Annotated in this window: 117 protein-coding genes and 1 tRNA gene (2 of these 118 running past the window's edge); 52 read left to right on the top strand and 66 right to left on the bottom strand. The window is 59.8% G+C overall.

The features are described from left to right. On the bottom strand, window positions 1–9 hold the 5' portion of the coding sequence (locus tag GS612_RS05950; RefSeq protein ID WP_152458176.1) for a twin-arginine translocase TatA/TatE family subunit. Its footprint begins 207 nt before the window's first position; the window shows 9 of its 216 coding nt (coding positions 1–9); it begins with the start codon at window positions 7–9; the stop codon falls past the left edge of the window. Window positions 10–231: 222 nt separating this feature from the next. On the opposite strand from GS612_RS05950, the gene GS612_RS05945 reads away from it, so the two are divergent. Beyond that, a complete protein-coding gene (locus GS612_RS05945) occupies window positions 232–537 on the top strand; it encodes a hypothetical protein (RefSeq protein WP_171231525.1) in 306 nt (101 codons plus the stop codon). 21 nt (window positions 538–558) lie between these two features. Next, on the top strand, window positions 559–1,230 hold the full coding sequence (locus tag GS612_RS05940) for a YafY family protein (protein WP_171639380.1): 672 nt from the start codon (window positions 559–561) through the stop codon (window positions 1,228–1,230). A 62-nt stretch (window positions 1,231–1,292) separates the two neighbouring features. On the opposite strand, the gene GS612_RS05935 is transcribed toward GS612_RS05940, so the two are convergent. From GS612_RS05935 to GS612_RS05900, 8 genes are all read right to left on the bottom strand, one after another. After that, window positions 1,293–2,459, bottom strand: a complete 1,167-nt coding sequence (locus GS612_RS05935) for a peptidoglycan DD-metalloendopeptidase family protein (protein ID WP_171639379.1) — start codon at window positions 2,457–2,459, stop codon at window positions 1,293–1,295. Between the two features lie 62 nt (window positions 2,460–2,521). After that, entirely contained in the window at window positions 2,522–3,172 is a 651-nt protein-coding gene (locus GS612_RS05930; protein ID WP_171639378.1) for a protein-L-isoaspartate(D-aspartate) O-methyltransferase, read from the bottom strand. After that, window positions 3,169–3,951 carry a 5'/3'-nucleotidase SurE gene (gene surE, locus GS612_RS05925; protein ID WP_171228192.1) on the bottom strand — a complete coding sequence of 261 codons (783 nt, stop codon included), beginning with the start codon at window positions 3,949–3,951 and terminating at the stop codon, window positions 3,169–3,171. The genes GS612_RS05930 and surE overlap by 4 nt, the downstream gene beginning before the upstream one ends. Window positions 3,952–4,065: 114 nt before the next feature. After that, window positions 4,066–5,160 (bottom strand): ABC transporter ATP-binding protein, encoded by a 1,095-nt coding sequence (locus GS612_RS05920; RefSeq protein WP_171115602.1) that lies wholly within the window; start codon window positions 5,158–5,160, stop codon window positions 4,066–4,068. An 80-nt stretch (window positions 5,161–5,240) separates the two neighbouring features. Beyond that, a complete protein-coding gene (locus GS612_RS05915) occupies window positions 5,241–6,290 on the bottom strand; it encodes a methyltransferase domain-containing protein (RefSeq protein WP_171639377.1) in 1,050 nt (349 codons plus the stop codon). A 106-nt stretch (window positions 6,291–6,396) separates the two neighbouring features. Further along, entirely contained in the window at window positions 6,397–7,509 is a 1,113-nt protein-coding gene (locus tag GS612_RS05910) for a hypothetical protein (RefSeq protein ID WP_171639376.1), read from the bottom strand. 2 nt (window positions 7,510–7,511) lie between these two features. Next, window positions 7,512–8,291: an SDR family oxidoreductase gene (locus GS612_RS05905; protein WP_171639979.1), complete on the bottom strand. Its 780-nt coding sequence runs from the start codon at window positions 8,289–8,291 to the stop codon at window positions 7,512–7,514. Between the two features lie 73 nt (window positions 8,292–8,364). After that, window positions 8,365–8,727, bottom strand: coding sequence for a nuclear transport factor 2 family protein (locus GS612_RS05900; RefSeq protein ID WP_171639375.1), 363 nt, complete (start codon window positions 8,725–8,727; stop codon window positions 8,365–8,367). Between the two features lie 109 nt (window positions 8,728–8,836). Here GS612_RS05900 and GS612_RS05895 point away from each other — a divergent pair, with 109 nt between their 5' ends. The 4 genes from GS612_RS05895 (at window position 8,837) to GS612_RS05880 (ending at window position 13,692) form a co-directional block, all read left to right on the top strand. After that, a complete protein-coding gene (locus GS612_RS05895) occupies window positions 8,837–10,441 on the top strand; it encodes a peptide chain release factor 3 (RefSeq protein ID WP_171167837.1) in 1,605 nt (534 codons plus the stop codon). 49 nt (window positions 10,442–10,490) lie between these two features. After that, a complete protein-coding gene (locus GS612_RS05890) occupies window positions 10,491–11,234 on the top strand; it encodes a hypothetical protein (RefSeq protein ID WP_171639374.1) in 744 nt (247 codons plus the stop codon). Further along, window positions 11,231–12,160: a glycosyltransferase family 2 protein gene (locus GS612_RS05885; protein ID WP_253286102.1), complete on the top strand. Its 930-nt coding sequence runs from the start codon at window positions 11,231–11,233 to the stop codon at window positions 12,158–12,160. Before GS612_RS05890 ends, GS612_RS05885 begins: the two co-directional genes overlap by 4 nt. 185 nt (window positions 12,161–12,345) lie before the next feature. Beyond that, window positions 12,346–13,692 carry a DEAD/DEAH box helicase gene (locus GS612_RS05880; protein WP_152458188.1) on the top strand — a complete coding sequence of 449 codons (1,347 nt, stop codon included), beginning with the start codon at window positions 12,346–12,348 and terminating at the stop codon, window positions 13,690–13,692. On the opposite strand, the gene GS612_RS05875 is transcribed toward GS612_RS05880, so the two are convergent. Genes GS612_RS05875 through GS612_RS05865 form a run of 3 tightly spaced genes read right to left on the bottom strand, consistent with a single transcriptional unit; the run spans window position 13,689 to window position 15,711 of the window. Next, window positions 13,689–14,591: an EamA family transporter gene (locus GS612_RS05875; RefSeq protein ID WP_171639373.1), complete on the bottom strand. Its 903-nt coding sequence runs from the start codon at window positions 14,589–14,591 to the stop codon at window positions 13,689–13,691. The two genes, GS612_RS05880 and GS612_RS05875, sit on opposite strands and share 4 nt — an antisense overlap. Before the next feature lie 21 nt (window positions 14,592–14,612). Then, a complete protein-coding gene (locus tag GS612_RS05870; protein ID WP_171639372.1) occupies window positions 14,613–15,515 on the bottom strand; it encodes a fatty acid desaturase in 903 nt (300 codons plus the stop codon). Continuing rightward, entirely contained in the window at window positions 15,508–15,711 is a 204-nt protein-coding gene (locus tag GS612_RS05865; protein ID WP_170344057.1) for a DUF2061 domain-containing protein, read from the bottom strand. Before GS612_RS05865 ends, GS612_RS05870 begins: the two co-directional genes overlap by 8 nt. A 108-nt stretch (window positions 15,712–15,819) precedes the next feature. Here GS612_RS05865 and GS612_RS05860 point away from each other — a divergent pair, with 108 nt between their 5' ends. Together GS612_RS05860 and GS612_RS05855 are read left to right on the top strand one after the other, a co-directional pair. Beyond that, window positions 15,820–16,689, top strand: a complete 870-nt coding sequence (locus tag GS612_RS05860; protein ID WP_171639371.1) for a helix-turn-helix domain-containing protein — start codon at window positions 15,820–15,822, stop codon at window positions 16,687–16,689. A 79-nt stretch (window positions 16,690–16,768) separates the two neighbouring features. Next, complete coding sequence (locus tag GS612_RS05855; protein WP_117868740.1) at window positions 16,769–16,951, top strand: hypothetical protein; 183 nt, start codon at window positions 16,769–16,771, stop codon at window positions 16,949–16,951. Between the two features lies 1 nt (window position 16,952). On the opposite strand, the gene GS612_RS05850 is transcribed toward GS612_RS05855, so the two are convergent. From GS612_RS05850 to GS612_RS05835, 4 genes are all read right to left on the bottom strand, one after another. Beyond that, a complete protein-coding gene (locus GS612_RS05850; protein WP_171639370.1) occupies window positions 16,953–17,711 on the bottom strand; it encodes an SDR family oxidoreductase in 759 nt (252 codons plus the stop codon). Then, complete coding sequence (locus GS612_RS05845; RefSeq protein WP_171639369.1) at window positions 17,708–19,174, bottom strand: carnitine 3-dehydrogenase; 1,467 nt, start codon at window positions 19,172–19,174, stop codon at window positions 17,708–17,710. Before GS612_RS05845 ends, GS612_RS05850 begins: the two co-directional genes overlap by 4 nt. An 8-nt stretch (window positions 19,175–19,182) precedes the next feature. Then, window positions 19,183–19,500, bottom strand: a complete 318-nt coding sequence (locus tag GS612_RS05840) for a hypothetical protein (RefSeq protein ID WP_171639368.1) — start codon at window positions 19,498–19,500, stop codon at window positions 19,183–19,185. A gap of 61 nt (window positions 19,501–19,561) precedes the next feature. Then, complete coding sequence (locus tag GS612_RS05835) at window positions 19,562–20,476, bottom strand: 3-keto-5-aminohexanoate cleavage protein (RefSeq protein ID WP_152458196.1); 915 nt, start codon at window positions 20,474–20,476, stop codon at window positions 19,562–19,564. Between the two features lie 133 nt (window positions 20,477–20,609). On the opposite strand from GS612_RS05835, the gene GS612_RS05830 reads away from it, so the two are divergent. Next, window positions 20,610–21,596, top strand: a complete 987-nt coding sequence (locus GS612_RS05830) for a GlxA family transcriptional regulator (protein WP_171639367.1) — start codon at window positions 20,610–20,612, stop codon at window positions 21,594–21,596. Between the two features lie 77 nt (window positions 21,597–21,673). Here the strand turns inward: GS612_RS05830 and GS612_RS05825 are convergent, their stop codons facing one another. The 3 genes from GS612_RS05825 to GS612_RS05815 are packed head-to-tail and all read right to left on the bottom strand — an operon-like array spanning window position 21,674 to window position 24,681. Further along, the gene (locus GS612_RS05825; protein ID WP_171639366.1) at window positions 21,674–22,720 is read right to left on the bottom strand and encodes an aldo/keto reductase; all 1,047 of its coding nucleotides are present in this window, start codon (window positions 22,718–22,720) and stop codon (window positions 21,674–21,676) included. A gap of 31 nt (window positions 22,721–22,751) precedes the next feature. Then, window positions 22,752–23,210: a DNA polymerase III subunit chi gene (locus tag GS612_RS05820; protein WP_171639365.1), complete on the bottom strand. Its 459-nt coding sequence runs from the start codon at window positions 23,208–23,210 to the stop codon at window positions 22,752–22,754. A 4-nt stretch (window positions 23,211–23,214) separates the two neighbouring features. Then, on the bottom strand, window positions 23,215–24,681 hold the full coding sequence (locus GS612_RS05815; protein WP_171639364.1) for a leucyl aminopeptidase: 1,467 nt from the start codon (window positions 24,679–24,681) through the stop codon (window positions 23,215–23,217). A gap of 229 nt (window positions 24,682–24,910) precedes the next feature. Between GS612_RS05815 and lptG the strand changes: the two genes are divergently transcribed. From lptG to rsmA, 5 genes are all read left to right on the top strand, one after another. After that, on the top strand, window positions 24,911–26,011 hold the full coding sequence (gene lptG, locus GS612_RS05810; RefSeq protein ID WP_171639974.1) for an LPS export ABC transporter permease LptG: 1,101 nt from the start codon (window positions 24,911–24,913) through the stop codon (window positions 26,009–26,011). After that, a complete protein-coding gene (locus GS612_RS05805) occupies window positions 26,011–28,173 on the top strand; it encodes an LPS-assembly protein LptD (protein WP_171639363.1) in 2,163 nt (720 codons plus the stop codon). Before lptG ends, GS612_RS05805 begins: the two co-directional genes overlap by 1 nt. Further along, a complete protein-coding gene (locus tag GS612_RS05800) occupies window positions 28,164–29,417 on the top strand; it encodes a peptidylprolyl isomerase (protein ID WP_171639362.1) in 1,254 nt (417 codons plus the stop codon). The genes GS612_RS05805 and GS612_RS05800 overlap by 10 nt, the downstream gene beginning before the upstream one ends. Beyond that, window positions 29,414–30,379 (top strand): 4-hydroxythreonine-4-phosphate dehydrogenase PdxA, encoded by a 966-nt coding sequence (gene pdxA, locus GS612_RS05795; RefSeq protein ID WP_171639361.1) that lies wholly within the window; start codon window positions 29,414–29,416, stop codon window positions 30,377–30,379. The genes GS612_RS05800 and pdxA overlap by 4 nt, the downstream gene beginning before the upstream one ends. A gap of 84 nt (window positions 30,380–30,463) precedes the next feature. Next, window positions 30,464–31,306, top strand: coding sequence for a 16S rRNA (adenine(1518)-N(6)/adenine(1519)-N(6))-dimethyltransferase RsmA (gene rsmA, locus GS612_RS05790; protein ID WP_152458204.1), 843 nt, complete (start codon window positions 30,464–30,466; stop codon window positions 31,304–31,306). 54 nt (window positions 31,307–31,360) lie between these two features. Here rsmA and GS612_RS05785 read toward each other — a convergent pair whose 3' ends face one another. The 3 genes from GS612_RS05785 to prfA all read right to left on the bottom strand — a co-directional run bounded on the left by GS612_RS05785 (window position 31,361) and on the right by prfA (window position 34,078). Beyond that, on the bottom strand, window positions 31,361–31,939 hold the full coding sequence (locus GS612_RS05785) for a DUF4167 domain-containing protein (RefSeq protein WP_171639360.1): 579 nt from the start codon (window positions 31,937–31,939) through the stop codon (window positions 31,361–31,363). A gap of 241 nt (window positions 31,940–32,180) precedes the next feature. Continuing rightward, on the bottom strand, window positions 32,181–33,026 hold the full coding sequence (prmC, locus tag GS612_RS05780; RefSeq protein ID WP_171231505.1) for a peptide chain release factor N(5)-glutamine methyltransferase: 846 nt from the start codon (window positions 33,024–33,026) through the stop codon (window positions 32,181–32,183). After that, on the bottom strand, window positions 33,023–34,078 hold the full coding sequence (prfA, locus tag GS612_RS05775) for a peptide chain release factor 1 (protein WP_171232029.1): 1,056 nt from the start codon (window positions 34,076–34,078) through the stop codon (window positions 33,023–33,025). The genes prmC and prfA overlap by 4 nt, the downstream gene beginning before the upstream one ends. A gap of 62 nt (window positions 34,079–34,140) precedes the next feature. On the opposite strand from prfA, the gene GS612_RS05770 reads away from it, so the two are divergent. Next, complete coding sequence (locus tag GS612_RS05770; RefSeq protein WP_171639359.1) at window positions 34,141–34,422, top strand: hypothetical protein; 282 nt, start codon at window positions 34,141–34,143, stop codon at window positions 34,420–34,422. A gap of 15 nt (window positions 34,423–34,437) precedes the next feature. Here GS612_RS05770 and GS612_RS05765 read toward each other — a convergent pair whose 3' ends face one another. From GS612_RS05765 to GS612_RS05750, 4 genes are all read right to left on the bottom strand, one after another. Further along, complete coding sequence (locus GS612_RS05765; RefSeq protein WP_152458208.1) at window positions 34,438–34,839, bottom strand: DUF1499 domain-containing protein; 402 nt, start codon at window positions 34,837–34,839, stop codon at window positions 34,438–34,440. 66 nt (window positions 34,840–34,905) lie between these two features. Continuing rightward, complete coding sequence (gene speB, locus GS612_RS05760; RefSeq protein WP_171639358.1) at window positions 34,906–35,853, bottom strand: agmatinase; 948 nt, start codon at window positions 35,851–35,853, stop codon at window positions 34,906–34,908. Between the two features lie 87 nt (window positions 35,854–35,940). Continuing rightward, the gene (gene speB, locus GS612_RS05755; RefSeq protein WP_171639357.1) at window positions 35,941–36,909 is read right to left on the bottom strand and encodes an agmatinase; all 969 of its coding nucleotides are present in this window, start codon (window positions 36,907–36,909) and stop codon (window positions 35,941–35,943) included. A 12-nt stretch (window positions 36,910–36,921) separates the two neighbouring features. Continuing rightward, complete coding sequence (locus GS612_RS05750; RefSeq protein WP_171639356.1) at window positions 36,922–38,085, bottom strand: M20 aminoacylase family protein; 1,164 nt, start codon at window positions 38,083–38,085, stop codon at window positions 36,922–36,924. Between the two features lie 66 nt (window positions 38,086–38,151). Between GS612_RS05750 and mazG the strand changes: the two genes are divergently transcribed. From mazG to GS612_RS05735, 3 genes are read left to right on the top strand one after another with little or no spacing between them, the layout of a single operon-like run. Continuing rightward, complete coding sequence (gene mazG / locus GS612_RS05745; protein ID WP_171639972.1) at window positions 38,152–39,018, top strand: nucleoside triphosphate pyrophosphohydrolase; 867 nt, start codon at window positions 38,152–38,154, stop codon at window positions 39,016–39,018. A 54-nt stretch (window positions 39,019–39,072) separates the two neighbouring features. Beyond that, window positions 39,073–40,014, top strand: a complete 942-nt coding sequence (locus GS612_RS05740; RefSeq protein WP_171639355.1) for a nucleoside hydrolase — start codon at window positions 39,073–39,075, stop codon at window positions 40,012–40,014. After that, entirely contained in the window at window positions 40,011–40,460 is a 450-nt protein-coding gene (locus GS612_RS05735) for an N-acetyltransferase (RefSeq protein WP_152458213.1), read from the top strand. The genes GS612_RS05740 and GS612_RS05735 overlap by 4 nt, the downstream gene beginning before the upstream one ends. Here GS612_RS05735 and GS612_RS05730 read toward each other — a convergent pair. The 5 genes from GS612_RS05730 to GS612_RS05710 form a co-directional block, all read right to left on the bottom strand. Further along, complete coding sequence (locus GS612_RS05730; protein ID WP_171115544.1) at window positions 40,457–40,621, bottom strand: hypothetical protein; 165 nt, start codon at window positions 40,619–40,621, stop codon at window positions 40,457–40,459. The two genes, GS612_RS05735 and GS612_RS05730, sit on opposite strands and share 4 nt — an antisense overlap. A 501-nt stretch (window positions 40,622–41,122) precedes the next feature. Next, a complete protein-coding gene (eno, locus tag GS612_RS05725; RefSeq protein WP_171639354.1) occupies window positions 41,123–42,397 on the bottom strand; it encodes a phosphopyruvate hydratase in 1,275 nt (424 codons plus the stop codon). 136 nt (window positions 42,398–42,533) lie between these two features. Further along, a complete protein-coding gene (locus tag GS612_RS05720) occupies window positions 42,534–43,412 on the bottom strand; it encodes a DMT family transporter (RefSeq protein ID WP_171639353.1) in 879 nt (292 codons plus the stop codon). A gap of 133 nt (window positions 43,413–43,545) precedes the next feature. Then, window positions 43,546–43,959 (bottom strand): Fur family transcriptional regulator, encoded by a 414-nt coding sequence (locus GS612_RS05715; RefSeq protein ID WP_152458216.1) that lies wholly within the window; start codon window positions 43,957–43,959, stop codon window positions 43,546–43,548. 65 nt (window positions 43,960–44,024) lie between these two features. Next, window positions 44,025–44,747, bottom strand: coding sequence for an endonuclease/exonuclease/phosphatase family protein (locus GS612_RS05710; RefSeq protein WP_152458217.1), 723 nt, complete (start codon window positions 44,745–44,747; stop codon window positions 44,025–44,027). Between the two features lie 238 nt (window positions 44,748–44,985). Here GS612_RS05710 and GS612_RS05705 point away from each other — a divergent pair, with 238 nt between their 5' ends. Further along, complete coding sequence (locus GS612_RS05705; RefSeq protein ID WP_216603507.1) at window positions 44,986–45,873, top strand: DMT family transporter; 888 nt, start codon at window positions 44,986–44,988, stop codon at window positions 45,871–45,873. Window positions 45,874–45,887: 14 nt separating this feature from the next. Here GS612_RS05705 and GS612_RS05700 read toward each other — a convergent pair whose 3' ends face one another. Next, window positions 45,888–47,306 carry a YdiU family protein gene (locus GS612_RS05700; RefSeq protein WP_171639970.1) on the bottom strand — a complete coding sequence of 473 codons (1,419 nt, stop codon included), beginning with the start codon at window positions 47,304–47,306 and terminating at the stop codon, window positions 45,888–45,890. A gap of 85 nt (window positions 47,307–47,391) precedes the next feature. Here GS612_RS05700 and GS612_RS05695 point away from each other — a divergent pair, with 85 nt between their 5' ends. Further along, window positions 47,392–47,811 (top strand): cupin domain-containing protein, encoded by a 420-nt coding sequence (locus GS612_RS05695; protein WP_171639351.1) that lies wholly within the window; start codon window positions 47,392–47,394, stop codon window positions 47,809–47,811. 97 nt (window positions 47,812–47,908) lie between these two features. Next, entirely contained in the window at window positions 47,909–48,676 is a 768-nt protein-coding gene (locus GS612_RS05690; RefSeq protein ID WP_171639350.1) for an extensin family protein, read from the top strand. 17 nt (window positions 48,677–48,693) lie between these two features. Here GS612_RS05690 and GS612_RS05685 read toward each other — a convergent pair whose 3' ends face one another. From GS612_RS05685 to GS612_RS05675, 3 genes are all read right to left on the bottom strand, one after another. After that, window positions 48,694–49,155, bottom strand: a complete 462-nt coding sequence (locus GS612_RS05685) for a phage holin family protein (protein ID WP_171639349.1) — start codon at window positions 49,153–49,155, stop codon at window positions 48,694–48,696. A gap of 10 nt (window positions 49,156–49,165) precedes the next feature. Continuing rightward, a complete protein-coding gene (locus GS612_RS05680) occupies window positions 49,166–49,456 on the bottom strand; it encodes a hypothetical protein (protein WP_171639348.1) in 291 nt (96 codons plus the stop codon). A 78-nt stretch (window positions 49,457–49,534) separates the two neighbouring features. After that, window positions 49,535–50,608 (bottom strand): anhydro-N-acetylmuramic acid kinase, encoded by a 1,074-nt coding sequence (locus GS612_RS05675; protein WP_371809328.1) that lies wholly within the window; start codon window positions 50,606–50,608, stop codon window positions 49,535–49,537. 305 nt (window positions 50,609–50,913) lie between these two features. Between GS612_RS05675 and tyrS the strand changes: the two genes are divergently transcribed. Beyond that, entirely contained in the window at window positions 50,914–52,167 is a 1,254-nt protein-coding gene (gene tyrS, locus GS612_RS05670; protein ID WP_171639346.1) for a tyrosine--tRNA ligase, read from the top strand. On the opposite strand, the gene GS612_RS05665 is transcribed toward tyrS, so the two are convergent. Further along, window positions 52,155–52,697 (bottom strand): hypothetical protein, encoded by a 543-nt coding sequence (locus tag GS612_RS05665; protein WP_171639345.1) that lies wholly within the window; start codon window positions 52,695–52,697, stop codon window positions 52,155–52,157. The two genes, tyrS and GS612_RS05665, sit on opposite strands and share 13 nt — an antisense overlap. 574 nt (window positions 52,698–53,271) lie before the next feature. Here GS612_RS05665 and GS612_RS05660 point away from each other — a divergent pair. Next, window positions 53,272–54,027: a 3-hydroxyacyl-CoA dehydrogenase gene (locus tag GS612_RS05660; RefSeq protein ID WP_171639344.1), complete on the top strand. Its 756-nt coding sequence runs from the start codon at window positions 53,272–53,274 to the stop codon at window positions 54,025–54,027. 10 nt (window positions 54,028–54,037) lie between these two features. After that, window positions 54,038–54,592, top strand: coding sequence for a sugar O-acetyltransferase (locus GS612_RS05655; protein WP_171639343.1), 555 nt, complete (start codon window positions 54,038–54,040; stop codon window positions 54,590–54,592). Window positions 54,593–55,027: 435 nt separating this feature from the next. Here GS612_RS05655 and GS612_RS05650 read toward each other — a convergent pair whose 3' ends face one another. The 3 genes from GS612_RS05650 to GS612_RS05640 all read right to left on the bottom strand — a co-directional run bounded on the left by GS612_RS05650 (window position 55,028) and on the right by GS612_RS05640 (window position 58,218). Continuing rightward, on the bottom strand, window positions 55,028–56,836 hold the full coding sequence (locus GS612_RS05650) for an ABC-F family ATP-binding cassette domain-containing protein (protein ID WP_253286101.1): 1,809 nt from the start codon (window positions 56,834–56,836) through the stop codon (window positions 55,028–55,030). A 68-nt stretch (window positions 56,837–56,904) separates the two neighbouring features. Further along, entirely contained in the window at window positions 56,905–57,660 is a 756-nt protein-coding gene (locus GS612_RS05645; RefSeq protein ID WP_171639342.1) for a GNAT family N-acetyltransferase, read from the bottom strand. Window positions 57,661–57,744: 84 nt separating this feature from the next. Next, a complete protein-coding gene (locus GS612_RS05640) occupies window positions 57,745–58,218 on the bottom strand; it encodes an outer membrane protein assembly factor BamE (RefSeq protein WP_171167760.1) in 474 nt (157 codons plus the stop codon). Between the two features lie 85 nt (window positions 58,219–58,303). Here GS612_RS05640 and GS612_RS05635 point away from each other — a divergent pair, with 85 nt between their 5' ends. The 8 genes from GS612_RS05635 (at window position 58,304) to GS612_RS05600 (ending at window position 63,660) form a co-directional block, all read left to right on the top strand. Next, a complete protein-coding gene (locus GS612_RS05635) occupies window positions 58,304–58,840 on the top strand; it encodes a DUF177 domain-containing protein (RefSeq protein WP_171639341.1) in 537 nt (178 codons plus the stop codon). 205 nt (window positions 58,841–59,045) lie between these two features. Continuing rightward, on the top strand, window positions 59,046–59,252 hold the full coding sequence (gene rpmF, locus GS612_RS05630) for a 50S ribosomal protein L32 (RefSeq protein WP_008756996.1): 207 nt from the start codon (window positions 59,046–59,048) through the stop codon (window positions 59,250–59,252). Between the two features lie 24 nt (window positions 59,253–59,276). After that, window positions 59,277–60,365: a phosphate acyltransferase PlsX gene (gene plsX, locus GS612_RS05625; RefSeq protein WP_152458232.1), complete on the top strand. Its 1,089-nt coding sequence runs from the start codon at window positions 59,277–59,279 to the stop codon at window positions 60,363–60,365. Between the two features lie 21 nt (window positions 60,366–60,386). Next, complete coding sequence (locus GS612_RS05620; protein WP_171639340.1) at window positions 60,387–61,358, top strand: beta-ketoacyl-ACP synthase III; 972 nt, start codon at window positions 60,387–60,389, stop codon at window positions 61,356–61,358. Between the two features lie 96 nt (window positions 61,359–61,454). Continuing rightward, window positions 61,455–61,757 carry an integration host factor subunit alpha gene (gene ihfA, locus GS612_RS05615; RefSeq protein ID WP_152458234.1) on the top strand — a complete coding sequence of 101 codons (303 nt, stop codon included), beginning with the start codon at window positions 61,455–61,457 and terminating at the stop codon, window positions 61,755–61,757. Window positions 61,758–61,775: 18 nt separating this feature from the next. Further along, window positions 61,776–62,381, top strand: coding sequence for a MerR family transcriptional regulator (locus tag GS612_RS05610; protein ID WP_171639339.1), 606 nt, complete (start codon window positions 61,776–61,778; stop codon window positions 62,379–62,381). A gap of 61 nt (window positions 62,382–62,442) precedes the next feature. Further along, a tRNA-Pro gene (locus tag GS612_RS05605) sits at window positions 62,443–62,519 on the top strand. 61 nt (window positions 62,520–62,580) lie between these two features. Beyond that, window positions 62,581–63,660 carry a 2'-deoxycytidine 5'-triphosphate deaminase gene (locus tag GS612_RS05600; protein ID WP_171639338.1) on the top strand — a complete coding sequence of 360 codons (1,080 nt, stop codon included), beginning with the start codon at window positions 62,581–62,583 and terminating at the stop codon, window positions 63,658–63,660. A 3-nt stretch (window positions 63,661–63,663) separates the two neighbouring features. On the opposite strand, the gene GS612_RS05595 is transcribed toward GS612_RS05600, so the two are convergent. The 6 genes from GS612_RS05595 to argS all read right to left on the bottom strand — a co-directional run bounded on the left by GS612_RS05595 (window position 63,664) and on the right by argS (window position 69,274). Next, window positions 63,664–63,879, bottom strand: a complete 216-nt coding sequence (locus tag GS612_RS05595; protein ID WP_171639337.1) for a hypothetical protein — start codon at window positions 63,877–63,879, stop codon at window positions 63,664–63,666. 65 nt (window positions 63,880–63,944) lie between these two features. Beyond that, window positions 63,945–64,595: an SMC-Scp complex subunit ScpB gene (gene scpB, locus GS612_RS05590; protein ID WP_171639336.1), complete on the bottom strand. Its 651-nt coding sequence runs from the start codon at window positions 64,593–64,595 to the stop codon at window positions 63,945–63,947. Beyond that, window positions 64,588–65,382: a ScpA family protein gene (locus GS612_RS05585; RefSeq protein WP_152458239.1), complete on the bottom strand. Its 795-nt coding sequence runs from the start codon at window positions 65,380–65,382 to the stop codon at window positions 64,588–64,590. The genes scpB and GS612_RS05585 overlap by 8 nt, the downstream gene beginning before the upstream one ends. After that, window positions 65,372–66,379, bottom strand: coding sequence for a beta-N-acetylhexosaminidase (gene nagZ, locus GS612_RS05580; protein WP_171639335.1), 1,008 nt, complete (start codon window positions 66,377–66,379; stop codon window positions 65,372–65,374). Before nagZ ends, GS612_RS05585 begins: the two co-directional genes overlap by 11 nt. Further along, complete coding sequence (locus tag GS612_RS05575) at window positions 66,376–67,440, bottom strand: SPOR domain-containing protein (protein ID WP_171639334.1); 1,065 nt, start codon at window positions 67,438–67,440, stop codon at window positions 66,376–66,378. Before GS612_RS05575 ends, nagZ begins: the two co-directional genes overlap by 4 nt. A gap of 88 nt (window positions 67,441–67,528) precedes the next feature. After that, complete coding sequence (gene argS, locus GS612_RS05570) at window positions 67,529–69,274, bottom strand: arginine--tRNA ligase (protein WP_171639333.1); 1,746 nt, start codon at window positions 69,272–69,274, stop codon at window positions 67,529–67,531. A gap of 133 nt (window positions 69,275–69,407) precedes the next feature. Here argS and GS612_RS05565 point away from each other — a divergent pair, with 133 nt between their 5' ends. After that, a complete protein-coding gene (locus GS612_RS05565; RefSeq protein WP_171639332.1) occupies window positions 69,408–69,959 on the top strand; it encodes a hypothetical protein in 552 nt (183 codons plus the stop codon). On the opposite strand, the gene GS612_RS05560 is transcribed toward GS612_RS05565, so the two are convergent. Then, window positions 69,960–71,099: a deoxyguanosinetriphosphate triphosphohydrolase gene (locus GS612_RS05560; RefSeq protein WP_171639331.1), complete on the bottom strand. Its 1,140-nt coding sequence runs from the start codon at window positions 71,097–71,099 to the stop codon at window positions 69,960–69,962. 76 nt (window positions 71,100–71,175) lie between these two features. Between GS612_RS05560 and GS612_RS05555 the strand changes: the two genes are divergently transcribed. Then, entirely contained in the window at window positions 71,176–71,499 is a 324-nt protein-coding gene (locus GS612_RS05555; RefSeq protein WP_171639330.1) for an iron-sulfur cluster assembly accessory protein, read from the top strand. A 278-nt stretch (window positions 71,500–71,777) separates the two neighbouring features. Next, entirely contained in the window at window positions 71,778–72,557 is a 780-nt protein-coding gene (gene xth / locus GS612_RS05550; RefSeq protein WP_171614269.1) for an exodeoxyribonuclease III, read from the top strand. Between the two features lie 4 nt (window positions 72,558–72,561). Here xth and GS612_RS05545 read toward each other — a convergent pair whose 3' ends face one another. Continuing rightward, window positions 72,562–73,707, bottom strand: a complete 1,146-nt coding sequence (locus tag GS612_RS05545; protein ID WP_171639329.1) for an FAD-dependent monooxygenase — start codon at window positions 73,705–73,707, stop codon at window positions 72,562–72,564. Window positions 73,708–73,779: 72 nt separating this feature from the next. Continuing rightward, a complete protein-coding gene (gene dksA, locus GS612_RS05540) occupies window positions 73,780–74,202 on the bottom strand; it encodes an RNA polymerase-binding protein DksA (RefSeq protein ID WP_171167736.1) in 423 nt (140 codons plus the stop codon). 382 nt (window positions 74,203–74,584) lie between these two features. On the opposite strand from dksA, the gene GS612_RS05535 reads away from it, so the two are divergent. The 5 genes from GS612_RS05535 (at window position 74,585) to GS612_RS05515 (ending at window position 78,721) form a co-directional block, all read left to right on the top strand. Further along, on the top strand, window positions 74,585–75,430 hold the full coding sequence (locus tag GS612_RS05535; protein ID WP_152458249.1) for a MoxR family ATPase: 846 nt from the start codon (window positions 74,585–74,587) through the stop codon (window positions 75,428–75,430). A 170-nt stretch (window positions 75,431–75,600) separates the two neighbouring features. Beyond that, window positions 75,601–75,990 (top strand): N-acetyltransferase family protein, encoded by a 390-nt coding sequence (locus tag GS612_RS05530; protein WP_371809327.1) that lies wholly within the window; start codon window positions 75,601–75,603, stop codon window positions 75,988–75,990. After that, window positions 75,987–77,354 carry a DUF2927 domain-containing protein gene (locus GS612_RS05525; RefSeq protein WP_171639327.1) on the top strand — a complete coding sequence of 456 codons (1,368 nt, stop codon included), beginning with the start codon at window positions 75,987–75,989 and terminating at the stop codon, window positions 77,352–77,354. Before GS612_RS05530 ends, GS612_RS05525 begins: the two co-directional genes overlap by 4 nt. Beyond that, complete coding sequence (locus tag GS612_RS05520) at window positions 77,335–77,532, top strand: hypothetical protein (protein WP_171638649.1); 198 nt, start codon at window positions 77,335–77,337, stop codon at window positions 77,530–77,532. Before GS612_RS05525 ends, GS612_RS05520 begins: the two co-directional genes overlap by 20 nt. A gap of 4 nt (window positions 77,533–77,536) precedes the next feature. Next, on the top strand, window positions 77,537–78,721 hold the full coding sequence (locus GS612_RS05515; protein ID WP_171639326.1) for a VWA domain-containing protein: 1,185 nt from the start codon (window positions 77,537–77,539) through the stop codon (window positions 78,719–78,721). Window positions 78,722–78,736: 15 nt separating this feature from the next. On the opposite strand, the gene GS612_RS05510 is transcribed toward GS612_RS05515, so the two are convergent. Next, the gene (locus GS612_RS05510; RefSeq protein WP_170343996.1) at window positions 78,737–80,221 is read right to left on the bottom strand and encodes an inorganic phosphate transporter; all 1,485 of its coding nucleotides are present in this window, start codon (window positions 80,219–80,221) and stop codon (window positions 78,737–78,739) included. 181 nt (window positions 80,222–80,402) lie between these two features. Here GS612_RS05510 and GS612_RS05505 point away from each other — a divergent pair, with 181 nt between their 5' ends. Further along, entirely contained in the window at window positions 80,403–81,089 is a 687-nt protein-coding gene (locus GS612_RS05505) for a M48 family metallopeptidase (RefSeq protein WP_152458255.1), read from the top strand. Window positions 81,090–81,159: 70 nt separating this feature from the next. Here GS612_RS05505 and GS612_RS05500 read toward each other — a convergent pair whose 3' ends face one another. Genes GS612_RS05500 through GS612_RS05480 form a run of 5 tightly spaced genes read right to left on the bottom strand, consistent with a single transcriptional unit; the run spans window position 81,160 to window position 86,424 of the window. Then, complete coding sequence (locus GS612_RS05500; RefSeq protein ID WP_171639325.1) at window positions 81,160–81,702, bottom strand: RSP_2648 family PIN domain-containing protein; 543 nt, start codon at window positions 81,700–81,702, stop codon at window positions 81,160–81,162. Next, a complete protein-coding gene (locus GS612_RS05495; RefSeq protein WP_171639324.1) occupies window positions 81,699–82,901 on the bottom strand; it encodes an RSP_2647 family RNA methyltransferase in 1,203 nt (400 codons plus the stop codon). Before GS612_RS05495 ends, GS612_RS05500 begins: the two co-directional genes overlap by 4 nt. A 38-nt stretch (window positions 82,902–82,939) precedes the next feature. Next, entirely contained in the window at window positions 82,940–83,212 is a 273-nt protein-coding gene (locus tag GS612_RS05490) for a hypothetical protein (protein WP_152458258.1), read from the bottom strand. Next, window positions 83,196–85,991: a glutamine-synthetase adenylyltransferase gene (locus tag GS612_RS05485; RefSeq protein ID WP_171639323.1), complete on the bottom strand. Its 2,796-nt coding sequence runs from the start codon at window positions 85,989–85,991 to the stop codon at window positions 83,196–83,198. Before GS612_RS05485 ends, GS612_RS05490 begins: the two co-directional genes overlap by 17 nt. A gap of 49 nt (window positions 85,992–86,040) precedes the next feature. Then, entirely contained in the window at window positions 86,041–86,424 is a 384-nt protein-coding gene (locus GS612_RS05480) for a nuclear transport factor 2 family protein (RefSeq protein ID WP_216603505.1), read from the bottom strand. A gap of 148 nt (window positions 86,425–86,572) precedes the next feature. Between GS612_RS05480 and GS612_RS05475 the strand changes: the two genes are divergently transcribed. The 4 genes from GS612_RS05475 to GS612_RS05460 all read left to right on the top strand — a co-directional run bounded on the left by GS612_RS05475 (window position 86,573) and on the right by GS612_RS05460 (window position 88,790). Further along, window positions 86,573–86,995, top strand: coding sequence for a DUF2852 domain-containing protein (locus GS612_RS05475; protein ID WP_171639321.1), 423 nt, complete (start codon window positions 86,573–86,575; stop codon window positions 86,993–86,995). Window positions 86,996–87,061: 66 nt separating this feature from the next. Continuing rightward, the gene (locus tag GS612_RS05470; protein WP_171115477.1) at window positions 87,062–87,493 is read left to right on the top strand and encodes an RDD family protein; all 432 of its coding nucleotides are present in this window, start codon (window positions 87,062–87,064) and stop codon (window positions 87,491–87,493) included. 75 nt (window positions 87,494–87,568) lie between these two features. Beyond that, a complete protein-coding gene (locus GS612_RS05465; protein WP_171639320.1) occupies window positions 87,569–88,393 on the top strand; it encodes an arginyltransferase in 825 nt (274 codons plus the stop codon). 7 nt (window positions 88,394–88,400) lie between these two features. Continuing rightward, window positions 88,401–88,790, top strand: a complete 390-nt coding sequence (locus GS612_RS05460; protein ID WP_171115473.1) for a VOC family protein — start codon at window positions 88,401–88,403, stop codon at window positions 88,788–88,790. 132 nt (window positions 88,791–88,922) lie between these two features. Here GS612_RS05460 and GS612_RS05455 read toward each other — a convergent pair whose 3' ends face one another. From GS612_RS05455 to GS612_RS05445, 3 genes are all read right to left on the bottom strand, one after another. Beyond that, window positions 88,923–91,277 (bottom strand): TRAP transporter large permease subunit, encoded by a 2,355-nt coding sequence (locus GS612_RS05455; protein WP_171639319.1) that lies wholly within the window; start codon window positions 91,275–91,277, stop codon window positions 88,923–88,925. A gap of 17 nt (window positions 91,278–91,294) precedes the next feature. Continuing rightward, on the bottom strand, window positions 91,295–92,221 hold the full coding sequence (locus GS612_RS05450; protein ID WP_171639318.1) for a TRAP transporter small permease subunit: 927 nt from the start codon (window positions 92,219–92,221) through the stop codon (window positions 91,295–91,297). A gap of 120 nt (window positions 92,222–92,341) precedes the next feature. Next, on the bottom strand, window positions 92,342–93,424 hold the full coding sequence (locus tag GS612_RS05445) for a TRAP transporter substrate-binding protein (RefSeq protein ID WP_171639317.1): 1,083 nt from the start codon (window positions 93,422–93,424) through the stop codon (window positions 92,342–92,344). Between the two features lie 245 nt (window positions 93,425–93,669). Here GS612_RS05445 and GS612_RS05440 point away from each other — a divergent pair, with 245 nt between their 5' ends. Next, window positions 93,670–95,103, top strand: a complete 1,434-nt coding sequence (locus GS612_RS05440; RefSeq protein WP_171639316.1) for a cache domain-containing protein — start codon at window positions 93,670–93,672, stop codon at window positions 95,101–95,103. Continuing rightward, the gene (locus tag GS612_RS05435) at window positions 95,100–95,747 is read left to right on the top strand and encodes a response regulator transcription factor (protein WP_171631808.1); all 648 of its coding nucleotides are present in this window, start codon (window positions 95,100–95,102) and stop codon (window positions 95,745–95,747) included. The genes GS612_RS05440 and GS612_RS05435 overlap by 4 nt, the downstream gene beginning before the upstream one ends. Before the next feature lie 95 nt (window positions 95,748–95,842). On the opposite strand, the gene GS612_RS05430 is transcribed toward GS612_RS05435, so the two are convergent. Next, window positions 95,843–96,214, bottom strand: coding sequence for a VOC family protein (locus tag GS612_RS05430; protein WP_171639315.1), 372 nt, complete (start codon window positions 96,212–96,214; stop codon window positions 95,843–95,845). Window positions 96,215–96,261: 47 nt separating this feature from the next. Further along, a complete protein-coding gene (locus GS612_RS05425; RefSeq protein WP_171639314.1) occupies window positions 96,262–97,107 on the bottom strand; it encodes a hypothetical protein in 846 nt (281 codons plus the stop codon). A 422-nt stretch (window positions 97,108–97,529) separates the two neighbouring features. Between GS612_RS05425 and GS612_RS05415 the strand changes: the two genes are divergently transcribed. From GS612_RS05415 to GS612_RS05405, 3 genes are all read left to right on the top strand, one after another. Then, on the top strand, window positions 97,530–99,281 hold the full coding sequence (locus tag GS612_RS05415) for an acetolactate synthase 3 large subunit (RefSeq protein WP_171639312.1): 1,752 nt from the start codon (window positions 97,530–97,532) through the stop codon (window positions 99,279–99,281). 69 nt (window positions 99,282–99,350) lie between these two features. Next, window positions 99,351–99,911, top strand: a complete 561-nt coding sequence (ilvN, locus tag GS612_RS05410; RefSeq protein ID WP_117868667.1) for an acetolactate synthase small subunit — start codon at window positions 99,351–99,353, stop codon at window positions 99,909–99,911. Between the two features lie 313 nt (window positions 99,912–100,224). Beyond that, a complete protein-coding gene (locus tag GS612_RS05405) occupies window positions 100,225–100,944 on the top strand; it encodes a helix-turn-helix domain-containing protein (RefSeq protein WP_152458272.1) in 720 nt (239 codons plus the stop codon). Between the two features lie 9 nt (window positions 100,945–100,953). Here the strand turns inward: GS612_RS05405 and GS612_RS05400 are convergent, their stop codons facing one another. The 4 genes from GS612_RS05400 to prfB all read right to left on the bottom strand — a co-directional run bounded on the left by GS612_RS05400 (window position 100,954) and on the right by prfB (window position 105,103). Next, window positions 100,954–101,739, bottom strand: a complete 786-nt coding sequence (locus tag GS612_RS05400) for a DUF2189 domain-containing protein (RefSeq protein WP_171639311.1) — start codon at window positions 101,737–101,739, stop codon at window positions 100,954–100,956. Between the two features lie 26 nt (window positions 101,740–101,765). Continuing rightward, entirely contained in the window at window positions 101,766–103,166 is a 1,401-nt protein-coding gene (locus GS612_RS05395; protein WP_171639966.1) for an amidase, read from the bottom strand. A 103-nt stretch (window positions 103,167–103,269) separates the two neighbouring features. Next, window positions 103,270–103,974 (bottom strand): M50 family metallopeptidase, encoded by a 705-nt coding sequence (locus tag GS612_RS05390; RefSeq protein WP_371809299.1) that lies wholly within the window; start codon window positions 103,972–103,974, stop codon window positions 103,270–103,272. Window position 103,975: 1 nt separating this feature from the next. Beyond that, a complete protein-coding gene (gene prfB / locus GS612_RS05385) occupies window positions 103,976–105,103 on the bottom strand; it encodes a peptide chain release factor 2 (protein ID WP_171362695.1) in 1,128 nt (375 codons plus the stop codon). Window positions 105,104–105,180: 77 nt separating this feature from the next. On the opposite strand from prfB, the gene GS612_RS05380 reads away from it, so the two are divergent. Beyond that, window positions 105,181–106,011 carry an aminoglycoside phosphotransferase family protein gene (locus tag GS612_RS05380; RefSeq protein WP_171639310.1) on the top strand — a complete coding sequence of 277 codons (831 nt, stop codon included), beginning with the start codon at window positions 105,181–105,183 and terminating at the stop codon, window positions 106,009–106,011. On the opposite strand, the gene GS612_RS05375 is transcribed toward GS612_RS05380, so the two are convergent. The 3 genes from GS612_RS05375 to GS612_RS05365 form a co-directional block, all read right to left on the bottom strand. Beyond that, window positions 106,005–108,494 (bottom strand): penicillin-binding protein 1A, encoded by a 2,490-nt coding sequence (locus GS612_RS05375; protein WP_152458276.1) that lies wholly within the window; start codon window positions 108,492–108,494, stop codon window positions 106,005–106,007. The genes GS612_RS05380 and GS612_RS05375 overlap by 7 nt on opposite strands. Window positions 108,495–108,588: 94 nt before the next feature. Continuing rightward, window positions 108,589–109,809 carry an N-acetylmuramoyl-L-alanine amidase gene (locus GS612_RS05370; protein WP_171639309.1) on the bottom strand — a complete coding sequence of 407 codons (1,221 nt, stop codon included), beginning with the start codon at window positions 109,807–109,809 and terminating at the stop codon, window positions 108,589–108,591. A gap of 66 nt (window positions 109,810–109,875) precedes the next feature. Continuing rightward, complete coding sequence (locus GS612_RS05365; protein WP_171639308.1) at window positions 109,876–111,039, bottom strand: pyridoxal phosphate-dependent aminotransferase; 1,164 nt, start codon at window positions 111,037–111,039, stop codon at window positions 109,876–109,878. On the opposite strand from GS612_RS05365, the gene GS612_RS05360 reads away from it, so the two are divergent. Then, window positions 111,038–111,520 carry the start of a M48 family metalloprotease gene (locus GS612_RS05360; protein WP_171639307.1) on the top strand. 900 nt of this gene lie beyond the right edge of the window, so only the first 483 of its 1,383 coding nucleotides appear in the window; it begins with the start codon at window positions 111,038–111,040; its stop codon lies off the right edge, out of view. The genes GS612_RS05365 and GS612_RS05360 overlap by 2 nt on opposite strands.

The raw sequence follows: 111,520 nt of genomic DNA, 5'->3' as shown, positions 1-111,520 counted from the left end.
GTTCAGCATCTCATTTCTCCTTTTTCATCGGCGCCCTTGTGCGCCGGGAATATGAACTGGGTCCGTGTTTACGCCCCCAGGCCCTGTCCCAAAAGGGATCCGGCACAGATTGAGGGCGAAAATTGACCTCATCTGCAAAAAACTATGGGCTCGCATTTTCCAACTGACAGGTTTATGTCAGTTGGAAGTGGCTAGAACGATGGCATCGAAACCTGGTCAACGGAGACTCACATGACCCATGTTGCTGAAATCGTCACCTTCACTCTTGCCAACGGCACCACACCTGAAGAGTTCGTAAAGCTCAGCAAGGCATCCGAAGCCTTTGTTCGCAGCGCGCCCGGCTTTGCCCATCGACAGCTCAGCCAGGGCGCAGACGGCCGCTGGACCGACTATGTTGTCTGGACGGACATGAAGGCCGCGCAGGACGCTGCGGCGCAGTTCCCGCAACAGGAATGTGCAGCAGGCATGATGGCGGCCATCAACCCTGAAAGCGTTCAGATGCGCCATGAGGCCGTATTGTGGAACATGACTGCCTAGGCGCGGTCCGGACGGCGTGTCATGCGCCGAACTGACCGCCTGTTCGATATCATCCAGATCCTGCGCGACGGCAAACTGCACCGCGCGCAGGACATCGCGGACCAGATGGAAGTGTCGGTCCGTACCATCTATCGCGACATGGACACACTGGTCGCCTCGGGTGTTCCGGTCGAAGGAGAGCGCGGCGTGGGTTACATGGTGCGCGAGCAGATCACCCTGCCGCCGCTGAATCTGACCCCAGCCGAGCTTGAGGCCCTGAACCTCGGCATGGCGATCGTGGCCGAGGCCGCAGATCCAGACCTGAAAGCCGCCGCGAACTCTCTGGCAGACAAGATCGATGCCGTTCTGCCCACACAGGTTGTGGCCGAAGCCGATAGCTGGAAATTCGCGGTCTACCCTTTTGCAGATGCAGCCCGCGGGCTTGCACATATGGCTCCGATCCGCGCGGCTATCAAATCACGCCAAAAGCTTCGGCTGTCCTACCGTCGCATTGACGGCGTGCTGACTGAACGCACAATCCGTCCGCTTCACATGGAGTACTGGGGCCGCGTCTGGACGCTCACAGCATGGTGCGAACTGCGCAACGGCTTCCGCGTCTTCCGCATCGACCTGATCGAGTCCGTCTCGCCGCTGCCAGAGATCTTCGCAGACGAGCCCGGCAAACGCCTGAGCGACTACGACCCAAACGCCTGACACACTTCATCTTTTCAAAAATACTCCCGCCGGAGGCATGGCCCGAAACGGGCCATACACCCTCACTTCAAGTATGGATCCGGATCCACTGATTCAAAACCTTTGCGCACCTCGAAATGCACATAGGCATCGTCTCCGCCCCTCAATTGCGCCAGCTTTTGTCCACGGCGCACACGATCCCCTTTCTTGACGGCGATGTCATCAACATTGGCATAGACCGTCAGCAGATCGTTTTTGTGTTTGACCACGATGATCGGAACCTGATCCGCGTCCGCGGTAATCGCCGCTACGGTTCCCGCCTCAGCCGCGGTGACGGCTGTGCCGGGGGCCGCAGCGATGTCGATTCCTTCGTTCTTGCCCTTTTTATAGCCGCGGATGATGGTGCCGCTGACCGGCAGGGACAGGGCCGTAGATCGCGTGTTTGTCGGGGCTTCGGCCGTCACATCAGGGGCTTCAGCGCGCGGCGCGACCTTTTCGTCGGGCAAGGGCTGCGTGGCACTTGGAGGCGTCGGCGTCGGCGACCCCTGCCCCGGCTCCGTTACCTCGGTGGCCGCAACCGGTGCCGCTGCAGCAGCGCTTTGACGTGGCGCGGACTGGTTCTTAACCGGGATCAACAGAAACTGACCTTCACGCACGGCGAAGTCGGACCCCAGACCGTTCCATTCCGCCAGCGATTCCACCGGCACCTGATAGAGGCGCGAAATTGTGTAAGCCGTTTCGCCGCGCTTGACCTTGTGGCGGACAGGTTCCGGCCCGCTTGCGACGGGCGCCGGGGCTGGCTTGGCAGGCTCCAGCGTCGTTGTCCGGACGCCCCCCGTTTCAGGGGCCTGATCAATGGCGGCTCCGGCAACTGATGCGATATCTACGCCACTGCCTGCACCTACCGAACGCGGCAAGGCGAGAACTTCGCCCTCTCGCAGGGTGTCGGTTGTCTGAAGGCCGTTGAACCGAGACAGCTCACCCTCGGGCAGGCCGACACGCGCGGCCACATCGCGCACCGTGTCGCCGCGTCGGGCCACGACAACTTGGTAGTTCGGATAGGTTATCACCCCCCGGCTGTCGGGCGACGGGCGCGACGTCGTTGCCGACTGCACTGCATCAGTGGTCGAAAATCCGCCGACCTGACCGCGCAGGTCATAATCCAGTGGCCCTTCACACCCGGCCAGAATGGCCAGAGCGGCCACTCCGGTCGCGCAGCGACGCATAGCTGATTTGGATACTGCACTCATAATTCTGTCCTCAACGCCTGCCCCTGTTGTCCGGGGTTTCGACGACCAATTTATCAAGCCTGTTACGCCTCGTCCTTGCCAAGCCCCTCAAGCAGAGGCACGAAACGGACCGACGTCAATTCTTCATAGTCCAGACCGGCCTCGGTGCGCGTTACTTTGATCAACTGCTGCACCGCGTCCGACTGACCCACGGGTAAAACCATAATACCCCCGATTTTCAGCTGCGCCAAGAGCGGTCCCGGAGGGTCTTCGGCCGCGGCCGTTACGATGATCCGATCAAACGGAGCCTGTTCCGGCAAGCCAAAGGATCCATCCGACAACATGGCCGTGATATTCGTAAGCCCCAGATCGGCAAAAAGCTTCCCTGTCTCGCTGACCAGCCGCCGATGGCGTTCGACCGTATAGACCCTGCGCGCCAGTTTCGACAGGATTGCGGCCTGGTAACCTGACCCGGTTCCGATCTCGAGCACGGTATCGCGCGGCCGAACGTCCAGCGCCTGCGTCATGAGACCAACGACCGACGGCTGACTGATCGTCTGACCGCAGGAGATCGGCAATGGCATGTCCTCGTAAGCGCGATCTGCGAACAGGCCGGTGACAAAGCGGCCCCGATCAACCTGTTCCATTGCCTCCAGAACGCGCGCATCCGTGACCCCCCGTTTGCGCAGGGCAAACAGGAACTGCATCACGGTTTCCGGGTCCAGTCCGCTCATTCGACCGCCTTCAATGCCTCCAGCATGTCATATGCGGTCAAGTCGGCACGCATCGGCGTAACCGAGATATAGCCTTCCAGATTGACCGCAGCATCCGTTCCCGGCGCAGTCGGGTTATGCTGATAGCCACCCTTGATCCACAGGAACCGCCGCCCCGAGGGCGAGCTGTGCGGCTCGACCGAAAAATGCGTGTCGCGCCGGAAACCCTGCGCGGCAACGCGCGTACCGCGCACTTCATCTGCCGGGACAGGTGGGAAGTTCACGTTGTAAAACAAGCGGTAATCGCCCTGCTCGACCGGGGTTGCATCCAAAATACGCCGGACCAGATCGGCCCCGAACCGCGCGGCAGCTTCGAACGGGTCGTCCAGCCCCAGATTTCGCGGGCCGAAATACTGTGACAGAGCAATCGCAGGTACCCCCTGCAGCGCCGCTTCCATCGCTCCGCCGATAGTGCCCGAATAAAGCGTGTTCTCGGCCGAGTTGTTGCCCCGGTTCACGCCGGACAGGACCAGATCTGGCGGGCAGTCTGACATCACGTCATGCAGCCCCGCCAACACACAATCCGCAGGCGACCCTTCCGCCGCATAACGCCGTTCGCCCAACTTCGCGATCATCGTGGGATGGGTATAGCTGATGCAATGCCCGACACCCGATTGTTCAAAGGCGGGCGCGACCACCCAGACCTCACCATCCGGACCTGCCAGTTCGGCAGCGATCGCCTCCAGCGTGATCAAGCCCGGAGCGTTGATCCCGTCATCATTGGTCAGAAGAATACGCATGTGCCCGATTTACCCCCGCGTTTGGCCCTTGATAGACCCAGCCCCGCGATGCGGCAAGCGACGCGACCCTGCAATCTGAGGCTTTCGCGCACCACTTGCACGGAAATCGCGAGGTTAACTCTGCGCCTCGGGGAAAACGAAACATTTGTCACGGCGAATGGTCAGCCACATGACACGGCCCGGATTGGGCACAAAGACATTCGGGACCGTCGCCCTGAGGATCGAGCCGTCGTAGTCCATGCGAAACTCGACCAGGCTTTCGTTTCCCAGAAAACGCGCACGCTCGACCACGCCCCGCGCGGCAACGCCATCGGTCGCGGTCGGCAGCGGGCCCTTGCCGTTGCGGTCGAAATCCAGTTTGACATGCTGGGGGCGAAATACGATCTCGACATCCGTTCCATCCGGAATACCCGGCGCCAGAAACTGGCCGAACGGCGTGTCTGCCAGCGCTCCGTTCACCTGCGCCCGCAACACGTTGACATCACTGAAAAAGGCCACGGCCGCCTTGTCCGCCGGCCGGGTATAGACATTGTATGGCGCGCCCTGCTGGACGATCTTGCCGCGCCGCATCAGCGCGATCTCATCCGCCATCCGCATCGCCTCTTCCGGTTCGTGCGTGACCAGCAGAACGGCCGCATCCTCTTCCTTGAGAATGGACAGCGTCTCATCCCGAATACCGTCGCGCAGACGGTTGTCGAGGCCCGAAAAGGGCTCGTCCATCAGCATGATCCGGGGCCGTGGCGCCAAAGCGCGGGCCAGGGCCACACGTTGTTGCTCGCCGCCCGACAACTGATGTGGGAACCCGTCGATGAACCGCATCAGGTCCACTTTGCGCAAAAGCTCTTCGACCCGGGCTCGTTTTTCGTCCTTGCTGCCTTTCAGGCCAAAGGCCACGTTGTTGGCCACGCTCAGATGAGGAAACAGCGCAAAGTCCTGAAACATCAACCCGATCTCGCGCCGCTCCGGGGGCACCCGAAACACGGTGTCGCAGATCAGTTTGCCATCGACGTAGATCTCGCCCGAGTCTTGCATCTCGACCCCGGCGATCATGCGCAGGGTGGTGGATTTCCCGCAGCCAGACGGCCCCAGCAAACAGGTCACCTTGCCGGCCTGCACGGTCAATGAAACGTCATCCACAACAACCCGCCCCTCGAACCGGCGAACAATGTTGCGAATTTCCAGACGCGGAGGAGTTGCGTTACCTGTCACCGATGGACCCCATTGCCTTTCCCGATCAAATCCATCGGGCTTGGGCGGGGATAGCAACCCCGCCCTTCAGGTGCAAGAGATCAGCAGCAACCGCCAGATGATGCGTTTTCACCTGTTGCCTCGAACGGGCTTTCGCCGCCGCAGCCTTCAAAAATGCCGAAATGGGTGGAAAAATCACCGATAAAGTCGAAGTGGCGGGCAAACCGCGTGTCCCGCAGCATCATCCAGGTATTGCCGCAGACTGGAAAGACCTTGCCGGTTTCGATGACATGGTGATCGTCCAGTACAAACGCATGCAGCGCGTTGGGAACAGTGCCTTTGTAGATCACCGCCTGGCCGTAATCCTCGCAGGCCGGTTCCAGCGCCGGCAGCTTGAACAGACGGTAGGTCGCCGACAGGAACCTGAGCGGGGCAACACGTTCTTCCAGCGCAGGATTCTCGATGGTCAGCGGGCGGTGCGTCACCCGGCGCGGATCACCGAAACCTGCCTTGCGCGCCATTGACAGGAAATCATTCCAGTACAATGCACCCGACAGACACTCGCCATAAAGAACCTCATCCTCGGCCATCGCCTGCGGGACACGGCGGTCGGCATAGACGTCCGAGAAATACATCTCGCCGCCTTCCTTAAGCAACCGGTGCGCGCCGCGCAGCACGGCATCCTTGTCGGTCGCCAGGTTGATGACGCAGTTCGAGACGATGATGTCGAACGATCCGGGTTCCAGATCCAGTTCGTCCAGCTTCTCGATATAGCCGTGATGGAATTCCACATTGCTTTTGGCGTATCCAAACGCCTTGGCGTGATATTCCTGATGCGCGCGGGCAACGTCCAGTTGTTCGGGCGTCATGTCCACACCGACGACCCGGCCCTTTTCGCCAACCATGGCAGACAGCGCATAGACGTCGCGCCCCGCCCCACAGCCAAGATCCAGAATCGACATGCCCTCGAGATCCAGAGGCGCGATCAGACCGCACCCGTAATAACGGGTCAGCACATCGTCATGAATCCTGGACAAAATCCGCTTGAGATGATCCGGCATGTCGTCCGGCGTGCAACAGGCGTTGGTCTGCAAGTCCGCACTGCTTTGCAGGACTTCACCATAATAATTCCGTACCGAATCGTGCTTCATCGCTGCTTCCCCGTCATGCGTGTCCGTACGCAGCTAGTGCAGCGGCCTTGCATTCGCAATCCGGCCACGGTCGTTCTGACGAAAGCGTGAGTGTTCCTGCGCCCAACTACCCCAACAACTCAAAGTCCACGCCAGCACGGACAACGCCGTTCACCTGAACCTCAAGCCGATGCGCGCCGGGGATCAGCCTGAAGGTAGAGGCATCACCCTTCAGCCCGTGACGCTTGGCCAACGTGAGCCTGCCGTTGTTCAAAGCCGCCTGTTTCAGCTTATACACCTTGGTTGATGTTTTTCCGGCAGGACGCTGAAAATAAATAATATAATCCACCAGAACCGGTTGTTTCCGTACCCCGGTCAGATCAACGGAAAACTCCAGCGCTTCGCCGATACGGGCCTCGGAACCCAGATCAATTGTCACGGCGATATCCGCATCAGGGTCATATCCCAGCATCTTCATCGCCTCTGGGTGCCCGGCCTTGACCAATCCGCGCAGCGTATGAGAGGTCATCCACTCCAGCTCTGCCGCGGTCTGTCGCGCCTCGGTGCGCCACTTGTCCAGACGCGCCAGCACCAGGCCCGGGTCTTTCTTGGTGATATCATTCAAATGGTTGGCCACCGACCGCGTCACATACCGGGTCGGATCGCCGTGCAACCGGTCCAACAGCGGCAACGGGTCCGTCAGACCCAGACCGATGCCCTGCCCCCATGGCAGACGGGGCCGCGTTCCCTCGCTGACCAATCGGCGCACGTGATAGCTGCCGTGGGTGCACCAGTCCTGCATCCGGCCAAGCACCTTGTCCGGGGCATGGTTCAGGAAAGGCCGAATGGCCCATTCCATCGAAAACCGCTGCGTCAGCTCCTCCAACACATCCAAAGACAGATCTACGTGATCCAGCCCGATGGCCGCGACCCATTCACCCAACGGCGCGAAAATGAAATCGCCGAAATCATCATCCGATCTGGCAGGGTCCAGCGGAGGCGGCAAAGACCGTAAAATCACCGGGGCGACTGTCGGCAAGTCGCCCGGCACGGCCTGTTGCAGGCATGTCGCGATCCAGCTCATACGCTGCTTCAGTTCCAGTTCAGGCAGACGTGACATGACCTGCGCCTGAAACGCAGAGGCGTCGAAACCCGGTTCAGCACCCAAGAACAAGTCGCTGAGAAAACTGACCTTCTCAGCGTTGAACAACTGATCTTTCAACGAAAACCCCTGCGCCATGATCACATCGTCAGGTTGGTCGCACCGCCGTCCAGCAGGATATTCTGGCCAACGATGAAGCCCGCATGTTGCGAACACAGAAACGCGCAGGTCGAACCAAACTCCTGCCGTGAACCATAGCGCCTGACCGGGATCGTCGCCGCACGGTTGGCACGCGCTTCGTCAATCGAAATACCCTGTTGCGCCGCCACACCGCTGTCCAGAGAATCCGCCCGATCCGTGGCGTGGATGCCCGGAAGCAGGTTGTTGATGGTCACCCCGTGTGGCGCCACCTGACGCGAGGTTCCGGCCACATAGCCCGTCAGACCTGTACGCGCCGCGTTTGACAGGCCCAGAACCGCAATCGGCGCTCGCACGGATTGCGAGGTGATATTCACCACCCGGCCCCAACCCTTTTCCATCATTCCGGGAAGCAGGGCCTTCATGAATGCAATCGGCGTCAACATGTTGGCATCCAGCGCCTTGATGAAATCATCACGCTCCCAGTCCGACCACGATCCGGGCGGCGGTCCACCGGCATTTGTCACAAGAATATCAACGCCCTGCGCGGCCTCGATCACCTGCGCCTGACCGTCGGGCGTGGTCACGTCGCAGGCCACGGTCTGCACCTCGACGCCGTGTTCTGACCGAAGGCGTGCGGCTTCAGCCTCCAACACCTCGGTGCCGCGTGCGTTCATCACCAGATTCACGCCAGCCGCAGCAAGCGCCTCGGCGCAGCCAAGACCCAATCCCTTGCTGCTGGCACAGACCAGCGCGCGTTTTCCTTGAATTCCCAGATCCATCGGATCCTCCCTGTCAGTCATCGCCGCTTGTCTAGCACCGGCCAGACAGGGAAGACCAGAAACGGATCGTCGATCAATAGAAGAACTCTTCCCGAATGATCTTGCCGTCGGCGACGTGATAGACACCCACTTCGCGCATATCGAACGCTTCGCCGGTTTCCTTCGCGGTGCCCTGCACTTCGAAAATCACGGCAAAACGGTCGTCGCCATGAGGAAGCGGGTCGCTGACAGACGCACCAGACACTTCATGAGCGCTTTCCCACCACTCATGCTTGCCACGGATGGCGTCGATCCCTTTGGTTTCCCGACCCATTCCCTGAAAATCCTGCCCTTCGACCGACACCGCATCCGGCGCATACAGCCTGGACAGGTTTTCCTTGGCCCGGTCTTCCCGACAACCAGCCACGAGTTCATCGGCAATCTCTTTCAAATTCATTGATCCACTCCATCATTTGTTCACTATATGTTCTTTTTGCCACAGACCCATGATTCGTACCAGACCCTTTGTCTTGCTTCGGCAGGATTCCCCGCATATACGCGCGCTCATGCTTGATACCTCGAACCAACCCACCCTGCCGCCCGAGATCGCCCGACGCCGGACGTTCGCCATCATCTCGCACCCGGATGCGGGCAAGACCACGCTGACGGAAAAGTTCCTGCTGTACGGGGGCGCGATCCAGATGGCCGGTCAGGTGCGCGCCAAAGGCGAGGCGCGGCGGACCCGGTCGGACTTCATGCAGATGGAAAAGGATCGCGGCATCTCGGTCTCGGCTTCGGCGATGTCGTTCGACTATGGGAACTTCCGGTTCAACCTGGTGGATACACCCGGCCACAGCGATTTCTCGGAAGACACCTATCGCACGTTGACAGCCGTGGACGCGGCCGTCATGGTGATCGACGGCGCGAAAGGTGTGGAAAGCCAGACGCAGAAACTGTTCGAGGTCTGCCGCTTGCGCGATCTGCCGATCCTGACCTTCTGCAACAAGATGGACCGCGAAAGCCGCGACACGTTCGAGATCATCGACGAAATTCAGGAAATGCTGGCAATCGACGTCACGCCCGCCGCCTGGCCCATCGGCGTGGGTCGCGATTTCATCGGCTGCTATGACATGCTGCGCGACCGGCTGGAACTGATGGACCGCGCCGACCGCAACAAGGTGGCCGAAAGCATCGAGATCAACGGGCTGGACGATCCCAAACTGGCCGAGCATGTGCCTGCCGAATTGCTGGACAAACTGCTGGAAGAGGTCGAGATGGCGCGCGAACTGCTGCCCGCGCTTGACCCGCAGGCGGTACTGGAAGGCCACATGACCCCGATCTGGTTCGGTTCGGCCATCAACTCGTTCGGCGTCAAGGAACTGATGGAAGGCATCGGCGCCTATGGCCCGCAGCCACAGGTTCAATCCGCAGAACCCCGCCAGATTTCCCCCGACGAAAAGAAAGTTTCAGGCTTTGTTTTCAAGGTTCAGGCCAACATGGATCCCAAACACCGCGACCGGGTGGCCTTTGTCCGTATGGCCAGCGGTCACTTCAAGCGCGGCATGAAGCTGACCCATGTGCGGTCGAAAAAGCCGATGGCGATCTCGAACCCGGTGTTGTTCCTGGCCTCTGACCGCGAGTTGGCGGAAGAGGCCTGGGCCGGTGACATCATTGGCATTCCCAACCACGGGCAGCTGCGCATCGGTGACACCCTGACCGAAGGCGAAGCGCTGCGGGTGACCGGCATCCCATCGTTCGCGCCGGAGCTTCTGCAAGGCGTCCGCGCGGGCGACCCGATGAAAGCCAAGCATCTGGAAAAAGCCCTGATGCAATTCGCCGAAGAAGGTGCGGCCAAGGTGTTCAAGCCTTCGATCGGCTCGGGCTTTATCGTGGGGGTCGTGGGTGCATTGCAGTTCGAAGTGCTCGCCAGCCGGATCGAGATGGAATACGGCCTGCCGGTACGGTTCGAGGCATCGCAGTTCACCTCGGCCCGCTGGGTCAGCGGTGACAAGGCCGAAGTCGAGAAATTCGTAGGCGCCAACAAGCAGCACATCGCGCATGATCATGACGGCGACATCGTCTATCTGACCCGCCTGCAATGGGATATCGATCGGGTGGTCCGTGACTATCCCGCGCTGAACCTGACCGCGACAAAAGAGATGATGACCTGAGGCAACTGTCTGATTGCACAGGCAGGTTTGGCTGTGCAATCCTGCGCGCATGAGTGACGACGAACTGACCTATCCCGGTGGCCTGCCCGACATGCTGGACAGCTTTGAGAACCGGCGCAGCCCGTTTCAGTTCGGCACCCTGACCCTGCCCGAGCTTGACGTCGATCTGGAAGATCTGGCCAAACGCATCGTACCCGACACCGCCACCGAATTGCCGCCCGGGCGCAGCACCACCTGGGATCGCAAACGCGTTCAGATCGCGCGGGAATTCGTCGGAAAGTCAGAGCTTGCCTTCCTGAACGCCCAACTGATCTCGAACCTCAGAAAACGCTCGTTTCCGCGTCAAGCCCCTGCGCTGTTCTGCCGGTTGTGGGACGAACAATCCGACCATCTTCTTTCCGCCCTCGACCTGCGTTGGCTGGTGTCGTCTGTTCAGACCTTTGCGGATCACGGTCAGACGCCGACACAGCGCGAGGTCGGACATGCCTTGCGCGTGTTCTTCAGCATGATGAAGCTGTATGAGTTCGAGCGGCTCTTCTCGGGGCTGGCCCCGGAAACGCCGTTTCATTTCAAGGACAGGAACCACGTCCCGCTGCCCTATCAGATGAAAGGCTTTTCCTTTGAAAAAGGCGGGCTTGACGTCAATCTCATTGCTCCGATCTGGACCAGGGCGATGAATGATCCCACGATTGCGCCGCTGGTGGATCACCTGATGATCCAATTGAACAAGGACCCAGGTGGAGTTTTTCGACGCCTGAAACGCATGCGCGACGCCCGCGCACCGCGCAAATGACCACCTGGGGCATTGTTTCCATGGTCCGGGGGCCAACCGAAGACGTCCTTCGGTTCGTGGCCCATCACCTCGAACTGGGGGCGGATTTCATGTATATCTACATGGACAAACCCAACCGCCGCACGTTCAGGGCACTGAGAATGCATCCCAAGGTCCGGGTCCGTAACTGTGATGACGCCTTTTGGGAGAAACGCGGACGCGCACGACCGGAAAAGCATCAGGTGCGCCAGTCGGTTCACGCCACTTTTGCCTATCGAAACACTCGGCTGGATTGGTTGACACATATCGATGTGGATGAGTTTCTTTGGCCGGCAGCCCCCATTTCCGATGTTCTGCGCGATGTTCCAGACACGGTTCCCGCGGTGCGTGTCCGCCCGTTGGAGGCCTTGGCCGGGGGCGATGATCTGTACAAAGCTCATATCCCGCATGGCCCGAACCGCGAAGCGCTGGTCGAGACCATTTACCCGAATTACGGCGCCTTCGTCATGGGTGGCTTCCTGAGTCACGTGCAGGGAAAGCTGTTCGTGCGCACCGGGTTGAAAAACCTGAGCATCCGCATCCACAACCTGTTTCAGAACAAGGTGCTGCTGCCCTGCAAATACGAACTTCCGCAGATCGATCTGTGCCATCGTCATGCCCCGGACTGGGACCACTGGATAGCACATTACCAGTTCCGCATGGATCGTGGCTCGTACCAGGCCGGCATGGCTCCGAATGTTCCGCGCGAACAGGGCGGGCTGAGCAAGAACGAACTGCTCAACTGGATCGAGGCCGAGCAGGGCATGGACGGGCTGCGTGCGTTCTACAATGAAATGAGCGGCGCGGACGCAGAGGTGCGCGCCAACCTGGAACGCCACGGCCTGCTGCGCCACCGCCCTTTGAACCTGGACGAAAAACTACAGAAACACTTCCCCGGAAGTTGCTGAATTGTTGCTGAAATTCACCGCAGACAACAGGCAGGGTCAGGTGAAATTCTCTTCATTTGACCCCGATCAACGTTTTTGTTATGTCCGCGTACAAGCCGAAATGTCGCATAACGCGCATGGCCATCCGGGCCCGGCACATCTTTGACGCGCGGGCCAGGTCAAGTGTCCGCAAAAACCGGACATACATGACAAAATTCAACGAACTGAACCTGAACCCGAAGGTCCTCAAAGCCATTGAAGAGGCCGGATACGAATCCCCCACCCCGATCCAGGAAGGCGCGATTCCGCCCGCTCTGGAAGGCCGTGATGTCTTGGGGATTGCCCAGACCGGCACTGGCAAGACCGCCAGCTTCACACTGCCGATGATCACCCTGCTGGCCCGTGGCCGCGCCCGCGCGCGCATGCCGCGCTCGCTGGTGCTGTGTCCGACGCGGGAACTGGCCGCCCAGGTGGCCGAGAATTTCGACACCTATACCAAACACCTGAAACTGACCAAGGCGCTGTTGATCGGCGGTGTCAGCTTCAAAGAGCAAGAGGCGCTGATCGATCGCGGCGTCGACGTTCTGATCGCCACTCCGGGCCGCCTGCTGGACCATTTCGAACGTGGCAAGCTTCTGCTGACCGGTGTTCAGATCATGGTGGTGGACGAAGCCGACCGGATGCTGGATATGGGCTTTATTCCTGATATCGAACGCATCTTCTCGCTGACGCCGTTCACGCGGCAGACATTGTTCTTCTCGGCGACCATGGCTTCCGAGATCGAGCGCATCACGGATACTTTCCTGTCCGCCCCTGCCCGGGTTGAAGTCGCCCGGCAAGCGACCGCATCCGAGACGATCGAACAGGGCGTTGTCATGTTCAAAGGCGGCCGTCGGGACCGTGAAGCAAGCCAGAAACGCAACGTGCTGCGCGCCTTGATCGACGCAGAGGGCGAAAAGTGCACCAACGCAATCATCTTCTGCAACCGCAAGACCGATGTCGATATCTGCGCGAAATCGCTGAAGAAATACGGCTATGACGCTGCCGCGATCCATGGCGATCTGGACCAATCGCAACGGATGAAGACGCTGGACGGGTTCCGCGACGGATCATTGCGTCTGCTGGTTGCATCCGACGTCGCTGCGCGCGGTCTGGATGTTCCAGCCGTCAGCCACGTGTTCAATTTCGACGTCCCTGGCCACCCCGAGGATTACGTGCACCGTATCGGCCGCACCGGTCGCGCCGGGCGCGAAGGCAAGGCCATCACGATCTGCTCGGTCCGCGATGAAAAAGCCCTGGCTGCGATCGAAAAGCTGATCCAGAAGGACATCCCGCGCATCGACAATCCGGTCAAGGAAGAGCCCAAGCCAGAAAAGCCGAAGCCCGAGAAAAAAGCCCGGGACTCCGAAGCCAAGAAAGACACCCGGAAAGAGCGAGAGCCCAAAGGGCGTGGCCGCGGGCGCAAGGAAGACAATGGCCGGGCCGTGGTGGGTATGGGCGATCACCTGCCCAGCTTCATTGCCCTGAGCTTTGACGAGCGTCGTGCCGGCTAAATCGCCAGCACCAAGGCCAGTATCGAGACACCCAACAGCAACATCCCGGCGATTTCTCGCCGGGTGATCGTCTCGCGGAAAAACAGGATCGAGGCCATCAGGCTGAAGATCAGCTCTACCTGCCCCAACGCTTTGACATAGGCTGCGTTTTGCAGGGTGAAGGCCCAGAACCAACAAAACGAACCGCCCAGACTGGTCAGTCCGACAAACACACCGGTGGATCGGGTCTGCCACACCGCGCGCAGTTCGGCCCGGTCGCGCCACAACAGCCACAGGCCCATGCTGACAAACTGAAACGTCACGACGGCGGCCAGGGTGATCAGTGCGCGGAACCAGGCGTCGGCATCACCCAATTGCAACGAGGCCCCGCGATAGCTGACGGCGGAGAACGCAAACAAAACCCCTGATCCAAGCCCCAATTGGGACGCGCGGTTGGTCAGATGCCGCCACCAGGCGCCGCCTCCTCCGGGGGTTTTCGACAGCAAAAGCACCGCCATCAACCCCAACAGGATCGCAACCAGCGCGCCGCTGGAAACACTGTCGCCCAAAACCAGAAATCCGACGATCGCGGTCTGAATGACTTCGGTTTTCTTGAAGGTGATCCCGACCGCAAAGTTTCGTTGTTTGAACAACGCCACAACACAGATCGTCGCCAGGATTTGCGACGTGCCTCCGATGACAGCGTACAGCCAGAACACTCCGCCAATCGGAGGCAAGCTGGCGCCCGTTGTCAGCATCGCCACAAACAGCCCGGCAACGGCCAGCGGCATGGAATACGCAAATCGCGCAAAGGTCGCGCCGGCGGCGGACAGTTTCACGCTGCTCAAGGATTTTTGCAGCATGAACCGCACAGTCTGAAAACTGGCGGCGGCGATGGTGACAGGAATCCAGAGACTCATGTCCCCAGTTGTGTCGTCAAATCAAGACTTTGGCCAGAGCGGATGCGGCACCGGGTCCTTGGCGCGTAGCAGATACTGCCGGAAAATCTGTGCATAGGAGCGGTAAACATACGCCTCGTTGCAGGCCAGATACCGGTCTTTGCCATCCCGATACAAAGACGGCAGCCGATACCATGGTGCGGCGGGATTCATGTGATGAACAACATGCAGGTTGTTGTTCAGAAACAGAAACGCCAACGGCCCACTGTCTTCGATAATCACGGTCCGCGCGCGGGACTTCTCATGCGCGCGGTGTTCCAGAAACGTGCGGATTTTCAGCAACGCCAGCCCGATATAGGCCGAAATCAGATAGGTCCAGATCGGCATGGCCGATTGTGCAACGATCCACAGCACCGCAACCGCGCCGGGGATATGCAATGCCCAGGCCAGCAGGATCGCCCTGTCGCCGCGCCGCAGCCCTCGCCATTCGTCGCGCAGAAACAGCACCTGCCCAATGGCCGGACCCAGAACCATCCGCCCCAGAAGCGTGTTGTTCAGGGCCAGCAAAGCCCGTACGCCACCCGGCAGGTCCGCCCAGACGGTGGGATCCAGATAGTTGGACTCGGGGTCGTCATACGGGTCGGTCAAAGTGGCATCCTGATGATGCGCCAAATGCAGATCGCGAAAACGGTTATACGGAATGGCCAAGGTCAGCGGCAGCGCCATCAGCGCCTCATTCAGCCATTTGGCTCGGAACGGGTGCCCGTGCAGGGCTTCGTGTGTCAAAGACGAATGCAGGGCTGCAACAAAGCCCAAAACCAGCACCGTCAACCACAGCGAAACATCCGCCAACCAGAACAGCCCGACCAGCCATGCGGCATAGCAGCCGACGATCAGGGCAAATGTACCCCATTCGGGCGACTTGGGTGTTGAGGGCTCAGCCATTGCGCCCCCACGAAATTCCGGCCCAAATTCTTTCATAGACAATGTAAAGCGTCAGGCCGATGGCGGTATTCACCAGCGCCAATGCCCCGCCGACGGCGGCCGAGCCTGTGGCGATTAGGCCCACCAGCGTCATGGTCGCCAGCCCCATGGCATTCCACACGATTGCTTTCACGACAGATCTTCGCCGCGTTTCCATTCCGAACCCCATTCTTATTGCTTTTACAAAGGGGTTACCGTTCAGTGCGCGTGCTGAAAATTCTGAATATGATTAACAAAACTCATCAGTTATGATATTTTTCATCTTATGCAGGAAAATATCGACAAACGCGACCGCGCCGCTCAATTCCGCCTACGCCTTGCCCGCGCGATTGAGGACCGTCACGTCAGCCAAAGCGCGCTTGCGCGCCATATCGGCGTGGACCGTTCAACCGTATCTCAGTTGTTGACCGATCATGGCGCGCGTCTTCCCAATGCGCATGTTGTGGGTGGCTGCGCCGCGGCACTGGGCGTTTCGGCTGACTGGTTGCTGGGCCTGTCCGACAGGCCGGAAAGCGCGGCAGAGATTCTGGCCAGTTCCCTGTCCTTTACGGAAGCACCCCGCGCCCTGGTCGATGAGCGGATTTTCGACTGGCACAAGGAAGCCGCCGGGTACAAGATCCGCTATGTTCCGGCCACCCTGCCCGACATGCTCAAGACGCGCGCGGTGCTGGAGTGGGAATATGCCCCCCATCTGGGGCGCACGGCGGATCAGGCCATCGGTGCGTCCGAAGACAGGTTGACCTGGATGCGCAGTGCGCAGTCTGATTACGAAATTGCAATGCCATTGTTCGAGATCGAAAGCTTTGCAAGCGGCACGGGGTATTACCAAGGCCTTTGCCCGGCGATTCGTCAGGAGCAGATCGATCATCTGCTGGAGCTGTGTGAACAGCTTTATCCCCGAATGCGTATCTATCTGTTCGATGCCAAACGGCTTTATTCGGCCCCTGTAACGATTTTCGGGCCGCTGCTGTGCGTTTTTTATGCAGGCAGTCACTATATGGCGTTCCGAGACCGGGACCGGATCGAGACGTTTTCACGGCACTTCGACACACTTGTGCGCGAGGCCGATGTGGCCGCCCGCGATTTCCCGGACCACTTGCGACAACTCAGAACGGCTTTATCCGGCAAGAATTGATGCAGCGGCGCAAAACCTGTGCTATCGTCCCTTGGCGCGAACCAACGGGCATTCCGATCACAGACGGAGGACCACAGGAATGGACGCAATTCAAACCGCTCAATACGCGCGCGCACTATATGCAGCGCACGGAGACCGGGCCGAGGCGGAAGCCGCACAGAAAATGCGCGAATGCGAAGCCGCCGGAAACCAGAAAGAGGCGCAGGATTGGCAGGCGGTCCGTCAGACCATCCGCCAGATCCGGGGACCAAATCAGGGCTGACCTACAGTTTCGGGTCGGGGTTGACCGTGTGCCCATCCACCGCAATCACCTGCCCAGACACCAGCCGTGCTGCGTCTGAAGCAAGAAAGACGGCCATATTGGCGATATCCTGCGCTTCCACAAAGCGCCCCATAGAGGTGCCCGAGGCATAGCCCTGATAGACCTCATCGCGGGTCATGCCTTTGGCGGCTGCCTCTCGGGCCAAGACACCTTCCATACGCGGGCCTTCCACGGCACCCGGGCAAATGGCGTTTGCGCGAATGCCCAGCGGCCCAAGTTCCATCGCCAGCGTTTTCATCAACCCTATGACCGCCCATTTGGCCGAGGCATAAGGCGCTCGGAACGGATAGCCATACTGACCGGCTGTCGAAGAGGTCAGAATGATGCTGCCCGCCTGGGCCGACTTCATCATAGGGGCCGCGTGCTTGGCGGCCAGAAAGGCCCCGTCCAGATTGACTGCGAGACAGGCGCGCCATGCATCCAGATCGATATCCTCGATCGCGCTGGTCGGCCCGGCGATTCCGGCATTTGCGCACAGAACATCCAACCCGCCGGCGGCCCCGACAGCCTGAAACACCGCGCTCATGTCGGCCTCATTGGTCACATCAGCCCTGTGCGCCACCCAATGGTCGGGCAAGATATCCAGGGCTGACTGGTCAATATCCGTTACCCAGACATCATAACCGGCGGCGTCAAACGCCGCGGCCATGGCATGACCGACACCCGATGCCCCGGCCGTTACCAGTACGCGCCTGGTCACGATGGCTTCCGAATGGCGGCACCCGCCCCTTCAGGGTAAGGCAAAGCGGCCTGTGCCTCGGCAATCCGCGCCATCGCTGCTTCGATCTTGGGCGACGGCGGGCTGGGACGGCGGGTTTCAAGGCTGACATGCAGCAGAAAGCTCTCGCCCGTGGCCAACAGCTTGTCGCCTTCATACATGCTGTGAAAGACATGCAGCTTCTTGCCCTGCCCCAACAGCATCTGCGTGCGCACGTCGATCTTCGCCCCTGCATGAACCTCGTCGATGTAACGGATGTGGTTCTCGGCGGTGAAATAGCTGCCACCCGACGCGATATACTCCATATCGCAACCGATAATCTCCATGAAACGGTCCGTGGCGGCCGCAAAGGCTTCCAGATACTTGGCTTCGTTCATATGGCCGTTGTAATCCGTCCAGTCCAACGGAACGGCGCGGGACAGGGTCAGGATCGGCTGGCTTAGATCCGCCTGATCCAGCGACGGCAGAGCACCCGGTTTCAACAGCGCATCATGCTGGTTCAGCACCGCCCCCGCGCCATAATTCTGCGCCTTGAGGGCCCGCATCATGCCAACAAGATTGTTGTCGCGAATGCGTTCCAGTTCCCGGATTGAATGCATTCCGGATTGCGCGTCTGACTGATCGGCGATCAGGTCGACCAGTTCATCGGTGAATTCCGGCACGTCCATCAGTTTGGTCCAGGGCCATTTCAAGGCTGGCCCGAACTGAGCCATGAAATGCCGCATTCCCGCTTCACCTCCGGCCACGCGGTAGGTTTCGAACAATCCCATCTGCGCCCAGCGGATGCCAAAGCCCATCCGGATCGCCTCGTCGATTTCTTCGGTGGTGGCAATACCATCCTTGACCAGCCAGAGCGCCTCGCGCCAGACGGCTTCCAGAAAGCGGTCGGCGATATGCGCGTCGATCTCTTTTTTGACATGCAGCGGAAAGAATCCAACCGAGGTCAGCAATTCTTTGGCCCGTTCAATCATCTGCTGTGGGTTTTTGTCGGTCGGCACCAGCTCGATCAGCGGCAGCAGATAGACTGGATTGAACGGGTGCGTCACGACGATCTGTTCGGGCCGCAAAGCACCGTTCTGAAGCTCGGATGGTCTGAACCCGCTGGTCGATGACCCGATGATCGCATCTGGATCACAAGCCTCCTGCAAGCCCTTGTAAACCCTCAGCTTCAAGTCCAGCCGCTCTGGCACGCTTTCCTGGATCCACATCGCGCCCTGTACGGCGTCGGCCATGTCGTCATGAAAGCTCAGCGCGCCCTCGGCCGGCAACGGAACGTCACTCAGCCCCGGCAGGGATCGCCGCGCATTGTCCAGTACTTCGCCTATTTTGCGTTCTGCTTCGGGGTCCGGGTCGAACACCCGAACGTCCCAGCCATTGAGCAGGAACCGTGCGGCCCATCCGCCGCCGATGACACCGCCACCGATAATTGCTGCCGTCTTTGTCATGCTGTCCTCTAATCGATACAGATTACCTGCGCGCGCCCCGCCTCATCCAGATGCGGAATGCATCCGAATTGCGGTGTCACCGCGCTGCATTGTTTGGTGTCCGACAGGCAGAACCCTGCGCAGTCAGAGGCTTTTTCACAGGAGTTTCCAGCGTCGGGCAATGGTTCAAAGCAGATAAACTGCCGTATCCGCCCGCCCATCTCATAGCTTCCCCCTTTGGCTTCGCAGTCCTCGCGGGCCAAAGGATCTTCCGCGGTCTGTGCCACCCCGACCCGGGGCAGACATACGGCCAGAACCGTCGCGCAGATTACAAGCACCGATCGCATTGCTCACTTCCTCTTGCTGGCGCCCCTGCACTTACCGGTCATGGCAAGGGACGCAAACAGGTCAACCTTTGGGCGCCCGTTTGACCAGACCCAGCTTCTCACGCACTTCCTGCGGCCCGATCACCCGCGCGCCCATGTTCTCGATGATGGTGCCTGCGCGTTCGACCAATTGCCAGTTTTCGGCCAGCACACCCTTGTCCAGCCACAGGTTGTCCTCGAGCCCCACGCGCACATTGCCGCCCGCCAGCACCGAGGCCGCCACATAGGCCATCTGATGCCGCCCCAGCGAGAACGCGCTGAAGGTCCAGTCATCGGGCACGTTGTTTACCATCGCCATGAAGGTGTTCAGATCATCCGGCGCGCCCCACGGCACGCCCATGCACAGTTGAACCAGGGCGTTGGGTTCCAGAATTCCCTCTTTCACCAGTTGCTTGGCAAACCACAGATGGCCGGTGTCAAAGGCCTCGATCTCGGGTTTCACGCCCAGATCGGTCATCATCTGCCCCATAGCCCGCAACGCGCCGGGCGTGTTGGTCATGACGTAATCCGCCTCGGCAAAGTTCATCGTCCCGCAATCCAGCGTGCAGATTTCGGGCAGACATTCGGCCACATGCGCCACACGCTCGGTCGCACCAACCAGATCGGTTCCAGCCTCGGCCAATGGCAACGGGTTTTCGATACCGCCGAACACCATGTCTCCGCCCATGCCGGCGGTAAGGTTCAGCACTGCGTCCACCTCGGCATCCCGAATCCGATCGGTCACTTCACGATACAGCGCCAGATCGCGCGACGGGGCACCCGTTTCGGGGTCGCGCACATGGCAGTGCACCACGGCCGCACCCGCCTTCGCGGCGGCAATCGCACTGTCGGCAATTTGCTTCGGTGAACGCGGCACATGAGGGCTGCGATCCTGCGTCCCGCCCGAGCCGGTCACGGCGCAGGTGATGAAGACTTCGCGGTTCATTTCCAGAGGCATGGCGTTTTCCCCAAGTTATACCCGGTTTTGCCTTGGGTTTTCCCCAGGCTTCTCCCCGGATTCCGATTTGCGTTCTGGCCCGACTCTGGCGCAGCCTTGGGAAAACCACTTGGCAGAATGCGAATCGAACTTGATGCAATCCGCAAAAAACATACTGCAACCCGAACATCGGGCCCTGAAAACCGCCGTTCTGGTGCTGGACGAATGCAACACGCTCAGCTTCGCCTCGGCGGTCGATCCGATGCGCGCGGCCAACCGTCTGGCGGACCGGCCCGCATTTGACTGGGACTATGTGACCGCCACAGCCGAATCCGCGATGCTGACAAGCGCCCTGCAAGTGCCCGGCATCCCGCTCGCTCGCCTGCAAGGCTGCGACCTCATGATTGTCGTCGCGGGCTTCCAACTGGCCCGCCACGCCACCCCCAGCCTGCTGGCCGGGCTGCGCCGCATTGCCGGTACCGGCGCGACGATGGCCGGGATTGACGGCGGCCCCTGGCTGCTGGCCGAGGCCGGGCTGCTGGACGGCCACCCCGCGACGACCCACTGGGAAGACCTGGAAAGCTTCGCTTCCCGCTTCCCCGACGTCGAAGTGCGCCCCGACCGTTTCACCGTCTCGGACGGTCGCCTGACCTCTGGCGGCGCGATTCCCGCTGTCGAGATGATGCTGCACATCATCGCCGCCCGTCATGGCGCGGGTTTCGCCTCCCGTGTCTCGGGCCTGTTCCTCTATGATGGCGCGCCGGACCCGGGCAAACCGCAAAGCCGCACCGGCGTTCCACATCGCCACACCGCGCTAACGGCAAAGGCGAATTCGCTGATGCAGGCATCCCTGGATGACCCCCTGCCACTGGCCCATATCGCAGACCAGCTGGGCACCAGCCCGCGCACCCTGCAACAACAGTTCCGCCTGCGCCTGAACACCACACCGCAGGATCACTATCTGCAACTGCGCCTGGCCGAGGCCCGCCGTCTGGTCACCGACACCGACCTTCCATTGATGGATGTCGCGCTGGCCACCGGTTTTGCCTCACAATCCAGCTTCGCCCGCGCTTTCCGCACTGCGCATGGCCAATCTGCCCGCGACCTCAGGCAAGAGCGCGCGCACCCCACCCATCACTGACCGGATCCAACTTCATCTGGCCAGAAATATCCCGGGGGAGGCAAGTGCAGCGTGCCGGGGGCAGAGCCCCCTTGGCCTCAGTACGGCATCGGGTGCGCCTTGTGGACAGCGTCCAGCTCAGCCAGCACCTCCTGTGACAACGTCAAATCCGCACCGGCCAAGACGCGTTCAAGCTGCGCGACCGTGGTCGCGCCAAAAATCGCCGACATCATGAATGGTCGCGTGCGGCACCAGGCCAACGCCATATGCACCGGGTCCAGGCCATGTCGCGCGGCGACATCCAGATAGGCCGCGACCGCATCAAACACCCGGTCAGATTTGCGCCCGCCCAATTGAGGCGAAAGCGACATACGAGAGCCGTCCGGGACGGCCCCGCCCTGGTATTTCCCGGTCAGCAGCCCGGTGCCCAGGGGTGAAAACGCCATCAGGCCGACATCTTCATGTACGCTCAGCTCGGCCATGTCGGTATCGAACAGACGGCACAGCAACGAATACTCATTCTGCACGGACGCCGCACGCGGTGTGCCTGTCTGTTCGGCCAGTCTCAGCCATTGCGCCGTCCCCCATGCGCTTTCATTCGACAGACCAAAAGCGCAGATGTTGCCTTTGTCCACCTGAACCTGCAAGGCCTCCAGACATTCCTGCATATTTTCCAGAACGTCCGCAGTATTGTGGCCCGAAGGCGCATAATCCCAGTTTTGACGGAACATATAGCTGCCGCGATTGGGCCAGTGGAACTGGTAAAGATCGATGTAATCCGTCTGCAACCGCCGCAAAGACCCTTCGATGGCCTCGGGAATGGTCTTGGCGGTGATCGGCGCACCGTCGCGAACATAAGACAGCCCCTCACCCGAATGCTTGGTCGCCAGTACGAAATCCGCCCGGCGCGACGAATTTGCAGCGTTCCAGTTTCCAAGAATTTCTTCGGTACGACCAATTGTCTCTTTGGCGACAGGATTCACCGGATACATCTCGGCGGCATCTACAAAGTTGATCCCCGCATCCAGCGCCATGTCCATCTGCCGGTGCGCATCCGATTCCGAGGTCTGCGACCCGAACGTCATCGTCCCGAGGCAAAGATCGCTCACGACAATCCCGGTGCGGCCCAGAGGCTTCATCTGCATCCTCAAATCTCCTGATAAATGGCACGGCCCGTCAGGCTTCGGCCTTCTTTTCCCACCGCCCGGATTCCTCCGACCAGTATTGCGCGGCGCATCCGGCGCCGGTCAGCGTCTTCCACTGCCCGCGCGCGTGCTGTACGGCCATGTTGTCATTGCCGTCGAACAGAATGCAAACCCGCTCCAGGGCCGACACCTCTTCGGGTTCGACCGGCGCGCCGTCCACCGCCATGACACACACCGCGCCGTTAGGGGCCTCGGCGCTGGTGGTCAGAAGGATCGGCTGCTCGGCATCATGCGGGCCGCCTTCGCGACCATGTGGCAGGAACCCGTCCTCGGGGCCCAGCCACAGCTTTTCATCCAGCCAGTCCATCCGCGCGGGATCGGTGCCCCGCACGGCAATCTTCCACCCGGCCTGCCGCGCCTTGTCCAGCAGCACAGGCAAGGTGTGCTCCAGCGGCTGGCGGGTCAGATGGTAGAAATAGACAGCACCCATTCGCTTACTCGAAATTGTCCTGCACGAACCGGCTCAGCGCGCGCACACCCCAGCCCGTGGCACCTTTGGGCGCATAGGATGTCTCGGACGACACCGAAGCCACACCCGCGATATCCAGATGAATCCAGGGCGTATCCGCTTTCACGAAACGTTGCAGAAACTGCGCCGCCGTGATCGAGCCCGCCGGACGGCCACCGACGTTTTTCATGTCGGCGATGCGCGATTTGAGCAGCTTGTCATAGGCATCGCCCAACGGCATCCGCCACGCGCCTTCATCCTCGGCCCGGGCCGATTTCAGGAAGGCGTCACAGAATGTGTCATTGTTGGAAAACACACCTGCATTCTCATGACCCAGCCCGATGATGATCGCCCCGGTCAGGGTGGCCAGATCGATCATGCCCACCGGTTTGAACCGCTCCTGCGCGTACCACATAACGTCGCACAGAACCAAACGGCCTTCGGCATCGGTGTTGATGATCTCGACCGTGTCGCCCTTCATCGACTTGACCACATCGCCCGGACGGGTGGCATTGCCCGAAGGCATGTTCTCGACCAGCCCGACAAGGCCCACCACATTGGCCTTGGCTTTGCGCTTGGCCAACGCGCGCATCGTGCCCGCGACAACACCGGCACCGCCCATGTCCATGGTCATGTCTTCCATGCCACCGGCCGGTTTCAGCGAAATGCCACCTGTGTCGAAAACCACCCCCTTGCCCACCAGAGCCAAGGGCGCATCGTCCTTGTCGCCGCCATTCCAGTGCATCACGACGACTTTGGACGGGCTGGCAGAGCCCTGCCCGACGCTCAGCAAAGTGCGCATGCCCAGTTCAGCCAGCTTGTCCTCTTCCAGAACTTCGACTTCCAGGCCCAGCTCCTGCATCTCGACAAGACGATCGGCAAATTCCGTGGTCGTCAGAACATTTGCAGGTTCGTTGGTCAGATCACGGGTCATCCGCACGCCGTCGGCAATCGCGTATAGCGGTGCAAACTCTGCTTCGGCTTCCTTGGGTTTTGAATGTCCGATCGTAATCGAACCGCTGCCTTCGCTGTCCTTGGTTTTGTGCGCGTTGAAATCATAACTGCGCAGCACCATGCCAAGGGCCAGGTTTTCGGTCTGCGCCTGATTGCCGACCATCACCAGCATGTCCTTGCCACCCGCGCATTTGGCCAAAGCGGCACCAGCCTTGCGGGCCTCGTCGGCTTCCGGGCGGCGCGGCAGCACCACGACGTCCAGCGCTTCGGCCGCCATCCCAGCCGGCCAGGCCATCGAGATGACATCGCCGGTCTTGGACTTTCCGATTTTCTCACTTTCGACAAGCCGCGCCACAGCGCCTTTCGTCAGACGATTGGCCCGACGCGCCGCAGGGTTCATTTTTCCGTCCGACGGAATGATGATGGCCACCCGCCCTTCGGCCTGCGCCATCGCATCCAAGTCAAACTCCTGAAAGCGGACCGGTATCAGACTGCTCATTGCAAACTCCTCGAATTCTGTTCCCCAAGACCTAGCCCGCGCCGCCCGACTTGACCAGATAGCAGTTTTCCCCGCGTTTCAATTGCAGTAAGGTCCCGAAAAAATAACCGGCAGGCTCGGGGGAGAAAGACGTGACACGAGAGGGCAGGCATACGCCGTCGCGCAGGAAGACATGCACGCGCGATTTCGGCCCGTTTTCCGGCGCAAAAGGCTTGGCGGGGGCAGTCTTGTGATCCTCGACCGCTATTTCGCCCGCCGCTTTCTACAGAGCTTTCTGGTCATCGGCGGTATTTTTCTGACCTTGATGATTCTCATCGATCTGATCGAACAGATCCGCCGATTTGACGAAGTCGACCTGTCCTTCGGCCAATTGTTGCACCTGACGCTTCTGAACACACCGGCCGCCATCGGTGAAATGCTGCCCCTGCTGGTCATTCTGTCCACCATCGCTTTGTTCGTAGGGCTGGCACGGACCTCTGAACTCGTGGTGACCCGCGCCACGGGTCGCTCGGGTATCCGCGCACTGGTCGCGCCAGCGGCGCTGGCCCTGATCATTGGTGCGCTTGCAGTGGCATTGCTGAACCCCATCGCTGCGGCCACATCCCAGGAATTCCAACGCCTGTCCGATTCCTATCGCAACAACGGCAGTTCAGCGCTTTCGATCAGCAGCGAAGGCCTTTGGCTGCGTCAATCGGCGGAAAACGGACAGGCTGTCATCCACGCCCGGGGCACCTCGAACGGGGATACGCTGGGCCTGGACGACGTGACCATCATCACCTTTGCGCGCGATGGCAAACCCACCCAGCAGATCGTCGCCGACAGGGCCGTGCTGGAAGACCGAAACTGGGTCCTGTCGCGGGCCAAGATCTGGAATTTGCAGAATGGGCAGAACCCCGAAACCAGTTCGGTGGAGCATGAACGGCTGGAGTTGCCGACCTCGCTGACCCGGCAGCGAATTCTGGACACTCTGGGGCAACAGGATTCAGTGTCGGTTTTTGACCTCCCGCAACTGATCAAGGATCTGCGCGAAGCCGGGTTTTCGACCAAGCAATATGAAGTCTGGTTGCAGGTGCAACTGGCCAGGCCGTTCTTTCTGGTCTCGATGGTGCTGATCGGGGCTGCTTTCACCATGCGTCACGTTCGGTTCGGCGGTACCGGAATAGCAGTTTTGACGGCCGTACTGCTTGGCTTTGCCATCTATTTCGTCCGCAATTTTGCACAAATCCTCGGGGAAAACGGACAATTGCCCGTCTATATCGCCGCCTGGGCGCCGCCCTTCGCCGCCATCTTGTTGTCCCTTGGCCTGCTTCTACACGCGGAGGACGGCTGATGCGGAGCATGATTTCCCTGCTGCTGACCAGCGCAATCGCGTTGTCGGCACCGACCGTTCTGGCGGCGCAAACCACGTCGGCCGAGCCTGACCCGCAAGCTGCGCAGTCACAGGCCGAACCCGCCCTTTTGGTTGCCGACAAGGTCTTTATAACACCTGATAGACAACTGGTGGCCGAAGGCAATGTCGAAGCCTTTCAGGGCGATACCAAGCTGTCAGCCCAACGCGTCACCTATGACCGGGAAACGGGTGAGCTGACGCTCGAGGGACCTATTCGCATTGATCAGGGGGGCCAGTCGACCCTTCTGGCCGATTCCGGACAGCTGGACAGCGGTATCCAAAACGGTCTGCTGATCGGTGCTCGGATGGTTTTCGATCAGCAGATCCAGATTGCCTCGGTTCAGGCGAAACGGGCAGCGGGTCGCTATACGCAATTCAGCAAGGTCTCGGCCACTTCCTGCCATGTCTGCACCAACGGTAAGCCACCCCTTTGGCAAATCCGCGCCCGCAAGGTCACCCATGACCAGTTGGAACGGCAATTGTACTTTGAAGGCGCGCAGCTTCGGGTGCTTGATTATCCGGTATTCTATTTCCCCTATCTGCGCTTGCCGGACCCCACTTTGGATCGCGCAACCGGCTTTCTGGTGCCGTCGATCCGCAGCACCTCACAACTGGGAACGGGGGTTCAGGTTCCCTATTTCTTCAAGCTGGGGGACCACAAGGATCTGACCTTGACGCCGTACTTGTCGGGCAAGACCACGACGCTGGGGTATCGATATCGCCAGGCGTTCGTGAACGGGCGCATTCAGCTTGAAGGGGCCTATACCCGTGATGATGTCCAGCCCGATCAGGATCGCGGTTATCTGTTCGCCGGGGGTTGGTTCAGCCTGAAGAACGATTTCCGGCTGACATTCGATCTGAAAACCACCTCGGACGACGCCTATCTGGCGGACTACGGGCTGCCGGACCTGGACCGTTTGCGCAGTGAAATTGCGCTGGAACGGATCAAACGCGACACCGCATTCAAAACAAGCCTGATCCATTACAAAACACTGCGTGACAGTGAAAATCAGGACGAAATCCCATCCCGCGTATTCGACCTGAATTATGAAAAGCGATTCTTCCCCGGCGCACTTGGCGGCGAGGTTCGGCTGGCTTTTATCGGCCACGCGCATGAACGCACCAGCGACGCCGATATCGTTGGCCGTGACATAGCAAGGGCAACTGTTGATGCCGAATGGTTGCGAAGCTGGACATTTGCATCGGGCCTGCGCGCGGACGCGACGCTGGGCGCATCGGTGGATACGTTCAATATTCGCCATGACAGCAACTTTCCCAGCAATGTGACCCGCTCGACGCCGCGCGCGGCGTTGACGCTTCGCTATCCGATGACCCGTCGTGAAAAGACCGGCGCGGTTCAGCTTCTGGAACCGATCGCACAGTTGGGATGGACCCATGTCTCGGACACTGATGTGCCAGATGATGAAAGCACGTTTCAGGAATTCGATCAGGGTAACCTGCTGGCCCTGTCCCGATTCCCTGCGGAAGATCAGCGCGAAGACGGTGCCACCGGGGTCATCGGCCTGAACTGGGCCCGCTATGGTGCAGACGGACAGCAGGCGCTTGTAACGTTGGGTCAGGTGTTTCGGGCGGATGCCGACCCGAATTTCACCCTGACGTCCGGGTTGCAGGGCACCACGTCCGACTTGCTGGTGGCGGGGCAAATCACCACGGCCAACGGTTGGTCACTCGGCGGGCGCGGTCTGATAGACAGCGATTTCAGTTTCGTCAAAGCTGAATTGCGCGGCGCCTGGGCATCCGAGTTTGCCGGCCTGTCCGGAAGTTATATCTGGCAGGAAGAGGATCCGGCGGAAAACATTGCGGATGAAATCTCGGAAATCTGGCTTCTGGGCCGCTATCAAGTCGACCAGAACTGGCTTACGAATGCCGAGGCACGCTATGATCTGAACCAGTCAGAGCCAATCCGGTTGGGGCTTGGTGTAACCTACCAGAACGAATGTGTTCAGGTTAACATGTCCGTAAGCAGACGCTTTACTTCAACATCCACTATTGAGCCTTCGACAGAATTCGGCTTTACCCTATCGCTGACAGGATACGCCCTTGAAGGCGGTGGTAACACATACAAGAGAAAATGCAGTTGATATCAGGTTTCTCCAGGTTTCTTCGTTCCGGTTGGCACAAACCGGTCACGCCGGCACTGGCCGCCGTTTTCCTCGCTTTTTCAGCACCGCAGGTCAGCGCCCAGAGCCTGTTCTCGCCAGCGATCCGCGTGAATCAGGATATCGTCACCTGGTACGAACTGGAACAGCGCCTGCAATTCCTGAATGTTCTGGGCCTGCCCGGCGGCAATGAAGCTGACGTCAGAGAAGCCCTGATCGAAGAAAAGTTGCGCAAGCAGGCCATGCGTGAAGCAGGCGTGGAAGCTGCGCCGGAAGCCGTACAACTGGGTATCGACGAGTTCGCCTCGCGCGGGCAATTGTCCACCGAACAATTCCTGCAACTTTTGGGTGAGGCAGGCGTCGACCCGGAAACTGTCCGTGATTATGTTGCAGATCAGCTGGCCTGGCGCGACTATATCAGCTCGCGCTATCTGTCGCAGGCCCGTCCGACCGAAGACGAGATTGATCGCGCGCTGGGACAGACCGGTGGCGGCGGTCTTCAGGTTTTGCTGTCCGAGATCATCATCCCGGTGAACCCGCAAACCGTTGCACAGACCGAATTGCTGGCGGAAGAAATCTCGCGACTTGAAACTATCGAAGCGTTTTCAGCCGCAGCGGCGCAATATTCCGGAGCCGCAACCCGCAACGAAGGCGGACGACTGGACTGGCTGAATATCTCCAACCTGCCGCCTGCCTTGCAGCCGGTTATTCTTGGGCTCCAGAACGGCGAGATAACCGACCCCATCAGTTTGCCAAACGCCGTTGCCCTGTTTCAGTTGCGCGGATTGCGCGAGGTGGCGACCGCTGCGCCGCGGATTTCCAAGCTAGATTATGCTGCCTATTACCTGCCGGGTGGTCGCAGCGCCGAGACCCTGGCACGGGCTGCCGCCTTGAGGGAAGAGATCGACACCTGCGACGACTTGTACGGAATCGCCAAGGATCAACCCGTCGAAGTCCTGGACCGTATCGCAGCCAGCCCGTCAGAAGTACCACGCGATTTCGCCGTGGAACTGGCCAAGCTGGATCGCTTCGAAGTGTCTACAAACCTGACCCGCAACAACGGGCAGACGCTGGTGTTCTTGATGCTGTGCAACCGCACCCGCGACCTGGGCGAAGACACCTCGCGGGCGGATGTCGCCAATGCACTGGCGCAGCAGCGGCTACAGGCCTTTGCGTCCAGCCTTGTAGAGCAGCTGCGGGCTGACGCCACCATTGTTCAGGAATGACACGCCCGATTGCGCTCAGCTGCGGTGAACCGGCCGGGATCGGCCCTGAAATCGCGGCCAAAGCATGGGACGAGCTGCGCCAAACCTGCCCGTTTTTCTTTATCGGCGATGCCAACCACCTGCCTGTTGGCACGCCCATTGCGAAAATTCAAACCCCTTCGGATGCTGTTGCAGTCTGTGATCAGGCCTTGCCGGTGCTGCAACTGAACTTCCCTGCTGCAAACATGCCCGGTCAGCCAGACCCAGCCAATGCCCCATCGGTGATTGATGCCATCGAAACCGGCGTCGATCTTGTGAAGGCCGGGGCAGCGGCCGCTCTGTGCACCGCGCCCATTCACAAGAAGGCCCTGATTGACGGGGCCGGGTTTACCTATCCCGGCCATACCGAGTTTCTGGCTGCGCTGTCGGGCACCCGCCGGGTTGTCATGATGCTGGCCAGCGACCAGTTGCGGGTTGTCCCGGCGACAATCCACATTCCCTTGGCGCAGGTTCCCGCCGCGCTGACGCCCGACCTGCTGCGCGAGACGATCGAAATCACCGCGCGCGGCCTGCGCGACCAGTTTGGCATACAGCACCCCCGCATCGCCATAGCCGGCCTGAACCCCCATGCCGGCGAAGGCGGCAAAATGGGCCGCGAAGAGCTTGACTGGATCGCCCCAATGCTGGCCGATCTGAACCCGGAAGGTGCGACCCTGACGGGACCCCACCCTGCGGATACGCTGTTCCATGCCGCTGCCCGCGCCCGCTATGACGCGGCGATCGCAATGTATCATGATCAGGCGCTGATCCCGATCAAGACACTGGATTTCGACCGGGGTGTGAACGTCACCCTTGGCCTGCCCTTCATCCGCACGTCGCCAGATCACGGCACTGCACTGGATATCGCCGGGAAAGGCATCGCCAATCCAACCAGCCTGATCGAAGCTCTGAAGCTTGCCCAACGCATGGCAAAAGGCTCTTGATCCTTCATCTGGCTGAAAATATCCCCGCCGGAGGCAAAAAATTTCTGGCGCTGCCCCTGCGGCCTGCGTCACGGTAATCGGATCATGAGTGCTATCGACAATCTCCCCCCTCTGCGCGAGGTCATCGCCACACATCAACTCTCGGCGCGCAAATCCCTGGGTCAGAACTTCCTGCTGGACCTCAACCTGACCGCCAAAATCGCCCGTCAGGCTGGCGATCTTGCAGACTGCGACGTACTGGAAATCGGCCCCGGTCCTGGTGGCCTCACCCGAGGGCTCCTGTCCGAAGGCGCACGCAAGGTCGTGGCGGTCGAAAAAGACACCCGTTGCATCGCCGCCCTGAACGATATCGCCGCTGCCTATCCCGGAAGGCTGGAGGTCATCAATGGTGACGCGCTCGAGATCAACCCGCTGGAACACCTGACCCCACCAATCCGCATCGCGGCCAACCTTCCATACAACGTCGGCACCGAACTGCTGGTACGCTGGCTGACACCCCCGGAATGGCCCCCCTTCTGGCAGAGCCTGACGCTGATGTTCCAACGCGAAGTGGCCGAACGCATCGTGGCCCAGCCCGGCAGCAAGGCGTATGGCCGCCTCGCCATCCTTGCCCAATGGCGGGCCGAGGCGCGCATCGCCATGTCCCTTCCCCCCGGCGCCTTCACCCCTCCGCCCAAAGTCTCCAGCGCGGTGGTCCACCTGACCGCCCTGCCAGAACCGCGCTATCCTGCTGACGCCGCGACCCTGTCGCGTGTGGTGGCCTCTGCCTTCAATCAACGCCGCAAAATGCTGCGTGCCTCGCTTAAAGGCGTCGCTCCGGATATCGAGGATCGCTTGCGGGCCGCAGGTATCCAACCCACTGAACGGGCCGAGCAGGTTCCGCTTGAAGCGTTCTGTGCCCTGGCGCGCGAAATCCAGAAACCCTGATCACAAAAAAGCCCCGAGGCTTGACCTCGGGGCTTTGCAAATTCTGATGCCGGCTTATTCAGCCGCTTCCGGTGCGTCGCCATCCGTTTTGGGCGCATCTTCAGCCGCTGGCGCCGGTTTGGGCTTGCGTGCCCGCGGTTTGCGCGCAGGCTTTTCCTTCTTTTCCGGCGCCGGGGCTTCGGCCCCCTTGCTTTCCGGTGTCTCGACCAAACCGCTTTCCGGAGCAGCGTCCGGTGCGGCGAAATCCATTACGTCCGGCTGCGGCGCTTCGGCGGGATGGGCCTGTCGGGCCGCTTCACGTTCCTGGCGCTCGGCGCGCTCACGATCACGCTCGGCCTGGCGTTCGCGGTTCTGGCGTTCCTGCTCTTCGCGGCGGGCTTCAATCTCGCGCTGCGCCTCACTCAGCATGCGCAGATAATGTTCTGCGTGCTGCTGGAAGTTTTCCGCCGCAACGCGGTCGTTTGACAGCTGAGCGTCACGCGCCAGCTGATTGTACTTATCAATGATTTGCTGCGGCGTGCCACGCACCTTGCCTTCAGGGCCCGAGCTGTCAAAAACCCGGTTCACGACGTTACCGCCGGAAGGACGATTGCGGTTGTTCTTGGCCCGCGAGCGGGATTTGGAAGATCTCATTTTACTTTACGTCAGCCTTATCAATGCGCTGTCGCTCAACCCGTGTTATGCACTGCTCTGAGGCGTTTGCCGTGACGGGATGTCGACTTTTTTGGGCTTGGCGTCAGGGGTGCGCTGCAACAGCGTCAACCTCGCCGACTAATCCTGAGTAAACATGTCCTGACCGTGCAGACAAGAGGAATCTCGAATTTTCACACGCTTTTTTACTCGGGGCAGCGTTTTTTGGCTTCAGACAACAGTTTCAACCCGGCATCTTCGCGCCGACAACCCGGTCACGCCCGTCCAGATCGGGGATTACGCGAATATCCGCCAAACCCGCCGCATCAAACAAGGCAGACACCAGATTTGCCTGTGTCGGGCCAATTTCCACAAGTATTCGCCCGCCTGGCAGCAGGTAATCCGGGGCCGAGGCCGCAATCTGCCGATACGCGCCCAGCCCGTCCCCTTCATCGGTCAGCGCCATGCGCGGCTCGTGCTCCCGCACTTCGGGCGAAAGATCCTTCATTTCGGTTACGGAAATATACGGTGGGTTGGAAACAATCAGGTCAAACTGGCCTTCAATGTCTTCAAACCAGTTTGACTGCGCAATCTCGGCTCGTCCTTGCACCTTGTGGAGCACGGCATTGGCGCTGGCCTGAAGACAGGCGGCTTCACTCAGGTCGACCCCAAGGCCTGAAGCGCTGGAGCGCTCCGCAAGCAGTGTGACCAGAATACAGCCCGACCCGACCCCGAGGTCCAAAACATGGTCGAAAGGTTCGCTCAGCGCGGCCTCGATCAAGGTTTCAGTCTCGGGGCGTGGATCCAGAACATCGGAACTGACGCGAAACCTGCGCCCATAGAACTCGCGTTCGCCCAGAAGATGAGACACCGGCACCCGAATGGCACGTAAAGAAACCAGCTGGTCATAGCGTTCAGCGATCTCGGGCTGCAACTCTTCCGGGGCAATCAGCGTCACCCGGCTGGCTTCTATCCGTGCGGCATGGGCCAACAACAGGCGCGCATCGCGCGCCGGGTCATCCACGCCCGCGGCCCTCAGACGCGCGGTTGCGGCCACCATGGCCTGCGCTGCTGTTTGCAGCCCCATCATTGCGCCATCTCGGCCAGCAATCGGGCCTGATCATCCGCCGTCAGAGCGTCAATCACTTCGTCCAGATCCCCCTGCATCACCTGATCCAGTTTATAGAGCGTCAGGTTGATCCGGTGATCCGTCATCCGCCCCTGTGGGAAATTATAGGTGCGAATGCGTTCCGAACGATCCCCTGATCCCACCTGGCTGGCCCGGTCGGCGGAACGTTCGCTGTCGATCCGCTGCCGCTCGAGGTCATAAAGCCGCGTCTTCAGCACCTGCATGGCGATCTCGCGGTTGCGATGCTGGGACTTCTCGGAACTTGTTACCACCAAGCCCGTCGGAATATGTGTGATCCGCACCGCCGAGTCGGTGGTGTTCACGTGCTGCCCGCCCGCGCCGGAACTGCGCATCGTGTCGATACGGATGTCATTGGCGTCTATCTGGATGTCGACATCCTCGGCCTCGGGCAGTACCGCCACGGTCGCCGCCGAGGTATGAATCCGCCCGCCGCTTTCGGTTTCGGGCACGCGCTGCACGCGGTGCACGCCGGATTCGTATTTCAGCCGGGCAAAGACGTTGTCGCCCTTGATATGGGCCACCACCTCTTTGATCCCGCCCAAATCAGAAGCCTGTTCTTCGATGATCTCGAACTGCCACCCGTGGGCCTCGGCATAGCGTTGATACATACGCAACAGATCGCCCGCGAACAAAGCGGCCTCGTCCCCGCCGGTACCGGGGCGAATTTCCAGCATCGCCGGCCGCGCATCCGCCGCATCCTTGGGCAGCAGCGCCAGTTGCAGCGCGTGTTCCGCCTCGGGGATGCGCGATTGCAGGTCCGGAATTTCCTCTTCGGCCAACTCCTTCATATCCGGGTCGGCCAGCATCGCCTCGGCCTCAGCCAGATCTGCCACCAGCTGGCGCCAGGCCATGATCTGATCGACCACGGGCTTGAGGTCGGAATATTCCTTGGCCAAGGCCGCAATATCGCCGCCCGATGCGCCATCCGCCATGGCTGCTTCGAGGTATTGGAAACGTTGGGTGATCTGTTCAAGACGTTCTTCGGGGATCATCCCGGCGGTGTCTATCATCCGGGGGCTTTGGTCAAGGGCCACGTCGTGCTAAGCTAGCTGTCATGAAACGGATTTTGCTTGCCCTGCTGCTGACGTCCACGCCGGTTTTCGCCGATTACATCGGCCCCGACGGCAAGACCCGCGATTGCTATTGCACCGACACGTCCGGGTCCCGCATCGAACTGGGTGAGATGATCTGCCTGCAAGTCGACGGCCGCATGTTCACGGCACAATGCCAGATGTCCCTGAACGTGCCCATGTGGCGCGAGGTGCAGGAAGGGTGTTTATCGTCCAGATTGCAAAGCGATCCAGTTGATCACTTTGAACAGGATGAGGCGTCCTGAGCGCCGGTAGAACAGTTACATCTGCTCCAACCACCCATCAACCCGTGCCTTGTTCACACCGAAATCCCTGCGACCGAACCGCAAACGGCCATGGATGCGCAGCGTGTCGCCGTCCTGCCGAACAGTGGTATAGTCGGGAAAACCGATCCATTTCGTGCGGGTGACATAGGTGATCATGCCCTCATCGACCGAACCAGCCAAAACCGAGGTGCGCGGCGTGGCGCGGGCGATCCGATCAAGCTTTTGCAACCCTTCCGGGCCGGTTGCAACAACGCGCAGAACGCCACCCGGCAAGTCCTGATCAACCTCTGCAACCGGTGCAATATGCCATTGGGCCGGCGCAGACGGGGCCAGCCGGATGTAAGCGCCCAGCCCAAGCACCAGCGCGATCACTGCCCACAGAACCATCTTTTTCATCCCGCTTTACCCTCTTGCAGAAACCCTATGCGGATCAAGCGCCGGGGCAAGCCGTTCCGGGCCGGTTTACCGTGACGTCACCCCCGGCAGTATGCACAGCATCTCGTAGATCAGGTTGGCTGCCGTCAGGGCCGTGTTGCCGGATGGGTCATACGGAGGTGAGACCTCGACCAGATCACACCCCACCACATTCACACCCTGCAACGCGTGGATCAGTTGCAGCGCCTGCGGCGTGGTCAAACCAGCAATCTCTGGCGTACCCGTGCCCGGTGCAAAGGCCGGGTCCAGGCTGTCGATGTCATAGGTGACATAAACGGGATGATCCCCGATGATCTTGCGGATCTGAGAGCCGATCTGCGTCAGATTCTGCTGCCACAACTCCCAGGCCGGGAACTGGCGGAAGCCCCAATCCCTGGCTTCGGTGAAGTCCGACGCCGCGTAGCCCGATCCGCGAATGCCGATCTGAAAGGTCTTGTCGGGGACAATCAGCCCCTCTTCATAGGCGCGGCGGAAGACGGTTCCGTGGGTCTCTTTCTCGCCGAACATCTCGTCATTCACGTCCGCATGGGCGTCCACATGCACCAGAGCCACCGGCCCATGCTTTGCCGCAATGGCCCGCAGGATCGGCAGGGTGATCGAATGATCGCCTCCCATCGCCACCGGGGTCACGTTCTTTGCCAGGATCGCATCATAGCTTTCCCTGATGATCCTCAGGCTGTCCGCAAGCGAAAAGGTGTTGATTGCCAGATCCCCGATGTCGGCGATTTGCAAGCTGTCGAACGGAGCCGCCGAGGTAGCCATGTTGTAGGGCCTTATCATCGCGCTTTCGCTGCGGATCTGTTTGGGTCCGAACCGGGTGCCCGATCGCCACGAGGTGCCGATATCCATCGGAATCCCCAGAACCGCCACATCCAGCCCCGCCAACGAGGCAGCCTGGGGCAGGCGCATAAACGTATTCGGCCCCGAGAACCGCGCCAGATCATTGCCGCTGACCGGTTGATTGAATTCAGTCATGCGCGTTGTATCCCCATCCCTTCAACTTTCTTTACCCAGCACATACCGGAAGTATGGCTAACCAATGGTTAATGCGCGTCCAAACGGTTATGTTTTTGCCAGCTTGTTCCACCCCAACAGGCAGACGATCTGCGTCGCCACATGCGCCCCCGCAATCGCCGTGGCGCCGGATGTGTCAAAGGGCGGAGAGACCTCGACCACGTCTCCGCCCTTGATGTTGATACCGGCAATGTCGCGCAGGATGATCTGCGCTTGGATCGAACTGAGCCCGCCCCAGACCGGCGTGCCGGTACCCGGCGCAAAAGCAGGGTCCAGCCCGTCGATGTCGAAGCTCAGGTAAACGGGGCTGTTACCCAGTATACCCTTGATCTTCTGTGCGACCGCAGCAGGGCCGGATTCATAAACCTCACGCGCGTCGATTATGTTGACGCCCAGTGTGTCCTCATTGGTGGTGCGAATGCCCACCTGGACCGAGCGTTTCGGGTCCACGATCCCCGACTTCACCGCCTTGTAGAACATTGTCCCGTGGTCAACGCGGGACATGTCATCATCTGCCCAGGTGTCTGTATGCGCATCAAATTGCAGCAATGACATGGGTCCGTATTTCTCGGCATAGGCTTTCAGGATCGGGAAGCTGATATAATGGTCCCCGCCCAGCGTGACGGACGCCACATCCGCCGCCAGAATGGTGCGGATATGATCGGTTAGGGTGTCGGGAAAGGCCGGGATATTGGCATAGTCATACGCCATATCTCCGTAGTCCACGATGGCCAGTTCGCTGAGGGCATCAAAAGGCCATCCATAAGGCGCGTCAGGCGATTGCAGGGCGCTGGCTTCGCGGATCGCACGCGGGCCAAGGCGCGTGCCGGGGCGATTGGTGACAGCCTGATCAAAGGGTACCCCGGTCACCGCGATGTCTACGCCGCTTAGATCTTTGGTGTACAGCCGTCGCAGGAACGAGGTCGCCCCGCCGAAAGTGTTTTCATAAGACAACCCTTTAAGGTCCGGGTTGGTGAACGCCTCGTCCACCTGGTTCTTTGCGTCTTCCAGTGCCATCTGTTTACCCCATCAGCCCAACGGCTGCGCCTTTTCCACGATACGTGCGAAAAAGGACGCGCCGACCGGTGCGATATCGTCGTTGAAGTTGTACTTGGGATGGTGCAGCCCTGCCCCCTCGCCTTGCCCCAAGAACAGATACGCGCCGGGCCGTTCCTGCAGCATGTACGAGAAATCTTCGGCCCCCATTTCGCGGCCTGCGTTGGCGATCACCCGATCCTCGCCCGCGACCTCACGTGCCACGTCAGCAGCGAAGTTGGCTTTTTCGGCATCATTGATCGTTGCGGGATAGTTGACATCATAGTCGAGTCGCGCCTCAACCCCATAAGACGCCGCCTGCCCCTGTACGATCTGCTCCATTCGTTCCATCACCATTTTCTGCACAGCCGGATCGAACGTGCGTACCGTTCCATTGATATAGGCCGTGTCGGGAATCACGTTGTTGACCGTGCCGGAGTGGATTTGCGTGACAGAGACCACCAGATCGTCCAAGGCATAGTGGTTGCGGCTGACAATCGTCTGAATAGCTTGCGCGATACCACAGGCCGCCATTACAGGGTCGCGCGTCTCGTGCGGCATGGCACCGTGGCCACCGACACCTTGGATATGTACCTCGAATGTATCAACCGCCGCCATGATCGGCCCGGGCGTGGTGTAAAATGCCCCTTCTGCAAAACCCGGCGCGTTGTGCAGCGCATAGACCTGAGAAATGTCGAACCTCTCCATAATGCCCTCTTCCACCATCACGCCAGCACCGCCACCTTCTTCCTCGGCAGGCTGAAAGATCAGCGCGACGCGGCCACGGAAATTCCGCGTCTCGGCCAAATAGCGCGCAGCCCCAAGCAGCATCGTCGTATGCCCATCGTGGCCACAGGCATGCATCTTGCCCGGATGTGTCGACGCGTACTTCACCCCGGTTTCCTCGGCGATGGGCAAAGCGTCCATGTCCGCGCGCAAACCGATGGTCGGGCCATCCTCCTGCCCGTTGATGATCGCAACCATTCCGGTCTTGGCGATGCCTTCGTGTAGTTCATCCACCCCGAACTCGCGCAGACGCTCGGCCACAAAGGCGGCTGTCTCATAGCACTCGAACTCCAATTCAGGGATCGTGTGCAAATGCTGCCGCCATGCGGACATATCGGCTGAGAAATCGGCAATTCGGTTGACGACGGGCATCTGGGGTGGACTCCTGATCGGGACTGCGGAATGGATGCATCTGACACCGGAACGAAAGGGTTCGCAATGGCCGAAAATCCTCTGATCCACGACGGCGACGCTGGTATCGAGCGTTTGCTGGAAATCATGCGCCGCCTGCGCGACCCGCAAAGTGGCTGCCCGTGGGATATCGAGCAGGATTTCGCGACCATCGCGCCCTATACGATTGAAGAGGCGTATGAAGTCGCCGACGCCATTGAGCGCGAGGCTTATGATGAGCTGAAAGGAGAACTGGGCGATCTTCTGTTCCAATCTGTCTTTCACGCGCAAATGGCCGAAGAGGCCGGGCATTTCACCTTTCAGGACGTGGTCCGCACCATGTCGGACAAGATGGTCAGCCGCCATCCGCATGTGTTTGGTGACGAATCCCGCGACAAGTCAGCCGATCAGCAGACCAAGGATTGGGAAGCAATTAAAGCCGCCGAGCGTGCAGGCAAGGAACAGAAAGGCGCGTTGGACGGTGTCGCGGCGAACCTGCCCGCCCTGCTGCGCGCGCACAAACTGCAAAAACGGGCCGCGCGCGTAGGGTTCGACTGGCCCGACGCCAGCCACGTACTGGCCAAGATCACCGAAGAAGCCGCCGAACTGGAAGAGGCGCGTGACAAGATGGACGCGGATGCGCTTGAGGATGAGTTCGGCGATCTGCTGTTCGTGATGGTCAATCTGGGCCGCCACCTGGGTATCGAACCCGAAGCCGCCCTGCGTCGCACCAATGCCAAGTTCACCCGTCGCTTTGAACAGGTCGAGGCCCGGCTGGCCGAACGGGGAAAGACCCCCTCGCAAAGCGATCTGGCCGAGATGGATGCGCTCTGGGACGAGGTCAAAAACGAAGAGCATCGCGCCAACGGCAAACTCCCGCCGGTTGACGTCATGGCCGCACCCAGAAACGGGTAGACAAGGCACCCGACACTTGCGAGTGTCCCACCTTCACGACCACCGGAGACACCCATGCCCCCTCGCAAGATCATCATCGACACCGATCCCGGACAGGACGATGCCGTCGCCATCCTGCTGGCGCTGGCCAGCCCAGAGGACATCGAGGTACTTGGCATCACGGCGGTCGCAGGCAACGTGCCCCTTGAATTGACCGCCAAGAACGCTCGGATCGTGTGCGAACTGGCGGGCCGGACCGACATACCTGTTTATGCGGGCTGCGACAGACCGTTGAACCGCCCGCTGGTCACGGCCGAGCATGTGCATGGCAAGACAGGTCTGGATGGCCCGGACCTGCCCGATCCGCAGATGCCGTTGACCGAGGGGCACGCGGTGGATTTCATCATCGACACCCTGCGCGCTGAAGAACCGGGTACGGTAACCCTTTGCCCGCTGGGGCCTCTGACGAATATCGCGACCGCATTCAACAAAGCCCCTGATATTGTTGATCGGGTGCAGGAAATCGTTCTGATGGGCGGGGCGTATTTCGAGGTTGGGAACATCACTCCAACAGCAGAGTTCAACATTCATGTCGACCCGGAAGCTGCTGATATCGTTTTCAAATCCGGAAGGCCGATTGTGGTCATGCCGTTGGATGTCACGCATAAGGCGCTGGTCACCAAACCCCGCAACGATGCTTTCCGTGCTCTGGGAAACAAAGTCGGACTCGCTGTGGCCGAGATGACCGATTTCTTTGAGAGGTTCGACAAGGAAAAATACGGCAGCGCGGGTGCGCCTTTGCACGACCCTTGCGTGACCGCCTATCTGATCCGGCCCGAGCTGTTTTCAGGCCGTCATGTGAATGTCGAGATTGAAACCCAGTCCGAGCTGACAATGGGCATGACCGTCGCCGATTGGTGGGGCGTAACCGACCGCGCGCCCAATGCGCTGTTCATTGGGGAAATCGACGCCGACGGCTTCTTCAATCTTTTGACGGAAAGGCTGGCCAGATTATGAGCGCCGCCCTGCGCCTGGCGCGCCCCGAAGACCTGGATCGTCTGATGGCACTGGTCACCGCCTTCCATACCGAGGCCGGATTGACGCAAGACCCGGACCAGACCCGAAATGCTCTGACACCCCTGCTCGAGGGTATTCCCCATGGCTGTGTCTATCTGATCGGCCCCGGACGGGCGCCGTTGGGCTACATCATTTTGACCTTCGGCTGGTCCGTCGAATTCGGCGGGATGGACGGTTTCGTGGACGAAATCTATATCCGACCCGCTGTTCGCGGCCGCGGCATCGCGACCGAAGTTCTGCTGGCACTGCCCAAAGCTTTGTCCGAAGCCGGGCTGACTGCCCTTCATCTGGAAGTCGACCGACACAACGAAGCCGCTCAGAAAATCTATCTGCGCACCGGGTTCAAACCACGCGACAGATATATGCTGATGAGCAAGTTGCTTTAACGAGACTCGCCGCGGAAGATATTGGCCGGGTTCATGTCCTGTACCGGGTCATTCGCCGAGACCGGGTCTCCGGTAATTGGGTAGGTTCCCGGACCCGCGCAGGCGGAAAGAACTGTGACGGAAGCTGCTGCGATTACCAGAAGGAATTTGGATACAGACATCGTGGTCTCCTTTCTGCAATGCATCCAGATTAGATCACGTGCCTGTGATTTACTTAGTAACAAGTTCACACATAATGTGATTTTTGCATTCTTTTTTGATACAAAAGGGCCATTGCAATACGCCTGCGAAACAAAAACCATTGAAATGATTGCGTAATCCGGATCACACCTCTTTCGCGAAAAGATCCAAGATTTCTTGAAAACTTTCAACTTCAACTGCAAGCAGGCCCGGCAATCTTAAACCCAAAGAAGGATCGAACCAGAGAGGTTCAATCAAGGGTGGATATCAGCTGAAGTCGTGTTTCCCGCCGCAACTTTCACCGGGATCGTCCGGAAGATGCTGGTTCAAGGCCAATGAAACGCTTGAATCCAAGAGGTCCGAAGGGTCAACAACACCAATTGATCAATCACAGGGGTTACGGCGCGGGCGGCGGAACGACCGCTTGACGGATCAGAGACCGGACTTTGAAAAATGGGGGCCGTTGGCCCCCAATTCCATGCTTATTTCAGGATCGACGCGCCCGCGTATTCGGCCACTTCTCCCAGCGTCTCCTCGATCCGGATCAGCTGGTTGTATTTCGCCAACCGGTCTGATCGTGCAAGCGAGCCGGTTTTGATCTGACCACAATTCGTCGCCACGGCCAGATCGGCAATGGTCGCGTCCTCGGTCTCGCCCGAACGGTGCGACATCACGTTGGTGTACCGCGCGCGGTGCGCCATATCGACGGCACGCAGGGTTTCCGTCAGCGAGCCGATCTGGTTCACCTTGACCAGCATCGAGTTCGCACAGCCACGTTCGATCCCTTCGGCCAGACGTTCCGGGTTGGTCACGAACAGATCATCACCAACCAGTTGCACCTTGTCGCCGATGGCATCGGTCAGGGCCTTCCAGCCATCCCAGTCATCTTCGGACATGCCGTCTTCGATCGAGATGATCGGATAGTCATTGACCAGCGCAGACAGATAAGCCGCGTTTTCCTCGGATGTCAGGGTCGTGCCCTCACCCGACAGAACATATTTGCCGTCTTTGTAATACTCGGTCGCCGCGCAATCGAGCGCCAGGTGGATTTCCTCACCCGGCTTGTAGCCCGCCTTTTCGATGGATTTCAGAATGAAATCCAATGCTTCACGGGTCGAGGCGATGTTGGGGGCAAAACCGCCCTCGTCGCCCACACCGGTCGCCAGACCCGCGCCTGACAGTTCCTTTTTCAGCGTATGGAACACCTCGGACCCCATGCGCACCGCTTCGCGAATGTTCGCGGCGGCGGTCGGCATGATCATGAATTCCTGAATGTCGATCGGGTTGTCGGCATGTTCGCCACCGTTGATGATGTTCATCATCGGAACCGGCAGAACCCGCGCCGAGGTGCCGCCCACATAGCGATAGAGCGGCTGGGTGGTGAAATCCGCCGCCGCTTTCGCCGTGGCCAGCGAGACACCCAGAATAGCGTTTGCACCCAAACGGCCCTTGTTCTCGGTGCCGTCCAGCTCGATCATGGCCTGGTCAATGGCCACCTGTTCGGTCGCGTCAAAGCCTACCAGTTCTTCGGCAATCTCGCCGTTCACGGCGGCGACGGCTTCCAGAACGCCTTTGCCCATATAGCGCGCCTTGTCGCCATCGCGTTTTTCAACTGCCTCATAGGCACCGGTGGACGCGCCCGAGGGCACGGCAGCGCGGCCCATGGTGCCGTCTTCCAGAATCACGTCAACTTCGACTGTCGGATTGCCCCGGCTGTCCAGAATTTCGCGTGCGTGGATGTCGATGATGGTGCTCATGAAGCCTGTCCCTGTGACTGCGGTCGGTTGCACGCGTCATAGCAGCAACCGGCCAAAAGTAAACCGGTTCCGTTAACGCTAACACGCATATTCCCGGATATTTAGGGCTAACAATTCGTTGTTTGCGCCAACAAGGTCAGGCGGGTGCCAGTTCCCGCGCCAGACGCCGTTCGCGGACAAAGGTATAAAGACCCGAACCGATGATCAGGGTCGCCCCCGCCATTGTCAGCGCATCAGGGCGTTCACCGAACACCAGCATTCCAGCAAGGATAGAGAACACAAGGCGCGTGTACCGGAACGGCATCAGGGCCGAGGCTTCGCCCACCCTCATCGCAGTGACAATGCCGTAATAGCCCAGCACGCCAAATCCGATCGCCCCAGCATAAGGGCCCGTTTGACCGGCTTGAACCGGCACGAAGGATGCCCCGGACATGACCATCAGAAGCAGGCCGGCCACAGCCACCGCAATATAGGCCTGCATCGCAACAACGGATGAAGGCACGCGTGGGTCCAGCTTGCGGGTAATCAGATCGCGCGCCGCAATGGCGACCACGGACAACACCACAAACAGGGATTCCGGCCGAAAGCCCTCCATCCCCGGGCGGATGATCATCAGAACACCGACAAAGCCGACACCGATCGCGCTCCAGCGACGCCAGCCGACCTGCTCTCCAAGAAACAGGGCCGCCCCCATGGTGACGACCAGCGGCATGGCCTGAAACACGGCCGCAACGGTGGACAGGTCGATCAGAGACAACGCCGTCACGAACGCCACCGCGCCAAAGCCTTCGGTCGCAGCGCGAATCAATGGCAGGGTTTTCCATGCCACGGGGTCAAAGATCCGCTTTCGGGTGACCACTGACATCGTGGCGAACACGAGCCCGCAAAACACGCCCAGAAACACCATGATCTGCCCTGTCGGCACAGAGCCGGACAGGAGCTTGATGAACATGTCCTCAAGTGCAAAGGCCGCCATCGACCCGATGAGCAGCAGGATGCCGTTTACGTTGTTCATTTGCGCGTCCGTTGGAAAGGGCACATCTGGTGCCTGTAGATGCACAACAACCTCAACCAACGGCATCTGGCAAGACAATTCCCGTCACGCCTGATGAATTAAAGTGAGCGGATCAATCGCGTTTTGTGATGGGTCAGTCCTTTTCCAGCGGGACGCCATACAGCTCCAACCGGTGCCCCTTCAGCTTGTACCCAAGCTTGGCGGCGATTCTTTCCTGCAGGGCTTCGATCTCGGGGTCGACGAATTCGATAACCTCTCCTGACTGCATGTCGATCAGGTGGTCGTGATGATCGCGCTCGGCGTCCTCGTACCGGGCCCGTCCGTCACCGAACTCAAGGCGTTCCAGAATACCAGCCTCTTCGAACAGTTTGACCGTGCGATAGACCGTTGCAATGGAAATGCCTTTGTCCACGGCAGACGCCCGCGCATAGAGTTCCTCGACATCCGGGTGGTCGTCGCTCTGTTCCAGCACCTGCGCGATGACCCTTCTTTGACCGGTCATGCGCAGCCCCTTGGCTTCACAACGCCCAATAATCGTTTCCGACATGATGCCCCTCAGACTTGCTCGGGTGTCTGTCTTAATATGTCTGCGCAGGTTTCGCTACAGGGATTTCACCTTTTGCGACCTTCTGATCTGGCGCGCGTCAGATCGGCCCAGACCGGCAGGTGATCAGATGCAATATGCGCGGGACGTGTGTCGTGAACACCGTGCGCCACGGCCTGTATTCCGCTGCCCAGCGCGATCCGATCCAGCGCGCCCAGGGGCTGCGCGGCGGGAAAACTTGGTCTGGGGGGCAGAAACCGCATTTCGGGGACCAGGTGATCCAGAACTGGCTGACGTGACCACTCGTTGAAGTCACCGGCCCAAACTGTCGGCATCTGGTCCATATCCCAGTCGTTCCGCCGAATGTGCAAAATCTGCTGTCTCCGCGACGCTGGCAGAAGCCCCAGATGCATACCCATCACGCGCAATGGCCCGATATGGGTGTCGAACTCGACCCGAACCGCCCCGCGCGGCTCCAGCCCCGGCAACTCGTGATGCCCTTTTCGGCGGACCGAGATCCCCTCTCCGCGCCAGATCACCGCGTTGCCGTGCCAGCCCAGACTTCCCGCGCCGCCCAGATCGACGATCTGCCATCCCGCCTCGTCCAACATGAAATGCGGCAGCGCGGCCGGACGGGGCGGCAGGCGTTTGTCGGCCTCCTGCAACACGACGATATCCGCTTTCATGTTTTCGATGACTTGCAGAATACGTTGGGGTTGACGCCGGAAATCCAACCCGACGCATTTCTGAATGTTGTAGCTTGCGATACGCAGCGTGGACGAAGTTGGCATGAACGCGTGACCAAATGAATTGACCCTAAAGTGCCATGCCTGACGTGAGGCGCAACCCCTGTGCTCGGTTTCCTGCTGCGACAATTCCGATACGCCACCCGCCCCCGGCAATCTGCCTGTTGTTTCGGCGATTGAAACCTGGCTGGTATCAAAGCAAAGGTTCCGCTTGATCCCCGGCCCTGCAACGCTCTATCCCGATGCGGTGACAACAACGCATCGCAGCCAAAGCGGGGCCCGCATGAGCCTGAGCCAGACCCAACCCGACAACAGCACCCGGGCCAGTCTCGTTTTGGTGACAGGCGGCGCGCTGTGGGGCCTTTATTGGATTCCGGTGCGGTTTTTCTACGATCAGGGCCTTACCGGCCCGTGGTCAGGGATCGCGATGTACTGCGCGGCCCTGATTGCGCTGATCCCCTTTGTCTGGTCCGACAGGCGCATGCTGGCCCGGCAATGGCGCGATCTGATGCTCAGCGGAGTGTTCACAGGGGCCGCATTCAGCCTGTATTCGATCAGCCTTGTCTACACCGACGTCGTCCGCTCGATCCTGTTGTTCTATCTCACTCCGATCTGGGGCACGATTCTGGGCGTCGTATTTCTGAAAGAACGCCTGAGCCTGATGCGCCTTATGGGCCTGATCTGCGGGCTTGGCGGGCTGTTTGTCGTGCTCGGAGGCGCCGGGTTCGTGCCATGGCCGCAGAACTTGGGCGACTGGCTGGCGCTGGCATCGGGCATATGCTGGGCATTGGGCACACTGGGCCTGTACAAGACTGGCAGCATGACCATCTCGGGTCAGATCTTTGCCTTTGTGATTGGCGCGTTGTTGCTGTCGCTTGTCAGCCTGCTGATGCTTGGGGATCAAACCCTGCCGAACATCACAGGCGCAGAGTCGATCCGCATCGCGGGATACGCCCTGCTGTCGGCCTTTTATGTCCTGCCCATGATCTACATGACCATCTGGCCAGCAACCAAGCTGTCCCCCGCAAAGGTCGGCCTGCTGCTGATGAGCGAGGTTGTCGTTGGCATCGCGTCGGCCGCCGCCCTGTCAGGAGAACCATTTGGCCTGCGGGAGGTTCTGGGCGCCACCCTGATCGTCAGCGCTGCGGTGTTGGAAATCCTGCGGCAATAGACGCGGGCTTTGCGTCACGTCCCGCAGAATGTTGCATGAACCACCTCATTTTCGGCCGGAGGACGCCTCAGGTCTTCCGCATCCCCTGGACCCTCGTACGGTTGCGCCAACACGGCGTTCAACCGGTCGAAGGGCGCATAGTCGCCATGTACCGCCGCCTGGATCATCTGTTCGATCCGGTGATTGCGCGGAATGAATGCGGGGTTTGCGGCGGTCATCACCTCCTGTGGCGCCGCTTCGCGCGCCAACCGTGCGCGCCAGTCTTTTTCCCAGGTGTCAAACGCTGCCGGGTCAAGGAACAGATCCCGCGCCGTGCCACCGCCCAGCGCCCGGAAGGTATTGGTGAAATCCGCCTGCCCCCCGGCCATGCGCTTCAGAAGGTCGGTGATCAGTTCCTGATCGCCCTCGTCCGCGGTTGCCAGTCCGATCTTCGCCCGGAACCGGGACAACCAGTTCTGTTGCAGCAGGTCCGGCATCGCGTGGACGATCTCGGTCGCCTCTTCCACGGCAGCCTCTTTGTCGTCCATCTGCTGGATCAAGGCCGTTGCCAACTGCGCGAGGTTCCACACCGCGATATCGGGCTGGTTCGAATAGGCATAACGACCCATCCGGTCGATCGAGCTGTAGACGGTGTTGGGGTGATACGTGTCCATGAACGCACATGGGCCATAGTCAATGGTCTCACCAGCGATCGAGCAGTTGTCGGTATTCATCACGCCATGGATGAATCCCACGCTCATCCATTGTGCAATCAAACCGGCCTGCGCATCGCGCACCGAACGCAACAGGCCCATCGGCCCTTCTGCCTTGGGATAATGCCGCGCGATGGCATAGTCCGTCAGGCGCTTCAGGCTGTCCATCTGCCCACGCGCTGCAAAAACCTGAAAGGTCCCCACCCGCAGATGGCTGGATGCAACCCGGGTCAGGACCGCTCCGGGCATCGGACCTTCGCGAAAGACGGTCTCGCCCGTTTCCACGGCTGCCAAGGCACGTGTAGTCGGAATGCCCAGCGCATGCATCGCCTCGGATACCACATATTCCCGCAGCACCGGCCCCAGCCAGGCCCGGCCATCGCCCCGGCGGGAAAACGGCGTAGGGCCCGAACCTTTCAGCTGGATGTCCCGGCGCACCCCGTCCTTTCCGACCGTCTCGCCCAGCAACACCGCACGTCCGTCACCTAACTGCGGGTTGTACTGCCCGAACTGATGCCCGGAATAAAGCTGTGCTATTGGCTCGGCACCTTCGGGAATACTGTTTCCCGCAAAGGCTTCGGCCATGTCCTCGACGTCACCGGGTGAAATCCGCAGCAACCTGGCCAGATCACCGTTGAACGCAATCATCCTTGGCGCGCGCACGGGAACCGGTGACTGCCGTGCAAAGAACGCATCCGGCAGACGGGCATAAGAGTTATCGAAGGGGATTTTCAGGGTCATGTCGTAAACATATCCCTCGGACGCATGAATACCATAGCGGATCACGCCAGCCCGTGCATAATCGCACCCAAACACGAGGGAGCACATGACCGCACAAGAGATTATCGACCGCTTGAACCTGCAACGGCATCCCGAAGGTGGTTGGTACGCCGAGACATGGCGCGCCGAAAACGAAGGTCGCCCCACCGGCACCTGCATCTACTTCCTGTTGCAGAAAGGCGAAAGCAGCCACTGGCACCGCGTCGATGCGACCGAGATCTGGCTGTACCACGCAGGCGCGCCACTGATCCTGTCACTGAGCGCGACGGATGAAGGCCCCGCCAAAGATCATGTGCTGACACCCGATCTGTCGCAGGGTGCCCCGCAGTTGATCGTCCCGGAAGGCCATTGGCAAGCCGCCCGCAGCACGGGCGATTACACGCTGGTCAGTTGCACGGTCTCGCCCGGTTTCCAGTTCGAGGGGTTCGAACTTGCTGCACCGGGCTTCGATATCCCCAAGGCATGACCGCTCACATAACGATCTCTGAAAAGGTGAGTTTACAGACGGTTGCCCATTGATCATTCTGTACACGCAGCCACAGGCGACGGAGTAACGAGTAAGAATGAAGCAGGTCCTGCTGACTGTCTTGTTCTTGTGTCAAAGCGCAGCATTCGCCAGCGCAGAGACCGCCTGCGCCGAGGCCCGTCTTGCATCCGATCTGACTGCGCCAGAGCTTGCCTGGGAAGAAACGGCTGAAGATGCTGACCCGACCGTGACAGTCGAACCTGCGGTGCTGGTTTCCAGGCGTCCTGCCCTGCGGCCCTGCAAGTTTCGGCAATTCGAAGCGGGCCGTGAACGAATGCAGGAACGGGGCGCCGTGTGCGGCGACTGGACCATTCTGGGTGAAACACGCAAGCCCGTCGCGGGAAAGGCCCGCGGATGCGGGATCACGAACCCGGTTCGGGTTTACAAAATCTCTGATATCGCACTCAGCCAGTTCTCATTGATGGATTGCCAGACAGCGGTCACGCTGAAAACGTGGATCGAAAACACGGCCAAGCCAGCCTTTGCCGATATGGGCGGCGGGCTGAAAGGGATGCGGATCGTTGGCCACTATGCCTGCAAGACCCAGAACAACCAACCGCGTTCACGCATTTCGGAACATGCGCGCGGAAGGGCGATCGACATATCGACCTTCGTTCTAAAGGACGGAACACAGATCACGGTCCGGGACGGGTGGAACAACGCGCAAGGCGCTGTTTTGCGAGAGTTGCACGATGGCGCCTGCGGCATATTCGGAACCGTGCTTGGCCCGGACGCCGACCGCTATCACGTCGGGCATTTCCATTTTGACACCGCCCGCCGCAAGGGCGCTCCGGTGTGTCGATGAACCTTCGGGTTGCGCCTCTATTTGTCGCTTCGGCTTTTGATCAACAAATTGATCAGCGGCACCAGCAGCGCCGCTGCCGATCCCAAAGGGTTCGATCCAATGCTCTTGACCGCCTGCACGACCTCTTTGGCCTCTGCGGTCATCTCCTCCAATTCGTCTTCAATATCCGCTATGGCCATATCGCGCACCTCGACGGCCGGGGCGACTTCGTCGTCGATATTTCGGCGTCTTGCAATCAGCACCATAAGCCCGGCGAAAACGAGGTTTCCAAAGGCCAACAACGCCGCCGCCCAAGCTGGTGACATCGAGCTTTGAAGCGCCAAGAACAAGGAGACATTCAAAAGCACCACCGCCGACAATGCCGCGATGCCCGCGATGCCCATCAGTATGGTCTGTTGCTGAACCACCCCAAGACGGCGGCGTGCGATCAAACGTTCGGTCCGATAGATCGTAACCAGGTTCTTGCTCAGTCTGCTCATAACCCGCCTCCTAGCCCTGCGCGCGCCCGACGACGTACCCAAGCGAAAACGCAATCAGCAACGCCGTGATCGGATAGTCTTTCTGAAGCCGACCGAACTCCTCGACAACGTCATGTCCCAAGGACTGAACCTGGCTCAGGTCGATCCCGTGGTCTTCCAGCAGCTGCCGGATTTCATCCGACGATTTGGTGCTCTCAGGCGGATCTTCGGAACCCGCTTCCTTTTCGGCCTGCGCCTCCAACGTCGCATTCCGCTTTCGCAACTTCTCCAACTCGGCCTCAAGCTCTGCCTTGGTCGCCATACTGCCATGCCCCTGATCCATCTGTCTGGGCAATCGTCGCACAAAGAGTTGTTTTTTTGAACTGTTTTCCGGATCGGGTTATCCGACCGGGTCCATCGACACCGTACTGACGATCCCGCCACCGACAAGCGCCTTTACGCCGGTGGTTCCGGGGCAAGAGGTCGGCAACCCCCGCGCGACGCGCACCGCCAGATAGGCAAACGCCTGCGCCTCAAGCATGTCGCCGTCCAGCCCCACCGCCTCAACCGGTTCGACCGGGCAATCCAGCGACACGCGCAACATCTCCATCAGCACCGGGTTGCGTCTGCCGCCCCCGGTGACCAACACACAGGACGGAGGTTTCGGACAGTGCTCCATCCCCTGCACCACAGCTGCGGCGCACATACCGGTCAGAGTCGCCACCGCGTCAGCGTCATTGAGCTCCTTGACCAAACCGATCATTTCCGAAAAATCGTTCCGGTCCAGGGATTTCGGCGGCATGCGGGAAAAATACGGCTCGGCCAGAAACAGCTCCAGCGCGCCCATTTCCACCGTTCCATCGCGCGCAAGCGCCCCGTCGCGGTCCATCGGAAGCCCCAGCCGGGCCTGCATCAGATCATCGACCGGCGCATTGGCCGGGCCAGTATCAAAGGCCAGCAACGCACCGGGCGCTTCGGGGCCTTCGAACGCCGGGTCCACATAGGTCAGGTTGCCGACCCCGCCCAGGTTCAGGAAACACAGCGGCCGGTCCGCACCGAACCATTTGGCACAGGCGAAATGAAAGAAAGGCGCAAGCGGAGCCCCCTCGCCCCCCATCGCCACATCGTCGCTGCGGAAATCCCAGACCACCGGGCGCCCAAGGGCCTGCGCCAGCCCCAGCCCGTCACCGACCTGCAAGGTCCCGCGCCCGCGCGGCTCATGCGCCAGCGTCTGCCCGTGAAAGCCAATCAGATCCACATCCTCGAACTCGGACAGTGCTTCGGCATGGGCAATCGTCACCATCTCTGCCGCCGCATCGACCTGGGGACCATGCCACTGGCCCAGCGCGGCGCGCAACACGTCGCGTTCGGCATCCGAATACGCGCGGTATCCACTTTCCCCAAACCCGTAAATCGAATGCCCGTCGGTTTCCACCACCGCGGCATCAACCCCGTCCATCGATGTGCCGGACATTGCGCCCAAAGCCCGGAGCTTTCCGTGTTTCGCGATGGTCTGGCCCAAGCCTGCCTCCTGAATTGGCTGTGTCTTTCGCCGCCTCCGGGTCCGGGATTTCACCTTTGGGTTGCAGCCCGGTCAACGTGCCTTCTGTTGGGGCGCAAAGGCAAGCGTTCCGGGCCGGCCCGGCGATTTTTTTCTCAGCCCGCGTGTCTGGATCGACACCCTCGACCACACCCCGCGCCCGAGGTGAAAAGGTGGCTTTTCCTCGCACGCGCTGCCGCCTATACAGTGCCCCGCAACATTAACCCAAAGGGCACGATATGACCTACCACCCCAAATCGGATTTCATCGCCACGATGATCGAGCGCGGCTTTCTCGCCGACTGCACCGATTATCAGGGCCTTGACGACGCGCTGATCAGTGGGTGCAAACCGGCCTATATCGGCTTTGATGCCACGGCCAAGTCGTTGCATGTGGGCAGCCTGATCCAGATCATGATGCTGCGCTGGTTCCAGAAAACCGGTCACCAGCCGATCACCCTGATGGGCGGCGGAACCACAAAGGTTGGCGACCCTTCGTTCCGCGCCGATGAACGCCCCCTGCTGGGGCCCGAACAGATCGACGAAAACATCGCGGGCATCAAAAAGGTGTTCTCGGCTTACATCGACTATGACACAGAGGCCGAGAACAAAGCGTTGATGCTGAACAATGCCGAGTGGCTGGACGACCTGAACTACCTCGATTTCCTGCGCGACATCGGGCGTCATTTCTCGGTCAACCGGATGCTGAGCTTTGAATCGGTGAAATCCCGACTGGACCGTGAACAGTCACTGTCTTTCCTTGAATTCAACTACATGATCCTTCAGGCCTATGACTTCCTGGAGCTGAACCGCCGCTATGGCTGCTTGCTTCAGATGGGCGGCAGCGACCAGTGGGGCAATATCGTCAACGGGATCGACCTGACCCGCCGCGTGCTGGATCACGAGATCTATGGCCTGACCTCGCCCCTGCTGACCACCAGCGACGGCAAGAAAATGGGTAAATCTCAGGACGGCGCGGTTTGGCTGAACGCAGACATGCGCTCGCCCTACGAGTTCTGGCAGTTCTGGCGCAATACCACCGACGCTGATGTTGGGCGGTTCCTGAAGCTTTACACCGAAATGCCGGTGGACGAGTGCGATCGTCTGGGCGCGCTGCAAGGATCCGAGATCAACGAGGCCAAGATCCGTCTTGCCAACGAGGTGACGACTCTGGCCCATGGTGTGCAGGCCGCGGCGAACGCCGAAGCCACTGCGCGCGAAGTCTTCGAAAAGGGTGGCGTGGGCGGGGATCTTCCGACCCTGACCCTCAGCGAGGCCGAACTGGGTGACGGCATGTCCGTCGTGCAGATCATCGTCAAATCCGGCCTCGCCAAATCCGGCAAAGAAGCCAAGCGCCTGATCGCCGAAAACGGTGCCAAGCTGGACGACGCGCCACTGACCGATGCCGGGCTAATGATCGACGCAAACGCCCTGTCTTCGCCGATCAAGCTGAGCGCAGGCAAAAAGCGCCACGCGCTGGTTCAACTGGGCTGACCCGGCAAGGCTGAAAGACACGAAACTGCAACGGCCACCCAAACGGGTGGCCGTTTTTCATTCAGTAAGCCGTGCTTATCTGCGTTCTTTTCCGCCGCCACGACCGGGCCGGTCGCCACTTTCGTCATTGTTGGCGTTATGACCGCGGCCCGGGCTGCTGCCTTCACCGCCATTGCCATGGCCGTTGTTGCCCTTACCACCACCTTTACCCTTGCCGCCTTTACCTTCGCCTTTGCCTTCACCGCCGCCGGATTCACCTCCGCCGCCGGATTCACCTCCGCCGCCGGATTCACCACCGCCACCGGATTCACCTCCACCGCCGGATTCATCACCGCTACCGGATTCGCCTCCACCGCCGGATTCACCTCCACCGCCGGATTCACCTCCACCGCCAGATTCACCTCCACCGCCAGATTCACCACCGCCACCGGACTCACCTCCACCGCCGGACTGGCCGCCTCCATTGTTTTCGCTTTCTTCAGACGCGCCGCCGGGGCCACTTTCACCGCCTCCGACAGCTCCACCAGCATCGGCGAATCCAGACCCACCGGGTTCAGAGCCGCGGCTTTCACCCCGATTTTCTGCGGAACCAGACAGGCTTGCCGTCGGCAAATCCGTCAGCAACGCGGCCAGCCCCGGGCATTGCGCCCCGGTTACACTCAAGGTTGTTTCAAAGTCGGCCCGCTTTTGAAGCCTGTCCAGAAAGCTCGGGGTTACCTGCACACAATCGCACAACCCGGCATAGTCCCCTGCGTTGGCAAGATTCCGAGCCGTTTTCCAGTTGCAGGTTTCCGGTGCAGCAGCAGCATCGCCAACCATCACCATTCCAAAAACAGGCACAGCGACAACTGCACCCAGTATGTGTTTCGTACTTATTACCATAACAGATCCTCCTGGCGGAAAAACACACAAAGGCGCCGCGTTCTTCGCTCACGAACAGGCGCGTTTTCGTGAAGTCGGCATTAAGTCTTGTTGAGGATCGGCCAAAACATCGGGGCCAAGGACCCTACCCGCCAACCAGGATCCTGCTTTCTCAAATTTGTGGACTCTGGCCCCAAAATGCAGTTATTGAACAAGTGTTCATATCCTTGGGAGGAGTTCACCATGCACCTGTCCACCACTGCCGCCCTCATCACCGGAGGCGCATCCGGTCTGGGCGAAGCCACGGCACGCCACTTCGCCTCGGAAGGCGCGCAGGTCACCATTCTGGATCGTGATGCGGATCGCGGCGCACAGGTCGCCGCCGAGATTGGCGGGCATTTCGTGCAAACGGATGTAACCGATCAAGAGTCGGTGGCCGCAGCCGTGCGCCATGGCATGGACAAGATGGGCAAGATCACGGCCACGGTGAATTGCGCAGGTATCGCCTATGGTATCAAGACCGTCGGCAAGGATGGCCCTCACCCTCTGGATGCTTTCCAGCGTACGATCGACATCAATCTGGTTGGCACCTTCAACGTGTCCCGGCTGGCCGCTGCCGAAATGGCAAAGAATGAACCCGAACCAGATGGGGCTCGTGGGGTGATCATCAACACCGCCTCGATCGCTGCGTTTGACGGGCAAAAGGGTCAGGCGGCCTATGCGGCCTCGAAAGGCGGTGTCGTGGGCATGACGCTGCCGATGGCCCGCGACCTGGCCTCGACCGGCATTCGTGTCATGACCATCGCGCCGGGCATTTTCATGACCCCGATGCTGGCGGGCCTGCCCGAAGAGGTGCAACAACAGCTTGCCGCCGACGTCCCGAACCCTGCCCGCCTTGGCGATCCGCATGAATACGGACGACTGGCCGGCTTCATCGTCGAGATGGGCTATCTGAACGGTGAGGTCATCCGCATCGACGGTGCCCTGCGTATGCGCTAAACCGGGGCTCATGACCGAGCGGCAGAAAATGGAAGCGGGTGAATGGTATTGCTGCCTTGACCCGGAACTGGATGCGCTTCGCGCCGAGGCGCGCCGGGCCGTTCATGCCCATAACACATGCCCGCCGGATGCCCGTGGGGCCATCGCGCCGGAACTGGCAGCCCTGTTCGCGGGCTTTGGTCAGGATAGTTTTCTCGAGGCTCCGTTTCACTGTGCCTACGGAATAAACCTGTCGTTGGGAGACCGCGTGTTTTTCAACGCAGGCTGCGTCGTGCTCGACACCGCGCCGGTGACGATTGGGAATGACACGATGCTTGGACCTGCGGTGCAGATCTATTGCGCCGAACACGCGAAAGATCCTGCCTTGCGCGCTCGGGGCCTCGAAGTCGCCCACCCGGTCTGGATCGGCGAAAACGTCTGGATCGGCGGGGCCGCGATCATCATGCCGGGCGTTACGATCGGCGACAATGCCATCATCGGAGCCGGCAGTGTGGTGACAAAAGACGTTCCCCCCGGCGAGACCGTCGTTGGAAACCCTGCCCGGCCTATACGCGCCCACCGATAACCCTGCTCTTCCCCAATCCACCAGGGCCTTGTTCGCGGGGCGCAGCGCCTAGTTTTTCGATCAGGCAGCGCCGGGTCAACGTGTTCCCGAGGGTGGTCGCCCGGGCAAGGTGGATTTTGATCGCACCGAACTCGGAAGCGTCATCGCCTACACCGAAAGAGAATAAATCCAAAACGACCCGCATGTGTTCACGACACATCCCGGTGTCGTTGCCTTCCATGCAATTGGGAACAGCCGCGAACCGTCGCAGACGCATTTGAAGGCGCTTCACCTCACCACTTGAATAAATGTGCTCGACGGGGTCGCAGCCGAAGCAAGCTGAACGAATTGACGCGGATCCGCTGATCCGGTCCCAGGCAAAACCAAAGCAGCAGGCGAACTCCGGTCTTGAGCAGCTTTTTCCGCGCCGTCTGATAAGGCGCGCGCAGTTGGCGTCTACTCAGCCTGGGCTTTCTCTTCCAGTGTCAGCCATTCCTCTTCGGCCGCCGACAACTTGTCTTGCCGTTCGACAAGCGCCTCGGTCGCTTTCTGGAACTTGACCGGCTCGCGGGTAAACAGCTCGGGGTCGGACATCAATTCTTCGAGCTTTGCAATCTCGGCCTCCAGTCGTTCAATCTCGGCCGGCAGCTTTTCCAGCCGGTGCTTTTCTGAAAAGGACAATCCCGATCTGGCTTTTGCTTCCTGCTTCACCTTCGGCTTGGAAAGCTTTGTTTTGCCGTCTTTTTTCTCAGAAACTTCGCCCCGCTGCGCAATATAGTCGGACCAGCCGCCGGCATAGACGGTCGCCCGCCCGTTGCCTTCCATTGCGATGGTCGTCGTTGCAACGCGGTCCAGAAAATCCCGGTCGTGGCTGACCAGCAGAACCGTTCCATCGTAGTCGTCCAGCAGCTCCTGCAACAGATCCAGCGTTTCGACATCCAGATCGTTGGTCGGTTCGTCCAGCACCAGAAGATTGGAAGATTTCGCCATCAACTTGGCCAGCAGCAACCGTGCCTTTTCCCCACCCGACAAGGATTTGACAGCCGCTCTTGCCTGCCGCTCGTCAAACAGGAATTCCTTGAGATAGCCCACGACATGTTTGGGCTGCCCGCCAACCATCACCTGATCAGCCTTGCCGGAAACCCGCATGTCCGGGTCGCCGGTCAGGCTGTCCCACAAGCTCATCTCGGGGTCCAGTTGCGCACGGGTCTGATCGAACACCGCGACCTCAAGATTGGTACCCAGCGACACCGAACCTTCGTCCGGCTCCACCTGCCCCAGAAGCATCTTCAGCAAGGTCGTCTTGCCAACCCCGTTCGGCCCGACAAAGGCCACACGATCACCGCGCTGCACCAGCAGATCAAAATTCCGAACGATCTGCTTGTCACCGAACCCTTTGGCCAGCCCTTTGGCCTCGATCACCTTGCGGCCTGATTTTGGACCCGCCTCCAGCGTCATCGCAGCGGAACCCTGACGCTTGATCTGTGCCGCCTTTTCGGCCCGCAGCGCCTGTAGGGCGCGCACCCGGCCCTGATTGCGTTTGCGCCGCGCGCTGATACCCTCGACCGCCCATTTGGCCTCGGACTTGATCAGACGGTTCAGCTTGTGACGCTGCTGGTCTTCTTCTTCCCAGATCTTGTCCCGCCAGGCTTCGAACGCGTCAAAACCTTGCTCCTGCCGTCGAACCGCGCCCCGATCAATCCACAGTGTCGCCCGCGTCAGTGCCCGCAAAAAGGCTCGGTCGTGCGAGATCAGCACAAACGCCGCTCGTGTCGACCCAAGCTCGCGCTCCAGCCACGCGATGGCTTCGATATCCAGATGGTTGGTGGGTTCGTCCAACAGCATCAGGTCCGGTGCCTCGGCCATCAGTTTGGCCAATGCCGCCCGCCGCCGCTCACCACCCGAAGCAGTCTCAACCGGGCGCGCAGGATCGAATTTCAGCCCCGCACCCGCCCGTTCAACCTTGTAGAGCTCCCCCGGCTCCAACCCGCTCGACGCATAGTCGCCCAGGGTGGCAAACCCCTCCATCGTCGGGTCCTGCTCCATATAGCCCACGGATTTTCCGGGCGGCACGACAATTTCACCGCGGTCAGCCTCGACCAGTCCAGCCATCACTTTCATCAGCGTGGATTTGCCCGACCCGTTGCGCCCAACCAGCGCCACGCGGTCACCGGGCTGTACCACCAGATCCAGTTCGGAAAACACCGGTTCGCCCCCGAAAGTCAGGGATATGCCGGACATCTGCAACAAAGGAATTCTCGCCATGCCCGCCAGCTAAACCGGCGGCCACACTGCGTCAACGCCCTGTCTTCACCTTTTCGGAAATACTCATCTTAACCGGCCAATGCCCGCAACAGGCGTTTTCGGGCCGGAGGGATCGCCCCGATTTCAAGCCCGGTAAACACATGCAACGTGTTCATGTGGCGATCCACAACCGCGTGATCACTCACCCACCCCCCCATCATCAGATAGGTTCGCAACAGGGGCGGCATGCGCGACATTGCCTTTTTCGCGTCCGGCCGGCGCCGCAGACGCGCGGCAAAGCGGAACACGTCCGGAGCCTTGACCCGCGGCAACCACCGTTTTGGGGCCAGGTGGCGATGTTTGAGCATCGCAAAGGCATCAAGGTATCGCCCGGTTTCGGTCCCGGCAAAGGACGAACATCCAAACAGCATCTGGACATTGTGTTGATCGACATAGGACGTCATTGCACCCCAGGCGACACGCAGAATGTCGGGATCGTTCAGGCCGGGATGAACACAAAACCTGCCCATCTCGACCATGCGGCCACTGAACCCTTCCAACGAGCTCAGGTCGTAGAACTGTGCTGAATAGCTGCGCCCGATTTCACCGCCATGTTCCATTGTCAGCATCCGAAAGCAGCAGACCAACTGCCCGGCGGATCGCATATCTTCGACCAGAACATGGCTGCATTGCATGTCGAAATCGTCAATGTCCGGTTGCCGGGTGCCGAATGCCAGTGTCCGCAGGCTTTGTGCGGCCCTGATATCCTCGGCCGATTCCGCCATACGGGCGTGATAGCGCCCCTTGCTCAACATAACTGCCGCCGCCACGGTCGCGTCCTCCATGGGTGCCGACCCACGAGTGTCGGCACGACACCGTTAACACAAGACATGTGACCGCCTTGTGACCAACGCAAGGTTCCGCCGCGATCAGTTGGCGCCAGGAATATTGGCCGGGTTGAAGTTGCCGATATTGCCCAACAGCTGACGCAGGAAGCCTTTGTCCTGAACGTTGGAATCGGTCACCCGGCGTTCCAGCGGAATCACGATGCCGTCTTCCAGGCCAAAACGCTCGATGTTTCTGACGACTCCACGCTGATCAAAGCTGATGGCGACCAGTTCGCGCGCCACCACTTCGGGCCGTTTCGGGCCGTAATGGCGCACCCGCGAGCGGACATAGTAATAGCCCGAATCCCGCACGACCCCGGACGCACCCGGTGCGCCGATGGCTTCTTCCACGCTGTCGCGCGTATCGACGCCCACTTTGATTTCGGCCAGTTCCTCGGCCGGAGGCACATAGCCGTGATTCTTGTAGATCGGCGTACAGGCCCCGGCCGCAGCCAGACAGGCAACAAACACAAGCGATTTCGTCGCTGGTTTCAACCGGTTCACTACCTTCAACATGCACACCCTCTTGCCTTGGCCTCTTGCGGCTTCTATCCGATTACAGAAACCGCTGCCACGGTTCAACACATAGAAAGGCTCACGAATGGGCAACGTTACATCATTTCGGGTGGCTGACCTGCCCCAGAACGCCCCGACACCCTTTGAACTGCGCCCCGCAAGCGCCGCATTGGATGAGATCAGGCAGGATCTGGGGCTGTTGGGGCTGCGCAAACTCAGCTTTTCCGGCGAGCTTCGCGCACAGGGCAAGCGCGACTGGGTTCTTAACGGCAAACTCGGTGCAACCGTGATCCAACCCTGTGTCGTGACGCTCGAACCGGTCACGACCCGGATCGACATTCCCGTGCATCGCACCTTTCTGGCCGATTGGACCGACCCGGATGAACCCGAGTTCGAAATTCCTCACGATGACGAATCCGAGCCCTTGGGCCCGGAAATCGACCCCGCATCGGTGATGGTCGAGGCGCTGTCGCTGGCTCTGCCGCAATACCCGCGCAAGGAGGGTGCGGAACTGGGTCAGGAAGACTATACCGAACCCGGAAAACAGGCGATGACCGACGAAGACGCCAAACCTTTCGCCGGATTGGCAGGATTGCGCGATGCTCTCAAAAAAGACGAGTGACAGAGCGCAGTTTTCCTGTCATAGCAGGCGGTCAGAAAAATCGCTTGAACATACCGAGAATCGCAGTATTTTCGCGCGCTCATCGGATTTTGGGTTGGACATTGCGGGGCCCGTCGCCTAAACGCGCGTCAAACCACGATAAACGAACTACGAAACCCGGGTCGGCAGCGATTCTGCGACCCCTAGTCAGACAAAGGTTGAGACCATGGCCGTCCAACAGAACAAAGTTTCCAAGTCGCGTCGCAACAACCGCCGCGCACACGACGCTCTGGTTGCTGCAAACCCGAACGAATGCCCGAACTGCGGCGAGCTGAAGCGCCCGCACCACGTTTGCGCATCCTGCGGCCACTATGATGATCGCGAAGTCGTCGCTCAGGCCGATGAAATCGATCTGGACGAAGACGCAGCCTAAGCCTGATCGAGCGCAGACCAAGGCATGACTGAACAGCCCACGCACGCCGGACGGATAACCATCTCGGTCGACGCTATGGGTGGGGACGCAGGTCCCTCGGTCGTTGTTGCCGGTCTTGCGAAATCGGCCGACAAGAACCCAGATATCAGGTTCTTGCTGCACGGGCCCGAACAGGTATTGCGCAAGCTTGTCGCCAAACGGCGTGTCCTTGAGGGGCGCGTCGTTTTTCGTGATTGCTCGGGCGTGGTCACGATGGAGGACAAGCCCAGTCAAGTCGTGCGCAACGGCAAAGAGACCTCGATGTGGTCCACGCTGGAAGCGGTACGCCAGGGCGAAGCCCATGGCGCGGTGTCCTGCGGCAATACCGGTGCGCTGATGGCCCTGTCGATGATGCGCCTGCGCAAACTGCCGGGCGTGAACCGGCCTGCCATCGCGATACTGTGGCCCTCGCGCAACCCTCAGGGGTTCAACGTGATGCTGGATGTCGGCGCAGATGTGCGCGCCGACGCCAAGGATTTGCTGCAATACGCCCTGATGGGCGCCTCTTATGCGCGCAACGGTTTGGCCCTGAGCCGCCCTCGGATCGGACTTCTGAATGTCGGCACCGAAGAACACAAGGGGCGCGCCGAACTGAAAGAGGCGCACTCGATGATCGCGGGCTTCGCGGAACAGGCGAATTTCGATTTCGTGGGTTTCGTCGAAGGCAGCGACATCCCCGGTGACAAGGCGGATGTCATTGTAACCGATGGCTTTACCGGCAACGTCGCGATCAAGACCGGCGAAGGCACGGCAAGCCTGATCGGTGACCTGCTGCGGCAGGCGTTCAAATACTCTCCCCTATCCCGATTGGCCTCGATTCTGGCTATCACGTCACTGAACCGTTTGAAGAAACGGATCGACCCGCGACGCGTGAATGGTGGCGTGTTTCTGGGGCTGAACGGCACCGTGGTGAAATCCCACGGCGGCGCTGACGCAACAGGCGTGTCAGCTGCGATCAAACTGGCCTTCACCCTGGCGCAGTCCGGCTTTTCCGAAAAATTGGCTGCGCGGGTTGCATCCACTGCCCAGCTTGCACAAGATGCCGCGCAATCAGCGCCGCAAACAGATAAATAACAAAAAAGGCAGTACCGGAAAATGGCAGGCCGTTCAGTTGTAGTAGGTGTCGGGCATTATTTGCCTGAACGCGTTGTTCCCAATTCCGAGTTTGAAAAAACCCTGGACACGACCGACGAATGGATAAAGACCCGCTCGGGGATCGAACGCCGCCATTTTGCTGCCGAGGACGAGACGACATCCGATCTTGCCACCAATGCCGCCCAGGCCGCGCTGGCCGACGCGGGCCTGACGGCGGATGATATTGACGCAATCGTACTGGCGACTTCAACGGCGGATCTGACCTTTCCTTCGGCCGCCACCATGGTTCAGGCACGGCTGGGCATGACCAAGGGTTTTGCCTTTGACGTGCAGGCCGTTTGCGCCGGATTCGTTTTTGCACTGTCCAACGCAAATGCGCTGATTGTTTCCGGTCAGGCCAAACGCGTGCTGGTGATCGGGGCCGAGACTTTCTCACGGATCATGGATTGGACCGATCGGTCCACCTGCGTTCTTTTCGGCGATGGCGCCGGTGCAGTGGTGCTGGAGGCTCAAGAGGGCACAGGCACCGCCGAGGACCGCGGAATTCTGGCAACCGACCTGAATTCGGACGGGCGCTACAAGGATCTTCTCTATGTCGATGGCGGTGTTTCGACCCAATCCACCGGGCATCTGCGTATGCAGGGCAATCAGGTTTTCCGTCATGCCGTTGAAAAGCTTACGAAAACAGCGGAAACAGCGTTGGAACGAGCGGGGCTGAACAGTTCGGACGTTGATTGGATCGTGCCGCATCAGGCCAACATCCGCATCATTCAGGGCACCGCCAAGAAAATGAACCTGCCGATGGAAAACGTGGTTGTGACCGTTCAGGATCACGGAAACACGTCGGCCGCATCCATCCCATTGGCCCTGTCCGTGGGCAAGCAGCGCGGACAGATCAAGCCGGGTGATCTGATCGTGACCGAAGCCATTGGCGGCGGTCTGGCTTGGGGCGCAGTGGTTCTGCGCTGGTAACCGGCGCAAACCGGCTTACACAGCCGCCCGCAATTCATTGATATTGACAGCGAATTTGCCATACCCATATGCTTCAACAGCAATAGGGGAATTAGCATGGGCGACAAAACACTGACTCGAATGGACCTGAGCGAAGCCGTCTTTCGTGAGGTAGGTCTGTCACGGAACGAAAGTGCGCAGCTGGTTGAAAGCGTTCTGAACCACATGTCCGACGCCTTGGTGCGTGGTGAACAGGTGAAGATCTCTTCTTTCGGTACATTCAGTGTTCGCGACAAGACCGCCCGTGTCGGTCGCAACCCCAAAACCGGCGAAGAAGTCCCGATTCAGCCACGCCGTGTGCTGACGTTCCGCCCGTCGCATCTGATGAAAGATCGCGTCGCAGCCGGGAACCGCAAGTAATTTCAGGACGTCCAGGTTATGAGTAAGTCCCCCGATGCCTTTCGCACCATAAGCGAAGTTGCGGACTGGCTCGGTGTTCAGGCTCATGTTCTGCGATTCTGGGAAAGCCGGTTCACGCAGGTAAAGCCCGTCAAACGCGCAGGTGGACGCAGGTATTATCGCCCGAACGACATGCGTCTTTTGGGCGGGATCAAGAAACTGCTGCACGAAGACGGAATCACGATCAAAGGTGTCCAGCGTATCCTGCGCGAACAAGGCGTCGCACATGTCGCGGCGCTGTCCCCTTCCCTGGACGATCCCGGCCCGGCCCCGATTGCGCCTGCCCAGGACACCGTGGTGCCGTTCGAACCAAAGCCCGCCGCCGCCACGGAACAGATTCGCATGGATCTGCGCGACCCGATCCAGCCAACCGGCAAGGACGATGCGCAGACAAACGCACGCGCCTCTGACGCATCACAGCCCGAGCCAGAGCCCGAACTGGATGCCGCGCCCTTGATGGGGGGAATCGCGTCGCTTGCGTGGAATCAGACAGATTTTGATGACGACCTGCTGCGGCGCATCGCTCCGATTGCGAAAGATCTGCGCCGATGGCTGGACCGGGTTGAAACACAGGCGACGGGTTAGGACAAAAGGCATTGATTTCCTCTTGCCCCTGCCGGGAAAATCTTTATGAACACCCCAACGTCGGGCTATGGCGCAGCCTGGTAGCGCGTCCGTCTGGGGGACGGAAGGTCGCAGGTTCGAGTCCTGCTAGCCCGACCAAATTACACCGACGTTTATGGCATACAGGCCAGATCCCGCTCTGGCACCAGGGGGGATCGAGATGACAGGTGTTTGCCCGAACCAACAGCTTGAGGCGATGATCGCGCGCGGTGAGATCAGCGCCGAACCAGAGGTTCTGCCTGCCCAGATTCAACCCGCCAGCCTTGATTTGCGACTGGGAACAGTGGCTTACCGTGTCCGCGCCTCGTTTCTTGCGGGCGAAGGCCGGACTGTCACGGATCGCTTGACCGAGTTTGAGATGCACCGCATCGATATCTCGGATGGCGCGGTTCTTGAAAAGGGCTGCGTCTATCTGGTGCCCCTGATGGAATCGCTTGCCCTGCCCGACAGCATGAGCGCCGTGGCCAACGCCAAAAGCTCGACCGGGCGACTGGACCTTCTGACGCGGACGATCACCGATGGCGGCACCGAGTTCGACCGCGTGCCCGCAGGTTACACAGGCCCGCTTTATGCCGAAATCTGCCCACGCTCGTTCTCGGTTCTGGTTCGTCCCGGGATGCGTCTGAACCAGATTCGTTTCCGCCACGGTCAGGCCGTGTTGTCCGATGCGGAACTGAGGACCTTGCATGCGCAATCTCCGCTTGTGGACGGACCTGCCGTCATTCAGGACGGTCTGGGCTTTTCCGTCGACCTGCAACTGCCCGATACCGATCTGGTGGGCTATCGCGCCAAACCTCATACAGGGGTGATCGATCTGGATCGAATCGGTGAATACGATCCGCAGGACTATTGGGAAGAGGTGCGCACCAAGGATGGTTGCATCATCCTGGACCCCGGCGCGTTCTATATCCTTGTCAGCCGCGAGGCGGTGCATATTCCACCGATGTACGCGGCTGAAATGGCGCCCTATCTGGCGATGGTCGGTGAGTTCAGAGTGCACTATGCAGGCTTCTTCGATCCCGGTTTTGGCCATGCCGCTGCCGGGGGGGCCGGTTCCCGTGGCGTGCTTGAGGTGCGCTGCCACGAAGCGCCATTCGTGCTGGAACACGGACAGGTCGTCGGACGTCTGGTCTATGAGAAAATGGCTGAAATGCCGACGCAGCTTTATGGTGCAGGCATTGCATCGAACTATCAGGGTCAGGGCCTGAAACTGTCAAAGCACTTCAAGGCCGCAAGCTGACCCCTAGAACTTCATGAACCGGCGCATTTGACGGGTCACGCGCTGTGCCTGCCTGAGGTTCTGCGCATGTCGCGGCGCGCTGGCTTTTCCGGGGCTATTCGATGTGCCGGGTCCGCCGCCCTTTCGGCTGGCCAGATCGATACCCTTGTTCACACCTTTGTTGACCAGACGGCGCATGACCTGGCGCACAATCATGTCGATGATCCGGTTTGCATTCATCGCTCAACTCCGTGTCCTCTCGCACAAAGATAGGCGCTTTATGCGGCAACAAAAGGGCTGTTCGATCACTCTTCTTCGAACAACTCGCTCTGGTCTTCGTCAACTTCGTCCTCGCGCCGTTCCCCCAAAGGGATCGCACCCGGAGGAGGCCGATTCTCCAACAATCCCGCGGCGCGCAGCTCTTTCAGGCCCGGCAGGTCGCGCGCGTTTTCCAGACCAAAATGATCCAGAAACTCAGGCGTCACCACAAACGTCACCGGACGACCCGGCGTCATACGGCGGCGGCCCAGCTTGATCCACTCCATCTCAAGCAACTGATCGATGGTCCCGCGCGAGACCGACACGCCCCGGATTTCCTCGATCTCGGCCCGTGTGCAGGGTTGGTGATAGGCCACGATGGCCAGAGTTTCGATCGCGGCGCGGCTGAGCTTGCGCGTCTCGACCGTTTCCTTCTGCATCAGAAAGCCCAGATCAGGGGCCGTGCGGATGGCCCAGGCATCCCCTACGCGCACAACGCGCACGCCACGCCCCTCATACCGTTTCTGAAGCAATTCAAGTGCTTGCGCCGCGTCGCTGCCATGGGGCATCCGCGCCTCAAGATCCGCAATCGTCACCGGCTCGGCGCTGGCGAACAGAACGGCTTCGACCATACGCTCCTGCTCTGCCAGCGGAGGTGCCTCGAACAGCGTACCGGTCTCTTCTGGGGCATCAGTCACGTGTTTCGGTCCTCTTGCGCAATTGGATCGGAGCGAATGTCTCGCTCTGCTTGATTTCCATATGTCCTTCTTTCACCAGTTCCAACGAGGCCGCAAAGGTCGCCGCCGTTGCCGACCTGCGCCTTACCGGGTCGGAATCCCAGCCATCGGGCAGGTAAGTTTCCATGTCGGTCCATGTCCCGGCAAACCCGATCAGCGGTCGCATCCGTTCCAATGCCTGTTCCATGGTGAATACCGAATCGCGGTCCATCACAAACGGGCGGAATTCATCACGGGTGCGGATGCGGGCATAGCCCTGCATCAGATCCAGCAGCGTGGCGGAATAGGTGACGGTGCGGATTCGGGTGATATCTTCGCCCTGCCCGCGTTTGAAGAAATCCCGTCCCAGCTGATCGCGCGCCATCAATCGTGCCGCAGCGTCGCGCATCGCCTGCAAGCGTTCCAATTGAAACGCCAGATGTGCGGCCAGCTCTTCGCCCGAAGGTCCCTCGTCTTCGGGGTCTGGCGGCAACAGCAGGCGGGATTTCAAAAAGGCCAGCCAGGCCGCCATCACAAGATAGTCGGCGGCCAGTTCGATCCGCAGCGCCCGCGCCTTTTCGACAAAGGCCAGGTATTGCTGCGCCAGCGCGAGTACGGAAATTTTCCTCAGATCAACCTTCTGCGTGCGCGACAGGGTCAGAAGAACGTCCAGCGGGCCTTCAAACCCATCGACATCAACAATCAGCGCTTCGGCCGCAAGACGATCCGCGACCGAGACAGGATCTTCGCTGAAAAGATTATCGTTCATATACCTGCCCGCCCATTAGGGCAGATAGTTCCGCCTCGGCGGCAGGGATGTCAAGTTCCTGCGGAGCTTTGCGCATCGCCAGTGCCCGTTCTGCGCGGGCCTGTGCCACATCGGACATCTCCCCGGCAGCTTCCAGCACCTCGGCGCGCTCGGCAAAGCTTCCGTTGCAGTGCAGAACGACGTCACAGCCCGCGCTTATGGCTTGCCGCGACACCTCAGCAGGCGTTCCGCTGAGCGCCTTCATCCCGATGTCATCGGTCATGATCAGCCCGCCGAAGCCAATCCTGTCGCGGATCACATCCATCATGGTTGCCGAGATAGTGGCAGGCTGCGGGTCAATCCGGTCATAGACCAAATGCGCAGTCATCCCCATCGGCAGGTCGTTCAAGGCCCGGAACGGCACGAAATCGCTTCGCTCAAGCTCATCCAGGGGCAGATCCACATGCGGCAAGTCATGGTGGCTGTCCAACGTGGCACGTCCATGGCCCGGAATATGCTTGAGCACTGGAAGCACTCCGCCATCCAGATGACCCTGCGCCACGGCTTTGCCAATTCTGGAAACGCGTTCAGGATCAGCGTCATAACAGCGGTTCTTCAGGAACTTGTGCGTCTCGGGACGCGCGACATCCACCATGGGCGCACAGTTGCTGTCGATGCCCAGACTAAACAATTCATCGGCAATCAGGCGGTACCTCAGATACATGGCGCGCTCGGCCTGCTCGGCGGCATTGGCTACGTGATCCAACGGAGGCAGCCATTCGCGGGCCAGCGGCGCCCGCAGGCGCTGCACGCGCCCACCTTCCTGATCGATGGTGATCGGGCAATTACGCCCGACTGCCTCGCGGAAATCATCACACAAGGCGCGCGCCTGATCCGCGTGTTCGATGTTGCGGGCGAACAGAATGAACCCGAACGGGTTCATCTGCCGAAACAAGTCTTTTTCCTGTTGCGTCAGGCGCAGGCCCTCTGCATCGGTGATCGTGGCACCGTACTTCACCTGACGGCCACCGGGATACAATCAGCCCCTTGCGCAACAAGCGCGGCACAAAACTGGCGCGAGTCGCTCAGGTCTTCAAAGCCCAGCACGCGCAGGCGGTAAAAGGTGCGCCCACCGCTTGAGGTCTTCTGGATAACGCGCTGTTTTCCTGCCATATATTCGCCGAACTTCCCGTTCAGGCGATCCCATTCCGTTTGCGCAACCTGGACGCTGTCATAGGCCCCAAGCTGCGCCAGACGCGTGCCTTTTGCCAGCGTATCAGGATCAACATCCAACCCAACCGCAGCCTTCACCGCGGCATTGATGGCGTCTTCGGAATTCTCGCTTGGCGACACCCGGCTGCGTGAGGTGCGTGCCGGGCGGGTCAAGGGGCGCAAGGACCGGCGCACGCCCGGCAGCGCGGCAATGGCCGGGTCCGGCAAGGCGGCTGCGAAATCGGCCGGGTCAATTGCGGGTTCTTCCTCGGGGGTGGTCAGCGATGCCAGCTGCACGCCATCCTCGGCGTTTTGCTGAGTTTTGGCTGCTTCACCAGCAAGTTCCGCAACCAGCGCATCCACTGCGTTCTGGCGCAATCGGGCGGCTTCCTGGGTTGAAATCGGCTTTTCCACCACATGCAGCGCCGGTGTCGGCTTCAGATCAGCGGCAGGTACGTCTTCATCCGTCAACGAGACCGGCCGCGGCGCAAGAATCAGACGATCCGCCGGGGCGGCGGCACTGCCCTTGGCTGCCACGGCATTCACGGCCAAGCCCTGATGATCGGCCGGTGTTCCGCCCGGGTTTTCGGGCTGCACCCGCATCGGCCCTTCGGCTGCACGCACGACCGGCACGCCGCTGACATCCCGCATGACAAGCTTGTATCCCCAGATACCGACACCGGCGACCAGTGCCAACGATGCAACAGCCCCCAGGAAATTGACGGCCCGCCCCAGTCCGAACGCGCCGCGCGGCGCGTCGTAATCCTGCATCTCGTCGGGATAGTCATACGCATCCTCGAAATGCGCTTGATTCGGGTAATCATTCTGCCCAGGGCTCTGATGCCCCGAGTAATCGTAACTCGCCATGTCCGCCTCACTGCCCGCTTCGCGCCCGAAAATAAGGCGCGCGGGTCATTTCTTGCCTACCTCGTACCGGCGGTTCGGGCGATATTTGTTACCGCATCTCCTGCGCCGGGGTAACGCCAAGAATACCCAAGCCCGCTGAAATCACAACAGAAACGGCCCGGGCCAGCGCAATTTTCGACTGGCTTGTGGCAACATCGCCATCCTGAATGAAACGCAGCTGGGTTTCGTCATTGCCCCTGTTCCACAAAGCGTGAAAATCCCCTGCAAGTTCATACAGATAGAAGGCAACACGGTGCGGTTCGTTGGTCCGCGCAGCGATCTCGACCAGGCGTGGCCATTCCGCCAGCTTCTTGGCAACCGTCAGTTCGGCGGAGTGGTCCAGCGATGCCAGATCGGCCCCGCGCAGCGTGTCGTCGGTGGCGTCGATCCCCGCCTCGGCGGCACGGCGCAGCACGCTCATCACCCGGGCATGGGCGTATTGCACGTAGAACACGGGGTTCTCGCGGCTCTGTTCCAGCACCTTGTCGAAATCGAAATCCAGCGGCGCGTCGTTCTTGCGGGTCAGCATCACGAAACGGGTCACGTCGGGGCCAACCTGATCGACCACATCGCGCAGGGTGACAAAGTTCCCGGCCCGTTTCGACATCTTGTACGGCTCGCCATTTTTCCACAGTTTCACCAGCTGCGTCAGCTTGATATCCAGCGGCACCTTGCCATCGGACAGGGCCGACACGGCCGCCTTCATCCGCTTGACATAGCCGCCATGATCCGCCCCGAACACGTCGATCAGCGCGTCAAAGCCACGGCTCACCTTGTCATAGTGATAGGCGATATCGGGGGCGAAATAGGTCCAGCTGCCGTCCGACTTCTTGACCGGGCGGTCGACGTCATCGCCATGTTCGGTGGATTTGAACAAGGTCTGTTTGCGCGGTTCCCAATCTTCGGGCTTTTTGCCTTTTGGCGGCTCCAGCACGCCTTCATAGATCAGGCCCTTTTCGGTCAGCGATTTCAGCGCGGCCTCGATCCGGCCCGTGCCATAGAGCGATTTCTCCGAGAAGAACACATCCATCTCGACGCCCAGCGCCTTCAGGTCGGCGCGGATCAGGTCCATCATCGCGTCGGTCGAAAACGCGCGCAGCTCTTCCAGCCATTCGCTTTCCGGTTTGTCGATCAGGCTGTCGCCATATTTCTCTTTCAGCGCCTCGCCAATCGGGATCAGATAGTCACCGGGATACAGCCCCTCGGCAATCTCGGGGCTGAGGCCGTTGGCCTCGCGATAGCGCTCATAAGCGGACCGCGCCAGCACATCCACCTGCGCGCCACCGTCGTTGATATAGTATTCGCGGGTCACGTCATGGCCCGAATAGGCCAGCAGGCTTGCCAACGCATCCCCGAACACCGCGCCGCGTGTGTGCCCGACATGCAGCGGACCGGTCGGGTTGGCCGAGACATATTCGACATTGACCTTCTGCCCCTGCCCCAGGGTCGAGCGCCCGAAATCGGTGCCTTTTTCCAGCACAGCCGCCAACACGCCTTGCCAGACGGACGGCGCAAGACGCAGGTTCAGGAAACCGGGCCCTGCCACTTCTGCGCTTGTGATCCGGTCATCCGCCGCCAGTTTCCCGGCCAGAACATCCGCAATGTCGCGCGGCTTCATCCTGGCTGGTTTCGCCAGCACCATCGCGGCGTTGGTTGCCATGTCCCCATGGGCCGCATCGCGCGGAGGCTCGACCGCCACGTTGTCAAAGCTCAGCCCCTCGGGCAATGCGCCTTCGGACTGCATCTGCGCCAGCGCGTCCAGTACAAGGCCGCGGATCTCGGAAAACAGGTTCATTTCGGATGTCCTTTTGCTTGTCGCGGGGTTTACCACGCAAACCGGCAAGGTCAATGGACGCCTAATGTTTAAGCTTGGTTTGGCGAAACATCTCGCTAATCTCGGGCCTGTACGCCGCTACCGGAGACCGTTGATGCACCGCGCCTTGTCCTTTGCCTTGCTTTTGTCCACCGCCCTGCCTGTGCTGGCCGACCTGCCACAGCCCAAAGGCCATGTGCTGCTGACGCTGGGCGGCGCAGTCAGCGAAACAAACCTGCCTGCGCGGGGTGAGAATGACGGCGGTCTGCTGGGCTATCTGGAGGTCACGCATGACGGCGCGGCAGGGTTTGATGCTGCCATGCTGGACGGGCTGGAGCAGTTCGAGATCACAATCCCCTATGGTCCTTTGGGCAATGAGCGGGAATACAGGTTTTCAGGTCCGCTTTTGGCAGACGTCATGACATTGGCCGGGGCCGAGGGGAAAACCGCTCTTCCCATGGCGCTGGATGGGTATCAGGCTGAAATCGAGTGGGACAGTATCGCCACGCACAAACCGATCGTTGCAACGCATGCTGATGGCGAACCGATGGGGATCGGTGGTTACGGCCCGACGATGATCGTGTTCCCACCGACGAAGTACGCCGAACAGTCCGCGAAACAAGCCGCTCAGCAAGTCTGGGCCATCGCTTACATAGCCGTGGAGTGATCAGCCCGTCAGCCGCGCATGGTCCTGCAAGGCAAATCGGTCGGTCATGCCCGCAATGTAGTCGGAAACAATGCGGGCCAAGGCTGTGTCGTCCCTGGCAGCTTCAATGTCATCATACCAGCGCACAGGCATTTGCCTGGGATCGTTCATGTAGATCGGAAACAGATCTTCCACGATCTTTGCCACCTCTGCCCGCACTGACATCACCCTGGGTGCGCGATACATACGTGTGAACAGAAACGACCTGATTTCACGCAGTTGCGCCCAAACCTCATCCGAGAACTGGATGACAGGATACCCAAGATGTCGGATTTCTTCGACGGACTGCGCGCCAGACACGGCAATGAGATCGTTCGAAGTGTTGATGACATCCGCCACCATGACCCCGAAAACCCGCCTGAGCGCTTCGTGACGCCGGCGGTAGGAATCCAACCCTGGGTATCTGGCATCCACCTCGGCGTAACAGACCCCGACAATCGGCAGGTCCTGCAAATCGTCATCCGTGAACAAGCCTGCGCGCAACCCGTCCAGAAGATCGTGATTGTTGTATGCTATGTCATCAGAAAGGGCCGCAACTTGCGCTTCCGCGCTGGCATGGGTGTGCAGTTCAAGATCAAATTCCTGATTGCACTCGGCCAATGCCCAGGGCAGATCGCCCTCAACCGGCCCATTGTGCTTGGCTATCCCTTCCAGACATTCCCAGGTCAGGTTGCAACCATCGAATTCTGCATAGTGGCGCTCCAGCTTTGTGACAATCCGAATGGCCTGCGCGTTGTGATCAAAGCCACCATAGGGCTTCATCAACGCGTGCAGCGCGTCTTCGCCAGTGTGTCCAAAGGGCGTGTGCCCCAGATCATGCGCCAGGGCCACGGCTTCGGTCAGCTCTGGGTTCAGGCCCAGGGCACCGGCAATGGTCCGGGCCACCTGCGCCACCTCGATGGAATGGGTCAGGCGGGTGCGGTAGCTATCGCCCTCATGCTCAACGAAAACTTGCGTCTTGTGTTTGAGGCGCCGAAAGGCACTGGCGTGAATGATCCTGTCCCGGTCGCGCTGAAAGCATGATCGGAAACTGCTTTCCTCCTCGGCCACGAGCCGTCCCCTGGTGCGGTCCGGATCCGAGGCAAAACTAGCTCTGTCCAAATGGCCCGTCCTTGTCGCCTGTCCTTGCACTTTCTATATTGTATGGCGTAACGGAAGGAAACCTTTGGAGACCGGCATGAATCTGCCCCCAACAGTCACGGATCGCGCCTTTGAACGCCTCGCTGAAATCGGCGCGGCGGATCAGGGTCAGGCACTGCGCGTCGCAGTGGAAGGCGGCGGTTGCTCGGGGTTTCAATACGAAATCGCTTTGGATACGCCAAAAGCAGATGATCTGGTCCTTGAAGGCAAAGGGCAAAAAGTCATTGTTGACGCCATTTCGCTGCCCTTTCTGGAAAACGCGGTTATCGACTTCACCCAGGAACTGATTGGCGCGCGATTTGTGATCGACAACCCCAACGCCACCTCTTCCTGTGGTTGTGGCACATCTTTTTCGATGTAACCGTGGGGGCTTTGCCCCCACACCCCCAGGATATTTTCAGCCAGATGAAGCAGGAGTCCGCCCTCTGACCGAAAGACCAGAGGGCTTCACCTGGCGCGGTCATCGGCGTCCCCGCCTGTCCCGCAACTTCAGCTTGAAGAAATTCGGTTAATAATCCGTTTCTTCATCTGGCCAAAAATATCCCGGAGCGCGAGGCAGAGCCTCGCAAATACGATCTCCGCCTTGCCGTTGGGCCCGTTCTGCGCGATAGGTTGCACCAAGTCTTCGGAGGATCGCGCATGAAAATCGCCACGTTCAACATCAACGGCATCAAAGCGCGGGTCGAAGCCCTGCCCCGTTGGCTGGACGAAGCGCAGCCCGACGTTGTGCTGCTGCAAGAGATCAAGTCGGTCGATGAAAACTTCCCGCGCGAGATATTCGAAGAGCGTGGGTTCAACGTGGAAACCCACGGACAAAAAAGCTTCAACGGCGTTGCAATCTTGTCGAAGCTTCCCCTCGAGGATGTATCCCGCGGCCTTCCCGGCGATGACGCGGATGAACAGGCCCGCTGGATAGAAGCCACCGTCGTTGGCAAAAAGGCTCTTCGGATCTGTGGGTTGTACCTGCCCAATGGCAATCCGGCACCCGGCCCGAAATACGATTACAAACTGGCATGGATGGAACGGCTATATGACCGTGCCCGTGATTTGCTGGCAACCGAAGAACCCGCGTTGATGGCGGGGGATTACAACATCATCCCGCAGGCGGAGGACGCCAAACGCCCCGAAGCATGGCGCGACGATGCATTGTTCCGCCCCGAAAGCCGCGCCGCATTTCGCAAGATCCTGAATCTGGGCTTCACCGAAGCGTTCCGGGCCACCACCCAAAGCGCGGGGCACTATTCATTCTGGGACTACCAGGCCGGGGCCTGGAACCGGAACGACGGAATTCGGATCGATCACTTTCTGCTGACCCCGCAAGCGGCAGATCTAATGCGGGATTGCCAGATTGATGCCGCCGTGCGCGGGCATGAAAAACCCTCGGATCACGTGCCTGTCTGGGTCGATCTGGATATTTAGCAGTTCAGGCCGTGACGTCGTGGCTGTATATCCATTCGTAGCGGCGTGACAATTTCCCTCCGATGGCCATAAGCGCACATTGGGCCGCCAAACGGGCGGGGCCTGACAAGTGGAAATTGCGTGCATTCGACCCGGCAGCCGCAACCACGCTTTCTGCCCTCGGCTTGCGCTTTTGCTCGTAGGCGGCAAGCGCGCTGGTGACGCCCGAGTGCTCGTCGAATGATCGTGCAAGCACCCAGGCATCTTCCAGCGCCAGGCAGGCGCCTTGTGCCATGAACGGCAAGGTCGGATGCGCCGCGTCCCCCAGCAGTGCCAAACGACCGTTCTGCCATTTTTCAGCGACCGGGCGCAGGAACAGGGCCCACAGATTCACATCCGAGACCTTTGACAGAATCTCACCTACCGGACCGCCGAACCCTGAAAAACGTGCGCGCAATTCATCCGGATCGCCCTTCAGCTTCCATCCCTCTTCCCGCCAGTCCGAGCGTTCCTCGACCGCAACGATGTTCATCATGCTTTGATCGCGCAATGGATAGGTTACGACATGCCGACCCGGCCCCATGGTCAGGGATGCCGTAACCACGCCTGAATCCGGTCGCCAGGGAATGGTGGCGCGCCAGACGACCTGGTGCGTGAACGAGGGTGTCTCGGGCCCGTTCAGAGCCGGGCGAATCGTGCTTCGGCCACCGTCGGCGGCGATGACGCATTCGGCGCGCAGCCGTTCGCCGCTCGCCAACAGGATTTCGGCTTCGTTGGGGTGTTTCTGCACATTGGAAACCTTGGCCCCCAGACGGACATCCACACCGGCCTTGCAGGCCGCAGAATGCAGCAGATTCAACAGATCCGCACGATGAAAAAAATAGGTCGGGCCAGCCGAAGGGCCGGGCAGCCGGCTGACAACGCGGCCTTTGCGGTAATCGCGCAAGATCGTACCGTGCGACTTCTGGCCCGCAGACAGATCCGCCACCCCAAGCGCGCGCAGCACGCACATCCCGTTTTCACTGATCTGAAGGCCCGCGCCAACCTCGGTCAATGCCGGGGCTTGCTCTAGCAGGGTGACCAGCGCCCCGTGTTGCCGCAGCGCCAACGCAGCCGCCAGACCGCCGATACCGCCGCCAATTACACAGAAATTCAACCGATTGATCTTCATGCCCCCCGCATAACGCAAAAACGCCGAAGCCACAGGCCCCGGCGTTCGAAATTTTCCAGTTGTACCCGGCGATCAATCGTCGCGGTGGACCTTTTCGCGGCGCTCGTGGCGCTCTTGCGCCTCCAGCGTCATGGTCGCAATCGGACGTGCATCCAGGCGTTTCAGCGAAATCGGATCGCCGGTCTTTTCGCAGTAGCCGTATTCACCTTCTTCGATCCGGCGCAGGGCTGCGTCGATCTTGGCAACCAGCTTGCGCTGGCGGTCGCGTGTCCGCAGTTCCAGAGCGCGATCGGTCTCCTCGCTCGCGCGGTCTGCGACATCCGGAATGTTTCGGGTGTTGTCCTGTAGCCCTTCGATCGTATCGCGGCTGCCCGCCAAAAGCTCATTCTTCCAATCCAACAGCTTGCGGCGGAAATATTCAAGCTGACGTTCATTCATGAAAGGTTCATCTTCGGCCGGGCGGTAATCCTCCGGCAGAAAAACTTCCTGTTTCATATTTGCTCCCTCGGTATGGCCAGAAACGTCGGTCGCGGATGTTTCACCTGACATTTGGCACCCCCTTCTGCGCAGCGTTTAGCCGACGGGCGTGGGATTGTCACTACACAAACGTTGCTTCAGCCCGCCCTCGTGCTGTTTTGTCTAAATATGAGACAAACAACAACAAAACCCTGTTTTTCTATGAAATTTAGCAGGCCTTTTTGAGGCAGGTGTCAATTGGCAGGGTCCATTCGCGCACACGAATCAACCAAAAGGGCTTGGAGTTCCTGCAAAAATCGCCTCAACCGACGCAGGGACGCGGGTTGTCAAAATCATTGACCGTCTGTAACCCGGACAACACAACCTGCCCACGGATCACGAAAAACCACACGAGAGGCCCATGACCGCACGCTTTCAAGGTACAGCCGAATATGTCGCCACTGACGATCTGACGATTGCCGTGAACGCCGCCGTCACACTTGAACGCCCGTTGCTGGTCAAGGGCGAGCCCGGCACCGGCAAGACAGAGCTTGCCAAACAGGTGGCCGGCGCACTGGGGCTGAGGATGATTGAGTGGAACGTGAAATCCACCACCCGCGCGCAGCAGGGCCTGTATGAATATGACGCGGTCAGCCGCCTGCGGGACAGCCAGTTGGGTGAGGAACGCGTGCATGACGTGTCGAACTATATACGCAAGGGCAAGCTGTGGCAGGCCTTCGAGGCCGACGAAAAGGTCGTTCTGCTGATCGACGAGATCGACAAGGCGGATATCGAGTTTCCAAACGACCTTTTGCAGGAACTCGACAAGATGGAGTTCCATGTCTACGAGACAGGGGAAACGATCCGGGCCAAAAACCGCCCTATCGTCATCATCACCTCGAACAATGAAAAGGAACTGCCGGACGCGTTTCTGCGCCGCTGTTTCTTTCACTACATCCGCTTCCCGGACGAGGCCACGATGCGCCGCATAGTCGAGGTTCATCACCCCGGCATCAAGGATGCGCTGCTGACCACCGCTCTGACCCAGTTCTATGAAATCCGCGAGACGCAGGGGCTCAAGAAAAAGCCGTCAACATCGGAAGTGCTGGATTGGCTGAAGCTGCTGCTGGCCGAGGACCTGAGTGCCGAAGACCTCAAGCGCGGCGGCGCAGATGCGCTTCCGAAACTGCATGGCGCGTTGCTGAAGAATGAACAGGACGTGCATCTGTTCGAACGTCTGGCCTTTATGGCACGCGGCAAACGATAGCCGGAGGGGGACCGGTCGGTGATCATGGCTTGCCTTGGGACGGCCCGGATGCCAGCATCGGCCCATCTGGCGAAACAGAGCTTCGCCGCCCACAGAATTGGATGAATCGCGTGGCGAACGCACTGACAATCCGCACCCTGCGTGCCGAGGACAAAAGCCAATGGGCCGACATGTGGCGGGACTATCTGGCGTTTTATGAAACCGCCCTGCCCGATGATGTATACGAAACAACCTTTTCCAGACTACTGGGCGACGACCCGCAGGATTTTTCCTGTTTCGTTGCCGAGCAGAATGGCGCCCTGGTCGGACTGACACATTATCTGTTTCATCGCCACGCTTGGAAGGTGGAAAAGGTCTGCTACCTGCAAGACCTGTTCGCGCGCGCCGAGGCGCGGGGGGCAGGCGTTGGCCGGGCCTTGATCCAGGCGGTCTATGATGAGGCAGATCGTCAGGGCGCGCCGTCGGTCTATTGGCTGACCCAGGAGTTCAACCATACCGCGCGGAAACTGTATGATCGCATCGGCACACTGACACCGTTCATCAAGTACGCCCGCTCATGAAGCGATTGAGTGCCCTTTTTCTGGCACTGGTTGTTGCCGGCTGCGCGACGGTTGAAACGATCGAACTGCCCGATCAGGTCGCGCCCATCGAAGCAAGCCTGCCGCCTGCAAAGTCTTTTTCAACGGCGCGCCCTTCGCCGCCTGCTCGGTCCAACAAGAACATCGCCTCTGACTTCCTGTCCCTGCATTTCGAACTTGAAAGCGGCGCCGCCCTGCCCGTTTTCACGCGTTTTGAGACCCCGGTCACAGTCCGCCTGACAGGATCGCCGACCGCAAGCATGCAGCAGGATCTGACCCGGTTGCTCAACCGTCTGAAGCGCGAAGCCGGGATCAACATCCGACAGATCGACGAAGGACAGGCCAATATCACCATCGAAGCCGTCAGCCAGAAAGACATTCTGCGCATTCTGCCCAATGCGGCCTGTTTCGTCGTCCCCAACTCCTCGAGCCTTGAAGAATATCGCCGTGACCGCCGAAAGATCAAAAGCAGCTGGACTGAACTGCGCAAACGCGAACGGCTTGGGATTTTCATCCCATACGACGTAAGTCCGCAGGAAATACGTGATTGCCTGCATGAAGAACTGGCCCAAGCGCTTGGTCCGCTGAACGATCTGTATCACCTGCCGGATTCGGTGTTCAACGACGACAATATCCATACGGTTCTGACCGGGTTCGACATGTTGATCCTGCGGGCGGCCTATGCGCCGGAACTGCGCACCGGTATGACCCGCGATCAGGTTGCCGCGGTCATCCCGGGGGTTCTCAGCCGGATGAACCCGCGCGGGGACAGGGTGCCCGTTCAACCCTTTACGGATACGCCGCGCGAATGGATTGACGCGATTCAGAAATCACTGGGACCGGGGGCGGGGTCGCCCAGACAGCTGCGCGCTGCCCGAAAGGCGGCACGGATCGGTCAGCAGCAGGGATGGACGGATCACCGCCGCGCCTATCCTCATTATCTGATAGGCCGGATGGAACAATTCCGGGACCCCAACGAAGCTCAACGCCAGTTTCAGATTGCGCAGCAATTTCTGAAGGCCACGCCCGGCACAGAGGTGCATCAGGCCTATGTCACCACGCAAACCGCGGCATTTGCGCTGGCACAGGAAAAGGGACCCAGTGTGCTGCCCGAGCTGAACAGGGCCATCGATGTCATGACACGGGCTGAAAATGCGTCTTTGCTGGCCACGTTGTTGTTGCTGAAATCAGAAGCGCTGAAGCAGGCGGGGCAGATACAGCAGGCACGTGCCGTCAGGCTGGACAGCCTGGGATGGGCGCGGTACGGGTTTGGCTCGGATCTGGTGGCCCAGTCGTTGTCACGGGGCAATGGCCGAAGAAACACGGATGGCACGAAAGACGGATGACGCACATATGTTGGTAGTTCTGGGAATGGCGGCACTGGGTGCGACCGTGGGCGCACTGGCCGCGAAAAAGCGCAGCGGCAATCGGGCCGACATGGCGCAATATGCCGCCGGATACGGCATTGCCTTTGCGCTGGTGGGTCTGGTGATCTCGTTGATTCTGGTGCGTTTGGTGGCCTGACACGATGTTCCTGCCCTTTTTCGAAAACCTTCGCAAAGCTGGAATCCCGGTATCGCTGCGGGAGTATCTGACTTTTTTGGAAGGCATGAAAAAGGGTCTGGTCACCTATGATGTCGAGGCGTTCTACTATCTCGCCCGCGTGTCGATGGTGAAGGACGAACGCAACATCGACAAGTTCGACCGCGCCTTTGCCGCCAGTTTCGAAGGACTGAACGAGATCAGCTTCGATCAGGTTCTGGAAGCCGTTGACATCCCTGGCGACTGGCTGGCCAAAATGGCCGAAAAGCACCTGTCGGATGAAGAAAAAGCCGAGATCGAGGCGCTTGGCGGTTTCGACAAGCTGATGGACACGCTGCGCGAGCGTCTCAAGGAACAACAAGGCCGCCATCAGGGCGGCAACAAGTGGATCGGCACGGCCGGGACCTCTCCTTTCGGGGCCTATGGCTACAACCCCGAAGGCGTGCGCATCGGCCAAAAGGAAAGCCGCCACCAGCGCGCGGTCAAGGTTTGGGACAAGCGCGAATTCAGAAACCTGGACGACACGGTTGAACTGGGCACGCGCAACATCAAGGTTGCCCTGAAACGCCTGCGCCGCTGGGCGCGCGAAGGTGCTGCGGAAGAACTGGATCTGGACGGCACCATTCGCGCCACGGCCGAACACGGCTATCTGGACGTCAAGACCCGCCCCGAACGTCACAACGCGGTCAAGGTCCTGCTGTTCCTGGACGTTGGTGGATCAATGGACCCCCATATCAAAGTGGTGGAAGAGCTGTTTTCGGCCGCACGGTCCGAGTTCAAGCATCTGGAATACTATTATTTCCACAATTGCCTTTACGAAGGCGTCTGGCGTGACAATCGCCGCCGCTGGGACCAGCAGACGCCCACGCATGAAGTGTTGCGCACCTATGGGCCCGACTACAAATGCATCTTCGTCGGCGACGCCTCGATGAGCCCATATGAGATCGCCTATCCCGGCGGTGCCAACGAGCATTGGAACGCAGAGGCCGGGCAGGTCTGGCTGCAACGCGCGCGGGATCAATGGACATCGAACCTGTGGATCAATCCCGTGCCCGAGAAGTACTGGGAATACACCCATTCCATCAGCATGATCCAGGAGATCTTCGAAGGCCATATGGTGCCGATGACCCTGGCCGGGCTGGAACAGGGAATGAAAGCGCTGACCCGTTGAGGTCAGCGCCAGAGTTTACCCGGCAATCACCTGAATCCCAAGAAACAGGATCGCTGCCAGCATGGCCGCTGCGGGAACAGTGATAACCCACGCGGCAACGATGGTCAGGAAATGCGACCGGCGAACCAGCTTGCGGCGGCGGCGTTCTTCCGCCGCAACGCGGGGGCGTTCGGGAAAAGCCAGCCTTGAGCGTTTCAGCCTTCGCTCGGCATCCCATTCCCGGAAGAACCCGACGCCGAATACAGCGCCAACCGCGATGTGGGTGGAACTGACAGGCAAGCCCAGCCAACTGGCGACAATCACCGTGATCGCGGCTGACAGCGCGACGCAATAGGCCCGCATCGGGTTGAGCTTGGTGATCTGGCTGCCGACCATGCGGATCAGTTTCGGACCAAACAGGAACAGGCCGAACGATATCCCAAACGCACCGATGACCATGACCCAATAGGGAATGCTGACGGCATGCGTGAAATCGCCCGAGGCAGAGGCCTGCACAATCGCGGCCAACGGGCCCACTGCATTGGCAACGTCATTTGCGCCATGCGCAAAGCTCAGCAACGCCGCAGAGACGATCAGGGGAATTCCAAACAGAATTTTCAGCGATTTGTTGCGGTTCTCAAGCCCTTCGGACTGACGGCGGATAATCGGGATCATCACGGCCCAGATCAGCCCGCCACAGACCGCACCGATCAGCAGCGCCGTCCCGAGATCAATCTTGATGATCTTCTTGAGGCCCTTGAGCGCCAGGTAAGATGCAAAGGCGCCCGCCATGATCCCGACCAGCATCGGCACCCATTTGCGGGCCGCGGCGATCTTGTCTTCCTGATAGATGATCCTGGCCTTGATGAACCACAGGAAACCGGCTGCGACCAAGCCCCCCAGAACCGGCGAGATCACCCAGCTGGCGGCGATTTTGCTCATGGTGCCCCAGCTTACGGCACCGAACCCGGCAGCGGCTATCCCGGCCCCCATGACGCCGCCGACGACCGAATGCGTGGTGGAAACCGGCGCCCCGATCCATGTCGCCAGATTGACCCACAGCGCCGAGGACAGCAGCGCCGCCATCATCGCCCATATGAAGACGTTGGCCGTTCCCATGCTTTCCGGCGCGATGATTCCCTTGGCGATGGTTGATACGACATCGCCCCCGGCGACGAGCGCTCCGGCACTTTCAAAAATGGCGGCAATGGCGATGGCACCGCCCATCGTCAGCGCATTCGCCCCCACTGCGGGCCCCATGTTGTTGGCGACGTCATTGGCCCCGATGTTCAGCGCCATATAGGCCCCGAACATCGCCGCGATCACGACGATGAGCGCGTTGCTGCCCTGCCCGAACAGGAAAGCGGCCACAAGGCCTGCGACAACAATGAATACCAGAGCGATCCCTGAGCCCACAAAAGGCCGTCCAGCCTGTGCGGTCGCCATTTCGAGGCGTGAAAAGCGACGCAAATCCCGGTCGAGCGTTTCCAGGTGACGCGCTTCATAGTTCTTGTCGGTCATGGGTCCCTCATCGATAGCGCCCTGTCGGTTAAGTGGGATCGTCGAAATAATCAACAGCTCATGTCGCAAGATCGCAACTTATCGAAGTTTGTGCCGATTTCGGCGCACGAACATGCGGGTCCCGACGAACATCCCGCAGGTGTGACTTGCGCAATGCCCATGTTCGGACCATATCTTTGGCATGCTTCGATTGACTCCGATCCTGCTGGCCATTGGCTATGCCATCGTGATGTACCGGATTTCCGTCTGGCGCACCCATCGTGAGCTGGACGCAAAATCGACCGAACTGGCCGATCCGGTGCTGAAACGGATGACGGACCGGCTGGCCGCAGCTTTGGAAATCGATCGGGTCCCCGTCTATATCTACGAGATCGACCCGGTGAACGGGCTGGCTGCTCCGGACGGTCGGATTTTCATCACGCGCGGGTTTTACCGAAAATTCCGCAACGGAGAGGTTTCGGCCGAGGAGATGGCCAGCGTGATCGCACATGAGTTGGGGCATGTTGCCTTGGGTCATGCAAAGCGACGGATGATTGATTTTTCAGGTCAAAACGCAATGCGGACGGCGCTGATCATGGTGCTGAACCGGTTTATTCCGTTCATCGGAGCGATGATTGCGAATGCCTTGACGTCATTGCTGGCCTCGCGCCTGTCACGACAGGATGAGTATGAGGCGGACGAATATGCCGCCGCCTTGCTGACCAAGGCCGGAATCGGGATCGGGCCGCAGAAATCCTTGTTTCACAAGCTGGAAGACTTGACGCAACAACGGGCGGGCGTTGCCCCGGCATGGTTGATGAGCCACCCGAAAACGGGTGAGCGCATAGCGGCACTGGAGGCCCTTGAGCAGCGTTGGGCGCGTGGCTGAGGGTGCGCAGCGAGAGGCCAGCCTCTCGCGCTCTCCGGGATATTTTTAGCCAGATGAAGGGGGCCCCCGTCTATTGGGTGAGCGCCTTGCCAAGGCGTGGAAGGCGGGCCTTTTTCATCAGCGCCCGCAGGGTCCATTGGTGGCCGGACAGGCGGATGGCTTCACTCAGAACGCGATCGGCGATGGTCGCCAGGCCGTCAGGGTCCGATAGCCAGAGACCATGCAGCAAGCCATCGGGATCTCGGCGGTCGAGCCCCTCCTCTGCCAGGATATTTCTGGGGAAATCCTTGGCGTTGACGGTGACGATGACGTCAGCCGAGGCCGTGATGGCCGTCGCCAGAACGTGGATATCGGCTGAGTCGGGCAGCCAGAGGCGCTGCTCCAACCCCGGGACCGGCGCGCGTTCGGCCTGCAGCCACTGCGCCTGCGCCAAGGCAATTTCGGCACGGGCTTGCGCCTCGCCCGTCGGGCCCAGCTTGCGCGCGGCGCGGGCCCATTCTTCGAGGATGCGGGCAGACCAGATCGGAGTGAAATGGCCAAGGCGGGCCGCGCCCAGCAGCATCTCGCGCATCACCGTGGGATAGATGACGCAGGTGTCAAGAACGGCCTTCACAGGCGGTAGAACACTGCTTTGAGGTAGCCGCTTTCCGCCAGTTGCGGCAGTTGCGGGTGATCCGGACCCGCAAACCCGGTGTGGATCAGTTGCGCCTGACGCCCGGCGCGCCCGATCCCACGGGAGGACGCATCGCGGAACCGGCCCAGGTCGGCCGCGTGCGAACACGAACACAGCCCCAGATAACCACCGGGTTTGACCAGAGGCGCCGCCAGTCGTGCGATACGTTCATAGGCGCGCAGCCCTGCATCCAGCGCTTGTCTGGACGGCGCAAACGCGGGCGGATCGCAGATCACCACGTCAAATCGCGCGCCTTCTTCGCCCAGTTGAGTCAGAACCACGAACGCGTCGCCCTGCCGGGTTTGGAACTTTTCAGCAAGGCCCGACGCCTCGGCTCCTTTTTTCGCCAGGTCGAGCGCGGCGGCTGAGCCATCGACGGACAATGCCTGCCCCGCACCGCCTGCAAGCATCGCCAGACCGAAGCCGCCGACATGGCTGAACACGTCCAGCACCTGCGCATCGGGATGAACCAGACGCGCGGCAAAGGCGTGGTTGGGGCGCTGGTCGTAAAACAGCCCGGTCTTCTGACCGCCTGTCAGATCCGCCATGTAGGTGGCGCCATTCATCGGCACCGGCAGGGGCGCATCGGGCGCGGTTCCGCGCAATACCTGGTTGATGTCGTCCAGCCCTTCCAGCCCGCGTGTACGGCCCGAGGCGTTCTTCAGCACCGTGGTCACGCCAGTCGCTTTGACCAGAGCTTGTGCCAGCACATCCAGGTGCGCCTCGGCCCAGGCCGCGTTCGGCTGAATGACGCAGGCCTCGCCAAAGCGGTCGATGATGACGCCGGGGAAGCCGTCCGCTTCGGCATGGATCAGGCGATAATACGGGGCGTCAAACAGGCTTTCCCGCAGATCGAGGGCGCGCTGCAAACGGTTCTCGAACCACGTCGCGTCAAGCTGCGCGTCGATGTCACGGTCCAGCACCCGGCAAATGATCTTGGACGCGGGGTTGACCGCGACCAGCGCGACGGGCGCCCGTTTGTCATCTTCGAGCACGGCCAGAGCGCCCGCGGGGATTTTTCGGGTACGGCGGTCCGAGACGATGTCATTGGCATAGACCCAAGGGAAACCATGGCGCAGGCCGCGCGCATTGGCTTTGGGTTTCAGGCGGATACGGGGGCGGTCGGCAGATTGGGTCATGGCGCCCTCATAGTCCTGAACGCGCCGGTGGGAAAGCCCTAGCGGTTACGGGATCGCCAACCGCCGCGGCGTTTTGGGGCCTTTGCCGTCTGAAGGCCTTCGGTCAGAACCTGTGTCATCGGATGATCGGGGTTCTGCTCGGCATAGCCCGCGTGCAGCTCGGCCAGCGCAGTGTTCTGGTCGCGATCCGCAGGAAGGCTCAGCGCCCAGTCCAAAAAGATGCTGCGGCACTCTGGCAGGGTGATGCCGTCGATTCGATAGGCTTCGCGGATCAGACCTTTGTGGTCGTTGGGATCACTGCTGCGCGCCATCTTCTTCCCCCTTGATCACGCCGCCGATCAGATCGGCCGCGGTCGTGTAACATTCCTGCAATGCCGCCTGCAACGCCTCGACCTGTTCGAACCCGGTGGCGCGGCACAAAAATGCAGTACCGCCTTCGCCGATCTTGTCGGCTTCGATTGTCTTGCCCGACAGCAACCGCGCGGCGCATTGCACCGACCAGAATAGGTCATAGCAGTCTTTCAGAGATTGCGCCTGCGCGACATCCAGCAACCCGGCTGCGACGGCACCATCCAGACCCGACGCGACATCGCGCTGCGCGGACCCTGCCAGCAAAGTACCGGTTTCGGCCATCAATTCGATATCCATCAGCCGGCCGGGGCCTTTCTTGGCGTCCCAGATGCCGGCGGGCGCCTTGGCTGCGGCCAGGCGTGACCGCATCTCGGCCACTTCGCGCAGAACCTTCCCCTGCTCTCGCGGGTGCGACAGAAACTCGGTGCGGAAGGCTTCGATTTCCTCGGCCAGTCCGGCGTCCCCGGCAACAACATGCGCGCGGGTCAGAGCCAAATGCTCCCACACCCAAGCTTCGTTCCGCTGGTAATTGACAAAGCTGGCCCAACTGGTCGCAACCGGCCCCTGATTGCCCGAGGGACGCAATCGCATATCGACCTCATACAAGCGTCCTTGCGACATCGGCGCGGACAATGCCGTGATCAGGGCCTGCGTGAACCGCGCATAATACGTGCGCGTGGCCAAAGGGCGCGGACCGTCAGACATGTCCTGATCCAAAGGATCGTAGATGACGATCATGTCCAGATCGGATTGCGAGTTGATCCGGCCTGCCCCCAGCGACCCCATCCCAAGCACGGCAGCGCCCCGCCCCGGTGCAGGGCCGTGTTTGCGGGCGAAATTTTCGGTGACATGCGGCAGGATGGCCGCGATGACCGACTGCGCAAGCTCGGCATATTGCCGACCTGCCTTTTTTCCGTCGATCAGGCCGCGCAGGTGATGCACGCCGACCCGGAAATGCCATTCCTTGCACCAGCGTCGGGCAAGATCAAGCTGGGTTTCATAATCCGTTTCTTCCGACAAAGCCTGCGTCAGTTCCGCTTGCAACGCCTCTTGCCCGGGCCAATCCGCAAAGAAACTGCCCCCGATCACCGCATCAAACACCGACGCGTTGCGGGACAGGTGCGATGCCAGAGCATGCGAGGTTCCGACGATATCGATCAGCAAGTCGATCAGTTGCGGATTCGCCTCGAACAGCGAAAACAGCTGCACCCCAGCGGGCAGGCCTGCCAGGAACCCGTCCAAAGCCAACAATGCTTCGTCGGGCTTGGCGGTTTTGGCCAGACGTGACAGCAATTCGGGGCGCAGACGTTCGAAAATCCGCGCGCCGCGCTGGGACCTCAGGGCCGGGTATGTCGTCCATCGGGCCAGAACGTTCTTGTCGAACTCCACATCCTGTACATGGGCGGGCGCCGCACCCGGCCCGGGGGCAAAGAACCCTTCGGTCAGCTCATGCACTTCGGTCAGGCGGTTTTTCAGGTCCTGCGTCAACTCGGCACTGCTGATCCCCATCAGGCAGGCGACGCGTTCGATCCCGTCGGGTGAGTTCGGCACCTTGTGGGTCTGCGCATCATGAATCATCTGGATGCGATGTTCGACTTCGCGGTGCGCGCGGTAATGATCGGTCAGCTTGTCCGCCACATCCTGCGGCACCCATCCTTTGGAGGCCAGCGCCGCCAACCCGGGAACCGTGCCTCGCACCCGCAGGTCAGCGTCCCGCCCGCCCGCGATCAACTGGCGGGTTTGCGTGAAGAACTCGATCTCGCGGATACCGCCCTGCCCCAGTTTCATGTCGTGACCCGGGATCGACAAAGACCCGCCTGTCCCTTTGTTTTCCCGGATGCGCAGGCGCATGTCATGGGCGTCCTGAATGGCGGCAAAGTCCAGATGGCGGCGCCAGACAAAGGGGCGCAAGCCGTCCAGGAAACGCTGCCCCGCATCCAGATCCCCGGCGCAGGGCCGCGCCTTGATGTAAGCCGCGCGCTCCCACGTGCGACCGAGGCTTTCGTAATACCGCTCGGCGGCCTCCATCGCCATGCAAACCGGTGTCACGGCCGGGTCGGGGCGCAGCCTCAGATCCGTTCGGAACACATAGCCATCCGCCGTCTTCTCGCTCAACGTCGCACAGAAGTTGCGCGTGGCCCGAACCATGCCCTGCCGGGCCTCGTAAAAGTCATCGGGGTCAAAGCGCGTCTCATCAAACAGGACGATCAGATCGATATCCGAGCTGTAGTTCAGCTCATGCGCGCCCATCTTGCCCATCGCCAGTATGACCAGGCCGGCTGCGGTTTCGACATCATCCTCGGTCATGCCCGGCAGCTTCTTGCGCCGGATCAGTGTCGCGATCTCGGCCTTGGCGGCAACATCCGCGGCCAGCGCACCGAAATCGGTCAGGGCCGCCGTGACCTTCTCCAATGGCCACGCACCTGCAATATCGGCCAACGCCGTAAGCAAAGCCATTCGCCGCTTGGCCTGCCGCAATCCGGGTTTCAACTGATCCGGCGGCAGATCACCCGCAGCAACCATGACGTCGGCCAATGCCTGATCTGGGTGCATCAGGGCCTCGGGCAGCCAGCCCTTCTCTTGTTCGATCAGACTTTTTAGATAGGGGCTGGAACCGGCGGTGCCCGCCACCAATTCCGCCATCTCGGCCGGCAAATCAGGCATCAGGGCCCGCGCTTCGGCCCCCAGGGATGGATCGAAAGCGCGCGGAAGTCTTGAAATGGCTAAAACGTCTGTCATGGGCGCAAACTGCGCATCGTGGCGCGTGATCGTCAATGGGGCATTCTGATCAGGTGTTCTGAACCGGCGTGTCCTGACTGAAACTGTTGACCCAAACGTCGTTTCTGCGTTCCCACAAAGAAGAAATCAGCATCGCCTCGCGCGTTGTCGCACCCGGGCGCAGGTAATCGGCCTTGTAGGACAGCAGGACGATATCCGGTGTCAGAACACGTAGTCTTTCGCCGCTCAGTTCGAACTCGGCCATCGACGGTGCGTCTGCAAATTGACCGACATGATCGTCACGATTGGCAAATCCCGTCGGATAGACCCCAAGAAAATCCGCGCTCAGCAACGCCCGGTCTGCGCTTGCGTTGCCCTCGACCAGCGCCATCCAGACCTGCTTTTCCAAATTCAGAATCTCACTCAGCGCAGGTGCCGTTTTGTGTTCTGTCATATCCATTTCCGCAACCTGCGGCTGATGACGCTCACCGTCAACCGGCTTGCTGAATGTAAACCTTTTTTACATTGACCCCTTGCAACCCCCGCCCACGACCCCATCTAAGCAATGTGAAAAGAGTTTACATCAACCCTGGAGAGCTCAAATGACCGCATTGTCCGACCCCGCCGTCCCCGCGAATCCGGGATGGCTTTATCGAATCGAGGCCTGGCTGGATGACAAAGGCAAAGGGGCCTGGATCGCCGCCATGGTCCTTAGTTTTATCTTCTTCTGGCCGGTTGGCCTGGCCCTTCTGGCTTACATGATCTGGAGCAAACGCATGTTCAGCAAATCCTGCAGCCGCCGCAAATCCTGGCACAGCCACATGAGCGCGATGAAACCATCCGGCAACAGCGCGTTTGACGCCTACAAGGCAGATACACTGGCCCGCCTTGAACGCGAACAGCAGGACTTCGAGGCATTCCTGCGCCGCCTGCGCGATGCCAAGGACAAGGCGGAGTTCGACGAGTTCATGGACGAACGCGCCCGCGAGAACCATGAAGACGACGGAAATGGCAAGCCCGCCTGATTGACCTTGCCCTGTCCCGGCATTCCGGGACAGGGTACCCTGACCCATTTTTTTCGGACCTGACGAATGAACCACCTGCCTGACCCGGATACCCAACCAGAATTCTACAACTCGGTAACAAGCAAACGCTTTGTCGCTTGGTTGTTTGATATCGCCTTCATCTCGCTGCTCTGCACCGTGGCGATCCTGTTGAGCGCAGGCCTCGGTCTGTTTTTTCTGGCAGTGATCTATGCCGTGATCAGCTTTGTCTATCGCGTAGTAACCATCACGAACGGCTCGGCCACACTGGGCATGCGGTTCATGGGAATCGAATTGCGCGACGCATTCGGAGAACGAATGGATATGGGCAAGGCCATCGCCCACACTGCCGGCTATTTCGTCAGCATGGCGTTTGCGGTGATCCAGATCATCTCGGTGATCATGATGTTGACCAGCGCCCGCGGCCAGGGTCTGACCGACAGTTTTCTGGGCACGGTCATGATCAATCGACGGGCCTGACACGCGGTTGCGCGAAACACTTGGCGGCCTCGGGAACGGTTGCTATCATCCCTCCCGAGGCTATCCGGGAACTTCATGCGACACACGCTGCCAATTGCGCCACAATTCTATGTCACGGCCCCGCAACCCTGCCCCTATCTCGATGGCAGGATGGAGCGTAAGCTGTTTACCGCGCTCCAGGGCGAAGGTGCGGAACAGTTGAACAATTCCCTGTCGCAGCAGGGGTTTCGCCGATCGCAGAATGTACTCTACCGCCCTTCCTGCACAGATTGCGCAGCCTGCCTGTCCGCCCGGATCGACGTCTCGGCGTTCCGCCCGACAAAAAGCCAGAAACGCGCTGTGAAACGCAACGGATATCTGCAACGCCGCGCCACATCGCCCTGGGCCACGGACGAGCAGTATGAGCTGTTCCGCCGCTATCTTGACACCCGGCACGCCGATGGCGGCATGGCCGACATGGATGTGTTCGAATTTGCGGCAATGATCGAGGAAACCCCGATTCGAAGCCGGGTGGTGGAATATGCAGATCCTGAGACCGGCGACCTGATCGCTGTCAGCCTGACCGACGTGCTCGATGATGGGCTGAGCATGGTCTACTCTTTCTACGATCCGAAGCAGCCTCAGAATTCTCTGGGCACCTATATGATCCTGGACCATATCGAGATCGCGCGCGAAGCTGGCCTGCCCTATATCTACTTGGGCTATTGGGTCCCCGGCAGCCCCAAGATGGGCTACAAGGCAAAATTCTCCGGGCTTGAGGCCTATGTTCAGGGCGAATGGCAAAAGATCGCAGATCCTGATACCTTCTGCTCTTCCTCACGGCACCCCCTGTCCACCGCTCCGATTGCCGAGCAAGTGGCCAATATCCAGCTTCCCGACCGCCACCCCACCAAGGGCTGACCACCCCATGAAACAGAACCTGCACGCCGTCACACTCGTGGTGCCGGATTACGATGACGCACTTGCGTTTTACACGGAAAGACTTGGCTTCCAGCTCTTGAAGGACATCGATCTCGGGGGCGGAAAACGCTGGGTCCTGATCACACCGCCGGGTTCAAGCGGCGGCGGCCTTCTTTTGGCCAAAGCCGACGGGCCCGAACAACGCGCCGCCATCGGCAACCAGACCGGCGGCCGTGTGGGCTTTTTCCTTCAAACCGATGATTTCCAACGCGACTACACACAGATGCGTGCCAACGGGGTCCATTTCGAAGAAACTCCCCGCTTTGAATCCTATGGCACAGTCGCCGTCTGGCGCGACCCTTATGGCAACCGCTGGGATCTGATCCAATTCACCTGATCCGCTTCTTCATCTGGCCGAAAGTATCCCGGGGATGAATTGGCCGCAGGGCAAGAAGGGGCTGGCCCCTTCCCTGCAACAAACAAGAAAAAGGGGACCTTCGGGCCCCCTTTTGCATTTTGATGATCCGGATCAGTTCGGGATCAGGTCCGGTACGATCGTGACAATCGCCGGGAAGAACCACAGAATTGCGATCCCTACCACCTGGATCAAAACAAATGGAATGATCCCGCGATAGATATGGCCCGTCGTCACTTCCTTCGGCGCAACCCCTCGCAAGTAGAACAACGCGAACCCGAACGGTGGTGTCAGGAAGGATGTTTGCAGGTTCACCGCCACCATGATCGTCACCCATTTCGGATCGAACGACCCGCCATAGATCACCGGCCCCACGATCGGGATCACGATGTAGATGATCTCGAGGAAATCCAGCACGAAGCCCAGAATGAACAACACCAGCATCACGATCAGGAAGACCGTGAACTCGTTGTCAAAACTCTTCAGGAATTGCTGGATATAGTGCTCCCCTCCGAACGAGATCACCACCAGGTTCAGCAATTGCGATCCGATCAGGATGGTAAACACCATCGAGGTCACCTTGGCCGTCTCGCGCACCACCGGGGTCAGAACTCCGCTTGAATACAGCACCCAGCACCCGAACAGCAGCCCGAACAAGGCATACAGATAGGCTGCATACGCGATGATGAAGGCGATCCAGGTCTCCAACGTCACATTGCCCTGATTGACCCGCAGGTCAAAGTTGACCCCCATCAGCAAGGCGATGATCACGGCAAAGGTCGACCAGATGATCACCTTGCCCGATCGCCCCTGATCCTGAAGCTTGCGATAGGCCGCCAGCATGATCGCGCCACCCGCCCCCAGCGCAGCCGCCGGCGTCGGGTTGGTCACACCACCCAGAATCGATCCCAGAACCGCGATGATCAGAACCAGTGGCGGGAAGACCACGCGGATCAGGTCATTGGTCGCACATCGCGCTGCGGCTTCCTTGCAACCATACATGGCCAGCGCAAATGGCAACGCGAGCAACAGGAACGTCGCCCCTGAAGTTGTTGTGGGCGAAATCAGCAAAATATCGACCAACACCATAAGCAGCAGACCAATCGCACCAACGATAAGCGGCTGTGGCGCACGCGAGGGGGCGATGCCACGGCCCAGAACCAGAGTGAGGCCCAACAGCACGACGGTGATCGCGACACCCGTGCCAATTGGTGCGGCTGATGCAATCATTTCCTGTTGTGCGGCGGCCAGTTCTTCTTCGGTCAGGCGCTGAGACTCAGCTGCACCGCCAGCGGCATCAATGGCTTCCTGCTCGGCGACGGCCTGATCCCAGGCGGCCTGACCATGCAGATCGATCATCGATACCTTGCATTCTTCCGACACGTTGGTACGCAACGATGCGCCCTGTCCGATGTCCGAGAAAGCCGAGACCGAAATGTTCTGGCTGCCGATCAGGCCGACATTGCCCAGCAACACGGTGCCGACAATCAGCGCAACCGGTGCGCCCAGCAGCCAAGTCAGACCTTCGGACCGGGTGATCGGCTCACCCGACCCGCCTGACAGCGCCACGGCAGGTGCCTTATGGGGATTCAGCAATGCATAACCAAACGCATACAACGCATAAAGCAGGGCCAGAAGAATCCCCGGCAAAAGAGCCGCCTGGAACAAGGTTCCGACCGAGACAACCGCCGGCTCTCCCAAATAGGTCAGCGCATCGGTACATCCCGCCTCAACGGCCCGCGTCTCCTGCGCCGTCGAATACAGATCACCCGCCAATGTGCCAAGCAGAACGATCACGATCGAGGGGGGAATGATTTGTCCCAGCGTGCCCGAGGCCGCGATCACACCCGTTGCAAGCTCTGGCGAGTAATTGTTCCGCAACATGGTCGGCAGCGCCAGCAGGCCCATCGTCACCACGGTCGCGCCGACAATGCCGGTAGAGGCCGCAAGAAATGCCCCTACAACCACGATGGACACGGCCAGACCACCCGGCAGCGGTCCAAAGACGCGCGCCATCGTCGTCAGCAGGTCGTTCGCGATTTTCGAGCGTTCCAGCGTGATACCCATCAGAACGAACATCAGCACGGCCAGCAATGTTTCGATGGACTGACCGGCCAGAACACGTTCGTTCATGCGATTGACGATGAACGACACGTTGCGGTCCAGCGCGGTTTCCCAACCTTGCACAAAAACCGGCTCGGCGATCCTCGGCAAGTCCGGGTATCGGAACACGGAAATCACATCCGCTTTGACCCCGGAATTCACCAGATCCCGATAGGCTTGTGAGCCCGTGTCGATTGCCTGGTGGACCAACAGCCCGGCGCTGTCCAGTGCGGCAATGATCCCGAAGGAGATCACCCCGGCACCACCGATGGCAAAGGCCACCGGGAAGCCGGAAAGGATGCCCCCGAAGAGGCAGAAGAATACGATAATGAGGCCTATCTCGACGCCATCAAGTCCGAATAGCATTGTCTTGGTCTCCGTCCCTAATGCGCGCCTTCATAGGCTTCTTCGCCCTCGCCAAGGCTGTCCTTGTCGAGGTATTTTCCAGTGCTTTCCGGCCCTTCCACATACTCAAGATACGAGCGGTACAGGAATGCGATTGCGTGCAGGAACACCATCGCGGCAAAGGCCACCAGCAAGATCTTGAACAGGAAGTAGGCGTTGAATCCGTTGGGGCTGAACCCAATGGTTTCCACGTTCCAGCGCAGCGCACGGGACTTGGCCACCAGTCGGTCCAGCGTGTCACTGGCCGAAGGTTTCGGCACGATCAGGTGCCGCCACATGAAGTACCAGCCATACATCCAGGTCAGGACGGCCATGGGCATCATGAACAAAACCGCGCCAAGCATGTCGATCACGCGTTTGGCGCGATGGCTGACACCGGCATAGATAAGGTCAACGCGCACATGCCCTCCCTGCACGAATGTGTAAGTGCAGCACAGACAAACGACCATGGCGTTGTAAAGCTTCAGTTCCTCGGAATACCAACTGATGTCTTTGCTGAGCGGAATACCAAACCCGAACGCCATGTCGGCTCGTGTGAAGATACGCTGCATGAAAACGATGATGATCTGCTGGATCACCATCAACAGCCCCGCCCAGGCAAAGAAGCGCCCGGTGGTGTTGGCGAAGCCCTCAAGGCCCCGCACGATGGCCCACATGAAGTTCCGGTAGTACAGCCCGATGGCCGTCAGAACCAGAAAGAAGGTGAACACCACGAAGAAGAACTCGACCGAACCGCCGTAATAGACAAAGCGCATGATCGACGCCTTGTCGGACCAGTCCAACCAGAGCTGCGGATGCGTGATGGCGTATCCGAAATTATAGAAGGCTTCGGCAATGTTCTGAATGAACCAGACCAGTCCATTCCACAGGGCGCCGAAGAACGAGATACCGTTTTCGTCCTGCATTTTGTCCCCAGGTCGTCTCAGTTGCACGTGGGATTAGTGTTGCTTGCCCATACCCCTTAGCGCAACGGGAAAGGTTCCCCCGCCGCGCGGGGGAACCGGTTGTCCTTGGATCAGAAAGGCTTAGCCGCGAACACGGTCACGCTGAGTGGTGTAAGCGCCCGACGATTTGTTCAGCCACGCCGACGACGCAGCCATCGACGTCATTGCGCTGTCATGGATCTTCTTGAACAGCTCATCGCTCATGTTTTCGTCCAGAACTTCCTGGCTGGCTTGGCCGAAGGCATCCCAGACACTGTCCGGGAATTCCAGAACCTTAACTCCACCCGACTGCAGACGCTGCAGAGCAGCACCGTTGTTGGCAAGGAATTGCGCCAGGTTCCACTGATGCGCTTCGGCAGCTGCGATCTCGATGATCTTCTGCTGTGCCGGCGACAGCTCGTCAAACACGTCGCGGTTGGTCGCCAGGGACAGACCCGCTGCCGGTTCGTGGAAACCTGCTGTGTAGAACGTCTTGGTGATTTCTTGGAAGCCCATCTTCTCGTCCGCCCACGGACCAATCCACTCGGTCCCGTCGATCGCGCCGGACGACAGCGCCTGATACACTTCCGACCCCGGAATGTTCTGAACCGATGCGCCCAGTTTACCCAACGCCTGACCGCCGAGACCCGGCATACGGAACTTCAGACCCTGGAAGTCTTCGGGGCCGTTGATCTCTTTCGAGAACCAGCCGCCCGCCTGCGCACCGGTGTTGCCCGCCAGGAAGGACTTCAGGCCAAAGATTTCGCCAAGTTCGTCATGCAGCTCCATACCGCCGTCATGATAGTACCAGTTCACCTGCTCCTGCGCTGTCATACCGAAAGGTACAGCGGTGAAGAACGCATAGCCCGGGTGCTGACCCACAAAGTAATAGTCAGCGGCGTGATACATGTCGGCCTGCCCCGACGAAACCGCGTCAAATACTTCGAACGCGCCAACCAGTTCGCCGGCGGCTTTGATATCGACATTCAGGCTGCCATCCGACATGGCATTGATGCTGTCGGCACAACGCTGTGCGCTGTCGAACACGCCCGCGGCTCCGCGACCCCACGAGGTCACCATGGTCAGAGTACGCTGTCCCTGCGCATAGGCCGGTGCCGCCAGAGCGGTTGCAGCAGCAGCCGAGCCGCCCAGCGCGGATTTTTTCAGAAATGAACGACGATCCATATGAGTGTTCCTCCCCTTCATAGTCACGGCCCGGCAGAACCGGACCTGTCGCATTCAGTGCGCGTCAGCCTAATGTGACCGAACTGAAAGGGAATACCTACTACTGCGTAGAGAATCGGATTCTTTGCGATTTCCGGCAAGAAATCAGACCGCAAAGCACGTCTTCCCCGACGATAATCTCTGTATTCCCCGAACAAAGCCCAATCTTTTTGCATTTTCGCCGCCGCTTGCGTATCGATTCGTCCATGCAAAGACTCCGACATCTGGTCTCGCTGACCTATGCGCAGAAATTGTCGCTGGTGGCGGCAATCCCGCTGGTCGTGGCCGTGGCGGCAATCGCCATGCTTGTCACATACGAGGCCCGCGCGACCGCCGAACGTGAGATCGAGGCGCTGGAACGCAGCCTGATCGAAGCCAAGAAGGAAGAGCTGCGCAACTACGTGACACAGGCGCGCAACGGGTTCGCCTACATCTATGGCCGGGCCGAGCCTGATGACGAGGTCGCAAAAAACCTCGTGTCCCAAATCCTGTCGGCAATGATCTATGGCCAGGATGGGTTCTTCTTTGTCTATGATTATGACGGCAACAATCTGGTCAGCCCCCGCCAGACGCAGTTCATCAACCGAAACTGGGAAGGGCTGACGGACAGCGACGGCACTCCGATCGTTGACGAGTTCATCCGCCTCGCCCGCCAGGGGGCCGGTTGGCACAGCTTCATGTGGCAAAAGCCCTCGACCGGAGAGGAAGCGCAGATGATCGCCTATGTCGTCGGGCTTCAGGACTGGCGCTGGGTCGTGGGAACCGGAGTCTTCATCGACGACATCGTTGCAACGGTCGCCAACGCCAGGGCCGAGGTCGAGGCCCGCGTTCAGCGCACCTTCATGTATATCGGCGCGATCGTTGTGGCGGCGGTGCTCATCGTCTTTGCATCCGGCATGTTGCTGAACATCCGCGAGCGCAGACTTGCGGACGCCAAGCTGAAGGAACTGACCCAGCGCGTCTTCGATGCCCAGGAAGAAGAACGAGGCCGGGTTGCCCGCGAACTGCATGACGGCATCAGCCAGATTCTGGTCGGTGTACGCTATGCGCTGGACAACGCGCGGCGCCGCCTGTCCCGCGGTGATGACGCGGGCGCACGCGATCCGCTGGACAAAGGGATTGACCATCTTGGCACCGCCATCACCGAGGTCCGCCGCATCAGTCGCGACCTGCGCCCCGGCGTGCTGGACGATCTGGGCCTTGGGCCCGCACTGAAAGCTCTGACCGACGATTTCCGGGACCGCACCGGGATCGAGACGGAATTCTCGACCGTGGTGTTCCGCAACCGGCTGGATCAGGACAGCAAGATTGCCCTGTATCGCATCGCGCAAGAGGCGCTGACCAATATCGAGCGCCACTCTGGCGCCACGCATGTTACGATAGACCTGCGCGGGCACAAGAAAGGTGCAACCATGCGGATCACCGACAATGGCCGGGGCATGCGGACCGATCCGGGCACTCCCAGCACCGGGATCGGGTTGCGCAACATGCAAGAGCGCATCGAACAGCTTGACGGGTCCCTGCGCATTCTGTCATCACGCGGACCGCGTGGCGGCACCGTCATCGAAGTCAGCCTGCCGCTGAGCCACCTTCTGCCGCCGCAGGAAGACGCAACACCGAACCGAAAGGCCGGCACATGAGCGCCGAAAGCATCCGAGTTCTTATCGTCGACGACCATCCAATGGTGGCCGAGGGCATCCAGTCCATCCTTGAAAGCTATGATGAGATCCAAGTGGTCGGTACGCTTGGCAGCGGACAGGCGGCAGTGGATCAGGCTGTTGACCTTGCCCCGGATGTGATCCTGATGGATCTGAACATGCCCGGTCTCGGCGGTCTCAGCGCCACGGAAATCATCCTGGAACGATTGCCGGAAACACGCATCCTGATCCTGTCGATGCATGACAGCCCGGAATATATCTCGACCGCGCTCAGCCACGGTGCCAAAGGTTACGTGCTCAAGGACGTGCCCACGGAAGAGATCAAGCAGGCTATTGATGCCGTGATGCGGGGTGAACGGTATCTGTGTACAGGCGCCAGCGGATCGCTCAAGCCCAAGGGCGACAACGTGCGCGAAGCGCTGACCGGACGTGAACAGACCATTCTGCTGGAACTGGCGCAGGGCAAATCCAACAAGGAAGTTGCGCAAACGCTGGATATTTCCGTGCGGACGGTCGAAACGCACCGCAAGAATATCAAACGCAAACTCGGCATATCCTCAACCGCCGGGCTGACACGCTACGCTTTGGAACATGGCGTGCTGCAAGGGACTGGCGTCGGTTTCTGATCTGCACGCGCCCGCAGCGCGCAGCGCTGCCCGGCCCAACCAGAGGATACGCGCCACAGGCGTGTTGACGATGGGCGGGAGCGCTACCCGCCGGGTCAAAGACCTTCTCCGAAAAAAACCAATGTCCCGTCTTCGTCCAGAACGTGGAATTCACGCTGATTATAGGGCTGATTGAACGGCGGCCTGACACGGCCTTCGGGCAGATCGGCCAATCGGTCGCGCAGGCTGTCATAAAGCCCATCAATTTCTTCAACATCGATATAGAAGGAGTGTTCATCACCCAATGGCTTGCCGTCATCCCGCGGCGGGCACTCCAAAAGGCGGATCGCAACAGGACCACGTTTCAAAAAGGCATAATTGTCTTGCGTGAACCCACAGGTGAACCCAAGACGATCACAATAGAAGTCGATCTGGTCCTTCAGGGACGAGCACAACACAAATGGTGTAAGCTGCAAAATCTTGGGCATCTGACTCTCCGGACATCAATCAGATGCATTGTACCGAGGTTGACCACTCAATCCAGCAATTGATCCTTTCGCAGCCCCGCGCGCTTGTAGTGATGCGGCAAAACGCGGCCATACAATTGCTGCGTCCGTTCCACACCGCCACACATGCCTTCAGCCTCGACAAAGGAAAAGATGCCGACATAACGACGGCACATGCCACTGACCGGAGCAACCCGGTGCAATGAATACCGGCCCTTGAAAATCTGCAAATCCCCCGGCTGCAGTTCCAGCCGACGAACCCGCCCCATGTTCCCATCGAGAACCGAGGCTACCAGATCAAAGTTTTCATTTTCCGCCGTCCGCAGGTTGGGTGCGTATTCGAACGCGCCGCCCGTCTCTCCGTTCTGGATGGCCAGCGTCACGGTATAGTTGTTGGTGTCGAAATGCCAGGGAAAGCCCTGCCCTTCTTCCACGACATTGATGATCACGTCCGCCAATGGATCATCGTAGCGGAAAAAGCGGTCTTCGGGTTCATTCAGGGCATCGCGGACAAAGGGAAGAAAGCCGTCGAACTCGTAAATGCGCCGCAGCGGGCCGGATTTCGAAAGATTGTCGGCCGGAACAAAGGCGTTCGAACGATCATAGAACCGGCGGATCGGATGGGCGATGCCAAGCCTTGGGTCGTCCTTCGTGAAATAGGCGTTGGTTCTTTTGAAGGACCGGTGCGCCTTGGGCGCCACCCCCTCGGCTTCTTGCACCAGAAGCTTGACCCCTGCTTCGTGCACGAAACCCGGCAGAACAGCACATCCATCCTGTTCCAACTCGCGTCTCAAATCCTCGATCAGCCGATCATAAGCCGGTGAATCCGGACGATCTATTGGATAGCGGCCAAGATCAACCAGGTCCTGCAACATTTTTCGCCTCCGGGTTTTGCCCTTTGCACGTTCAGCGTGGCGCAGAAAAAAGTAATGATCATGCCCGTTTCGGACATCGGCCTGACGCTTTCAGACCGCCTTATCCGCACACAAAACGGCCAATTTTCACGCCGATTTCCCGGAAATTCCCGACATGCGGCAATCTGCGCAATAAAATGTCGCAAAATACCGCTGCCGAGATAGAAAATTGGTGCAATTGCCTGTTGACGCCCCTTCCCCCCGACCATAATGTCGCCTCCAAGCAAAAAGGAGCCTCTGGCGATGAGAACGCTAGTCGTAATCGTAGGAACCACGCGCATGGGCCGGTAACGGTAAACCATAATCGAACCCATGCGCCTCCGAAAAATCGGGGGCTTTTTTTTGTCGAACGCAAGACACATGTCGCGAACGGAGCAAAGCAGATGACACGTGAGATGACCGGCGCAAAGATGGTGGTTCAGGCCCTCAAGGATCAGGGCGTGGACACGGTATTCGGATACCCCGGTGGCGCCGTGCTACCGATCTATGATGAGATCTTTCTGCAAAACGACATTCGCCACATTCTGGTGCGTCACGAACAGGGCGCGATCCACGCGGCCGAAGGCTATGCCCGATCGACGGGAAAACCGGGCGTCGCGCTTGTCACCTCCGGCCCCGGTGCCACCAATGCTGTCACCGGTCTGACCGATGCGTTGCTAGATTCGATCCCGATCGTCGTTCTGACCGGGCAAGTCCCGACCTTCATGATCGGATCGGATGCGTTTCAGGAGGCCGACACCGTAGGCATCACCCGCCCCTGCACCAAGCATAACTGGCTGGTGAAGGACACGGACTCGCTGGCTGAAACCCTGCACGAGGCATTCCATGTCGCCACCTCGGGCCGCCCCGGCCCGGTGCTGATCGACATCCCGAAGGATGTGCAGTTCGCGTCGGGCGAATATGCCAGCCCGAAACCTTCGACCTCGCATTACCAACCCGCGATGAAAGGAGATCTGGAAGAGATCACCGAGCTGGTTGCCGCGATGGAAACCGCAAAGAAACCGATCTTTTATACCGGCGGTGGTGTTATCAATTCCGGCCCCGCGGCCAGCCAGTTGCTGCGTGAACTGGTGGATGCAACGGGCTTTCCGATCACCTCAACCCTGATGGGACTTGGCGCCTATCCTGCCTCGGGCGAAAATTGGTTGGGAATGCTCGGCATGCACGGCCTTTATGAGGCCAATATGGCGATGCATGATTGCGATCTGATGATCAATATCGGTGCGCGGTTCGATGACCGGATCACCGGGCGTATCGATGCGTTTTCGCCGAACTCGAAAAAAGCGCATATCGACATCGACCCGTCCTCGATCAACAAGGTCATACGGGTCGACATCCCGATCGTCGGCGACGTGGCGCATGTGCTCGAGGATATTCTGAAGATCTGGAAGTCGCGCGGCCGCAAGACGGACGCCGCGAATGTCAAACAATGGCAGAACCAGATCGCCGAGTGGCGCAAGATCAACTGCCTGGCCTTCACCAACAGCGAAAAGTCGATCAAACCGCAATACGCGCTGCAACGCCTTGAAGAACTGACAAAAAAGCATGATCGCTACATCACCACCGAGGTGGGTCAGCACCAGATGTGGGCGGCGCAGTACCTTGGGTTCGAAGACCCCAACCGCTGGATGACATCGGGTGGTCTGGGCACGATGGGTTATGGGTTCCCCGCCTCGATCGGCGTTCAGATGGCGCATCCGGATGCTCTGGTGATCAATGTCGCCGGCGAGGCCAGCTGGCTGATGAACATGCAGGAAATGGGCACCGCCGTTCAGTATCGCTTGCCGGTGAAACAGTTCATCCTGAACAACGAACGCCTCGGCATGGTCCGCCAATGGCAGGAGTTGCTGCATGGCGAGCGCTATTCGCATTCCTGGTCCGAGGCCCTGCCCGATTTCGTGAAACTGGCTGAAGCCTTCGGTGCCAAAGGTATCCTGTGTTCCGACCCCGCCGATCTGGATGACGCGATCATGGAGATGATCGATTACGACGGTCCGGTGATCTTTGATTGTCTGGTCGAAAAGCACGAGAACTGCTTCCCCATGATCCCGTCGGGCAAAGCCCATAACGAGATGCTGCTGGGTGAGGCCGAGACGCAGGGCGTGATCGACTCCAAAGGTTCGGTTCTGGTTTAACGAAATTCGACGGATTTGGTTGAGTGCCGCGCTGTACCCAACCTGTCAAGGATGATGAAAGGGACGTAAATGTCTGCCCTACATATCAAAAAAGGCTCTACCCGCCATTCGGCCTATAACCTACGGCCCACCTTCTCGGACGTTCAGGAACGCCATACCATCGCGGTTCTGGTCGAAAACGAGCCCGGAGTGCTGGCCCGTGTCATCGGCCTTTTCTCGGGTCGTGGTTACAACATCGAAAGCCTTACGGTGGCCGAGGTTGATCATACCGGCCACCTGAGCCGCATCACCATCGTCACCACCGGCACGCCCCAAGTCATCGAACAGATCAAGGCGCAGCTTGGCAGGATTGTCTCGGTGCGTGATGTGCATGATCTGACGGTCGAGGGCGCCTCGGTCGAGCGTGAACTGGCGATCATCAAGGTTGTCGGCGAAGGCGATAAACGGGTCGAAGCCCTGCGACTGGCCGATATCTTCCGCGCCAATGTTGTCGACAGCACACTCAATTCCTTCATCTTCGAAATCACCGGTGCGCCCGACAAGATCGACGCATTTGCCGACCTGATGCGCCCGCTGGGCCTGATGGAAATCGCGCGTACTGGCGTGGCGGCCCTGCTGCGCGGCGATTGATCGAACTGTCCCGCCTTGGCACTTGTCTTGCAGCCAAGGCGGGAACACTTTTTAGGGTGGCTGGTCCTTTCAAATTCAACTCTTGCGATCTGAATGCGCTATAATTGCCATAAGGTCGGCTTTTCCCGAAAAAGATCAGGCATTTTCAGATAAAGCCTATTGCCTTTACACATGAGGGCGTTAGCCTCGAAGCTGCAACGCGACGTGGGGATACGTTGCTTGGGGTCATTCTGTACGATTTCAAAAATGCACAGGGCTTCGGCTTAAGTGCGACGATGGTTTCTTTCAGAAACTAAGCAAGACGTGGGCACCCATGACTGACGATATTCGTAGTCCGGCTGAGATTCGCGCAATGTTTGGTGCGAACCTTCGGCAATTGGCGAAGCGATATCGCTCGATCTCGGCGCTGTGCCGACAACTTGGCGTAAACCGTACCCAGTTCAACAGATATCTTTCCGGTGAAAGCGTACCCAGACCGGATGTGCTGGACCGTATATGCAGGTTTTTCGATGTCGATGCCCGCATTCTTCTGAAACCGCTGGACGAGATTGAGAAGATCGAAGAACACCCTGCAACTCCGGCCCTGACAGAGTTTCTGGGCTCGGGTGCGGATGCGATCGAGAAATCCCCGTTTTCCCCCGGGTTCTACGCGGTGATCGAAAGCCTGTCGGCTGAACACCGGATGACCCTGCTGCACGCCCGTCCCTTGGCCCAATGTACGTTGATCCGTGGCTACGTGTCGCGAGCAGCAATGCCCGAGGCACCCCCGAAGGCGCGGGAAATACAGGGGATAGCAGCCTCAAGCGGTGACACTGTCTATATGCTGACCTCCCAGCGGGAAGGTCAGAACAGCCGGGTCTATCTGATCTCTCCGGACCCCACGGGAACGGCAGTTCATTGGCGTGGGTCGGTCATCAGCCCGACAAATGCGACAACGCCCGAACCCGTTGTGCTAAAATACCTTGGGCACGACTCGACGGCCATTTTTGCTGCTGCGCGATTGTCGACGAACAATGTGGCTCAGAACCTGTAACCTACCGCCTCAGGTTGGTGTTTCCTCTTCATCATTCTGCGTGATCTGCCGGTACAGATGCCAACTGGCATGTCCCAGCAAAGGCAGTACCACCAGCAGCCCCAGAAACCAGGGCACCATCGCCAGAAATGTCAGCACCGCGATGAAGGCACCCCAGGCCAGCATCACCGGAAAGTTCTCTGACACGTAGGTAAAGCTGGTGATCATGGCCGTTACGAAGTCCAGCTCGCGGTCCAGCAGCAGAGGGATCGACAGAACGGTGATCATGTACAGAACGGTTGCAAAAACCGCCCCGACGGCCGTGCCGACGGCCAGCATTGTCAGGCCATTCAATGTCAGAAACACCTCAAGCGAGGTCGACACGTTGGTCATCGTCGCCAACCCCATGAACAGGGCAAAAATCATGTGACCCAGAAAAAACCAGAAAAGAAACACGACAACTATGATCGCGCAGATCGAGGGCAATTGTCGGCGGCTTTGCTGCATCACGACCCCGAAGATCGCGCCAAAGTCGAGCGGCTCGCCTTGTTCCAGCCTGTGCGACACCTCGTACAGACCAACAGCGGCAAACGGGCCGATCAGCGGAAACCCGATGGCCGCCAGCACCAGCCAAAAGGTTGTTCCGGTCTGAATTGTCACCCATGCCATCGCCCACCCGGACAGTACGTAAAACCCCGCAAAAATAAGGCCGAACAGCGGTGCGCGGCGAAAGTCGGCCCAGGCGCTCTGCAATGCAGTCCGCAGCATGGCAGTATCGACCGGTCGCATATCCGGAACACCAAAGGGTTTGTCCATGTTGTCTTCCTCCTCCCTGACCGGCGTTATTGCATCGCCGGCCTCTTGTTCGGCCAATTGGTTTCGGCGTGGTAAGCCGCACCGACTGACAATAGTTTCCGATCCGATCCTCTGGGCCCGAACAATTGAAACCCCATTGGCAGCCCCTGCGTGCCAAACCCCGCGGGCGCAGCAAGGCATGGCAGGCCGATCAGGCTGACCGGTATCGTGACATGCATCCATCGGTGATAGGTATCCATGGTCCGGCCCGCGATCTCTGTCGGGTAAGGCAAATCAACCGAAAACGGCCAGATCTGAGCAGACGGCAGAACCAACGCGTCAAACTGTTCGAACAGGTTCGCCGCGCAACGGAACCATTCCGAGCGGATGACACTGGCGTGGTGCACCTCCATTGCACTCATTGCCAGACCCCGATCCAGTTCCCATTGCACCGAGTCTTTCAAATGTTCCTTTTGCGACGCCAAGGGTTCCAGCCCGGCGGCCACGCTGAACGACCGCAAGGTGATCCAGCTGGTCCAGAGTTTTTCGGCATCGAAAGGCGGGGCGACGTCCTCAACCCGCGCGCCACGTGTTTCGAACACGTCCATCGCGTCTTTGCAGATGTCAAGAATACCGGGCTCGGTCGGAAAAGCGCCGCCCCAGTCGCCAAGCCACCCGATCCGCAGCCCTTGCAGATCTGCGGCGGTCACCGGCGACACCGGCGCACTTTCAACGGCCAGCGGCAAGCGCGGGTCCGGACCCGAGATGACATCAAGCAGAACACCCAGATCCTCGGGGCAGCGCGCCATGGGGCCCAGTGTCGACAACTGGTGCAAAAAGCTGTCCCCGACGGGATCGGAAGGCACCCTGCCCCAGCTTGGCCGAAAGCCATAAACGTTGTTCCAGGCAGCAGGGTTGCGCAAGCTGCCCATCATGTCCGAGCCATCGGCCAGCGCAACCATGCCCGTCGCCAAGGCAACCGCCGCCCCGCCGGATGAGCCACCGCAGGTACGGTCGGCATCATAAGGGTTGCGCGTTGCCCCATAGACCGGATTGAACGTGTGCGATCCCAGCCCAAATTCCGGCGTATTGGTCTTTCCGATCAGGATGGCACCGGCTTGCCGCATCCGCGCGGCGATCAGATCGTCACTGGCTGGCACGTGGTCTTGAAAAACGGGTGATCCTTGCGACGAGACGACACCCGCCACATTCACAAGATCCTTGACTGCGATTGGAAGACCGTGCAGCGGGCCGGTGATCGGGCCGTCGTCACAGGCCTTCGCCTCGGCCATCAAACCATCTGAATCCCTTAATGCGACGATGGCATTCACCTCACCATTGACCTTGGCGATGCGATCCAGCGTGGCCTGCATCACGTCCGAGGCTGAAACCTGCCGGTTGGCCAACTGTTTCAAAAGGTCTGTAGCCGATATCCGGGTCAGGTCCATGACGCGCCAATCCATTGTCGTTTCCGGCAGCCTAGCGGGCAGCTCGGATCATTTAAACCCACTGTTTAAATGTATCTTTTCAGTGAAGTCTCAGACGGCAATGTCAGCGCGCTGATCTGCGAAAATGCAGGTTGCTGTCAGCCCCAAGCCAGTAGCGCAGGCAAAGAACGATCACGAGGCAGCTGAGCACCAGCCAGATCCCACCCCACAACATGGCAGAGCCACCGAATTCCTCGGCCAGCATGAATGCATCCGAGCGCGCGCCAGACCGTCGGATCGTGTCATCGAAGATGTCGAAAGGGACATAGATCATACTGGTCAATCCGATCACACGCAGCACCAGATCGCTTGCATCGGGACGCAGATACCACGCCGCAGCAATCATCGCAGCCCCGGTTCCGATGCTGAAAACAAGGGCGAACGGGTCGCGGATATTCAGCACCGCCACCAGACACATGACGCCGCCAAAACCCGCCAGAACGGCGCGGTCGGCCCTTGTTCGCAAGGCAAGGATCAAAAGGGCCATGCCAAGCGCCAGTGAACCAAGATACCCGGCAGACAGGCTGAGAAAGCGATTGCCGCCCCGGCCGACGACAACGCCGCCCTGTTGTGATGAGATCGAAAAGCTCTCGACCGAGCCGCCCGTCATCAGGATCGTCACCGCATGAGACAACTCATGCAGAAAGACGACCAGTATCTTCAGCGGAACCGCGACCGGTGTATTCCAGAGCAGAAACACCAGGGCCGTGATCAGGATAAGCTGCCAATGCCCTTTCAGAACGCTCAGGAAAGGGCTGTTACGCTTCACCTCAGCTGTCGCCCTGGGCCTCGGAGCGGCTCTTGCCCGCCACGTTCAGGGCCAGTGTGGCCGCCATGAAGCCGTCCAGATCGCCGTCCAGTACACCCTTGGTATCCGAGGTCTCGTAATTGGTCCGCAGGTCTTTGACCATCTGGTAGGGCTGCAAGACATATGACCGGATCTGGTTGCCCCAGCCCGCATCCCCCTTGGCTTCATGTGCCGCGTTTATGTCGGCGTTCCGGCGGTCCAGTTCCAGTTGATACAAGCGCGATTTCAGAGCCTTCATGGCGATATCGCGGTTCTGGTGCTGCGACTTCTCGGACGAGGTCACGACAATCCCGGTCGGAATGTGCGTGATCCGTACGGCCGAGTCCGTGGTGTTCACGTGCTGACCACCGGCACCCGATGACCGGTAGGTGTCGATGCGGATATCGGCGGGGTTCACCTCGATCTCGATATTGTCGTCGACCACGGGATAGACCCAGACCGAACAGAACGAGGTGTGCCGCTTGGCCGCCGAGTCAAAAGGCGAAATCCGCACCAGCCGGTGCACGCCGCTTTCGGATTTCAGCCAGCCATAAGCGTTGTGCCCCGAAATCTTGTACGCAGCGGATTTGATCCCTGCCTCTTCGCCCGGGGTTTCGGACTGAAGCTCGACCGTATAGCCTTTTTTCTCGGCCCAGCGCACATACATCCGCGCCAGCATCGAGGCCCAGTCGCAGCTTTCGGTTCCGCCCGCGCCCGAGTTGATCTCGAGGAAGGTGTCGTTGCTGTCGGCCTCACCGTCAAGCAGCGCCTCAAGCTCTTTCTTCGCGGCCTTGGCCTGAAGCGCCTTGATCGCGGCTTCGGCGTCCTGGACAACTTCTTCGTCTTCTTCCATTTCGCCCAGTTCAATCAGTTCGATATTGTCGCTGAGATCGGTTTTGATGGACTCGTAGGTCTCGATCGCGTCGACCAGCATCTGCCGCTCGCGCATCAGTTTCTGCGCCTTTTCCGGATTGTCCCACAGGTTGGGATCTTCGACACGCGCATTGAATTCCTCAAGGCGATGCGGCGCGGTCTCATAGTCCATGCGCTGCGCCAGCAGCTCCAGCGACTTTTCGATTTCCGCCACAGTGTTCTGGGTTTCGGCGCGCATGGTCTTGTCCCAACTTGCTCAATCAGGCCTGCGTGATAGCAAGAGGTGCGAGACACCACAAGACGGGCTGAGCGTGAATGCCAGGCACATTCCAAGAGTTTCTGGACCGATGGGAATTGCATCAACCGGAACTGGTTGCCGAGGCAGCCCAGGCGCGGGTGTGGAAGGTACGGTCGGAACACGGGCCCGCCGCCCTGAAACTCTATCGCGAACCGGATCGCGGCAACGAAGAACCCGGGACCGCGCTGTTGAAAGCCTGGCATGACCGGGGCGCGGTTCGGGTTCTCAACGAGGAACGGAATGCCGTTCTGATGGAATGGCTGGAAGGCCCGTCTTTGGGGGACATTGCGCGGGCAGGACGTCCTGAAGACGCTGTTGCGATCCTTGCAGAAACGGCGGCGCGCCTGCATGGGAAGGCCACCGCTGACGTCGGTGGCTTGAAACCCCTGAACCAGGTGTTCGCCCCTTTGTTCGGCTGCACCTTTGCTCCGGCCTGCTCAACCCGTCTGCGCAAGGACATGCTGTCCGCCACAAATCTGGGTCAGCACCTGTTGATCAGCCAGCCCACGCCGGTACCCCTGCACGGGGATCTTCACCCGGACAACATTATTCTGACCCACAATGGCCCGCGGGTTTTCGACGCCAAAGGATATGCAGGAGATCCGGCCTTTGAGCTGGCAAATGCTCTCCGGCACCCAAAAGGCATGACCGATTTGGTGCGCGATCCCCGGCAGATCGAATCCTGCCTGTCGCTCTATTCCGAAGCCATGAATGTTTCAAAGAAACGGCTGGCCCAATGGGCAGCCGTCAAATGCGCCTTGTCCATCTGCTGGCGATCCGACGGTGCCATCGAAAACGACCCGGAAGCCGACCTTTTGCGCCTTTTTTTGGACGCGGTCGGTCAATAAAGACCGCCGGTACTCAGATCGCCTTGCGTGGCCTTGGGGCCGACCGTGATGGTTTGTCCGGTGGAGGTTTGAACCTGCACACCTGCGCGCTGCGCTTCCTCGAACAAAGGCAGGTCGGAACCAATCGCAAAACCACCGTCATAAACACGGTCGATGAACCCATCGACACCGTCGCGGAAGAATTCGGCCACGACATAGTCACCGGTGGCGTCATCCGGCAGGCGGGCGCCGCTGAAACGGTCGATTTTGATGAAGTGGCCACCTTCTGGAACCTTGAATGGCCCACCGCCATACTTTTCGACGGCTTTTTCCATGAAGCTCTGGAACACCGGGCCGCACAAGGTACCACCATAAGCCCCCCGTCCCATCGGGCGCGGGCGGTCGTAACCAATATAGCAGCCCGCCACGATGTTCGAGGTGAAGCCGATGAACCATGCATCCTTGGATTCGTTGGTGGTTCCGGTCTTGCCAGCCGTCGGCACCGGCAGGTTCACATAGCGCGAGGCGGTGCCGCGATCCACCACGCCTTTCATCATGGACGTCAGCTGATAAGCCGTGATGGCATCCATGACCTGCGCGCGGTCCGTGACAAGGGTTGGGGCCTCGTCGGGCTCGAGCCAGGTCGAATTGCAATTCAGGCATTGACGATCATCATGACGATAGATGGTCTTGCCGAACCGGTCCTGAATACGGTCGACCAGTGTGGGTTCAACCCGCTGACCCCCGTTCGCGAACATCGCATAAGCGGCGACCATCTTGTACAGCGTCGTTTCTTCGGACCCCAGCGAGTTTGCAAGGAACGCGCCCATCCGGTCATAGACGCCAAAGCGTTCGGCGTAGCCTGCAACCACCGGCATCGTGACCTCTTGCGCCAGACGGATGGTCATCAGGTTCCGCGACTGCTCGATCCCGGTGCGCAAGGGCGTCGGCCCGTAGAACTTGTTTGACGAGTTCTTGGGCCGCCACAAGCCCTGTGGCGTGTTCACCTCGATCGGTGCGTCCACAACGATGGTTGCCGGGCTGTATCCGCTGTCCAGCGCGGCGGCATAGACAAAGGGTTTGAAGCTGGACCCCGGCTGGCGCTGTGCCTGCGTGGCGCGGTTGAAAACGGTATCCTGATAAGAAAACCCGCCCTGCATCGCCAGAACGCGGCCCGAGTTCACATCCATCGCCACAAAGGCGCCCTGAACTTCGGGCACCTGACGGGCAGACCACTGCCCCTCTTCGCCCTCGACAACAAGGATCACATCACCGCGTTTGAAGTTCGCCGCAAAATCACCCTGCATCCACTTGATATCGGACCGCGGAATGGTGCCATCGGCAGGGCCGTCTTCGATCCCGACGGTAAGCTGCTGATCCGAGACATTCAGAACCACGGCGGGATACCAGCGGGTCGGCAGCACCACATCGCGCGGGATTTCCAGAAGCGACAGCGCCTCGCGCCACTGTGCCTCATCCGCCAGTTTCTCTTCCGGGATCACTTCGCCGGTGCCGCGCCATTTCCCACGCGACCGGTCATATTTCTGCAACGCCGTGCGCAGGGCCTTTGCGGCCTCGACCTGCATTTCTTCGTCCACCGACGCACGAACCGTGAAGCCGCCGGTAAAGAACTCACCTTCACCAAAGTCCTCGCTCAGTTGGCGACGAATTTCATCTGTGAAGTAGTCGCGCGGCGGCAATGCGGTGCGGAAGCTTTCGAAATCGCCGTTCTGAACCGAGCGCAGCGGCATCTCGACCTCGGACTCATAGGTCGCCTGATCGATGTAACCGTTCTGGTACATCTCACGCAGCACATAGTTTCGGCGGGCCAGCAGGCGTTCCTTTTCCCGAACCGGGTGGTAATCCGACGGCGCCTTGGGCATCGCGGCCAGCATCGCGGCTTCGTGCGGGGCAAGTTCCTGCAAGGTCTTGTTGAAATAGGTCTGTGCGGCGGCCGTCACACCGTACGAGTTCTGACCCAGAAAGATCTCGTTCAGGTAGAGCTCAAGGATCTGCTCCTTGTCCAAGGTATCCTCGAGCCGAGTGGCGAGGATGATTTCCTTGATCTTGCGTTCTGCCCGGCGGTCGCCCGACAACAGGAAGTTCTTCATTACCTGCTGCGTAATGGTCGATGCACCCCGCACGGTCCCGCCTTTGGTGCGCACCGCTTCGACACCTGCCGCGACAATGCCGCGTGGGTCGTACCCCTGATGGGTATAGAAATTCTTGTCTTCCGCCGAAATAAACGCCTGCTTCACCAGATCGGGAATTTCCGCGGACGGCGTGAACAGGCGGCGTTCCTGCGCGAATTCGTCGATCAACTGGCCTTCGCCCGAATAGATCCGGCTGATCGTCGGGGGCTTGTACTGGGCCAGGGATTCGTGGCTGGGCAGGTCCCGGCCATACATCCAGAACACCGCACCGATCACCAGTGCGACCATGAAAATACCCAAGGTAACGATACTGAAGATCGCCCCGAAAAACGAAAGAATGAACCGGATCACGTTACTGCCTTTTTCTCGCGGTGGTGCCTATATAGTGTTGCACCGCCCAAGGGTCAAAACACCAAGCGTATTCTAGCCGTTTTGCGTCGCAAGGTCACTGGCCAATCAGGGATTTGCGGATCACATCCTGCTGACGCCAGTCTTCGATCCCCTGAAAGATACCCAAGGCCATTTTCGCCCGCCATTCCGAATCCCTGAGGTTTTCTCGATCTCTGGGGCTCGACAGAAATCCAAGTTCGACCAAAACAGACGGAATATCGGCCGCCTTGAGCACCGAGAACGAAGCGGTCCGCAGCGGTTTGCGGTTCATCGGCCCGCCTTGCTGGGCCATCCCGTTGGCGATCGCGCTGGCCAAGGACCTGGTCCGCGGCATCGTTTCCTGGCGCGCCAGATCAAGTAGAACATCGGCCACCTGATCATCGGCACCATTCAGATCGATACCCGAGATCAAATCCCCCCGATCATGCCGCTCGGCCAGTTTTGAACTGGCCACATCCGAAGCATCGGCCGACAGGGTATAGACGGCAGCCCCATGGGCCTGACCTTCCGAAAGGGAATCCGCATGCAGCGAAATGAACAGATCCACGCCAGCCCGATGCGCCAAGGCAATCCGGCGCTCCAACGAGACGAACTGGTCGTCAACCCGGGTCAGGACCACCTCATAACCTCCTGATCGCAAGAGAACTTCGCGCAGTTCGCGGGCAAAGGTCAGCATCAGGGTTTTTTCATCAACGCCGTCGATTTCGGCACCCGGATCAATCCCGCCATGCCCCGGATCGAGCATCACGCGCAACGGCCTGTCTGCCGAGCGCGCCGATGCCTGCGGCACATCAGCCGGTTCCGGCAGGTCCCATCCCGGGTTGCGCGGTGCACCTGCAGTTGCGTTGAACGTATCAAAATCCGTGCCCTTGAGGTTGAGAGACAGCATAGCCGACCCCGAAACCTCGGAAACTGACAATTCGGCAGTGTCTACGGTCATCGGAGCGCCCAGTTCCAACACCAGCCGCGACCAACCCGGAACATAGGCTCCGAATTGCACGCCGCTGACGCGTTCGGATTGCAGGAAATCCGTTCGGTTCAGCCCGGTCCAATCCACTTCGTTGAAGTCCAGAACCATCCGGTACGGATCCTGCAAGGTGAAGATCCGGTACGGCACCCCCTGGCTCAGGCCGATATCCACGCGAACGCCAGTTCGCCCCACATCCGTGATGCGGCTTTGGTCGGGTTGAACGCGTGCCAGCGCGCTGAAACCCTGCGCGACGGCACTGCCGCACAGCGCCCAGATCAGGGCGATGCAAATGAAGATCCTGCTCATGGCCTCAAGTTTTCCCGAGATCGTTTGCCGGGCAGCCTATACCACAAGGGCTGATTTGTGAACGGCTCAGGCAGGTTCCCCGATCACCTTCCGCTCGGTCATGAAAACGCGCAACCGTTCCAGCCCGTCCTGAATGTCGGCCGTCGAACGCGCATAGGAAAAACGCAACGTCGTATGGCCGCGCTGCGGATCGAAATCCAGACCCGGCGTGACCGCGACCCCGGCCTTTTCCAGAATCTCGGCCGCAAATGCGCGGCTGTCATCGGTCAGGTCAGACACGTCGGCATATACATAGAAAGCCCCGTCCGGAGGCGCGATTTTCGTAAAGCCCGCCTTGGGCAGCCCGTCCAGCATCAGGGCGCGGTTTCGGCGGTACACGTCCAGATTGGCTTGCAGTTCGTCCTCGCAATCCATCGCGGCCAGTGCGGCAACCTGACTGGCATGCGGCGCGCAGATGAACATGTTCTGGGCTATCCGCTCGACCACGCGCACCTGATCCTCGGGCACGACCATCCAGCCCACGCGCCAACCGGTCATCGAGAAATACTTGGAAAACGAGTTGATCACATAGCACTCATCCGTCAGTTCCAGCGCGGTCACGGCCTTGGCCTCATATTCCAGACCATGATAGATTTCGTCGCTGATGAAGGATGCCCCCTGCCCGTGTGCGGCTTCGATCAGCGACCCCATGGCGGCGTGATCCAGCATCGTGCCGGTAGGATTCGCCGGAGACGCCACCATCAGCCCCTTCAGGCCCATTCCCTGAATATCCGCTGCCACGGGTTGCAGACGGTTTTCAGGCGCGGTCGGCAGATCGGCCGGCACCAATCCAAGTGCCCTGAGAATCTGGCGATAAGACGGATACCCCGGCGCACCGATTCCGACGCGATCCCCGCTGTCGAACAATGCCGTGAAAGCCAGCAGAAACCCGCCGGACGATCCGGGCGTGATGACCACGCGCCCCGGGTTCAGGTCCACATCGTACCACTCACCATAAAGCTGCGCGACACGCTTTCGCAGTGCAGGCAAACCCAGAGACACCGTATAGCCCAACGGGCTTTGATCCATCGCCTTGGCCAGCGCCTCGGTCGCGCCCTTGGGGGCGCCGGTTCCGGGCTGGCCAACTTCCATGTGAATCACATGGCGGCCCGCTTCTTCCGCACGGCGCGCGGCCTCCATCACGTCCATCACGATGAAGGGATCGACCCCGGACCGGGTTGAGTTTCTCATGCCCATCTCCCATGTTGCAGCCATGGCTTTTGAACGCGTATCCCTGCTGACGTCAATCCCGGCTCTGATCCTGTCGGTTGGTGTCTGGCTGGCGGCGGCAACGCAATCCCATGGGCAAAGCCTGATCCGCGACCCCGATATCGAGCGTGGCCTGCGCGAGCTGGCCTTTCCGGTTCTGCGCGCCGCCGGTCTGAACACCAATCGGGTTCAAATCCTTGTGGTCAATGACAACACGTTCAATGCATTCGTCATCGACTACAACGCCATCTATTTGAATTACGGGCTGATCCTTACGGTCGAAAGCCCCGAAATGCTGCAAGCGGTGATCGCGCATGAGGCCGCGCATATCGCGAACGGCCATCTGGCCCGCCGCGCCGAAAACCTGAAGGCGGCGCGGCGCAATGCGGGCCTTGGTACCGCTTTGGCCCTGCTTGCGGCTGCGGCCGGAGGGGGTGAAGCCGCCATTGGCATCGCCGCAGGC

This window comes from Ruegeria sp. HKCCD6157 (assembly GCF_013110685.1).
In the GTDB taxonomy this organism is placed as follows: domain Bacteria; phylum Pseudomonadota; class Alphaproteobacteria; order Rhodobacterales; family Rhodobacteraceae; genus Ruegeria.
The sequence above is the reverse complement of the archived record's forward strand: the minus strand, read 5'-3'. Positions and strand labels throughout refer to the sequence as shown.

Coding starts and splice junctions, on each gene's coding strand:
- GS612_RS05715 (WP_152458216.1), bottom strand. CDS start 43,959: ATGTCGGAAACGATTATTGGGCGTTGTGAAGCCAAGGGGCTGCGCATG.
- GS612_RS05640 (WP_171167760.1), bottom strand. CDS start 58,218: ATGTTGAAGGTAGTGAACCGGTTGAAACCAGCGACGAAATCGCTTGTG.
- GS612_RS05460 (WP_171115473.1), top strand. CDS start 88,401: ATGAAACAGAACCTGCACGCCGTCACACTCGTGGTGCCGGATTACGAT.
- GS612_RS05835 (WP_152458196.1), bottom strand. CDS start 20,476: ATGCCTCTGGAAATGAACCGCGAAGTCTTCATCACCTGCGCCGTGACC.
- GS612_RS05675 (WP_371809328.1), bottom strand. CDS start 50,608: ATGTCCGGCACATCGATGGACGGGGTTGATGCCGCGGTGGTGGAAACC.
- GS612_RS05870 (WP_171639372.1), bottom strand. CDS start 15,515: ATGGCTGAGCCCTCAACACCCAAGTCGCCCGAATGGGGTACATTTGCC.
- GS612_RS05415 (WP_171639312.1), top strand. CDS start 97,530: ATGACACGTGAGATGACCGGCGCAAAGATGGTGGTTCAGGCCCTCAAG.
- GS612_RS05945 (WP_171231525.1), top strand. CDS start 232: ATGACCCATGTTGCTGAAATCGTCACCTTCACTCTTGCCAACGGCACC.
- GS612_RS05585 (WP_152458239.1), bottom strand. CDS start 65,382: ATGAACGATAATCTTTTCAGCGAAGATCCTGTCTCGGTCGCGGATCGT.
- GS612_RS05935 (WP_171639379.1), bottom strand. CDS start 2,459: ATGAGTGCAGTATCCAAATCAGCTATGCGTCGCTGCGCGACCGGAGTG.
- GS612_RS05535 (WP_152458249.1), top strand. CDS start 74,585: ATGACCGCACGCTTTCAAGGTACAGCCGAATATGTCGCCACTGACGAT.
- dksA (WP_171167736.1), bottom strand. CDS start 74,202: ATGAAACAGGAAGTTTTTCTGCCGGAGGATTACCGCCCGGCCGAAGAT.
- GS612_RS05405 (WP_152458272.1), top strand. CDS start 100,225: ATGACTGACGATATTCGTAGTCCGGCTGAGATTCGCGCAATGTTTGGT.
- GS612_RS05470 (WP_171115477.1), top strand. CDS start 87,062: ATGAACCACCTGCCTGACCCGGATACCCAACCAGAATTCTACAACTCG.
- GS612_RS05545 (WP_171639329.1), bottom strand. CDS start 73,707: ATGAAGATCAATCGGTTGAATTTCTGTGTAATTGGCGGCGGTATCGGC.
- GS612_RS05845 (WP_171639369.1), bottom strand. CDS start 19,174: ATGACAAAGACGGCAGCAATTATCGGTGGCGGTGTCATCGGCGGCGGA.
- rpmF (WP_008756996.1), top strand. CDS start 59,046: ATGGCCGTCCAACAGAACAAAGTTTCCAAGTCGCGTCGCAACAACCGC.
- GS612_RS05555 (WP_171639330.1), top strand. CDS start 71,176: ATGAATCTGCCCCCAACAGTCACGGATCGCGCCTTTGAACGCCTCGCT.
- GS612_RS05840 (WP_171639368.1), bottom strand. CDS start 19,500: ATGCGATCGGTGCTTGTAATCTGCGCGACGGTTCTGGCCGTATGTCTG.
- GS612_RS05895 (WP_171167837.1), top strand. CDS start 8,837: ATGCTTGATACCTCGAACCAACCCACCCTGCCGCCCGAGATCGCCCGA.
- GS612_RS05720 (WP_171639353.1), bottom strand. CDS start 43,412: ATGAACAACGTAAACGGCATCCTGCTGCTCATCGGGTCGATGGCGGCC.
- GS612_RS05750 (WP_171639356.1), bottom strand. CDS start 38,085: ATGCCCGTCGTCAACCGAATTGCCGATTTCTCAGCCGATATGTCCGCA.
- GS612_RS05440 (WP_171639316.1), top strand. CDS start 93,670: ATGCAAAGACTCCGACATCTGGTCTCGCTGACCTATGCGCAGAAATTG.
- GS612_RS05820 (WP_171639365.1), bottom strand. CDS start 23,210: ATGGGTGCTGTCTATTTCTACCATCTGACCCGCCAGCCGCTGGAGCAC.
- GS612_RS05765 (WP_152458208.1), bottom strand. CDS start 34,839: ATGAAAAAGATGGTTCTGTGGGCAGTGATCGCGCTGGTGCTTGGGCTG.
- GS612_RS05480 (WP_216603505.1), bottom strand. CDS start 86,424: ATGACAGAACACAAAACGGCACCTGCGCTGAGTGAGATTCTGAATTTG.
- GS612_RS05665 (WP_171639345.1), bottom strand. CDS start 52,697: ATGCTGGTGGAGCTGTCGGAGGCGGTGAAAGTGGCCCCGGCGGCGCGT.
- argS (WP_171639333.1), bottom strand. CDS start 69,274: ATGAACCTGTTTTCCGAGATCCGCGGCCTTGTACTGGACGCGCTGGCG.
- surE (WP_171228192.1), bottom strand. CDS start 3,951: ATGCGTATTCTTCTGACCAATGATGACGGGATCAACGCTCCGGGCTTG.
- GS612_RS05450 (WP_171639318.1), bottom strand. CDS start 92,221: ATGCAGGACGAAAACGGTATCTCGTTCTTCGGCGCCCTGTGGAATGGA.
- GS612_RS05395 (WP_171639966.1), bottom strand. CDS start 103,166: ATGGACCTGACCCGGATATCGGCTACAGACCTTTTGAAACAGTTGGCC.
- GS612_RS05565 (WP_171639332.1), top strand. CDS start 69,408: ATGCACCGCGCCTTGTCCTTTGCCTTGCTTTTGTCCACCGCCCTGCCT.
- GS612_RS05515 (WP_171639326.1), top strand. CDS start 77,537: ATGTTCCTGCCCTTTTTCGAAAACCTTCGCAAAGCTGGAATCCCGGTA.
- GS612_RS05855 (WP_117868740.1), top strand. CDS start 16,769: ATGGACGCAATTCAAACCGCTCAATACGCGCGCGCACTATATGCAGCG.
- GS612_RS05860 (WP_171639371.1), top strand. CDS start 15,820: ATGCAGGAAAATATCGACAAACGCGACCGCGCCGCTCAATTCCGCCTA.
- GS612_RS05485 (WP_171639323.1), bottom strand. CDS start 85,991: ATGACAGACGTTTTAGCCATTTCAAGACTTCCGCGCGCTTTCGATCCA.
- GS612_RS05445 (WP_171639317.1), bottom strand. CDS start 93,424: ATGGATCGTCGTTCATTTCTGAAAAAATCCGCGCTGGGCGGCTCGGCT.
- GS612_RS05400 (WP_171639311.1), bottom strand. CDS start 101,739: ATGGACAAACCCTTTGGTGTTCCGGATATGCGACCGGTCGATACTGCC.
- GS612_RS05705 (WP_216603507.1), top strand. CDS start 44,986: ATGAGCCTGAGCCAGACCCAACCCGACAACAGCACCCGGGCCAGTCTC.
- eno (WP_171639354.1), bottom strand. CDS start 42,397: ATGAGCACCATCATCGACATCCACGCACGCGAAATTCTGGACAGCCGG.
- GS612_RS05475 (WP_171639321.1), top strand. CDS start 86,573: ATGACCGCATTGTCCGACCCCGCCGTCCCCGCGAATCCGGGATGGCTT.
- GS612_RS05770 (WP_171639359.1), top strand. CDS start 34,141: ATGAAACGGATTTTGCTTGCCCTGCTGCTGACGTCCACGCCGGTTTTC.
- GS612_RS05655 (WP_171639343.1), top strand. CDS start 54,038: ATGACCGAGCGGCAGAAAATGGAAGCGGGTGAATGGTATTGCTGCCTT.
- GS612_RS05610 (WP_171639339.1), top strand. CDS start 61,776: ATGAGTAAGTCCCCCGATGCCTTTCGCACCATAAGCGAAGTTGCGGAC.
- GS612_RS05680 (WP_171639348.1), bottom strand. CDS start 49,456: ATGGCGACCAAGGCAGAGCTTGAGGCCGAGTTGGAGAAGTTGCGAAAG.
- pdxA (WP_171639361.1), top strand. CDS start 29,414: ATGACACGCCCGATTGCGCTCAGCTGCGGTGAACCGGCCGGGATCGGC.
- speB (WP_171639358.1), bottom strand. CDS start 35,853: ATGACTGAATTCAATCAACCGGTCAGCGGCAATGATCTGGCGCGGTTC.
- GS612_RS05695 (WP_171639351.1), top strand. CDS start 47,392: ATGACCGCACAAGAGATTATCGACCGCTTGAACCTGCAACGGCATCCC.
- GS612_RS05825 (WP_171639366.1), bottom strand. CDS start 22,720: ATGCAGATGAAGCCTCTGGGCCGCACCGGGATTGTCGTGAGCGATCTT.
- GS612_RS05430 (WP_171639315.1), bottom strand. CDS start 96,214: ATGCCCAAGATTTTGCAGCTTACACCATTTGTGTTGTGCTCGTCCCTG.
- mazG (WP_171639972.1), top strand. CDS start 38,152: ATGGCCGAAAATCCTCTGATCCACGACGGCGACGCTGGTATCGAGCGT.
- GS612_RS05930 (WP_171639378.1), bottom strand. CDS start 3,172: ATGAGCGGACTGGACCCGGAAACCGTGATGCAGTTCCTGTTTGCCCTG.
- GS612_RS05830 (WP_171639367.1), top strand. CDS start 20,610: ATGCAATCCGCAAAAAACATACTGCAACCCGAACATCGGGCCCTGAAA.
- GS612_RS05800 (WP_171639362.1), top strand. CDS start 28,164: ATGCAGTTGATATCAGGTTTCTCCAGGTTTCTTCGTTCCGGTTGGCAC.
- GS612_RS05910 (WP_171639376.1), bottom strand. CDS start 7,509: ATGGCGCAGGGGTTTTCGTTGAAAGATCAGTTGTTCAACGCTGAGAAG.
- GS612_RS05690 (WP_171639350.1), top strand. CDS start 47,909: ATGAAGCAGGTCCTGCTGACTGTCTTGTTCTTGTGTCAAAGCGCAGCA.
- GS612_RS05900 (WP_171639375.1), bottom strand. CDS start 8,727: ATGAATTTGAAAGAGATTGCCGATGAACTCGTGGCTGGTTGTCGGGAA.
- GS612_RS05465 (WP_171639320.1), top strand. CDS start 87,569: ATGCGACACACGCTGCCAATTGCGCCACAATTCTATGTCACGGCCCCG.
- GS612_RS05505 (WP_152458255.1), top strand. CDS start 80,403: ATGCTTCGATTGACTCCGATCCTGCTGGCCATTGGCTATGCCATCGTG.
- prfB (WP_171362695.1), bottom strand. CDS start 105,103: ATGCGCGCCGAAACCCAGAACACTGTGGCGGAAATCGAAAAGTCGCTG.
- GS612_RS05815 (WP_171639364.1), bottom strand. CDS start 24,681: ATGAGCAGTCTGATACCGGTCCGCTTTCAGGAGTTTGACTTGGATGCG.
- GS612_RS05660 (WP_171639344.1), top strand. CDS start 53,272: ATGCACCTGTCCACCACTGCCGCCCTCATCACCGGAGGCGCATCCGGT.
- GS612_RS05490 (WP_152458258.1), bottom strand. CDS start 83,212: ATGGCGCGCAGCAGTGATCCCAACGACCACAAAGGTCTGATCCGCGAA.
- GS612_RS05520 (WP_171638649.1), top strand. CDS start 77,335: ATGGCACGAAAGACGGATGACGCACATATGTTGGTAGTTCTGGGAATG.
- GS612_RS05530 (WP_371809327.1), top strand. CDS start 75,601: ATGTGGCGGGACTATCTGGCGTTTTATGAAACCGCCCTGCCCGATGAT.
- GS612_RS05865 (WP_170344057.1), bottom strand. CDS start 15,711: ATGGAAACGCGGCGAAGATCTGTCGTGAAAGCAATCGTGTGGAATGCC.
- GS612_RS05380 (WP_171639310.1), top strand. CDS start 105,181: ATGCCAGGCACATTCCAAGAGTTTCTGGACCGATGGGAATTGCATCAA.
- GS612_RS05595 (WP_171639337.1), bottom strand. CDS start 63,879: ATGAATGCAAACCGGATCATCGACATGATTGTGCGCCAGGTCATGCGC.
- GS612_RS05635 (WP_171639341.1), top strand. CDS start 58,304: ATGGGCAACGTTACATCATTTCGGGTGGCTGACCTGCCCCAGAACGCC.
- rsmA (WP_152458204.1), top strand. CDS start 30,464: ATGAGTGCTATCGACAATCTCCCCCCTCTGCGCGAGGTCATCGCCACA.
- GS612_RS05435 (WP_171631808.1), top strand. CDS start 95,100: ATGAGCGCCGAAAGCATCCGAGTTCTTATCGTCGACGACCATCCAATG.
- GS612_RS05915 (WP_171639377.1), bottom strand. CDS start 6,290: ATGAAGCACGATTCGGTACGGAATTATTATGGTGAAGTCCTGCAAAGC.
- GS612_RS05370 (WP_171639309.1), bottom strand. CDS start 109,809: ATGAGCAGGATCTTCATTTGCATCGCCCTGATCTGGGCGCTGTGCGGC.
- GS612_RS05880 (WP_152458188.1), top strand. CDS start 12,346: ATGACAAAATTCAACGAACTGAACCTGAACCCGAAGGTCCTCAAAGCC.
- GS612_RS05495 (WP_171639324.1), bottom strand. CDS start 82,901: ATGACCCAATCTGCCGACCGCCCCCGTATCCGCCTGAAACCCAAAGCC.
- GS612_RS05525 (WP_171639327.1), top strand. CDS start 75,987: ATGAAGCGATTGAGTGCCCTTTTTCTGGCACTGGTTGTTGCCGGCTGC.
- prfA (WP_171232029.1), bottom strand. CDS start 34,078: ATGATCCCCGAAGAACGTCTTGAACAGATCACCCAACGTTTCCAATAC.
- speB (WP_171639357.1), bottom strand. CDS start 36,909: ATGGCACTGGAAGACGCAAAGAACCAGGTGGACGAGGCGTTCACCAAC.
- GS612_RS05885 (WP_253286102.1), top strand. CDS start 11,231: ATGACCACCTGGGGCATTGTTTCCATGGTCCGGGGGCCAACCGAAGAC.
- GS612_RS05875 (WP_171639373.1), bottom strand. CDS start 14,591: ATGAGTCTCTGGATTCCTGTCACCATCGCCGCCGCCAGTTTTCAGACT.
- GS612_RS05425 (WP_171639314.1), bottom strand. CDS start 97,107: ATGTTGCAGGACCTGGTTGATCTTGGCCGCTATCCAATAGATCGTCCG.
- ihfA (WP_152458234.1), top strand. CDS start 61,455: ATGGGCGACAAAACACTGACTCGAATGGACCTGAGCGAAGCCGTCTTT.
- ilvN (WP_117868667.1), top strand. CDS start 99,351: ATGTCTGCCCTACATATCAAAAAAGGCTCTACCCGCCATTCGGCCTAT.
- GS612_RS05650 (WP_253286101.1), bottom strand. CDS start 56,836: ATGGCGAGAATTCCTTTGTTGCAGATGTCCGGCATATCCCTGACTTTC.
- GS612_RS05620 (WP_171639340.1), top strand. CDS start 60,387: ATGGCAGGCCGTTCAGTTGTAGTAGGTGTCGGGCATTATTTGCCTGAA.
- GS612_RS05510 (WP_170343996.1), bottom strand. CDS start 80,221: ATGACCGACAAGAACTATGAAGCGCGTCACCTGGAAACGCTCGACCGG.
- GS612_RS05645 (WP_171639342.1), bottom strand. CDS start 57,660: ATGGAGGACGCGACCGTGGCGGCGGCAGTTATGTTGAGCAAGGGGCGC.
- GS612_RS05785 (WP_171639360.1), bottom strand. CDS start 31,939: ATGAGATCTTCCAAATCCCGCTCGCGGGCCAAGAACAACCGCAATCGT.
- GS612_RS05685 (WP_171639349.1), bottom strand. CDS start 49,155: ATGAGCAGACTGAGCAAGAACCTGGTTACGATCTATCGGACCGAACGT.
- GS612_RS05700 (WP_171639970.1), bottom strand. CDS start 47,306: ATGACCCTGAAAATCCCCTTCGATAACTCTTATGCCCGTCTGCCGGAT.
- GS612_RS05940 (WP_171639380.1), top strand. CDS start 559: ATGCGCCGAACTGACCGCCTGTTCGATATCATCCAGATCCTGCGCGAC.
- tyrS (WP_171639346.1), top strand. CDS start 50,914: ATGACCTACCACCCCAAATCGGATTTCATCGCCACGATGATCGAGCGC.
- GS612_RS05710 (WP_152458217.1), bottom strand. CDS start 44,747: ATGCCAACTTCGTCCACGCTGCGTATCGCAAGCTACAACATTCAGAAA.
- xth (WP_171614269.1), top strand. CDS start 71,778: ATGAAAATCGCCACGTTCAACATCAACGGCATCAAAGCGCGGGTCGAA.
- GS612_RS05730 (WP_171115544.1), bottom strand. CDS start 40,621: ATGTCTGTATCCAAATTCCTTCTGGTAATCGCAGCAGCTTCCGTCACA.
- GS612_RS05905 (WP_171639979.1), bottom strand. CDS start 8,291: ATGGATCTGGGAATTCAAGGAAAACGCGCGCTGGTCTGTGCCAGCAGC.
- GS612_RS05805 (WP_171639363.1), top strand. CDS start 26,011: ATGCGGAGCATGATTTCCCTGCTGCTGACCAGCGCAATCGCGTTGTCG.
- GS612_RS05890 (WP_171639374.1), top strand. CDS start 10,491: ATGAGTGACGACGAACTGACCTATCCCGGTGGCCTGCCCGACATGCTG.
- GS612_RS05600 (WP_171639338.1), top strand. CDS start 62,581: ATGACAGGTGTTTGCCCGAACCAACAGCTTGAGGCGATGATCGCGCGC.
- GS612_RS05455 (WP_171639319.1), bottom strand. CDS start 91,277: ATGCTATTCGGACTTGATGGCGTCGAGATAGGCCTCATTATCGTATTC.
- prmC (WP_171231505.1), bottom strand. CDS start 33,026: ATGATGGGGCTGCAAACAGCAGCGCAGGCCATGGTGGCCGCAACCGCG.
- plsX (WP_152458232.1), top strand. CDS start 59,277: ATGACTGAACAGCCCACGCACGCCGGACGGATAACCATCTCGGTCGAC.
- GS612_RS05735 (WP_152458213.1), top strand. CDS start 40,011: ATGAGCGCCGCCCTGCGCCTGGCGCGCCCCGAAGACCTGGATCGTCTG.
- GS612_RS05575 (WP_171639334.1), bottom strand. CDS start 67,440: ATGGCGAGTTACGATTACTCGGGGCATCAGAGCCCTGGGCAGAATGAT.
- GS612_RS05740 (WP_171639355.1), top strand. CDS start 39,073: ATGCCCCCTCGCAAGATCATCATCGACACCGATCCCGGACAGGACGAT.
- GS612_RS05365 (WP_171639308.1), bottom strand. CDS start 111,039: ATGAGAAACTCAACCCGGTCCGGGGTCGATCCCTTCATCGTGATGGAC.